Annotated in this window: 97 protein-coding genes and 3 pseudogenes (1 of these 100 running past the window's edge); 35 read left to right on the top strand and 65 right to left on the bottom strand. The window is 65.8% G+C overall.

The window, feature by feature from the left end:
• Positions 1–1184, bottom strand: partial view of an aldehyde dehydrogenase family protein gene (locus G6N60_RS27605; protein WP_163744804.1) — the 5' portion only. Its footprint begins 295 nt before the window's first position; the window shows 1184 of its 1479 coding nt (coding positions 1–1184); the start codon lies at positions 1182–1184; its stop codon lies off the left edge, out of view.
• A 2-nt stretch (positions 1185–1186) separates the two neighbouring features.
• Positions 1187–1759, bottom strand: a complete 573-nt coding sequence (locus tag G6N60_RS27600; protein ID WP_163744802.1) for a nuclear transport factor 2 family protein — start codon at positions 1757–1759, stop codon at positions 1187–1189.
• 119 nt (positions 1760–1878) lie between these two features.
• Here G6N60_RS27600 and G6N60_RS27595 point away from each other — a divergent pair, with 119 nt between their 5' ends.
• On the top strand, positions 1879–2526 hold the full coding sequence (locus tag G6N60_RS27595) for a TetR/AcrR family transcriptional regulator (protein ID WP_163744799.1): 648 nt from the start codon (positions 1879–1881) through the stop codon (positions 2524–2526).
• Positions 2527–2566: 40 nt separating this feature from the next.
• On the opposite strand, the gene G6N60_RS27590 is transcribed toward G6N60_RS27595, so the two are convergent.
• The gene (locus G6N60_RS27590; RefSeq protein WP_246241396.1) at positions 2567–4069 is read right to left on the bottom strand and encodes an NtaA/DmoA family FMN-dependent monooxygenase; all 1503 of its coding nucleotides are present in this window, start codon (positions 4067–4069) and stop codon (positions 2567–2569) included.
• A gap of 3 nt (positions 4070–4072) precedes the next feature.
• Positions 4073–6250, bottom strand: coding sequence for an Ig-like domain-containing protein (locus tag G6N60_RS27585; RefSeq protein WP_246241394.1), 2178 nt, complete (start codon positions 6248–6250; stop codon positions 4073–4075).
• Between the two features lie 412 nt (positions 6251–6662).
• Here G6N60_RS27585 and G6N60_RS27580 point away from each other — a divergent pair, with 412 nt between their 5' ends.
• Positions 6663–6878, top strand: coding sequence for a hypothetical protein (locus G6N60_RS27580; RefSeq protein ID WP_163744797.1), 216 nt, complete (start codon positions 6663–6665; stop codon positions 6876–6878).
• Between the two features lie 384 nt (positions 6879–7262).
• Here the strand turns inward: G6N60_RS27580 and G6N60_RS27575 are convergent, their stop codons facing one another.
• The 10 genes and pseudogenes from G6N60_RS27575 to G6N60_RS27530 all read right to left on the bottom strand — a co-directional run bounded on the left by G6N60_RS27575 (position 7263) and on the right by G6N60_RS27530 (position 16431).
• Positions 7263–8300: a DUF7064 domain-containing protein gene (locus G6N60_RS27575; protein WP_163744795.1), complete on the bottom strand. Its 1038-nt coding sequence runs from the start codon at positions 8298–8300 to the stop codon at positions 7263–7265.
• Positions 8297–9064 (bottom strand): SDR family NAD(P)-dependent oxidoreductase, encoded by a 768-nt coding sequence (locus G6N60_RS27570; RefSeq protein ID WP_163744793.1) that lies wholly within the window; start codon positions 9062–9064, stop codon positions 8297–8299. Before G6N60_RS27570 ends, G6N60_RS27575 begins: the two co-directional genes overlap by 4 nt.
• A 3-nt stretch (positions 9065–9067) precedes the next feature.
• Positions 9068–10255 carry a sulfotransferase family protein gene (locus tag G6N60_RS27565; protein WP_163744791.1) on the bottom strand — a complete coding sequence of 396 codons (1188 nt, stop codon included), beginning with the start codon at positions 10253–10255 and terminating at the stop codon, positions 9068–9070.
• 41 nt (positions 10256–10296) lie between these two features.
• A pseudogene (locus G6N60_RS27560) lies at positions 10297–11480 on the bottom strand (acyl-CoA dehydrogenase family protein).
• Positions 11481–11487: 7 nt separating this feature from the next.
• Complete coding sequence (locus G6N60_RS27555) at positions 11488–12351, bottom strand: SDR family NAD(P)-dependent oxidoreductase (RefSeq protein WP_163744788.1); 864 nt, start codon at positions 12349–12351, stop codon at positions 11488–11490.
• A gap of 30 nt (positions 12352–12381) precedes the next feature.
• Entirely contained in the window at positions 12382–13749 is a 1368-nt protein-coding gene (locus tag G6N60_RS27550; RefSeq protein ID WP_163744786.1) for a cytochrome P450, read from the bottom strand.
• Positions 13746–13991, bottom strand: coding sequence for a ferredoxin (locus tag G6N60_RS27545; protein WP_163744783.1), 246 nt, complete (start codon positions 13989–13991; stop codon positions 13746–13748). The genes G6N60_RS27550 and G6N60_RS27545 overlap by 4 nt, the downstream gene beginning before the upstream one ends.
• A gap of 46 nt (positions 13992–14037) precedes the next feature.
• On the bottom strand, positions 14038–14781 hold the full coding sequence (locus G6N60_RS27540) for an SDR family NAD(P)-dependent oxidoreductase (RefSeq protein WP_163744780.1): 744 nt from the start codon (positions 14779–14781) through the stop codon (positions 14038–14040).
• 134 nt (positions 14782–14915) lie between these two features.
• On the bottom strand, positions 14916–15452 hold the full coding sequence (locus tag G6N60_RS27535; protein ID WP_163744778.1) for a hypothetical protein: 537 nt from the start codon (positions 15450–15452) through the stop codon (positions 14916–14918).
• A 208-nt stretch (positions 15453–15660) separates the two neighbouring features.
• Positions 15661–16431, bottom strand: coding sequence for an SDR family NAD(P)-dependent oxidoreductase (locus tag G6N60_RS27530; protein ID WP_163744776.1), 771 nt, complete (start codon positions 16429–16431; stop codon positions 15661–15663).
• Between the two features lie 95 nt (positions 16432–16526).
• Here G6N60_RS27530 and G6N60_RS27525 point away from each other — a divergent pair, with 95 nt between their 5' ends.
• The 3 genes from G6N60_RS27525 to G6N60_RS27515 all read left to right on the top strand — a co-directional run bounded on the left by G6N60_RS27525 (position 16527) and on the right by G6N60_RS27515 (position 19286).
• A complete protein-coding gene (locus G6N60_RS27525; protein WP_163744774.1) occupies positions 16527–17165 on the top strand; it encodes a nitroreductase family protein in 639 nt (212 codons plus the stop codon).
• A gap of 110 nt (positions 17166–17275) precedes the next feature.
• Positions 17276–18463 carry a cytochrome P450 gene (locus tag G6N60_RS27520; RefSeq protein WP_163744772.1) on the top strand — a complete coding sequence of 396 codons (1188 nt, stop codon included), beginning with the start codon at positions 17276–17278 and terminating at the stop codon, positions 18461–18463.
• Between the two features lies 1 nt (position 18464).
• Entirely contained in the window at positions 18465–19286 is an 822-nt protein-coding gene (locus G6N60_RS27515; protein ID WP_163744770.1) for a mycofactocin-coupled SDR family oxidoreductase, read from the top strand.
• Between the two features lie 22 nt (positions 19287–19308).
• Here the strand turns inward: G6N60_RS27515 and G6N60_RS27510 are convergent, their stop codons facing one another.
• Both G6N60_RS27510 and G6N60_RS27505 read right to left on the bottom strand, forming a co-directional pair.
• Positions 19309–20910, bottom strand: a complete 1602-nt coding sequence (locus tag G6N60_RS27510; protein ID WP_163744768.1) for a GMC family oxidoreductase — start codon at positions 20908–20910, stop codon at positions 19309–19311.
• A 67-nt stretch (positions 20911–20977) separates the two neighbouring features.
• Positions 20978–21571, bottom strand: coding sequence for a carboxymuconolactone decarboxylase family protein (locus G6N60_RS27505; RefSeq protein ID WP_163744766.1), 594 nt, complete (start codon positions 21569–21571; stop codon positions 20978–20980).
• An 80-nt stretch (positions 21572–21651) separates the two neighbouring features.
• Between G6N60_RS27505 and G6N60_RS27500 the strand changes: the two genes are divergently transcribed.
• Positions 21652–22464, top strand: a complete 813-nt coding sequence (locus tag G6N60_RS27500; RefSeq protein ID WP_163744763.1) for an SDR family NAD(P)-dependent oxidoreductase — start codon at positions 21652–21654, stop codon at positions 22462–22464.
• Positions 22465–22483: 19 nt separating this feature from the next.
• On the opposite strand, the gene G6N60_RS27495 is transcribed toward G6N60_RS27500, so the two are convergent.
• The 22 genes and pseudogenes from G6N60_RS27495 to G6N60_RS28765 form a co-directional block, all read right to left on the bottom strand.
• Positions 22484–23266 carry a hypothetical protein gene (locus G6N60_RS27495; protein WP_163744761.1) on the bottom strand — a complete coding sequence of 261 codons (783 nt, stop codon included), beginning with the start codon at positions 23264–23266 and terminating at the stop codon, positions 22484–22486.
• Between the two features lie 883 nt (positions 23267–24149).
• Complete coding sequence (locus G6N60_RS27490; RefSeq protein WP_163744759.1) at positions 24150–24512, bottom strand: DUF732 domain-containing protein; 363 nt, start codon at positions 24510–24512, stop codon at positions 24150–24152.
• Entirely contained in the window at positions 24509–24949 is a 441-nt protein-coding gene (locus tag G6N60_RS27485) for a hypothetical protein (RefSeq protein ID WP_163744757.1), read from the bottom strand. The genes G6N60_RS27490 and G6N60_RS27485 overlap by 4 nt, the downstream gene beginning before the upstream one ends.
• Positions 24946–26031, bottom strand: coding sequence for an ABC transporter ATP-binding protein (locus G6N60_RS27480; protein WP_163744755.1), 1086 nt, complete (start codon positions 26029–26031; stop codon positions 24946–24948). Before G6N60_RS27480 ends, G6N60_RS27485 begins: the two co-directional genes overlap by 4 nt.
• Positions 26032–26171: 140 nt before the next feature.
• A pseudogene (locus G6N60_RS28985) lies at positions 26172–26279 on the bottom strand (hypothetical protein); the annotation flags it as partial.
• 63 nt (positions 26280–26342) lie between these two features.
• Positions 26343–27062, bottom strand: coding sequence for an Rv1363c family protein (locus G6N60_RS27475; RefSeq protein ID WP_246241393.1), 720 nt, complete (start codon positions 27060–27062; stop codon positions 26343–26345).
• 44 nt (positions 27063–27106) lie between these two features.
• Entirely contained in the window at positions 27107–27793 is a 687-nt protein-coding gene (locus G6N60_RS27470; RefSeq protein ID WP_246241391.1) for an Rv1363c family protein, read from the bottom strand.
• Positions 27763–29196, bottom strand: coding sequence for an MCE family protein (locus G6N60_RS27465; protein WP_163744752.1), 1434 nt, complete (start codon positions 29194–29196; stop codon positions 27763–27765). Before G6N60_RS27465 ends, G6N60_RS27470 begins: the two co-directional genes overlap by 31 nt.
• A 1-nt stretch (position 29197) precedes the next feature.
• Entirely contained in the window at positions 29198–30346 is a 1149-nt protein-coding gene (locus G6N60_RS27460; RefSeq protein ID WP_281355801.1) for an MCE family protein, read from the bottom strand.
• A complete protein-coding gene (locus G6N60_RS27455) occupies positions 30343–31653 on the bottom strand; it encodes an MCE family protein (RefSeq protein WP_163744750.1) in 1311 nt (436 codons plus the stop codon). Before G6N60_RS27455 ends, G6N60_RS27460 begins: the two co-directional genes overlap by 4 nt.
• Positions 31653–33014 (bottom strand): MCE family protein, encoded by a 1362-nt coding sequence (locus G6N60_RS27450; RefSeq protein WP_163744957.1) that lies wholly within the window; start codon positions 33012–33014, stop codon positions 31653–31655. The genes G6N60_RS27455 and G6N60_RS27450 overlap by 1 nt, the downstream gene beginning before the upstream one ends.
• Positions 33011–34039 carry an MCE family protein gene (locus G6N60_RS27445; protein ID WP_407665269.1) on the bottom strand — a complete coding sequence of 343 codons (1029 nt, stop codon included), beginning with the start codon at positions 34037–34039 and terminating at the stop codon, positions 33011–33013. The genes G6N60_RS27450 and G6N60_RS27445 overlap by 4 nt, the downstream gene beginning before the upstream one ends.
• 28 nt (positions 34040–34067) lie before the next feature.
• Entirely contained in the window at positions 34068–35546 is a 1479-nt protein-coding gene (locus G6N60_RS27440) for an MCE family protein (RefSeq protein WP_163744748.1), read from the bottom strand.
• Positions 35547–35550: 4 nt separating this feature from the next.
• Positions 35551–36405, bottom strand: a complete 855-nt coding sequence (locus tag G6N60_RS27435; protein WP_163744746.1) for an ABC transporter permease — start codon at positions 36403–36405, stop codon at positions 35551–35553.
• Positions 36402–37112 carry an MlaE family ABC transporter permease gene (locus G6N60_RS27430; RefSeq protein WP_163744954.1) on the bottom strand — a complete coding sequence of 237 codons (711 nt, stop codon included), beginning with the start codon at positions 37110–37112 and terminating at the stop codon, positions 36402–36404. Before G6N60_RS27430 ends, G6N60_RS27435 begins: the two co-directional genes overlap by 4 nt.
• A 772-nt stretch (positions 37113–37884) precedes the next feature.
• The gene (locus G6N60_RS27425) at positions 37885–38796 is read right to left on the bottom strand and encodes an alpha/beta hydrolase-fold protein (protein WP_170312606.1); all 912 of its coding nucleotides are present in this window, start codon (positions 38794–38796) and stop codon (positions 37885–37887) included.
• A gap of 66 nt (positions 38797–38862) precedes the next feature.
• Positions 38863–40266, bottom strand: coding sequence for an aldehyde dehydrogenase family protein (locus G6N60_RS27420; RefSeq protein WP_163744744.1), 1404 nt, complete (start codon positions 40264–40266; stop codon positions 38863–38865).
• Positions 40267–40348: 82 nt separating this feature from the next.
• Positions 40349–40561: a ferredoxin gene (locus G6N60_RS27415; protein ID WP_163744742.1), complete on the bottom strand. Its 213-nt coding sequence runs from the start codon at positions 40559–40561 to the stop codon at positions 40349–40351.
• Positions 40562–40592: 31 nt separating this feature from the next.
• A complete protein-coding gene (locus G6N60_RS27410; protein ID WP_163744740.1) occupies positions 40593–41819 on the bottom strand; it encodes a cytochrome P450 in 1227 nt (408 codons plus the stop codon).
• Between the two features lie 149 nt (positions 41820–41968).
• Entirely contained in the window at positions 41969–43579 is a 1611-nt protein-coding gene (locus G6N60_RS27405) for a GMC family oxidoreductase (RefSeq protein WP_163744738.1), read from the bottom strand.
• A gap of 95 nt (positions 43580–43674) precedes the next feature.
• Complete coding sequence (locus tag G6N60_RS28770) at positions 43675–43842, bottom strand: ferredoxin (protein ID WP_246241389.1); 168 nt, start codon at positions 43840–43842, stop codon at positions 43675–43677.
• A gap of 20 nt (positions 43843–43862) precedes the next feature.
• A complete protein-coding gene (locus G6N60_RS28765; RefSeq protein WP_163744734.1) occupies positions 43863–45068 on the bottom strand; it encodes a cytochrome P450 in 1206 nt (401 codons plus the stop codon).
• Positions 45069–45436: 368 nt separating this feature from the next.
• On the opposite strand from G6N60_RS28765, the gene G6N60_RS27390 reads away from it, so the two are divergent.
• Together G6N60_RS27390 and G6N60_RS27385 are read left to right on the top strand one after the other, a co-directional pair.
• Complete coding sequence (locus tag G6N60_RS27390; RefSeq protein WP_163744731.1) at positions 45437–47275, top strand: flavin-containing monooxygenase; 1839 nt, start codon at positions 45437–45439, stop codon at positions 47273–47275.
• A gap of 522 nt (positions 47276–47797) precedes the next feature.
• Positions 47798–48769, top strand: a complete 972-nt coding sequence (locus G6N60_RS27385; protein WP_163744729.1) for a PDR/VanB family oxidoreductase — start codon at positions 47798–47800, stop codon at positions 48767–48769.
• Between the two features lie 34 nt (positions 48770–48803).
• Here G6N60_RS27385 and G6N60_RS27380 read toward each other — a convergent pair whose 3' ends face one another.
• Positions 48804–50282: a carboxylesterase/lipase family protein gene (locus G6N60_RS27380; RefSeq protein WP_163744727.1), complete on the bottom strand. Its 1479-nt coding sequence runs from the start codon at positions 50280–50282 to the stop codon at positions 48804–48806.
• Complete coding sequence (locus tag G6N60_RS27375; RefSeq protein WP_163744725.1) at positions 50283–52010, bottom strand: N-acyl-D-amino-acid deacylase family protein; 1728 nt, start codon at positions 52008–52010, stop codon at positions 50283–50285.
• Positions 52011–52354: 344 nt separating this feature from the next.
• Here G6N60_RS27375 and G6N60_RS27370 point away from each other — a divergent pair, with 344 nt between their 5' ends.
• The 8 genes from G6N60_RS27370 (at position 52355) to G6N60_RS27335 (ending at position 63388) form a co-directional block, all read left to right on the top strand.
• Entirely contained in the window at positions 52355–53533 is a 1179-nt protein-coding gene (locus G6N60_RS27370; RefSeq protein WP_163744723.1) for a CaiB/BaiF CoA transferase family protein, read from the top strand.
• A gap of 1 nt (position 53534) precedes the next feature.
• Entirely contained in the window at positions 53535–54407 is an 873-nt protein-coding gene (locus G6N60_RS27365) for an HTD2 family dehydratase (protein WP_246241387.1), read from the top strand.
• Positions 54404–55222: an HpcH/HpaI aldolase/citrate lyase family protein gene (locus G6N60_RS27360; RefSeq protein WP_163744721.1), complete on the top strand. Its 819-nt coding sequence runs from the start codon at positions 54404–54406 to the stop codon at positions 55220–55222. Before G6N60_RS27365 ends, G6N60_RS27360 begins: the two co-directional genes overlap by 4 nt.
• A gap of 36 nt (positions 55223–55258) precedes the next feature.
• On the top strand, positions 55259–56413 hold the full coding sequence (locus tag G6N60_RS27355) for an acyl-CoA dehydrogenase family protein (protein WP_163744718.1): 1155 nt from the start codon (positions 55259–55261) through the stop codon (positions 56411–56413).
• 82 nt (positions 56414–56495) lie between these two features.
• Positions 56496–58205 (top strand): class I adenylate-forming enzyme family protein, encoded by a 1710-nt coding sequence (locus G6N60_RS27350; protein ID WP_163744716.1) that lies wholly within the window; start codon positions 56496–56498, stop codon positions 58203–58205.
• Between the two features lie 191 nt (positions 58206–58396).
• Complete coding sequence (locus G6N60_RS27345) at positions 58397–60064, top strand: flavin-containing monooxygenase (RefSeq protein WP_163744714.1); 1668 nt, start codon at positions 58397–58399, stop codon at positions 60062–60064.
• Between the two features lie 221 nt (positions 60065–60285).
• A complete protein-coding gene (locus G6N60_RS27340; RefSeq protein ID WP_163744711.1) occupies positions 60286–62739 on the top strand; it encodes a CaiB/BaiF CoA transferase family protein in 2454 nt (817 codons plus the stop codon).
• A 4-nt stretch (positions 62740–62743) separates the two neighbouring features.
• Positions 62744–63388, top strand: coding sequence for a nitroreductase family protein (locus tag G6N60_RS27335; RefSeq protein WP_163744709.1), 645 nt, complete (start codon positions 62744–62746; stop codon positions 63386–63388).
• 75 nt (positions 63389–63463) lie between these two features.
• On the opposite strand, the gene G6N60_RS27330 is transcribed toward G6N60_RS27335, so the two are convergent.
• The 3 genes from G6N60_RS27330 to G6N60_RS27320 are packed head-to-tail and all read right to left on the bottom strand — an operon-like array spanning position 63464 to position 66236.
• Positions 63464–64276 carry an SDR family NAD(P)-dependent oxidoreductase gene (locus G6N60_RS27330; RefSeq protein WP_163744707.1) on the bottom strand — a complete coding sequence of 271 codons (813 nt, stop codon included), beginning with the start codon at positions 64274–64276 and terminating at the stop codon, positions 63464–63466.
• Between the two features lie 52 nt (positions 64277–64328).
• On the bottom strand, positions 64329–65213 hold the full coding sequence (locus tag G6N60_RS27325) for an enoyl-CoA hydratase (RefSeq protein ID WP_163744705.1): 885 nt from the start codon (positions 65211–65213) through the stop codon (positions 64329–64331).
• Positions 65214–65249: 36 nt separating this feature from the next.
• On the bottom strand, positions 65250–66236 hold the full coding sequence (locus G6N60_RS27320) for a cyclase family protein (protein WP_163744703.1): 987 nt from the start codon (positions 66234–66236) through the stop codon (positions 65250–65252).
• 568 nt (positions 66237–66804) lie between these two features.
• On the opposite strand from G6N60_RS27320, the gene G6N60_RS27315 reads away from it, so the two are divergent.
• The 3 genes from G6N60_RS27315 (at position 66805) to G6N60_RS27305 (ending at position 69779) form a co-directional block, all read left to right on the top strand.
• Positions 66805–68010, top strand: coding sequence for an acyl-CoA dehydrogenase family protein (locus tag G6N60_RS27315; protein ID WP_163744701.1), 1206 nt, complete (start codon positions 66805–66807; stop codon positions 68008–68010).
• A 75-nt stretch (positions 68011–68085) separates the two neighbouring features.
• Complete coding sequence (locus tag G6N60_RS27310) at positions 68086–69255, top strand: acyl-CoA dehydrogenase family protein (RefSeq protein WP_163744699.1); 1170 nt, start codon at positions 68086–68088, stop codon at positions 69253–69255.
• A complete protein-coding gene (locus G6N60_RS27305) occupies positions 69252–69779 on the top strand; it encodes an HtaA domain-containing protein (RefSeq protein ID WP_163744697.1) in 528 nt (175 codons plus the stop codon). Before G6N60_RS27310 ends, G6N60_RS27305 begins: the two co-directional genes overlap by 4 nt.
• On the opposite strand, the gene G6N60_RS27300 is transcribed toward G6N60_RS27305, so the two are convergent.
• From G6N60_RS27300 to G6N60_RS27255, 10 genes are all read right to left on the bottom strand, one after another.
• The gene (locus tag G6N60_RS27300) at positions 69764–70291 is read right to left on the bottom strand and encodes a nuclear transport factor 2 family protein (RefSeq protein WP_163744695.1); all 528 of its coding nucleotides are present in this window, start codon (positions 70289–70291) and stop codon (positions 69764–69766) included. The genes G6N60_RS27305 and G6N60_RS27300 overlap by 16 nt on opposite strands.
• Positions 70281–70724, bottom strand: a complete 444-nt coding sequence (locus G6N60_RS27295; RefSeq protein ID WP_163744692.1) for a Zn-ribbon domain-containing OB-fold protein — start codon at positions 70722–70724, stop codon at positions 70281–70283. The genes G6N60_RS27300 and G6N60_RS27295 overlap by 11 nt, the downstream gene beginning before the upstream one ends.
• Positions 70721–71872, bottom strand: a complete 1152-nt coding sequence (locus tag G6N60_RS27290) for a thiolase family protein (protein ID WP_163744690.1) — start codon at positions 71870–71872, stop codon at positions 70721–70723. Before G6N60_RS27290 ends, G6N60_RS27295 begins: the two co-directional genes overlap by 4 nt.
• A 2-nt stretch (positions 71873–71874) precedes the next feature.
• The gene (locus G6N60_RS27285) at positions 71875–74466 is read right to left on the bottom strand and encodes a CaiB/BaiF CoA-transferase family protein (RefSeq protein ID WP_163744688.1); all 2592 of its coding nucleotides are present in this window, start codon (positions 74464–74466) and stop codon (positions 71875–71877) included.
• A 41-nt stretch (positions 74467–74507) separates the two neighbouring features.
• Positions 74508–75353, bottom strand: coding sequence for an amidohydrolase family protein (locus G6N60_RS27280; protein ID WP_281355800.1), 846 nt, complete (start codon positions 75351–75353; stop codon positions 74508–74510).
• 12 nt (positions 75354–75365) lie between these two features.
• Complete coding sequence (locus G6N60_RS27275) at positions 75366–76898, bottom strand: flavin-containing monooxygenase (protein WP_163744683.1); 1533 nt, start codon at positions 76896–76898, stop codon at positions 75366–75368.
• Between the two features lie 146 nt (positions 76899–77044).
• Positions 77045–77584 carry a VOC family protein gene (locus tag G6N60_RS27270; RefSeq protein ID WP_163744681.1) on the bottom strand — a complete coding sequence of 180 codons (540 nt, stop codon included), beginning with the start codon at positions 77582–77584 and terminating at the stop codon, positions 77045–77047.
• The gene (locus G6N60_RS27265; RefSeq protein WP_246241385.1) at positions 77581–78411 is read right to left on the bottom strand and encodes an enoyl-CoA hydratase-related protein; all 831 of its coding nucleotides are present in this window, start codon (positions 78409–78411) and stop codon (positions 77581–77583) included. Before G6N60_RS27265 ends, G6N60_RS27270 begins: the two co-directional genes overlap by 4 nt.
• Positions 78412–78453: 42 nt before the next feature.
• Complete coding sequence (locus G6N60_RS27260; RefSeq protein WP_163744948.1) at positions 78454–79743, bottom strand: CaiB/BaiF CoA transferase family protein; 1290 nt, start codon at positions 79741–79743, stop codon at positions 78454–78456.
• Between the two features lie 250 nt (positions 79744–79993).
• Positions 79994–82282 (bottom strand): CaiB/BaiF CoA-transferase family protein, encoded by a 2289-nt coding sequence (locus G6N60_RS27255; protein ID WP_163744678.1) that lies wholly within the window; start codon positions 82280–82282, stop codon positions 79994–79996.
• Between the two features lie 222 nt (positions 82283–82504).
• On the opposite strand from G6N60_RS27255, the gene G6N60_RS27250 reads away from it, so the two are divergent.
• Positions 82505–82804, top strand: coding sequence for a hypothetical protein (locus G6N60_RS27250; RefSeq protein ID WP_163744676.1), 300 nt, complete (start codon positions 82505–82507; stop codon positions 82802–82804).
• 166 nt (positions 82805–82970) lie between these two features.
• Here the strand turns inward: G6N60_RS27250 and G6N60_RS27245 are convergent, their stop codons facing one another.
• Entirely contained in the window at positions 82971–84386 is a 1416-nt protein-coding gene (locus G6N60_RS27245; protein WP_163744674.1) for an aldehyde dehydrogenase family protein, read from the bottom strand.
• A 253-nt stretch (positions 84387–84639) separates the two neighbouring features.
• Here G6N60_RS27245 and G6N60_RS27240 point away from each other — a divergent pair, with 253 nt between their 5' ends.
• Together G6N60_RS27240 and G6N60_RS27235 are read left to right on the top strand one after the other, a co-directional pair.
• On the top strand, positions 84640–85167 hold the full coding sequence (locus tag G6N60_RS27240) for a hypothetical protein (protein ID WP_163744671.1): 528 nt from the start codon (positions 84640–84642) through the stop codon (positions 85165–85167).
• A gap of 98 nt (positions 85168–85265) precedes the next feature.
• Positions 85266–86093, top strand: coding sequence for an alpha/beta fold hydrolase (locus G6N60_RS27235; protein WP_163744669.1), 828 nt, complete (start codon positions 85266–85268; stop codon positions 86091–86093).
• On the opposite strand, the gene G6N60_RS27230 is transcribed toward G6N60_RS27235, so the two are convergent.
• Positions 86090–87106, bottom strand: coding sequence for a zinc-binding dehydrogenase (locus G6N60_RS27230; RefSeq protein WP_322790887.1), 1017 nt, complete (start codon positions 87104–87106; stop codon positions 86090–86092). The two genes, G6N60_RS27235 and G6N60_RS27230, sit on opposite strands and share 4 nt — an antisense overlap.
• A gap of 250 nt (positions 87107–87356) precedes the next feature.
• Here G6N60_RS27230 and G6N60_RS27225 point away from each other — a divergent pair, with 250 nt between their 5' ends.
• The 4 genes from G6N60_RS27225 (at position 87357) to istB (ending at position 92519) form a co-directional block, all read left to right on the top strand.
• Positions 87357–89183 carry a hypothetical protein gene (locus G6N60_RS27225; RefSeq protein ID WP_163744665.1) on the top strand — a complete coding sequence of 609 codons (1827 nt, stop codon included), beginning with the start codon at positions 87357–87359 and terminating at the stop codon, positions 89181–89183.
• 129 nt (positions 89184–89312) lie between these two features.
• A complete protein-coding gene (locus G6N60_RS27220) occupies positions 89313–89822 on the top strand; it encodes a CAP domain-containing protein (RefSeq protein ID WP_179969826.1) in 510 nt (169 codons plus the stop codon).
• A gap of 646 nt (positions 89823–90468) precedes the next feature.
• A complete protein-coding gene (gene istA / locus G6N60_RS27215; protein WP_163744663.1) occupies positions 90469–91713 on the top strand; it encodes an IS21 family transposase in 1245 nt (414 codons plus the stop codon).
• Positions 91713–92519 (top strand): IS21-like element helper ATPase IstB, encoded by an 807-nt coding sequence (gene istB / locus G6N60_RS27210; RefSeq protein ID WP_163744661.1) that lies wholly within the window; start codon positions 91713–91715, stop codon positions 92517–92519. The genes istA and istB overlap by 1 nt, the downstream gene beginning before the upstream one ends.
• A 99-nt stretch (positions 92520–92618) precedes the next feature.
• On the opposite strand, the gene G6N60_RS27205 is transcribed toward istB, so the two are convergent.
• The gene (locus G6N60_RS27205) at positions 92619–92810 is read right to left on the bottom strand and encodes a hypothetical protein (protein ID WP_163744658.1); all 192 of its coding nucleotides are present in this window, start codon (positions 92808–92810) and stop codon (positions 92619–92621) included.
• 173 nt (positions 92811–92983) lie between these two features.
• Between G6N60_RS27205 and G6N60_RS27200 the strand changes: the two genes are divergently transcribed.
• The 3 genes and pseudogenes from G6N60_RS27200 to G6N60_RS27190 all read left to right on the top strand — a co-directional run bounded on the left by G6N60_RS27200 (position 92984) and on the right by G6N60_RS27190 (position 100513).
• Positions 92984–93991 (top strand): hypothetical protein, encoded by a 1008-nt coding sequence (locus G6N60_RS27200; protein WP_163744656.1) that lies wholly within the window; start codon positions 92984–92986, stop codon positions 93989–93991.
• Between the two features lie 101 nt (positions 93992–94092).
• Positions 94093–98890 (top strand): annotated as a pseudogene (locus G6N60_RS27195) (DEAD/DEAH box helicase).
• A gap of 597 nt (positions 98891–99487) precedes the next feature.
• Positions 99488–100513: a hypothetical protein gene (locus tag G6N60_RS27190; protein ID WP_163744636.1), complete on the top strand. Its 1026-nt coding sequence runs from the start codon at positions 99488–99490 to the stop codon at positions 100511–100513.
• Between the two features lie 230 nt (positions 100514–100743).
• Here the strand turns inward: G6N60_RS27190 and G6N60_RS27185 are convergent, their stop codons facing one another.
• Entirely contained in the window at positions 100744–101019 is a 276-nt protein-coding gene (locus tag G6N60_RS27185; protein WP_163744654.1) for a hypothetical protein, read from the bottom strand.
• Between the two features lie 126 nt (positions 101020–101145).
• Here G6N60_RS27185 and G6N60_RS27180 point away from each other — a divergent pair, with 126 nt between their 5' ends.
• The 5 genes from G6N60_RS27180 (at position 101146) to G6N60_RS27160 (ending at position 104679) form a co-directional block, all read left to right on the top strand.
• Positions 101146–101454, top strand: coding sequence for a hypothetical protein (locus tag G6N60_RS27180; RefSeq protein WP_163744652.1), 309 nt, complete (start codon positions 101146–101148; stop codon positions 101452–101454).
• The gene (locus tag G6N60_RS27175; protein ID WP_163744650.1) at positions 101451–101774 is read left to right on the top strand and encodes a type II toxin-antitoxin system PemK/MazF family toxin; all 324 of its coding nucleotides are present in this window, start codon (positions 101451–101453) and stop codon (positions 101772–101774) included. Before G6N60_RS27180 ends, G6N60_RS27175 begins: the two co-directional genes overlap by 4 nt.
• Before the next feature lie 355 nt (positions 101775–102129).
• Complete coding sequence (locus G6N60_RS27170) at positions 102130–102546, top strand: thermonuclease family protein (protein ID WP_170312610.1); 417 nt, start codon at positions 102130–102132, stop codon at positions 102544–102546.
• A gap of 60 nt (positions 102547–102606) precedes the next feature.
• Positions 102607–102909 (top strand): hypothetical protein, encoded by a 303-nt coding sequence (locus G6N60_RS27165; protein ID WP_163744648.1) that lies wholly within the window; start codon positions 102607–102609, stop codon positions 102907–102909.
• A gap of 6 nt (positions 102910–102915) precedes the next feature.
• Complete coding sequence (locus G6N60_RS27160) at positions 102916–104679, top strand: hypothetical protein (protein WP_163744646.1); 1764 nt, start codon at positions 102916–102918, stop codon at positions 104677–104679.
• A 21-nt stretch (positions 104680–104700) separates the two neighbouring features.
• Here the strand turns inward: G6N60_RS27160 and G6N60_RS27155 are convergent, their stop codons facing one another.
• A complete protein-coding gene (locus G6N60_RS27155; RefSeq protein ID WP_163744644.1) occupies positions 104701–105018 on the bottom strand; it encodes a hypothetical protein in 318 nt (105 codons plus the stop codon).
• Between the two features lie 82 nt (positions 105019–105100).
• Here G6N60_RS27155 and G6N60_RS27150 point away from each other — a divergent pair, with 82 nt between their 5' ends.
• Entirely contained in the window at positions 105101–105967 is an 867-nt protein-coding gene (locus G6N60_RS27150) for a DUF4226 domain-containing protein (RefSeq protein ID WP_246241379.1), read from the top strand.
• Positions 105968–105993: 26 nt separating this feature from the next.
• Here the strand turns inward: G6N60_RS27150 and G6N60_RS27145 are convergent, their stop codons facing one another.
• From G6N60_RS27145 to G6N60_RS27125, 7 genes are all read right to left on the bottom strand, one after another.
• On the bottom strand, positions 105994–106974 hold the full coding sequence (locus G6N60_RS27145) for a hypothetical protein (RefSeq protein ID WP_163744642.1): 981 nt from the start codon (positions 106972–106974) through the stop codon (positions 105994–105996).
• Between the two features lie 109 nt (positions 106975–107083).
• Positions 107084–108451 (bottom strand): helicase-related protein, encoded by a 1368-nt coding sequence (locus G6N60_RS29085; protein ID WP_407665270.1) that lies wholly within the window; start codon positions 108449–108451, stop codon positions 107084–107086.
• A 1697-nt stretch (positions 108452–110148) separates the two neighbouring features.
• Positions 110149–112068 carry a winged helix domain-containing protein gene (locus tag G6N60_RS29080; RefSeq protein WP_407665267.1) on the bottom strand — a complete coding sequence of 640 codons (1920 nt, stop codon included), beginning with the start codon at positions 112066–112068 and terminating at the stop codon, positions 110149–110151.
• The gene (locus tag G6N60_RS28755) at positions 112041–112313 is read right to left on the bottom strand and encodes a hypothetical protein (protein WP_246241376.1); all 273 of its coding nucleotides are present in this window, start codon (positions 112311–112313) and stop codon (positions 112041–112043) included. Before G6N60_RS28755 ends, G6N60_RS29080 begins: the two co-directional genes overlap by 28 nt.
• 261 nt (positions 112314–112574) lie before the next feature.
• Positions 112575–113183 (bottom strand): hypothetical protein, encoded by a 609-nt coding sequence (locus G6N60_RS27135; RefSeq protein ID WP_246241374.1) that lies wholly within the window; start codon positions 113181–113183, stop codon positions 112575–112577.
• A 166-nt stretch (positions 113184–113349) separates the two neighbouring features.
• On the bottom strand, positions 113350–113571 hold the full coding sequence (locus tag G6N60_RS27130; protein ID WP_220100384.1) for a hypothetical protein: 222 nt from the start codon (positions 113569–113571) through the stop codon (positions 113350–113352).
• A gap of 1141 nt (positions 113572–114712) precedes the next feature.
• On the bottom strand, positions 114713–115096 hold the full coding sequence (locus G6N60_RS27125; protein WP_163744638.1) for a WhiB family transcriptional regulator: 384 nt from the start codon (positions 115094–115096) through the stop codon (positions 114713–114715).
• Between the last annotated feature and the right edge of the window lie 247 nt (positions 115097–115343).

Here is a 115343-nt window from a genome sequence, read left to right as displayed (position 1 = left end):
TCCTGGGCGACCTGGCAGTCGGGGTCGACGTCGGCCAGCAGGGTGGGTTGGGTGTAGTAGCCGTTGGGCAGATTCTCGGGCACCCCACCGCCGGTCACCAGTCTGGCGCCGGATTCGATTCCACTGGCGATCAGCCCGAGTACCTTCTGCCTCTGCGCGGCGCTGATCTGCGGCCCCTGCATGATGCCGGGAGTCCACGGGTCCCCGACCGGGAAGTTCTCCATCGCGGCTTTGAGTACGGCCACTCCTTCGTCGTAGCGGCTGCGCGGCAGCAGTATTCGGCTGGGCAGGATGCAGGATTGACCCGACATCACGCACGCCATCATCGCCGCCAGCGGCAACGCCGACCCGAAGTGCGCGTCGTCGAGCACGATGTGGGCCGACTTGCCACCCAACTCCAACAAGGTCTTCTTGACGGTGGCGGCGCCGGCGGCCAGGATCGCCCGTCCGGTGGCCGTCGAGCCGGTGAAGGTGATCATGTCGACACGTGGGTCGGCCGACAGCGCAGCACCCACCTCATTAGCATTTGAGGACACCACGTTGAAGACCCCCGCGGGGATGTCGGTCTCCTCGGCGACGATACGACCCAGTTCGGTGCCCGACCACGGAGTGAGCTGGGCCGGTTTGAGGACCACGGTGTTGCCGGCCATGAGCGCCGGGACGGTCTCGGCGACGTTCAGGTAGAACGGCACGTTCCACGGAGTGATCGCACCCACCACCCCGACGGGCTCGTAGGACAGTTTGCGGCGGGCAGGTCCGAGATGGGTCTGGTGGATGCCGGTGTCGACCAAGTACTCGAAGTTGCGCCCATGCTCGGCCCAGTGCTTGACTTCGGCGATCGGCTCCTCGATCTGGGCGCCGGTGACGCTGATCGGGCACCCGACCTCGGTCACCAGCACGCGGCGCAGCCGTTCCTTGTTCCGGTCCAGCGCGTCGTGCAACTGCATCAGGCAGTGGAAGCGGAACTCGATGTCTCTGGCCCAGTTCGCGTTCTCGGACGCTCGCCACGCCGCGCCGACCGCACGCGCCATGTCGGCGACCGTTGCATCGGTGGCCTGGCCGACGACTTGGCCGCTGCCGGGATGCTCGACGTCGAACAGGGTGCCGCCGTCGGTGAGTTGTAGCTCGCCGTCGATGAGCATCCGCTGCTCGCCGGCCTGGATGCCCGTATCGGTGGTGGTCATCGCTACCACCGTGCGGGTGCTGGAGTGTCGATGCTGAGCGGGCGTTCGTAGGACAGGTCGTCGCGATTGCGCGTGCCGACGAGGTAGCCCTTCTCGGTGAAGAACGGTGACTGCAGTACCCGTGCGTCGCCGATGAACATTCCTTCGACCGTGGATCGTCGGACGACGATGCGCCACTGGTCGTCGCGACGCTCGAGTCGGTCGAGGTAGCGACCGGTGATGAACTGGGCACTCTTGGTGTCCGGTCCGATCAGCACCACGAGGACGTAGCTCTCGGCGTGTGCGGTGTCGCCGTCGATCTCGCAGCTGTGGGTGGTGATGTTGTGGGTGTGCACACGGGACGTCTCGGCGTGGGTGCGGTTGGCCCACTCTCCGTAATCCGGGCCCGAGTTGACGGCGTGGCCATGCTCATCGACACCGTCGCCGTGATAGGCCGAGGTGATGAGGTCGACGTCGTGACGGTCGCAGCCGCGGGCGTGGCGCGAGATGCTATCGAGGATCTCGGTGCGATCCATGAGATAGCGGACGTCCTTCTGGAGCGATTCCAGGGAGCTGGAAGTGAGGGAGCTGGTCATCGTCGTCCTGCCGGTCGAGTAGGTCGGTACCGACCCGTGTCGGCACACAAATGAGACTATACGACCGTACAGCAGTGGATTGGGTGTCAGAATACGTTCAGCGAACAGATCGGGAGACCATGGCGACATCGTCGCGGCGCATTGGCGCCGAAACGTCCAAAACTCGGGACATTCTTCTCGACTGCGTCGAGAAGACCATGCTCGACGAGGGCTACGCGAGCGTGACGTACCGGACGCTGGCGTCGAAGGCCGGCGTTACGCCCAGCCTGGTGCAGTACTACTTTCCCACCCTCGACGACATCTTCGTGGCCGCGATCAAGCGCTACTCCGAGCGCAGCCTGGCCTACCTGGCCGACGCGTTCGCACGCCGCACCGAGGATCCCCTGCGCGCGGTCTGGGAGTACTCCTGGCAGGAGGCGACCGGTGCGATGATGACCGAGTTCATGGCCCTGGGAAATCACCGCAAGTCAATCCGGGCAGAGATCGCGAATGCCACCGAGGGTGTCCGCAAGATCCAACTGGAGGCACTCGTCGCGAAGTTCGGCAAGAGCGCGCGGCCAATCGGCGATCTCTCCTTGCCTGCGTTGCAGTTGTTGATGTCGGGTCTGCCGAAGCTCCTCAATCTCGAAGAGGGAATTGGCGTGACGTCGGCACACGCGGAAGTGACCGAGGCCTTCGAGCAATACATCGACGCCGTGGAGCCTCGGCCCGAAGTGCCGAAGCGAAAGCCGAATTCGCGCCGACGTACCCCCGTGCGCAAGGCGTGAGCGACGGTGACCGTGCTCTGACGGTGCGTCGGTCGTTCGTTCACTCGCTGCAAAACATGCCGCGGTAGCCATACGCCGGGTGGCGCTCGCCGATGTCTGCTGTGGGCGTCTCGAAGAGTTTCTCCCGCAAGGTACCAGGGTGGTACTGGGTCTGCATCAGTCCCTTGTCCTGGAGCACGGGTACGACGTAGTCGAAGAAGTCGTGATAGCTCTCCGGCATCAGGGCATTCATGATCTGCACGCCGTCGACTCCCGCGGACTGATACTCGAAGAGGCGCGAGGCGATGGTCTCGGGTGATCCAACGACCATCTGCGGCAACGACAAGGAGGTCAGGAAGTCCTTGATCGTTGGCTTCGCTCCGGCCGGCCACGCATTGATCATCGAAAGGAACGCGCCGCGGATTCCCGGAATATCGTCGAGGATGTCTTCGAGGTGGGTAGCGGCATCGAACCGGCCGAGATCCATGCCGCTGAGGCTCGAGAAGTAGGCGGTCTGGGCTTCCTGACTGCGGTATTCCTCGAGTTCGCCCCACTTGCGATGGGCCTCTTCGTCGGTGGACCCGACGATGAACATCATGCCCTGCAGGAAGAGGATGTCCCCGTCGCGGCGACCCTGCTCCCGGGCCATGGTTCGGACGCCGGCGATCTGTTGGGTAATGGTCTCCAGTGACATCGCCGAGAGGAACATCAGCTCGGCGTGCCTGCTGGCGAAGTCCAGTCCTGCCGGGGAGCCGCCGGCTTGCGCGAGCACCGGTGTTCGCTGCGGCGAGGGTTCCATCAGGTTGAACCCGTCGACGCTGTACCGCTCGCCGTCGTGCTTGATGGGGTGCACCTTGGCCGGGTCGGCGTAGATGCCAGCCGCCGGGTCGTCGACGATGGCGTCGACATCCCAGGAGCCCTCCCACAGCTTGTAGGTCACGTCGACGTACTCCTTGGCCCACGCGTAGCGCTCGTCGTGCGACAGATTCCCCGGCAGGCCGAGATTTCGGAACGCTTGTTCGTTGGCGGAGGTGACGATGTTCCAACCGATGCGGCCGTTGCTCAAGTGATCCAGTGTGGAGGCGGCGCGGGCGAATACGAAGGGATGGTGCTGGATCACCGAGCTGGTGTAGAGGAAGCCAATGTCCTGGGTCTGGTGGGCCATCGCGGGTATCAGCATGGTGCAGTCGCCGATGGGCACGTTCATCGCCATCTCGAAGACGACGTCGCTGGACCCCTTGTACTGCCCCTGCACGCCAATGACATCGGTGAAGAAGAATGCGTCGACCTTGGCCTGCTCAGCCCGCTTGGCGAGGTCCACCCAGGGGTCGAATGCCTTGAACTCGCGGTTGCGTGCACGGGGATGTCGCCAGATGCCATGAAAGTTGTGACCGATGGAGTCCATCACCAGAAGGGTGAAGATCATGCGCTTGGGCATCGTGCCTCGTCTCGTGTTCCGTGGTGATGGCTGCCTGTCGGCAGAAGTAAGCGCGTAGGTGTCCGCGCGACGTCGAGGCGAGGTCGGCCGGCCGCCGCGCAGGTGGACAGCCGACCTCTCCCCCATCGACTAGGTGCCGGCTTGAGCCGACGCAATCCTCGCCGGGTCCAAGAAGGTCAGCGTCTCCCCATCGAGGGTCGTCGTGATTTGCGAACCGGGTGTCGTCGGAACGACCGTCCGCGTCAACTTGCCAATCGTCACGTCCCCGGTCAAGGACCCAGTGTGGGTCCCCGTCACGGTGATCGCGGCGACGTAGTGGATGGTGTTCTCCGCTGCGCTCTGGTTGGTCGTCTCCGTACCGTTGAGGATCATGCCCTGACCATTGACGTAGTCGATGTACTTTGCAGTGCGCACGACGTGGCCCGTTGTGGCGTCGACCGTCTCGCTGACCTCAGCGGTGCCGCCGCCCGGACCTTCGTAAACCTTTGGTGCCGCGACGGTTCCAGCATCCGGCAAGGTCACGTGCTGTGGGGTGTTGGAGGCCAGCGTCGGCAAGGTCGTAGACACCGCGGGCGTCGTGTCGTCGGTTACCGTCCCCACGCTGGTGGTGTACTTCAGGTTGGTCACGACCAGACGTGACTGGCCCGATGCGTTGGCCTCCCAGAACGCGACCTGGGTACCGTCGGCATTCCAGCTGGGCATGCTCCGGGCGGTCCATCCGTCGCCTTCGTCCTCGGGGGTGGAGGGGTCGTCGCTGACGAACAGGGGAATGCCGTTCTCCCCCTTCAAGTCGTCCTGTACTGCAACCAGCCATGGCTGGTTGGTGACGTTCGTATAGTTCGAGGTACCCGCGTAGGCGTAGTAGGCGTTCCCCTGGACCAATAGCGCTACGAAGGGCGGCCGCTCGATCTTGGTCACCGGCGTCAGTGCATCCAGGCCGCGAGCGCTGTCGATGACGAGCCACTGATTGTTGGGTGACAGGTCGGCGTCCTCGTCGTAATCGAGGTTGGCGGTCAATCGTGTCACCTGTCCGGTCGCAACGTCGACGACGACATCGTCGACGTTGCCGGCTTCGTAGAGGCCGCCCAGGACTATCACGCCCTTGCCGTCCTTCGTCCACTGTTTGCCTTCGCCGACCGGGTTGACGACCCGAGCGTCGGTGACGGTGTAGACCTCGCGGCCGTTGGCATCAACGCCAGGAGTCAGCGCGCCCACGATGGGTACCGCCGTGATGAAGCCAGGAGGGTCCAGTGGATTCGGCACCAGTTGGATTTGGCTGAACAGCACGTGGGTCCCGTCCGGCGAGATCCTCATCTCACGCTGCGGATCGGTGACGATGACTCCTGGCTTGCCCGCCGGCGTCAGAACTTGAACGAGTCGCGCTCCCTTGGTATCGCTTTCGTAGATGACGTGGGTGTAGGCCCCAGTGGTCGGGTCGACTGATTGGAACAGGATCCGCCCGGTGCCGTCGTCGAAGGGAACGGGCTTGAACAGGTCCCGTGGTGCAGTGGTGCCGGCACGAAGGGGGGTGGGGTCGGCAATGCCGCACGTGACGCAGTTCAATCCGGTTCCATCGACGTTGACGTGATAGATCTCCAGGCGTGCGTCTGCCGCCGCACCCGGGGGTGTGGCGCTGAACAGAAGGGATTGTCCGTCCGCCGCGAACCGCGGAATCTGGGCGTCGGTGAAGCCGGCGGGCAGATTGACGATCACTCGGTCGGCGTGCGGACTCAGTACGTTGACCTTGATCTCCGCGCCTGTGCTATGTGGCACGCCAACCAGGCTGAGCAGGTTGAACTTGCCGTCGGCGGCCGACACCGTGAACGAATCGGTCTGTGCTGCATCGTAATCGATGTCGTTGGGCGTGTAGGTGAAGTTACCGGTCGCTTGATCGATGGTCAGGGTGCCGTACTTCGGACCCTTCGTGACCGTGTAGGTCACGGCATCACCCTCGGGGTCGGTTGCTCCGATGGTGCCGGTGAGTGTCTGGCCGGTCTGCACCGTCGTAGTCGGGTCGTAGGTGATGGCCGGGGCTTCGTTGAAGAAGTTGCGGCGCACGTATGCCAGGACGGCCCAAACCACCGGTGTGAAGGGGTCACCCGTGGCGGGAGCCGGCGCGAGGAAGGGGTTGAGGAGGTTGGTGACGACGGCATTGAGGAGACCCACCAAGCCGGTTGCTGGAGCAGCGACCTGGGTGACGGGCGCGATGGGCGTGACGGCTGCAGTCACCGCGGCGGCAGGGAACGCATCGCCCGTAAACGTGGTCTTGAACGTTCTCGCCAGGGCTACTCCGGTCGAGGTGCTCACAGTGTCCGCCGATTCCGCGGCCGAGGAGGAATCCTCGGGGTCTACCGCGGCCGTGGGCGGAAGTGCCGTTGACGCCGTTGCTTTGACAGCGATTGGAAGAGTCGACTTCGAATCGTTGTCGACGGGCCCTGGTTTCGTCTGCTCGGATTCGAGCACGGGAAGCAGCGGTGGGCCGGTTTCCTGGATGGGCTCGGTCGTCGCGGCGGGGGTGCCCGGCTCGCTGGGCACTTCGGGGTCGGAAGCCTCCTCAGGTGACTGTGGGTCCTTCGCGGGCGGGTTCGCCGATTCTTTCGACGTTGTCGTACTGCTTCGCACTTCTCCACTGCTGCTAACGGTCACACCGGGTGCGACCTGCTTGCTCGGGGACTCACCGCCCGACTCCTTGGTGGTGTCGGTCGCCGATGCTCCCGTCGTGGTCGACGACGATCTGGTCGCCGGCGCCGACTCGCCGTCGGTCTTCTTCGGCGTCGAGGTGTTGGAGGCGCCGTTCGTGGAGTCCGGCCCGACCCCGGTGCCGGTGCCGGTCGATGTGCGATCTGACCCCTCGCTCGTCGACGATGAGGTTGATGAACTCGCCGACGAAGAGTCCGATGACGTGCCGGTGGTGTCGGCCGCGGATACTCCGTAGCCAGTGGCGACCGCGGTGACAAGCCATGCTGCTACGGCCATCCCGCCGAACCCACCGAACTTGACGGCACGTTGAGCTGCCTGCCGCGATCGGGCGGCGGTGGCCGACTGGATCGGCGAGGAAGACGAGAACAGTGGATTGACACGGGGTGGGTGCGCGGTCATGGGGTGGCTCCAATGTGAAGGGGTGTGGCAAGTCCAATGATGCTGAAGTGACGCAGGTCACCATACGGCCGTACAGCAAGGCACTGTACACCCGTACAGTGTCGTGTCAAAGTGACGCTGCGTTCGTCAGCCGCAACCGCGCCGGGCGAGCGACAACGGCCGCTGATGAGCTCGGAGCGGACAGTAGAGCCGTGCGCACCGCTGCAGGTGGAGTGCGCGATCACCCAGCTAGAGCGGCGATGTCCCGCGGCGGGGTGGAGCGTTCCAGAGCACCCGATGCGACTTCGTCGCCCCACCGGTACCGAACACCGGCCTGATGCAGAGCCGCGAGAGCGTTGTCCGACCGTGGATCTCCGAGATTGAACACCGATACCGTCGTGGTGCCTGCCACTTGTACTGTGCCCACATCGGATTGAAGCACCAGCGACACGTCCTCGCCGATGCGCGGAGGAGCCGAGAGCCACGGCGCGCGGATGACGCGGGCGGGAACGAGGCGCCCGTCTCCGGTGAAGACGTAGCCTTCGTTGTAGGAGCCCGTTCCGTCGGGGCGAGGGCGGTAGGCGATGTAGCCGAAGCCGCGGCCGCTGGGGAAGGTGGCTGACTGCTGACAGTGGCCCCAGAAGCCGGCCATGTCGCGTGGACCTTGCCGCCGCACTCGGGTGCCAGTTCCGTTGAAGGGGTGGTCTTCGCCATCCACGCGGACGTAGCCGGTCGCTCGGAACAGCTGCTCGAATCGGTCACCGCCCATGAATCCGCCTTCGATGGAGGACTTCATGCGGTTGGCCGCATCCTGCGACATCGAGCCGTTGACCCACGGCGGTGCCACCATGCTCACGTCGAGGTGGAACTCCAGGCGAGCGGACTGCCCATTGCGTTCTCCGCGCAGCAGCGCTTCGGTGGAGGTCCGCAGGGCAGTGCCGTCGAAGGAGACCGTCGACGCTTCGAAGGGTCGGATGCAGCGGATTTCCAGTGGGCCGGCGCCGAGCACGGTCGCGTTGCCGTCCGCCCCGATCGACGGGTGGCGGGCTCCGGACTCTCGGATGCGGAAGACTCGGCCATCGGCGAAGGCCACGTTCACCTGGTACTGATGCTCGGCCCACTTGGCGCCGACGGCCTCGATCCCGATCCGAGGCAAGCCGACGAATCCGGCGTCGTCGTAGGCCCAGAAGCTGGCCGAGTCGCGCATGTCGGGATGGGGTTGGTCGATGAGGAAGTATTCCCGCGCAGGGTCGAGTCCACCGCTGAGATCGACCGTCATGCGCGAGGTTTGGATGCCGGGGTTGGCCATGGAGCGCGGACGAAGAGGCCGCCGTCGAGGTGAATCAGTTGCCCGGTGATGACCGAGGCGCGGTCGGAGAGCAGGAACACCACCGCCTCGCCGATCTCCTCAGCGGTCGGTGAGCGTCCGAGACAGTTCAGCGAGGCGGCTGCGGCGCCGACCGGCCCCTCCAGAACGAACGGCAACACGGCGTTGGCGCGAATGCCCTGGCGGCCGTACTTTCCGGCGACGAAGCGGGTCACGGCGTTGAGCCCGGCCTTGGACACCTGGTATCCGAATCTCGTATCACCGGCCACGATGGACGCTGCGGACGACGTGAACACCAGGGACCCGCCTCCGCGTTCGATCATCTGCGGCACCGTGCGTCGGGCCACGCGAACTGCGGCGTTGAGGTTGACGTCCATGGACGTGTCCCAGGCGTCTTCGTCGACGTCGAGGGAGGCCTGGCGGTTGTCGTAGTAGGCGGCGTTAAAGAAGACCGTGTCGATGGCGCCGAACTCGCTCCTGGTGGCGTCGAGTGCGGCATCGACGTCTTCGTCGCGGGTGACGTCACACCGCAGGGCCACCGCATCACCGCCGCCCTTCCGGACTGCCGCCGCGATGTGTTCGGCAACCTCCACGCGCCGGGCCGCCAGGGCGACACGAGCCCCTTCTCGCGCGGCGATGTGAGCGGTGGCGGCGCCGATCTGCGGTCCGGCACCGGCGAGGAAGAGCACTCTGCCGCTGAGGATTCCATCGGTCACGGGTCAGTCCAGCCTCTCTGAGGGGACGTCGAAGAACTCCTGGTAGCGCTGGGCGCGCTCGCGCCACTCGTCGGCGTCCAAACCGGTGGCAGCGAACGTGTAGCGGTGTCCTCCGTGCTTGTCCCGGGGGTGATCGGCCAGAAAGTCGGTGACGCATCGGCGCACGTCGGTGGTGAAGGGTAGTCCGAGCTCGGCGTAGATCCGTTCGACGGTGGCCACTTGGTCGCGCATGAAGTCACCGAATCCGACGTCGACGACTTTGGCGGCATCCAGTGTGCCGTCCTGGCGGGCCGTCACCGACCTGTCGAGGCCGGTGATGATGTGTTCGGCCCATTCGGCGGCGATTTCCGTGGGGTCGACGTCGTCGCTCGTCGTGCCGCGCAACGTCGTATACATAGAGGTCACGGACGCGATGATGCGCAGTGGGTCACGATGGGTCTGCACCAGCATGGCCGCCGGGTAGGCGCTCATCAGGTCGCTCAGGGTCCAGATGTGTCCGGGTGACTTGAGTACCCACCTATCGGTTGGGTGACGAGATTGAAGGTGCTGCAGGAACGTTCGGTGCCAGTCGTAGGCTGGCTCGTGATCGGCTTCCTCGAAGAGCCACCGGGCGTAGGACGGGATCCGGTACTCGGTGGCGAACAGGATGCTGCGGAATGCCGACGTGGTGATGCACACGCATTCCTGGCCGAGTCGCGCACCCATCGGATGCATGCCGAACAGGTCGGGCATCGCCGCCCCCACGGCCGCGATCCGCGCGTCCACGGCCTCGATGCGCGGATCAACGGCGTAGGTCGAGGCTTTCGGTGGCGGACAGGGGCGTTGGACCTCCCAGGTGAGCGGGACCCGCGCCGCGAGGTCCTGTGCCAACAGGTCGTGCAGGATTGTCGTGCCGGTACGTGCCTGGCCGACGATCACGATCGGGGGGATGACGTCGGCGGTGGACACCTCCGGGTGTGCGGTGCGGTGGGCGACGATGCCCAGCCGCGCCATCAGCAGGTATTTGAGTTCCTTGTGCGCAGCGACCGTGCCTACGTCGGTCAGCGCGGCTTCCTCGACGAGCGCCTGCACCAGGCGTTCGAGTCCTTCTCGCCAATCGTCGTCGCCAAAGTCGTCGAGACCGGTTGCGGAGGAGGCTGCGTCGACGAGTCCCTCAGTGCTAAGCGTCTGCGCGCGTGTGTCCGAGCCCATGCACCGCACCATACACTCGTACAGCATCGCTCGGTGCGGGGTTAGTGCGTCCCGCGCGGCAGCCCGAGGACGCGTTGGGCGATCACGTTGCGCTGCATCGCCGAAGTGCCTCCGGCGATGGTGGCACCGAAGCTTCGCAGGTATCGCGTGACCCAACTACTCGTGTAGGCCTCGAGGTGGTACGGCGAGAACGGACCGGTCTGACCTCCGCCGACGAGGCCCTCGATTCCAGCGGAGCCCAGAGCCGCCTCGGCTGCAGCTTGAATTGCCTCGAAACCAAGCAGTTTGAGGACCGACATGGATGCCGGATCGCCGTCTCCGCGGGAGGCTCGTCCCATTTCTGCTGATCCCAGGAGGCGCAGCGCCCACGTGTCCATGATGAGGGTGGCGTGGGCGCACGGTCGATGGGAGCGGACGGGGTCCAGTCGTCGATGAACTCTTGGAGCCGGTCGGCGTAACTGAGCCACAGCAGCGTTCGTTCGTCACCAAGGGATGAGTTGGCGACTTGCCAGCCCGTGTTCAGTTCGCCGACGAAGTTTTCGACCGGGACGCGCACGTCGGAGAAGAACACTTCGTTGAAGTCGACGTCGTCCAGTCCGCACGCGGAGGCGAACGGCCGTACGTCACCCCCGGCAATTCCGGAGGGGATCAGTAGCACGCTGATCCCCTCGTGCTCGGGTGCAGTTGGGTCGGAACGCACCAAGATGAAGATGACGTCGGCGTCGTGGGCCCCCGAGGTCCACACCTTCTGTCCGTTGACGATGAAGCTGTCCCCCTCGCGGGTCGCTCTGGTGCGCAGCGACGCCAGATCGGAGCCCGCACCGGGTTCGCTCATGCCCAGTGCGGCCGTGATGTCTGCGCGCAGGATGGGCACGACCCACCGCCGCTGTTGCTCGGCGGTGCCGTGCTGGATCAGCGAGGCGGCGATGATCCCGACGCCCTGCGGGTTGAACGTCCTATAGATGCGCCGACGGGAAAGTTCCTCGAAGTACACGTACTGCTCGACCACGGTCGCGTTGCGCCCGCCGAATTCCGGCGGATAGCCCGGTTGCAGCCAGCCGTTATCGAAGAGCGCGCACTGCCACCGGCGCGCCCACTGCGGAACGTGGGCGCTGGAGCGACATCGCTGCGCCGACGCCTCGGCCGCGGTCGGCAGATCGGCGTTGAGGAAGTCGACGAACTCGGCCCGGAACGCTTCGACGTCGGCGTCGAAGTCCAGTCTCACGGGGCGCTCATCGCATGACGTGGGCGCACTGCTGCTGGGGGTGGACGTCGTAGAGGTCGCGGTAGGACGGTGGTTGCCGGCCGTCTTCGTCGGCGATTCCGTACTTCATCGCCAACTCGGCGCCGATCAGCGTCTTGCCGGTGACGTTCATCAGATCGGGGTCGTGGTAGAGCGCCCAAATGACGTGGCCGGTCAGCTCGGGGGTTTCGGCGGATTTCAGAATGTGCCCGAACTTCTCGGGGTTGCTGGCGATGATCTTGCGGACGCGCCCGGTGAGTAACGAACCCATCCAAATCGACACTGCCGCAACGCCGAACTCCTTGAAGTCGAACGCCATGTCGGCGGCCATCTTGTCGGTGGCCGCCTTCGGCACTCCGTAGGCGGGTCCAAACGCGTAGTGCACCGCACCCGACGACGAAGAAAAGGCCACCAATCCCTTGTGCTGCGGCAACATCAACGGCGCTGCGTACACCGTAGCGACATAGCTGCTGCGCAAGCCCACGTCGAGGGTGTCGATGACGTTGATGGGCTCCTCCCAGAACTTCGTCCGGCCCATCATCTCGTCGCGGATGATCGCAGCGTTGTTGACCAGGATGTCGACGCGCCCCGACTCTTCGCCGATGCGCGCGAAGAGTGCCTGCACCTGGTCGTCGTCACCGTGATCGACGGCGACGGCGATTCCCGTTCCACCCGCGGCGGTCACGCGCGCTGCGGTTTCGTCGATGGTGCCCGCCGAACCGGATGCGGTGGAATCCCTGGTGCGACCGGTGACGTAGACCGTGCAGCCGTGGCCTCCCAGTGCGTGGGCGATCCCCGCGCCGGCACCCCGGCTAGCGCCGGTGACTACTGCGACCGGTTTGTCCTTGGGCATGACTGCCCCTTCCTCTGGGGGTGGCGTGGCCTAGTCGGAGATCCGCGCTGACTCCTTCATTTCGGTGATGGGGCGCGCCAACCCTTGTTCGTCACAGATTCTCTGCAGATTCTCGACCGTTTCCGCGACACCTGGACCCAAGCGCTTGCGCGGGGTGAACGTGGCGGGCAGATGCCGCATGCCCTGGATGACGCCAATGCTGTCGTAGTGCACGGCCGCCTCGAGGTCACATGCGTAGTCGGGCATGCGGTCGAGGACCGCGGTCACCATGGACTTGAACACCGTGCGCGCCACGTTGGAGCCGATGCACCGATGCACACCCAGCCCGAAGCTGAAGTGGCGGTTGGCCTTCCGGTCGAGGACGACGGCGTCGGGTTCGGCGAACAGCGCAGGGTCGCGGTTGGCCATGGCCCAGGACAACCAGAGCCGTTGCCCCTCCCTGAGCTGTGCGTCGCCGACGGCGAGGTCCTCGGACACGGTGCGCCCGTCACCCGGGGCAGGCGTGAAGTACCTCAGGAACTCTTCGGTCGCCGGATTCAGGAGGGTGTCACGTTCGCGGCTCAACCGCGACCGCTGGTCGGGGTTGAACGACAACCACTCCAAGGCGTGCGCGGTCAGTGCCGTGGTGGTGTCGAAGCCACCACCGATCAACAGGTTCAACATCCCGATGTGTTCGATGTCCGGCGGTGCCTGCCCGTCGATCCGCATTCTGGCCAGCGCGTCGATGATCCCTGGGCGTGGGTTCTGGCGGATTTCCGCCAGGTTCGTGAACAGGTCGACGGCCATGGCCATGTAGAGCTCGCGGACCCGCTCGGAATCCGGTGAGTCCGGCGGGGTGTACACCGAGGCGTGGGCGGGCTCGTTGTACATCGACCACTTCTCCAGCGGCACACCGAGCATCGCGAGTGTCAGCACCGCGGGCACGACGTTGGCCAGGTCGTCGACGAAGTCGATGCGACCGGATTCGATGTGGTCGTCGATGCAGGCCCGCGCGATCTCGTCGACGAACGGTTCCCACCGCTTGACGGCCGCCGGGGACAAGTAGGGGTTCAGCGCACTGCGGTAGAACCGGTGCTCGGGATCGTCCATCTCCAGCATGCCGCCACGGAACCCCTCCGTTTCGATCATCACGGGGATGCCGATGCCCTTGTAACCCCGCCGCTCGTTGCGCACGTCGTGGTCATTGCTGACCTGCGGGCAGCGTGCCAACTCGAAGACCTGTTCGCCGCCGGCGGCCACCCAGTGGCCACCATAGGTGTCGGTCCACGCGACCGGGCATCGCTGATGCATTTCGTGGGTGACGTCGAGAAAGCTCTCGCGGTAGTCCGCGGTGTGTCGGTCGAAATGATAGCGCGGGTGCTCGTCGTCGGCCGTGGAATCGCTTGCAAGGGCGGTCATGTCGCGGTTCCTCGTTGGCCGTGGGCGGCGCGGGCCCGGGCAAGATGCTCGACCATCACCGCGATGGCCTGCTCCGGGCAGGACTGCACGGCTTCGAGCACCTGGGCGTGATGGTCGGCGGGTACGTCGCCAACGACGGGGTGCGCATGGCCGTCGACGTCGTCGAGTTCGAACGAATCGGGCGCGATCATCGCGCACAGTGTGTGCCCTTGACAGCGGGATGGATCTACTTCGACGCGCACGTCACCTCCTGGTGTGCAAGCCTTGACAATGGATTCCGAGCATGGGTCACACGACGGCGCCGCCGTTCACGCCGATCACCTGTCCGTTGACGTACCCCGCACCCTCCGAGCACAGAAACGAGCACACGGCGGCCACGTCGTCACCCGCGCCAAGGCGCCCGGCGGGGATGGCCCGGACGAGATGCACAGTTGCAGGGAGCTTTCCGTCGGATTGCTGTTGGCGAAGCATCGGTGAGTCGATGACGAATGGCGGCACGGTGTTGGCCGTGATGCCCTTGCGCGCGTAGTCCAGGGCGAGTGTCTTCGTCATCGCGATCACTCCACCCTTGGTGGCCGCGTAGTGCCCCTGCCGGGGCGCACCTTGTTGGCCGGCGGCTGAGGAGATGGTGACGATCCGGCCCCAGTTGGCTTCCACCATGTCCGAGAGCGCCTCGCGGACGGCGAGGAACGTGCCGGTCAGGTTCACCGCCAGGTAGCGATTCCATTCCTCGAGGGTGATCTTGTCGAACCGGGTGAACCCTGCAATCGCGGCGCTGGTGACGAGAATGCCGATGGGGCCCAGTGATTGGCGAACCGCGGAGAAAGCCGACCCTACCGCCGCTTCGTCCGACACGTCGACGCCGACCGCGAGTGCGCTGCCCCCCACCGCCTGAATCTCCGCGGCCACCTTCTCGGCATGTTCCACATTCACGTCCATCACTGCCACCCGATGGCCATCCGCGGCCAGCTTGGCGCTGATCGACTGACCCAACCCGGAACCCCCGCCGGTCACGACTGCTACTCGGCTCAACTCACATCACTCCTCTGACTGTGACCACGCGCACTGCTGTACGAATGTATAGCCATGGTGGGGTGGGGCACAAGGCGAGGGTGCTGCGGGGGGACTCTCGACCGGGCTGGGTCGGCCGCTGGACCGGATCGCGTTTAGGGCTCGTCGTTGAAGTCGTCGATGTCCGCATCCTTGGGCGTCTTGCCGATGACGAAGTAGGTGCCTGGCTTCAACAGGAAGTCGTTGGCGTTGGCACAGATCGTGGCAGTGACCGGGGAGCCCGCCCACTTCGTCCCGCCGATCACGCCGGAGACGTTGACCTCACCGGGATGGTCGGCGGGGCATGCGCCGCTCGGCGGGCTCACCGGGGAGTTGGTGATGTTGGTCAGCGGCATACTCTTGCCCTTGACGAACGGTGCGTCCCAGGTGATCGTCTCCGTGCCGGGAGCCGTACGGTTGGACTGCCCGGTCCCCGTGGTGCCGTTGCGACGGGTGCAGTCGGTGAGGAAGTGCGGGAAGGTCGCATTGGGGCCGGAGAACCCGCCGCATTGAATGCGCACACCCTTGGGGACCGGTTTGGGAGCTGCCATCGCCGGTGAACTTGCGAGCAGCGAGGTGCCGACGACGGCGGCGAGGCCGACGGCCAGGGCCCCACCCTTGGTCGTGGAACGAAGTGATGGCGTGCGATACATGTGAATGTCCCTTTCGGTGAATGCATTTCACCGCCCCAGGACACGCCGGACTCCCCGCGAGGCACGAAGGGGGCGGGCGACCGCCGATGATGGTCATCGACGGCGACCCCGGACCGGGACGCATCCCGTGTGTCGTGGCTCACACTAGCCGCCCGCTGTACGCACGTATGGCATTGCTCGTCAGCGTGTCGGGTTGGATCCTCGCGTGTCAGACGCCGGCGGGTCCGGGCGCGCCGTGCATGTACAGCGTCTGCCCCGAACAGAAGCTCGACGCGTCGGAGGCGAAGAACAGCACGCCATGACCGATCTCGTCGGGTTCGCCGAGGCGACCCACTCCGTTGGACATGGCGAGCGTGCTCTCGTCGAGGCCCAGCTTCTCGGCTTCGTCCATCAGGGTTGCCGCACGGACGGCCCCGCAGGCGATGGCGTTCACGCGAACTCCCTTGCGCGACCAGGCGGCCGCCATGGAGCCGGTCAGGTTGTTGACCGCCGCCTTCGCGGCCCCATAGGGCGCCGCCATGGGCATGGCCAGCAGGCTGGCACCCGACGAGATGTTGACGATCGCGCCCTTACCCTGGGCGAGCATCGGCACCGACGCAGCCCTCGACAGATGCCAGACGCTGCCCAAGTTGAGGGCGAGCACGTCGCCGAACTCGTCCTCGGACCACCGCTTGATCGGCTTGGTCTGCGCCCCGCCTGCGTTGTTCACCAGGATGTCCACCCGGCCGAACTCGTCGAGCGTGGTGTCGATCAATTGCTGACAGGCCTGCATGCTGGTGACGTCGGTGGGCGCAGCCAACGCGCGGCGTCCCAGGGCCAGGACCTCCTTGGCCGTCGACTCCAGAGGGTCCGGCCGGCGGCCCGCCAGCACGACGTCGGCGCCGTGTTCGGCGAGCACGAGGGCGGCGCCGCGACCGATGCCGGTCCCTCCACCGGTGATGACGGCGACACGGCCGTCGAGTGAGAACCGACTGCTCATTGCGCACTCCTCGGGTTTGTGGCGGGCCGCGCGCGCCGGACCGCTATGTTGTACGAGCGTATAGCACAGCACCCCGCCCGAGCGAAGGCCTCACGATGACCTTGGATCTGACCACCGACGAACTCCTGTCGACGACCCGATCGGTGCGCCTGCGGCTCGACTTCGAGACACCGGTGCCGCGCGACGTCTTGAGCGAATGCCTCACCCTGGCGTTACAGGCACCTAGCGCCTCGGGTGCCCAGGGCTGGCGATGGGTGTTCGTCGACGATCCCGAGAAGAAGCGCGCGCTCGCCGAGATATACCGGGCCAATCTCGCTGGGTCCAACCGGAACACTGCAGGTGAAGCATCGGACCAAACGCCGCAGCAGGGACGGATGGCCGCCTCCGGAGCGCATTTGGTCACGCATATGCAGGACGCGCCATTTCTTCTGATTCCCTGCCTGGAGGGGCGGGTCGACCGCAAGTCCTCGGCGATGAGCGCCACCTTCTGGGCGTCGATGATGCCTGCGGTGTGGAGCTTCTGTCTGGCCCTTCGCTCTCGCGGGCTGGGTACGTGTTGGACCACGTTGCACCTGTTCGGAAACGGGGAGCGCGCGGCGGCCGACGTGCTGAACATCCCGTACGACAACTACAGCCAGGTCGGGATGTTCCCCATCGCCTACACGTTGGGCGTGGACTTCAAGCCGGCGCGACGACTCGAACCCGAGCGCGTGACGCACTGGAACGGCTGGTAGTCCGGAGCGTATGGCTATGCGCGGTTGCCTCGCCGTCCCAGACTCCTATACAGTCGTACAGCGGCACGGGTGTCATGCGCGTGCGATGTGCAGCTGCCGAGGAGCCGACGTTGAGCGATCTGTATTACGACCCATGGGACTTCGACATCGACCTCGATCCCTATCCCACGTACCGACGTCTACGCGACGAGCGCCCGGTCTACTACAACGAACGCCACGACTTCTGGGGCGTGAGCCGATACGCCGATGTCGATGCAGCGCTGAAGGACACGACACGACTCAGTTCCGCCAAGGGCGACATCCTCGAAGTCGTCATGGCCGATCCGGTGATGCCGCCGGGGATCTTCATCAACGAGGATCCTCCGTTGCACACGATCCACCGGGCGATCGTCTCGCGAGCGTTCACGCCCAAGAAGATGAGGGCCATCGAGGACAAGATCCGCGCGTTCTGCGTCGCGTGCCTCGATCCACTCGTCGGTGGAGACCGTTTCGACTTCGTCGTGGACCTGGGCGCCGAACTTCCCATGCGCACCATCGGCATGCTCGCCGGAATCCCCGATGCCGAACAACCGGCCGTGCGGGAGCACGCGAACGAGGTGCTGCGCAATGAGGCGGGCAAGCCCATGAAGATCAAGAAGGATCAGTACTTTCGCGGCGACATGTTCGGCGAGTACGTCGACTGGCGCGAGAAGAACCCCTCCGACGACCTCATCACCGAATTGCTCGACGTGGAGTTCGAAGACGAGACCGGCACCACGCGGAAGTTGACCAAGCAGGAACTCGTGGTGTTCCTGGCCGTTGTCGCGGGCGCGGGTGTCGAGACGACGGGACGCCTCTTCGGCTGGATGGGCAAGGTGCTGGCCGAGCACCCCGACCAGCGCAAGGAATTGGCGCAGGACCATACGATGATCCCGATGGCGATCGAGGAGCTACTGCGATTCGAGCCACCGGGACCCCACGTTGCGCGCTACGTCGCCACCGACGACGTGACCTTCCAAGAGCAGGTCGTGCCAGCGGGCAGTGCCCTGCTGATGATGCTGGCCTCGGCCAACCGCGACGAACGGCACTTCGAGGATCCGGACAGGTTCGACATCCACCGCAAGCCCGGCGGACACCTGACCTTCGGCCGTGGAGCACACTTCTGCGTCGGTTCCCCGCTGGCACGCCTGGAGGGCCGAGTGGCTCTGGAGGAGGTGCTCAAGCGGTGGCCGGAGTGGGACATCGACATGGCGGGTGCGACGCGGTCGCGCACCTCGACGGTGCGCGGCTGGGACACCATGCCCGCCAACCTTTCCTAGGATGGACGCTTCGCCGAACCGCGTCGCCGTCATCACCGGCGCCGCGCGGGGGCAAGGACGGAGCCACGCGGTGGCCCTGGCACACCAGGGCATCGACGTCATCGCCATCGACCGGTGTGCCGACATCGCATCGATTCCGTATCCGTTGGCCACCGAGGCCGATCTCGCCGAGACCGCCGACCTGGTGCGCGACGCCGGTGGGCGCATTCGCACCGCGGTGGCCGACGTTCGCGACCTCGGCGAGCTGAGAGCTGCCGTCGACTCCGGCGTCGCGGAGTTCGGCGACGTCGACGTCGTGATCGCCAACGCCGGCGTCGTCGGCATGGGGCTGACCGACCCGCTCGACGAAGGGGTGTTCGACGACATCGTCGACACCAATCTGCGCGGAGTCTGGAACACGATCGCCGCCACCGCCCCCTTGATGATCCGCCGGGGCACGGGGGGTTCGATGGTGTTGATCAGTTCGATGCAGGGCCTGGTCGGTCGCGGCGGCGACGGAAGCGCGGCCACCTTCGCCTACGCCGCCTCCAAGCACGGCGTCGTCGGTCTGATGCGCTCCGCGGCCTATGCGTACGCGCAGTACGGTATTCGTGTCAACTCGGTGCACCCGACCGGCGTGGGCACGCCGATGATCTTCAACGAGCACATGGCCAATCTGTTCGCGGCCAATCCGGACGCCAGCGCCATGTCGGGCAACCTGTTGCCCGTTCCGTTCATCGAACCGGTCGACGTCACGAACGCGGTGCTGTTCCTCGTCAACGACTCCGCGCGTTACCTCACCGGCACGGCGCTGCCCGTTGACGCTGGCTTCGCCACGATGTGACCGCCACGTGGTCGAGTCACGGTCACCGACCGTCGAGGATCAAATCGGCTGCGCGCCAAGCCATCGCCATAATCGGGCCGTTCAGGTTGCCGGCCACCATGGTGGGCAGCACCGAACAGTCCACGACGCGCAGACCGTCGACACCGCGAACCCGGAGCTGATCGTCGACGACGTCGTCGTCACTGGGGCCCATCGCGCACGTCCCCGCCGCGTGATACCCGCAGTAGCCCCCATCGAGCACCGTGTCGACCAAGTCACCGTCGGAGAGAACGCCCGGGCCGGGATAGGTCTCGTGGCTGATGCGCTCGGCAATCGGTGACTGCTCGAAGATGCCGCGCATCGTGCGCAGCAAGTTCGCGCTCGTCGTGCGGTCGTAGTCGGTGTGAAGGTAGTTCGGGTCGATGCGCAGCGGCGCCGACGGGTCCGCGGACGTGATCTCTATCGTGCCCTCCGAGGTGGGACGCAGCACCATCCCCAGGCAGGAGACACCGGCCTGGCGCTCGATGGCCACGGGTTCGCCGAGGTTGTAGGGCGGAATCGTCCATGGACCCAGCATGATCTGGCCATCGGGACGCGCGACGTCGGGTTGGGACTTGACGAATCCGACGACGTCGAAGGACGGCGCGGCCAAGGGCCCCTTGCGTGTCGCCAGGTAGCGCGCGGCCGTCAAGGCCTGCGCCACGCTGCTCGACAACTGCCGGTTGTACCCCAGGTCTTCGTTCAATTGCAGGCGCAAGGTGGCGCAGCGGTGTTCGTGTAGCCCACGTCCCACGTTGTCGCGGTCGAGGCGGACGGCGACGCCCGCAGCCTCCAAGACGCCTCGAGGTCCGATCCCCGACAAATGCAACACCTTCGGGGTGTTGAGGCTCCCCAGGCTTAGGATGACGTCGCGTGCCGCGTGAACAGTCGTCGATCCGCCCTTCGCGGCGATCCGCAGCCCGACGGCTCTGCCGCTGCGGAAGACGATGTGCTCGACGTGTGTGCCAGTGCGCACTGTCAGGTTGGGGCGGTTCAGCACGGGCTTGAGGAACGCCGAGGACGCGCTGACCCTAATTCCGTCACGAATGGTGGAGGTCGCGTATCCGATGCGGGCTTCGTCGGCCTCGTTGATGTCCTCGACACGCTGCATGCCGAATGCTGCACCAGCAGAAATCATCTCCTCGCACAGCGGGTCCGGGTCTCGCGGGACGGAGACGCGAACCGGACCGCCGACGCCGCGGGTGGCGGATGCGCCCAGGACGTGATCTTCGAAGCCGGTGAAGATGGGCAGCATGTCGTTCCAGCCCCACCCCTTGTTGCCGAGCCGTTCCAGCCCGTCCCAATCGGCGCGGTGACCGCGGTTGTAGATCATCCCGTTGATGGAACTGGAACCACCGAGCACCTTCCCCCGCATCCACTGCTCGGAGTGCGGGTTTGGGCCGAACGGTGTGGTGGCGTAATGCCACATGTACTTGTCGCTGTCGAACAACTTGCCTGATCCCTTGGGGACGCGGAACAGCGGGCTGCGGTCGGGCCCACCGGCTTCCACCAGGAGAACGGTGATGGTCGGATCCTCGGACAGGCGGTTGGCCAGGACGCATCCGGCTGAACCTGCACCGGCGATCACGTAGTCATAGCTGCTCATCGGTGGCCCTTCGTCCAAGTTCAGCGCGACGACGTGCGCTGTACGGTCGTATGGTACTGGACGGACGTCACTCGCTTGCCGGGGCGGGCCGATCCGGAAGCGGCGGAACGCCACTCGTGTTAACCCCGACCTCGACTTGAAGCTCCCAGCTGTTGAACGCCATCGCCAGGCACGTATAGGCCCCGACGATGAAGGGCAGCTCGACGAGCTGCTCGTCGCTGAGCTGGCCGCGCAGCCGACCCCAGGTGTCGTCGTCGATGCGGTAGTCGTCGAGCAGTTGATCCGTTGCCGCGACGAGGTCGCGTTCCAGCGGTGACCACGATCCTGAGTCGCCCTTCGCTATCGCCGCGACGTCAAGGGCGTCGACTCCGTAAGTCCTCGCCAGCCGGACGTGGTGCACCCATTCGTAACGCGCTCGGGTGCGCCAGGCCACGCGCAGCAGCATCAATTCTCGTTCGCGATGACCGATCGCCGGCTCGGCCAGCAGCACGTTGCCGAATCGGTTGAACGATGCGGCCAGCGCCGGATGATGAAGCATCGTGGCCAGCACGTTCGGTGCGCGCCCCTTCGATCGAAAAGCCTCAACTGCGCTCGCGGGGAAGGCTTCACGGATCGCCGCAATGGCGACGTCATCCCACTGATCCGCGGGAATCGGCGCCAACCGCGGCGAAGTTCGCTGCTCCTTCTCTTCGGTCATGACTGGACTGTACATCCGTACAGCGTGGGTGTTACGTTCGGGCGATGACTCTCGCCCCCGAGTCGGCTGGCACCGCCGCTGGTCGAGGTCGGCTGACCGGCCGCAGGATCATCGTCGTCGGTGCCGGTTCACGCCCCTCACCAGATCCAGAGGTCACCCTCGGCAACGGCCGCGCGATCGCCGTGCTGTGTGCGCGCGAGGGAGCCAGGGTGGCGTGCGTCGACGTCAACGAAGTGGCCGCCAGATTCACCGCCGACCTCTGCACCCAGGAAGGCAACGCCGCGGTCGCCATTGTCGCCGACGTGCGCGACGACGCGGCGTGCGTACGACTCGTCGAGCAGGCTCACGAAGATCTTCGCGGTGTCGATGGCGTCGTGGCCAACGTGGGCTACGGGGAAGGCAGAGGTCTCGAAGGCACGACACCCGAGTTGTGGGACGACATCTTCGCGGTCAACGTGCGGTCGCACTTCCTCGTCGCGCGAGCCGCAATGCCCCTGCTCGACGAGGACGGCGCGTTCGTGTTCATCGGGTCGGCAGCCGGACTGAAGGCCGGCACCCGCTTCCCCGCCTACGACTCCTCGAAGGCCGCGTTGTTCGGACTCACCCGGCATGTCGCGCTCGAAGGTGCGACGAGACGTATCCGGGCCAACTACGTCATTCCTGGCCCCGTCGACACGCCGCTGGGCCGCGTCGGCGACGCGACCGTCACGGGCCGTACGAAGATCCGCTGGCCGCTGGGCCGCCAGGCCAGCGCGTGGGACGTCGCCTACGCAACCGTGTTCATGCTCAGCGCCGAATCCGCGTACATCACCGCGCAGTCGCTGGTCGTCGACGGCGGCATCACACAGTTCGGGTAGCGCTGAGTGCTCCCGCAGGTCAGGGGTGGACCACGATGCGCATCCGGCCCAGCGTCTCGATACGGGCGAATGGTGTCCGACGGTCTGCTTCACGCTGCACACTGACCCGGACGGCCGGATAGTAGGTGCCCGGCGCCGAGTAGGTGACGGTGTGCGACACGCGCGAAGAGTCGGTGAACTGAACCGGCTCGAACGGTCCCAGCCCGGTTGCGTTCCAGGCAATGTCTACGACCGACCCCGCGCCTGGGGGCACGGCGATCTCCGCATCGAGGCGAAGCGGTTGGCCGACGGTGGTGGTGAAGCTTTGGCGGTCATCCACCGTGACGTCGTCCTTGGGCTGCAGACCGCGGCGCTGTGCAGCTGCTGCGGCGACCTCGACTTGGCCGCCAGCCACGGTGTAGCGCGTGGACGGTGCAGGCGCTCGACCATGCTCCGCCCAAGCCGCGACGTCGCGGAGCGCCTGTTCGACAATGCCCGTGTAGTCGATCAAGCGCGGGGTACGACCGGGTGCGATGTGATCGGCGTGGTCGGTGAACCACAACCGGAAGGTGTCCTCGAACCCGGCGCCGAGTGCGGAACGCACCTGCCTGCCGTACCAGTCGGCGTGCCACGGGAACGCGTCGGCGTCCAGCAGGCTGCTGACCGCGATCACCTTGCCGGTGATCGCTCCGGAGTGAGTGCCGCCGCCACTGACCGCCTGCGAGATGGCGGCACCGGCCAGGACGGGCCGTTGCGGATACCGCGGCGTGCCGTTGGCCAGGCGGTACTGGTCGTAGGCATCGAATCCGCTGCGGGTGGGCACCTGGTAGCGCGCCCCTGCCAGAGTCCAAAAGTAGTGACGCGCACGGGCAGGGGTTCCGCAAGCACAAAGTCGTCAGCCGACGGGCGGCGCCGACGCTTCGACAATCAGCCCCAACGGGGCTGTCAAACCGGTGTGCTTGTAACCGGATCCGCGGTCCGCGACTGTTTTCGTCACGGTGACGTATCGATGACGACGTCAGCCGTCGAGCGACGTGCAGATTGCGACACCCTCGGTCTCGACGCTGGCGACCGAGCGCCGAGACCGGTCGACGGCGTGCGCATCGCCCAATGCCCGCCTGCAATACACCAGACGAACAATCCACCTGCTCACCTACGTCAACAATGCCCTGCACACCCGGACGGCGGCCAAAAGCCCTCCCCCGCAACCAGCATCGCGTTTGATGCATTCAAGGATAATTTTATTATCCATGAAGCCTGCGGGAAACGTGAAGTTGACACGTAACCGTCTTCATTATCGTCACGGTATTGAAAGATGGTGGTGCGGAGCCCAGTTCGTTCAAACACGTTCGTTGATACCTCGGCCGCTGGATGGTCACTTCAAGCTCCAGCCGCGCTGCTGCTGACCCCAGCCGAGCTGACACGAGAGCGGCCAATCCCCGGCACGCCTCGAAGGTCCGTCCATCGGGCGGTGCGACTGGTGCCACCGGAACTGAGTCAGAGTTTCGCCCCCGGAGCCGACGGGGTCCAAACCGCTGGTGGCTCCGTCCGGAACGCTTCTGGCGGCCGTCGCTGAAAGAATTGACGGTTATGAACCGGCAGCGACGTGTCCCCAGTGGCGGAGAGCAGGGCAGAACCGTAAAGAATGGTGCGGCAGGAGTTCGTCGGACTGCCGCAATACACGGACTGGCGCGCTCAACGTTGCGTCAGCCCGATGGGGGGACGTACCCTGCGGCGGAGTGGCGTAATTGCCAAATTTGTGCGGGGCATAGAATGCCCACCGCGTAGGAGACGAGGTAGTTGGCGGCGAACTCGTCGTTCGGCGTCACATCGGTCTTGACCTCGCCCATGATTTGGGGGTAGCTCTCGCCGCCGCGTACCTTGCCGCAAATTCCGAACCCGTAGCCGATGGCGTCGTTGTTGGGGAAGTCGTAGTGACGACGCACGACGACGTCGTAGGTGTACTCGACTTCGGGCGCGGGGGCGGCGCGAGCGACGGATTGTTGACCGAGCGTTGCGAAGATCGCGGCAACCGCGAGGACGGCGACGGATTCGGCGCGGCGCTTCATGACACCCTCTCGTTACGCATGTCGTCGTGGAACGATTTGACCTGCTTGGACCCAGAAAATGCTCTCTTCGACACCGGGTATTTGTCGTGTACCCGCTTTGGACGTCGGTCGTAAATCCCTGAAGGCGGGACCACCGACGGCGCAATTACTACCGGGCGACGCATCTCCGGTACGCCCAGGCGCGTCAGAAGCGCGGCAAGGGCGTCCTCGTCATCGCTGCCGAAGTATCCCCACACCCAGTCCCATACAAGGGCCCTGTGCTGCGTGGGCAATTCGACCCCGTGGTCGGCTAGGAGACGCAGGAGCCCGTGAATGGCGTCCACCTCGTCTCCGGCGCCGATCATCACGCAAACGGCCGCTCGCGCCGTGCGGGTGAGGAGATCTGTCGCCTCGTCCAGGAGTGACCAGGCCAGGACGTTCTCGTCGGCGCGGTTCACCGGACACCGCTGTCGTGGACGACGGAGATCGACGCCGTGGGGGCCTCTTCTTCGGTGCTGCGATTGCGCGCGGTGGCGTCGTCGCCGTTGTAGTTGTGGGCGTTGGTGCCGTCGAGGTCGGCGCGGATGGCTTCCTGCGCGGCCGGCGGCAGGGTGTGCATGATCTCGCGCACCCGCGCCTGACGACGACCGACGGCCTTGCGCTCCGGCATACCCGGGGTGGCGTTCACCTGCGGTGGCACGCCTTCGATCTCCTCGGTGCCACCGTCGTGGTGACCGGCGTCGATCATGGCCTGCTCCTCGGCCATCGTCGACTCGTCCTTCTCCTCGGACATACCGATCGGGCCGATGCGGCGGCCGTTGAGGAACTGCTTGACGACGGGCTCGTCGGAGGTCAGCAAGACTTCGCGCGGACCGAACATCACCAGGTGCTTGCGGAACAGCATGCCCATGTTGTCGGGCACCGTGCGGGCGATGTTGATGTTGTGGGTGACGATGAGGATGGTGCAGTCGATCTGGGCGTTGATGTCGATCAGCAGCTGCGACAGATACGCCGTACGCACCGGGTCCAGACCGGAGTCGGGCTCGTCGCAAAGGATGATCTGCGGGTCGAGCACCAGCGAGCGGGCCAGCCCGGCGCGCTTGCGCATACCGCCGGAGATCTCGCCGGGGAACTTCGTCTCGTCACCGGTCAGACCGACCAGGTCGAGCTTCTCCATCACGATCTGACGGATCTCGGATTCCTTCTTCTTCGTGTGCTCACGAAGCGGGAACGCGGTGTTGTCGTACAGCGACATGGACCCGAACAGCGCACCGTCCTGAAACATCACCCCAAACAGCGTGCGGATCTCGTAGAGCTCCTTGGCCGAGCACTCGAGGATGTTCGTGCCGTCGACGACGATCTTGCCGCGCTCGGGGCGCAGCAAACCGATGAGCGACTTCAAGAACACCGACTTGCCGGTACCGGACGGGCCCAGCAACACGCTGACCTCACCGGCCGGGAGATCGAAGGTGACGTCCTCCCAGATTCGCTGGGGCCCGAAGGACTTCGTCAGTCCCTCAACCTGAATACCAATGCCCACGCGCGACCTTTCCGCTTTCGTCTTGTGCACTGACCGGTGTGACCGACGAGGTCTTCCCCGTACTCACACACCAAGGTTTACTGTTGGCCGACTCGCCAGGGGTGGTAGCCATCCGGTGGCGCCGTCCGTGCAGGCTTTGCCTACACCGATGGGTATGCCGGCGGCGGATACACGCCGCGCAGCGCCCACGGTATGAAGTTGAACAGGTATTCGAGCTCATCGCTAACGTCGTAGTCGGGGTTGGGATCCATTGTCGCCGTCTCCTCTTCGATGATCTTCGTGCGGGCAAATGCTTAGACGATCAGCTTGGATTAGACGGGGTCGAACTTGGACACCAGCCAGTTGTCGCCGTCCTTATCCAAGGTGACGAGAACGGCGGACGCCGTGTCGCTGGGTGGGTCGTTTGCGACGTTCGTCGTCTGGTTGACGTACACCAGGACGACGGCGTGATTCGGGGTGGCCGAGACCGATGCGGCTTGGGGAACAGTCGCAGTGACCGAGATCTTCTTCTCCTTCGCCCCTGGGATGACGAGCTCGTTGATGAGCTTGGTGTAGTCGTCGCGGAAGCTGCCCGTCAGCCGGTCGCGCGCAGCGGTGAGCTCCTTGTCGGCAGTGTCTGCCTGGTAGGACAGGATGGCCACCGTGGTGTCGGTGGCCGCCGACACCGACTGTGCCGCGGCCACTTCCGATCCGCGATAGTTCGCCTCTTGCCATTTGAGGTAGCCGACACCGGCGGCGAGGAGCATCACTAGTGCGGGCAGGATGCCAAACGCCAGCACCCGACTCCATGGCACTGGTCGTCTAGTGGATTGCGTGCCGTCGTCGGAGGATCCCTGCGCCTGGGGCGTCTCGTCGGATTCTTCGCCGTCCCCTGAAGGTGCCGTCTCGTCATCGTCATCGCCGGCGTGACCGGCGGCGGTGGGTTCGCAGGTGTCGGAATCGGGGATGTCGGACGGTTCCTCTAGGCCGGGTATAACGCCGTCGGTGTGGGGCTTGTCGATCCGCTCGTCGGTCGGTGCGTGCGTGGACAACGCTGTCTCCGTTCGTCGGTGGGTGAGATCCGGTGTAGCTGTGGTCATGTCGCGAACTGCACGTCGGACACCTTGGCGGTGTCACCGGTCTTCTGGACGTTGATGAGCATTCGCCAGTTGCGCGAAGGTTGTTCCGGTGCACCAGCATTGGACATCTTCATCGAGACCGTGACCAAGACCTTGGCTGTGTCGCCGTCTTGGGACTGCATGGCGGCTGCGGTTACGGTGCCTTGAGACTTCGTCTTGGCCTGCTTGATCACTTCGGCGTACGGCTGGGACCGTGTCTGGAAGTCGTCGTGAAAAGCTCCGGTGGACGAGTCCAGGATGCGGGCGACGTCGGCCTCGACGCTGGTGTAGTCGATCGTGGTCAGGTCGATCACCCCTTGTCGGGCCGCTTGGACGAAGACCTCCCGCCGCAAGCTTTCCTGACGCTCGTTGAGGAGTTGGTGTCCGAGGATGCCGCCGAGGGCTCCCAGCGCGACAATGGCTGTCACGCAGACTGCGGCCGCGCCGGTCGGGCTGGCGAGCTTCTGTCGCCAGAACGGTGCTCGTGTGTCTTCGCCGGGTTCGACATCTGTTGCGGTGTCGTCGGGTGACGCGTCGTCCTTGGTCGTCGGACCGTCGTGGTCCCCCTCGGCGCCGTCATCCCCGTCGGCGTCGTCGGCGTCGAGCGCGGAGCCGTCGTCGATGGGCGGGCTGTCTACTTCGGCGGTGTCATCATGTTTTGCCATGTCTTGCCTTCCGTGCTTTGGGCGAGGTCGCCTTGGGTGTAGACGTTTCCGTCGGGCGCGGGGTAACTGCCCGTCGCCGGGTCGTACTGCACGACGGCAGCCGGAGGTGTCGGCCCCTGCCCCTGCTGAGGGGTCCCGGGGGGCAGCTGCGGAACTGCCTGGCCGGTGTCGGTGGCGTTGGGGTCGCCCTTCCAATAGTCGCCGTCGTTGAGCGGCACGTACTGCTCGTCGCTTTCGCACATCTTCACCGTCGGCGCGCGTTTGCCGGGCCGGGTGATGCAGGGCAGATTTCGGGTGCCGCGCACGACGTTTCGTGCGTCTTGCGGGATCCGGCAATACAAGTCGCCGGCGGGGCGGTCCGGGATGCTCGTCACCGCCGGGGGGCTCAACTGTTCCTTTGGCAGGAATCCAGTCGTGCATGGTGGCGGATCGTTGAGGTTGAGGTTGAAGTTGACGTAGATTCCGGGGAACGGTCGCGGGTTGTCTAGGTTGGGAACCTCTGCGCCCTGCATGCTGGCGACGATCTGAGGTTCGAGAACCAAAATCTGTTCGAGCGCAGGCTGATAGACGACGGCGACCTGACCGATGCTGACCAAGTTCGCCAACAGAATGGGTAGGGCTGGCTTGAGCCGGTCGACGAGTTGGCGACCCTCGTCGGCGGCGGCGGGGCCGTTCTGCAGCAGCCCGGTGACGGCCGCGTCTTGCGTCTTCACCTGACGCGACAGGTCCGCGAGGTGCGCGGCCCACGCGCGGATGGAGTCGGCTGAGTCAGTTTGCGAGTCGAGGACCGGCTGCGCTCGGTCGATGAGGGCAAGCAGCGGGTCGAGATTGGCGCGTGCGTCGGTGGCCAGCTGAGTGGACCCGTCCACGATGCGTGATATCTCGGGCCCCAGTCCTCCGACGGCGGTGTAGCTTTCGTCGATGACGGTCTTGACGTTGCCTTGAGGTATTGCCTTGACTCCCCGGTTGGCGGCGTCGAGCAGCTGGCCGATGGGCGGGGGGACCGACGTGCGGCTGATCGGAATGACGTCGCCGTTCTTGAGTGCGGGTCCGTCGTCGTTGCGCGGAAGCAGTGCCACGTACTGCTCGCCGATGGCAGAGGTGCTGTGCACCTGAGCGTCCAGATTCGACGGGATCTTGATGTCGGAGTTGAGGTCCAACACTGCCTCGACCCCCGAATCGGTCACGCGGACGTCGGTGACACGACCCACCTCGGTCCCACGGTAGGTCACGTTTCCGGAGGCATACAGCCCTCCTGCGTCGGGGAGTTGCACGGTGACGGTGTAGTGCCCCACCCCGAACATCGCCGGCACCCTGATGTACCCGAACGCCATGATGGCTCCGGCCACCACGGCTATCACCCCGAACAGGGCCAGCTGTATCTTGATTCGCTTCGTCAGCACGCTAAGGCCCCTGATCGAGGTGGTAGGGGGCGACCAGCGGGTTGCCCACGGTGTACGGACTTGGCGCTTGGCCGATGGTGCGTCCCCATTTCAACTCGCGTTTGGTGAGGACGCCTTCGTAGCGGGTGCCGGTGAGGAAGCTGGCGTCCAGCCGGCTCAGGGTGAGGTCGAACACCACGTCGGTGTTGATGTATTCGCCGCGGATCAGCTTGGGAATGTTTTCGATGGGGAAGGGCATGGTCGTCAGCATGCTCAGCGAACGTGTCAAGGCGGGGCCTGCGTTGGCCAGGGAATTGAGGACCGGCGCGGCGGCTTTGAGTTCGGAAACCAGATTCTGTTTGGTCTGGCTGACGGCGTCGGCGGTCACTGCACTGAACTTGCCAAATGAGTCCAGGGCGTCGCTCAGGTTGTTGCGTTGATCGGCGAGCACGGTGAGAGCGTCGGGAATGGTGTGCAACGCCTTGTCCAGCACGGGTTTCTGGGCGGCGAACTGGTCCACGAGTTTGTTGAAGCTGTCGGTGGCGGCGATGATGTCGTCGGTTTGGTCGTTGACGTGCCCGACGAACTCGTTGACCTGGTCGACGAGACTACGAAGGTCGCCTTCACGTCCGGAGAATGCCGTGGCGAACGCAGCGTTGATGTCTTGGAGCTGACCGATGCCGCCACCGTTGAGGAGCATCGACAGCGCCGCCAATGTCTGGTCGGTGTTGGGATAGGAGCCGCCGTTCGTCAGCGGGATCAGCGAACCTTCGTGGAGCTTGCCGGCAGCTGGGGCTTCGCTTGGCGGGTTCAGCTCCAGGTGCAAGGAACCCAGCAGGCTCGTTTGTCCAATCTTTGCGGTGGTGTTGGCGGGCAGGGACACGTCACCGTTGAGTCTCATGGTCACCAACGCGTGCCACCCTTGCCGCTCGATGTTGGTAATAGTGCCGACGTTCACGTCGCCGACGCGAACCCGCGAATTGCGTTCGATGACACCGACGTCGGGCAGCTGCGCCTGCACTGTGTAGGAACCGTCACCGCCCCCTTGGGTGCCGGGCATCGGCAGCGAGTTCAGGCCCTGCCATTGACATCCGGCGACGATGGTGGCGACGGCGGCGAGGAACGCCGTTCTGCCCCAGCGTCGGGTCAGCGGACGGTCGGCGGCGATCACGATCCACCTTGGGTGGGCACCATGAGTCCCGGCAAACCGGCGGCGGGATCTGTGGCAGTGGCGTCGGGGGGCGGGGTGTCCCCCACCGAGACCGCCAGGGCGGGGTCGGGCTCTGCTGGCGCCGCGGGCAGCGGGGGGACGAAGTCGGGCCGCAAGCGGTCTTCGCTGTAGGTGAGCTCGTTGGGCCGCGCCGATTCGCCGACGATGGGGTTTCCGCCAATTGGCAGGAAGTTGATCTGCCGGTTCTTGACGATGGGGGCGAGATATTGCATGCAGAGTTTGGAGGAGATCTCGCCGTTGAGTCTTGAGGCCGCCTCGATCGATCCGCAGATGAACCTCAGTGGGTCGGCGAAGTTGTTGAGGGCGATGGCGCCGGTGAGAGCTCCCTGCGAGGGTTGGTAGACGTTCGCGAAGTTGGCTGCGGCGTTGGGAAAGACGTGCAAGGCCTGTTTGATGTCGTCGAGGTTGGAGTTGACGGTGGTGGAGATCGACGCCAGCTTGTCGGTGGCGGTGCCGAGGGAGTCGCGGTTGTCCTTGATGAACTGGGTGGCGTCGGTGACCACCGAGTTGAGGTCGGAGAGCGCGTTGCCCACCGCGTTGGGGTCGCTGGTCAGCAGTCCGGTTACCGTCGCCAGGTTGCCGTTGAGCTGTGTGAGCAGGGACGCGCTGTCCTGCAGAGCAGAGACCACCACTGAAATGTTCTTGATGGTGGTGAAGGTGTCGCCGCTGTGATCACCAAGGGCGGAGAGTGCTTTGGACAGTTGGATGACCGTCGAGCGGATGTTGGCGCCTTGGCCGCGGAGGTTGTCCGCCGCGGTGTCGACGAATGCTCCCAAGGTGCTGACGCCCCCGGGCTGTGTCGGCTGCAGCGCGGTGGTCAGCTTCTCCAGTTGTGCTCGCAGATCGTCGTATTCGAGCGGAACCGCCGTACGGTCGAGGGGGATGGTGGCCCCGTCGCGCATCTGGGGACCCGTCGTGTACACCGGGGTCAGCTGAATTGCGCGGGCCGTCACCAGTTGCGGTGAGACGATCACGGCCTTGGCGTCTGCGGGCACTTTGTAGGAGTCGTCTACCCAGAATCCCACCTTGACCCGTTGCGCTTGCGGCTCGATGCTGTCGATGACGCCGACGGGTACGCCCAGGATGCGGACCTCGTCGCCGGTGAACAGACCGTTGGTGGTGTCGAAGTACGCCACGACGTGCGTTCGGTTCGCCTTGTCGAAGCCTTGGTAGGCGACGAAGGCGCCGGCGACGAGGGCGAGGACCAGTGCGACGGACAGTCCGATCCGCAGATGGCGCGTACGCATCATTGTCCTCCGGTGGGCTCGGAAGCCGTTGTCTGCGAACCCGGTTCACCGGGGGCGGGCACGAAGATCGGTGCCGGCGTGGGGTCGGTGGTCCGTTCCGAACCAGGTGGGACCAACGGGGGTCCCGGCGGCGGGCCGCCTGGTGCTGTGGGTGGCAGCTGTTCGCGCAGGGGGTAACACCCTGGCCCCGGCAACGGCAACCCGGGTGGGCCGCACTGTTCGTCGCCGGGGTTGCCGGTGATCGCGTCGGGCAAGTTGAGCCGCGGATCGCCGGCCTGGCCCGTGCGGGGGTAGGGAACCGGCAACGGCGGGGTGCCTGGCTGGCCGGTTTGGGGATCGGACGCTTGTGACGGTGCGAGCGTGGTGGGGTCCAGTCCCAAGTCACGGAACGCGGCGTCGATGAAGGGCTGGGACAATTGTCCCGGCAGCAGGTTGGGGATCATGGCCTTGAAGAAGGGGCCCGACCCCACCGCGTCACCGAGGGACATCGCGTACTGGTTGAGGTACTTGATGGCTTGGGTGAGGTCGTTCTTGCGGTTGTCGACGATGGTCAACACGCCGTTGAGCTTGTCCAAGGCCGGACGCAGTTGCGCACCGTTGTCGGCGATGAACCCCTTGAGCTGCTGGGCGAACGCCGACAGGTTGCCCGAGACCTGTTGCAACGCAGTGCTTTGCGTTCGTAGTGCAGCCAGCAGTGCGTTGCTGTTGGAGACGAGCTGCACGATCTCGTCGGCGCGCGCAGAAAGCACCGAGGTGGCCTTGCTGGCGTTGGCCAGCAAGGTACGGAGTTGAGCGTCGCGGTCTCCGAGTGACTGAGAGAAGCGGCCGACGCCTGCCACGGCGTCCCTCAGCGCGGGCGGGGTGTCCTTGAACGTGTCGGACAAGGTGGCCAGCGCGTTGGACACGGAATCGGTGTTGAGCCCGTTGATCGTCGACGACAGGTCCCCCAGCGCGTCGGGCAGCTGATACGGCGAGCGGGTACGTGCCAGTGGAATGGTTTCGGCGAGGCGCCCGTCGCCCCGGGGGGTGACTTCGAGCACCTTGGACCCGAGCAGGCTCTTGGTCCTGATGTTGGCTTCGGTGAGTTGGCCGAGGCGCACGTCGTCCTGGACGTCGAACTTGACCAGCACGTGGGTGCCGTCCAGGTCGACCGAGGAGACCTGCCCTACCCGATATCCGGCGACCTGCACGGGCGCGCCGGCACGCAAGCCTCCGGCCTCGGCGAAGGCCGCGGAGTAGTCGTCGTTGGAGTCGACGAAGGGCAGACTGTGGAAGTTCAAGGCCGCGATCGCGGTGCCGACGGTCAGGACCACGCCTACCACGCCTACGACGAAGAGGTTGCGTTCGGAGAAGGACTTCATTTCGGTGCGCACCGCCCTGAGGTTTGCGAGATCAGCTTCACGTACACCGGTTGGCCGCCCTTGCCGTTGAGTTTGATGCTGATTGAGCACAGATACTCGTTGAGGAAGTCGCCGCGCTTGCCGAGGTTGGCCAACGCCTTGTAGGCACTGGGCAGAGTCGCGAGAAGGTTGTCGAAGTAGTCATGGTCGGCGACGACGATGCCCGCGGTACGGTCGGTTTGCGCGACGGTGTCCTTGAAGGGTTGACGGGCCTGGGACAGCAGGTCGGCGATGGTTCCGGTGGCTGCGTTGGTGTAGGCGATGGCGTTGGTGATGTCGGTCTTGCGGTCGGCCAATCCCTTGATCAGCTTCGACAGCGAGTCGACGGTCTTGCCCAGCTGATCGGTCTGGTCTCCGAACGAGCCGAGGACGACGTTGAGGTTGGTGATGACCTGCCCGATCAGCTGATCGCGGTCGGCGAGCGTATTGGTCACGGTGGACGCCTGGGCCAGGAACGATCCGATCGTGTCGCCTTCGCCCTGGAAGGCTTGGATGAGTGCGCTAGAAAGGGTGTTGACGTCTTGCGGATTCAGGGCGCGGAACAGCGGCCGGAAACCTCCCAGCAACGTGTCCAGGTCCAGCGCAGGTTCGGTGCGGGAGATCGGGATGGTGTCTCCTGGGTTGATCCGATGGGGGTCGCCTGGGCCTTCGAGCAGGGAGACGTAGCGGTCGCCGATGGGGTTGGCCCACCGTATGGCGACCTTGGTGCCTTGGGTGAGAGTTACCGAGGGGTCAGCGGTGAACTCCACGACCGCGACGGACTGGTCGTTGATCGAAATCTTCTTGACTTGGCCGACTTCCACGCCGGCGATGCGGACGAAGTCGTCGACCTTCAGACCGCTGACGTCGGTGAAGTCGGCGAGATAGTTCCGCTCGTCGGAGAACCGCAGGTTGGCGAAGATCGCCAAGAGGCCGAACGAGGCGACCACGCACACCAGGACGAAGGCGGTCAGGTTGACGACCACACGCGACATCTTCGTGTTCACGGTTGCACCTCCTTCGGTTCGTCGACGGTCATGATGCTGGCGGCGTTTCCGCAGCGGGCGCTGCGACGGGGGCGTTGTCCGGCGGCGGTGGTTGGGCCGCGGGGTTCGCCTCGGCGGGGAACATGGGCCCTCCGGGGCCGGGGGCTGCAGGTGCGGGCGCGGGCGCGGCGTCTGCTTGCGGCGGTGCTGGAGGCACGCCGGGCCACAGCGGTACCCCACCCGGTCCGTAGAGCGGCGCACCGTAGGGCGGGCCGCCGGGGTAGGCCGGTGGCGGCCCGGGCGCCGGGCCACCCTCGTAACGGACCTTGGGCGGCTCTGGGGTGCCCTTGGTGACCGGGAAGTAGTTGATCAGCCCGGGGAAACCGATGCCGGGATTGGGTCGCATGTCCAGGCCGGTGCCAAACCCGGTGTCGGTCACCAGATATCGAACGGGCATGTTCTTGCTGACGTCGGGAAGGGAGCCGCAGCCCGGTCTGCCGCCCGGCCCGCCCTTGGCGTTGACGATCGGCAGGTTGTCCGGGTACCGGTAGGCGTCGTCACCGAAACCGATGCTGCCGTCCTGCACGATAGAGCTGCCGTTGCCGCCGATGTCACGGTATGCGCCGTGGTCGTAGAGGAACTTCGCGCCCACCAGCAGACAGGTGTATTCCGGTTGATACTTCAGGAGCAGGCTCGTCGTGGGTTCCAGGACGTTGATCCCGTTGATGAGGTTGTCCCTGTTGGGGGCGACCAGTTGGGTGCCGTCGTTGGCGAAACCGATCACGTTGAGCAACAACGCATCTAGGTCTTTGGCGTGGTTGGTGACCGTGGTGGCCGTGGTGCTGCCGTCGTCCAAGACGGTCAAGATTTCCTGGGCGGCGGCGCTGTAGGCGTCGCTGAACCCCTTGAATGAGCGGAGGTCGGCGTCGACGGTGTCCATCTTGGGGTTGACCGCCTGGAGCACCTCATTGGCGGCGGTGGTGGCTTCCCCAATTCGTTGGCCCTTGCCGCGGACACCGTCGGACAGTGCGGTCAGCACCGAATTCAGCTTGGTCACGTCGATCTGGTCGAGGAGCCCGACCAGATTGCCGAAGACGGTGTTCACTTCGGTGGTCACGTTGCGCGACTGCAGGACTGCACCCGCGGCGATCTTCTTGACGCTGGGGTCGGCCGGGTAGATGAGGTCGACGTACTTGGCGCCGAAGGCCGTGGTGGACGCGATCTCGGCGCCGACATTGGCCGGGATGCGGTCGGCTTGGTCGGGGTCGATCTCGAGTTGAAGACTCGCCGTGCCGTGGCCGCCGGTGATGCCTGCGACCCGCCCGACTTGCACCCCACGCAGCTTCACCTTGGCGCCGGGTTCCATCACCAGGCCCGCTCGGTCGGAGCTCAGTGTGACCGGTACGTAGGAACGGAACGTGCCGGCGAAGATCGACACGCACAACAGGACGAGCGCGGTGATGCTGACGAAGAGCGCGGCGGTCCACCACAGTGGGTGTACGCGGTGGGTGCCGTGTGGTCGATTCATCCCGTCACCCGGCGAGGTTGAAGTGGCCGGACTGGCCGTAGATGGCCAGCGAGAGGAACACCACCACGAACACGGCCGCGATCAAGGACGTGCGTACCGCGCGTCCCACGGCCTCGCCGACACCGGCCGGGCCACCCGTCGCGGTGAATCCGTAGTAGGTGTGGACAAGCATGATCACGATTGCCATCACGACGGCCTGGAAGAACGACCACAGGATGTCGGTGGGGTTGAGGAAGGTGTTGAAGTAGTGGTCGTAGACCCCGGATGACTGCCCGTAGATGAAGATCGTGCCAAACCTGGCGGCCCAGAAGGCCGAGAGCACGGCCACGCAGTACAAGGGGATGACCACGACGACGCCGGCCACGACACGGGTGGACGCAAGGTAGGCGATGGAACGGACGCCCATTACTTCCAAAGCGTCGATTTCCTCGTTGATGCGCATCGCGCCCAGTTGCGCGGTGGCCCCCGCGCCGATGGTGGCCGCCAGCGCGATTCCGGCGATGACCGGTGCGATGAGTCGAACGTTGAAGTATGCCGAGGCGAACCCGGTGAGTGCCTCGACGCCGACGTCGGCGAACTGGTTGTAACCCTGCACCGCGACCAGAGCTCCGGTCGACAAGGTGAGGAAGCCAACGATCACCACGGTGCCGCCGATGACGGCCAACGCTCCGACGCCCAAACTCATTTGGGCAATCAACCGAATCATCTCGATGCGGTAGTGGACGAACACGTCCTTGATGGCGCCGACGGTCTGAAAGTAGAACTGCGCCTGGGTGCCGATGCGCGTCAGGCCGTTCACCCAGCCCTTGGCTTGTCGGGTCAGCGGCGCGCGGCGCTTGCTGGGTGCTGCGGCGGTCACAGCGTGGCCTGGATGCCGACGGCGGAGGCGATGATGTTGATGGCGAACAGCGCCACGAAGGTGTACACGACGGTCTCGTTGACCGCGTTGCCGACACCGGCCGGGCCGCCGCCGACCGATATCCCCTTGAAGCAGGCGATCAGTCCCGCGGCCAATCCGAACAAGGCGGCCTTGATCATGGAGATGACCACGTCGGCGGCGTGGGTGATGACGGTCAGACCGCTGATGTAGGAGCCAGGTGTCACGTGCTGGACGAACACCGAGAACACGAAGCCACCCACCAACCCGACGACGATGACCACCGAGGACAGGAGGGTCGCGACCAGGGTCGCGGCCAGTACCCGCGGAACGACCAGGGACTGAATGGGGTTGACCCCCATCACGCGCAGGGCGTCGAGCTCCTCGCGGATGGTGCGGGCTCCGAGGTCGGCGCACATGGCGGTGGCACCGGCACCGGCGACCACCAGCACGGTCACGACGGGACCGATCTGGGTGACCGTGCCGTAGGCGGCACCGGTGCCGGAGAAGTCGGCCGCGCCGAACTCGAGCAACAGGATGTTGAAGGTGAAGACCAGGAGCACGGTGAACGGGATGGCGAGTAACAGCGTGGGCACGAGCGACACCCTTGCCACGAACCACGACTGCTGGAGAAACTCCCGCCAGGCGAATGGCCGACGCGGGATGAGTATCAGGGTGTCCAGCGCCATGGCGAAGAATCCGCCTACGGCCCGGAACGGCTTGGCGCCGCGGGTCGCCGTGGCGGACCACAGCGTGCCGCCCTTGACTCGGTCGAAGGTCGACGGTTCGGCGACGTAGTCGACTTCGCTCATGTGGCGCTCACCGTGGAGGGGCCGCCGGTTCGACAACCATGCTGCGGGTTGGGCAATTTCTAGACTTCCCTCTCATGGCCTGCTGCAGCTAAGGACCCGGGGTTTGCCGCGGCGTCTGGCTGTGGTAGCTGCGCAGGTCGGCCTGTGATGTTCAACCAAGCTGCAATGTTGAAGTTAGATTAGAGGCGCAGATCACTAATTGTCAATGAATGGTGTCTTCTCACAGTTGGCCGACAGGACCTAACCGCGCCCAGAAAAGCCCGACCAGCTTCTTCGTGTGTCCCCGCGGACTGCTTCGGCCCGTGCCGTGCGTGGTCTCGTCTTCCCCCGTCGCAGCGCGACGCGATTGCTGACTGCGCGGCGCTCCGGGACGGCGGCGGGCACCGACGGTATCCGTGTCGGCCGGCCAAGGTGAATTACCGGCGGGCCGAGAATGCCAGCCGCCTCCGCTCGAAGGTCATCGCATGTGAGAGAAGCGGTTCGCTCCTGCCGTCGGTGCACCGATGCTGAGTCTGCGCCGCCGACGTGTGGTGGTGTGGGGCGTCGATGTCAGAAGTTGGCTCCGCCGCTCCGCCGCACCACCAACGTCCGGGCGGCAGGGTGTCGACGAACGGAGGTATCTGGCTGCCCACAGCTCCCGGCCGACCGCCTATCTGATGGTTGCGGTGAGGTCGGCGGACATCGCCGCCAATTGTGGACCCCAACTTCCCCAATCGTGCTGCCCTCCGACCGGCAGGTCGAAGTGGGCATTGTTACCGCCCATGTCGTTGCGGTAGCGATGATAGAAGTCGCGGTTGCTCCCTTGTGCCTGGTCGCAGTACCCGATCATGGCCGCCGGATCGCTGCACGTCAGGGTCGAGGGGCTGTAGATCCACAACCGAGTGTCGTTGGCGACCAACAGTTGCACGTGCACCGCCGGGTCGTGTCGGTTCCATCGGCCGAGCTGCACCGGTCCCCACATGGTTTGGGTGTCGACGCCGCCGTACTGCGCCATTCCCGCGGCGATGGCCCCGTTCATCGTGGTCGCCGCAGGCGTGAGGAAGCCTGACAGCGAGCCGGCGTAGCGAAAACGGTCGGGGTGAAAGGCTGCCAACGTCAGCGCCGCGGTACCACCCTGCGAGGCCCCGACCACGGCGTTGCCGTGCGGTGCCAGACCCTTGTTGGCGGTGAGCCAATCTGGCAGCTCGCTGGTGAGGAAGGTTTCCCACTGCTTGCCGCCGTCGCCCTCCCAGTCGGTGTACAGACTGTAAGCTCCGCCGGCTGGCGCCACGATCGAAACACCCTTGCCAGCAAGGGAACTCAAGGCGTGGCCGGCGGTGACCCAGTTGCTTACGTCCGGGGCCGCATTGAAGGCGTCGAGCAGTAGGACCGAGTGGGGCCCGCCCGCCTGGAATGCGACCGGTATGTCGCGGCCCATCGCCGCCGACGGGACCATGAGTGTTTCCATGCCGTCGGCCCTCGCCTGCGTCGCGGTCCAAATGGACAGCCCGCAGATGAGCGCCAGCGTCACCCGCAACCATCCCCGCACAGACGTGCCGTTGCGCACCAAGGGTTCGTGCATGACCGGTCTCCAATCTCCGTAGATCGAACGGCCACGCCGTTGCGGGTCGTCGGCATGCGCCGTCGATCAAGCCGTTGCGTAGGTCTTGATGTTGGCGAAGTAGTCCATGCCCGTCTTGCCCAGTTCGCGACCCACCCCTGAGGCCTTGGTGCCCCCGAATGGGATGTCGATCGGTGCACCCAACCAGGCGTTGATTCCCACGCCGCCGGTGTCCAGACGCGCGGCGACATACGCCGCCTGGTCGAGGTCTTCGGAGAACACCGTCCCACCGAGTCCGTACTTGGTGTCGTTGGCGAGCTCGATGGCCGCTTCGGCGTCGGGCACGCGGTAGATCAAACCCAGCGGCCCGAAGGCCTCTTCGTGATAGAGCCGCATCTCGGGTGTCACGTCGGTGAGAACGGCGGGCTTGAAGTAATTGCCCGGCCGGTCCAGCGGTCCCCCGCTTTCCAAGACCGTCGCCCCGAGGTCGACGGCATCCTGGTACTGGGCTTGTAGTTCGGCGACGGCCGACGGGCTCGACAGTGGGCCCATGGTGGTGGTCGGGTCGAGCGGATCCCCGATGACCTGACTGCGGAACGCCTCCAGGTACAACGAAGTGAATTCATCGGCCACCTTGTCGGTGACGATCACGCGCTTGGGCAAGGCGCACGCCTGACCCCCGATGAACAGTCGACAGGTAGAGGCGGTGGCCGCCGCCTTGGCGACGTCGGCACCGTCGAGTACGACGAACGCGTCCGAGCCGCCCAGCTCCAACACGACGGGTTTGATGTGTTTGCCGGCCAATTCGCCGACGACGGAACCTGCGTCGTCGGAACCGGTCAGGGTGACGGCCCGCACCTTCGGGTGGGCGATGTAGCCCAGGACCTGTTGACGAGTAGTCAACACCGTCTGATACACCCCGGCCGGGAATCCAGCCTCGACGAACAGGTCGTCGAACATCAGCGTCGACCCGGCGCAGATGTTGGCGGGTTTGAGGAGCACGGTGTTGCCCACCATGAGGTTTGGTGCGGTGGCGCGCATCGCCTGGAAGAGTGGGGCGTTCCACGGCTCGATGCCGAGGATGACGCCAAGGGGTTCGCGTCGGATGACGGTTCTACTCATACCAGGGAGCTCGACGGCTTCGTCGGCGAGGAGGTCGTGAGCCCGGTCGGCGTAGTAACGGAACATCGCCGAGCAGATCCCGGCTTCGGCGGTGGCCTGGGCGACCGGCTTGCCCATCTCCAGGGCGGTCTGTCGTGCCAGATCTGGCGCTGCGCGGTCGATGAGGTCGGCCACCCTGGTGAACAGTCGGATCTTCTCGTCGACCGGCACCCATCGCCACACCTGAAACGCCTCGTGGGCGCGGGTCAGCGCGGAATCGGCCTGGTCGTCCTCGAGTAGGCCCCAGTCGTTGAGTTGCTCACCGGTCGCAGGGTTAACCGTCTTGTAGGTGGCGCTGGTCCGCACCGAAGCGCTCGTCGTGGTCGTCATCAAGTTCCCTCGTTGAAAGTAGTGAAGGCGGCCAGCCAGCCGGCCATTTGGTGGGCGGGGTCGGTGCGCCACCCCGGATCGGTCAATGCATGCTGATGGCACGCATCGGGCACAGGAACGACGCCTCCTCGGCCAGCTCCCCGTCGTCTGCGGTCAATTCCTCCGAGACGTACTCCTGCGCACCTGGCTCGGCGAACTCCAACACTCCGTCGTCGTCAAGGGGAAACAGGTCCGGCGCAGTGAAACTGCACTGGCCCATGCTTTGGCAGGCGTTGAGGTCGACGCGAAATTTCATAAGTGCTGCTCCTGGGCCGACGTCGGCGTCGTCATGCGAAGATTGGTGCGACGGAGTCTTCGACGATGCGGGTCCCGGGGGTGAAGCCGACCCGCAAACCGGCCGGGCCGCCCACCATGGGTGGTGTCCCCAGCTCGGGCCAGTCCACCGGACCGATGGGCGCCATGTCCGGCATGCGACGCAGCATCGCCGAGAACATCGTGGTCAGCTCGAGCCTCGCGAGGTGCGCGCCCAGGCAGTGATGACGTCCCCCGCCGAAGGTCATGTGCGGGTTGACCTTTCGGCGAATTTCGAAGGTGTCGGGGTCGTCGAACACCTCGGGGTCGCGGTTGGCGGCACCGTAGTACATCACCACCTTCTGACCCTTGCCGATCTTGGTCCCTCCAATTTCGGTGTCAGCCGTCGTCGTTCGGCGCATCGCCATGATCGGCGGGGTATACCGCAAGATCTCTTCGAGCGCCTTGGGTAGCAGGGTGGGGTCGTCCAGCAGAGCTTGTCTGGCCTCGGGGTGCTCGAAGAGGGTGATCATGCCGGTGGAGAGCACGTTGCGCGAAGTGTCACTGCCCGCGCTCACCAACAGTTGGTAGTCGAGCTGGAACTGGAACTCGTCGACGGGATTGCCCATGATCTCGGCGTGCGCAATGCGGCTTAGCGTGTCATCACGGGGATCGGCGGACCGTTGAGCCCAAGCTTGCGACGCATGGGTGAACATCGTGGTTATTGCCTCAAGCCCGATCCCCTCGGTGACCGGAACGTTGCGCGTGAGGATCTCTGCGGCGTGGAACATCTCTAACGACTCCGCGCGGTCGAGGCCCATCAGGTCCGCAATTGCAAAACTGGCCATCTTGCTCGACAAGTCGACCACCAAATCGGCCTCGCCCTTCTCGATGACGACGTCGATGATCGAGTCGACCAACGTCTCCATGCCCTCTCGAGCCTTGCGGATTCGGCTCAGGCCAATCTCCTTGCTGAGGAGTTGACGGTGCTCGGTGTGGTGCGGCGCGTCCGAGAAGATGAGGTGCTTATGCGTCTCGTCTCCGGCGATGCCCACGTCGGAGATCAGCACGGTGGGTTCATTGGAGAAGGTCTCGGAGTCGAGTTCGACGCGCTTGATGTCCTCGTAACGCGTCAATGCCCAGTAGCCCGGCCCGTCGGCTTCGTCTTGCCAGTGCACGGGATCGGTTTCCCGGAGATGCTTGTAGACATCGTAGGGCGCGCCTTCGCGGAAGAGTTCCGGGTCCTGCAAGTCGATGTTCACAGCGGTCCTGTTCTCATGAGTGCGGTTTGCGTTGGCGGCTGACTACCCCGGCTCTAGTGTTGCAAGCCATGAACCAATTGTGTTCGAATTATTGCCGAGTTATGTAGGTCACGTCAACCGGGGCACGGTCACCCGCTTCACAACCGCGGCTAGGCATCGGCCAAGATGAGTCGAGCGGCGTGCCACGCCAGCGCCTGGGTCGGCGCCGAGGTGTTCCCGCTGGGCTGGTGGGGAAAGACCGAGGCGTCGACGACCCGAAGTCCTTCCACGCCACGTACTTTGAGTTCGCTGTCCACCACATCGGCGTCATTTGGTCCCATCGCGCAGGTACCCAAGGTGTGATAGCCGCTCGCCCCAGCGGTCAAGGCGTGCTGGACCAGTTCGTCGTCGTCCTGCATCTCACACGCCGGTGACAGCGGCGCGTCGACCAACCGCGCGACCGGTCCACTGGCGAACAGTTCACGCATGCGCCGAGCCATCGCCACAATCAGTGCACGGTCGTAGTCGGTAGACAAGAAGTTGGCGGTGACTACCGGTGTCGGGCCGGCGCCGGCGGAGGGAAGGTGGATGGAGCCCTGACTGGTCGGGCGCAGCGGATAGACCGCCACCATCATTCCCGGTTCGTCGGCGGTGGCGAGCTTCTTGTCGTGCAAGGTCGCCGTCTTCGTCGACATGGGGCTGAAGAAGCCGATGGCGTCGGGCCGGGTGGCGTCGTGGTGAGCCGAGAAGTATGTCAGCACGCTCGCTGAACCCTGGGCGATGATGCCGCGTCGAGTCAGCAGAAACTTCGCCCCGGTCAGCAGCTGATCACGCTGTGAGTTGACTTGGTGATTGAATCCTTTGGCGCCCTTGACCTGGTACATGAATCGCAGCCCGCGATGTTCGGACATGCGCTCACCCACGTTGGGGCTCTCCACGCGTTGCTCGATGCCTGCAGCCTGGAGGACGTCGCCGCGCCCGATCCCACTGCGCTCAAGCAATAAGGGCGACTCCAACGCCCCGGCGGATACCAGCACTTCCCTGGCGGCACGGTATTCGCGGCGGCGTCCACCCTGGTCAACGAGTACTCCGACGGCGCGCTTGCCCTCGAACAGGATGCGTTGAACCGTCGCGCCGGTGACCAGGGTTAGGTTGTCCCGTCGCAGGGATGGACGCAGGTGTGCACTGGAGGCGCTCACACGCAGACCCCGACGCGTCGAGAATTGCGCGTAGCCCGCCCGGTCGTCGTCGGATCCGTTGACGTCGGCGGTCCGTGGCATACCCACCGCGGCTGCCGAGCCGAGGAACGCCTCGCACACTTCCTCGGCGGGCAGGGCCATCTCGACGTCGACGGGTCCGCCGCGGCCGTGCAGGCCGGGTTGGGTCGGCACGCCGGCGCGGAAGTTCTCCAGGTCGCGATAGGCACCCAGGAACGTCTGCCATCCCCAGCCAGAGTTTCCCTCGGCCTCGAGGCGGTCGAAGTCTGGCCGCCAGCCGCGGTTCCACACCAAACCGTTGATCGTGGTCGAACCCCCTACCACGCGGCCCCGAAACCAGGTGTCACCAGGGCTGCCCGGCTGCGACGGTTCGGTGACATAGCTGGTTGTGAACTTCGGGTCGGTCATGGTGAACGCAAAGCCCTTGGGAACCCGGTGAACGGGGCCGCGGTCGGAGGCACCGGCCTCCAAAATCAGGACTCGGCTCCCCCGGTCGGCGCTGAGTCGGCTCGCCAGGACTGATCCGCCAGCCCCGCTGCCGACGATGATGTAGTCGAATTCCATGTACCAATCTCAATCTCGCGGCTACCGCGTTGGTCGTAAGCATCCCGGTGGCCCGGTCTGGCCGTGCCGCCGACGGCGCGTCCACACCCGATCACTCATCGGCGGACGAAGACGGCGGCCCGCGGGCAACCGTCGACCGCCATCCGGGTCGGGTCCTCCTGAGATTCGTCCAGTTCGGCGACCAACGGCACCGCGATGCCGTCCTCGTCGAGATCGAAGACGTCGGGCGCAAGGGCTACGCAGACGGCGTTGCTTTCACACAACCTGCGGTGAATGCCCGGCCTCACGGGCGGACCAGTCGCGCAGGTACGGCGTCGTGAACGAATCCGATGCCCATGGCGTCGGAGACCACGGTCTTCTCCAAGTCGACGACGTACCCCGGCATCGATTCCAGCACCGTCTCGATCTCGATCCGCAGGATCGCCTTTGCGAGATGCTGTCCGAGGCATCGGTGCACGCCCCAGCCAAAGGAGATGGCCCGACGATTGTCGCGCTGGAAGTCGACGTGGAACGGGTCCTCGAATTTGCTGGGATCCTTGTTGGCGGCGGCGATGTTGAGCAGCACCATGTCACCCGCGTTGAGCGTTTCGCCGCCGAGTTCGACGTCCTGGGTGACGTATCGGCCCTCCGCCGTGGCGGGCGAGTAGACCCGGATGATCTCTTCGATCGCCGCCGGGATTCGGCCGAAGTCTTCGATGAGCCACTGGCGCTGATCGGGGTGTTTGGACAGGTGGACCATCATCGCCGCGAACGCCGCGCTGGTGGTGTGAAAACCCGCCAGCACCAACAGCATGCCCACGCCGAGCATCTGCTCGTCGGTGAGCTCGTTCCCGTCGCCGAGGGGGTCGTTGGCGAGGACCGACATCAGGTCGCCCTCGGGCTTGGCGCGGCGGGCCCGCATGAGTTCGAGGATCTCGTTGTCGATCCATTCCTTGTCGCGCTTGATCTGCTCGACGGTGTCTGGATCGGTCGACGCCTGATGAGACATGGCCAGTTCCATCCGGCTCAAGAATTCGGCGCGGCGCTGGGCGCCGAAACCGATGATGCCCAGGATGACCGATCCAGGCACGACGTTGGCGACGTCGGGAACGAAGTCCCACTCGCCCACCTTCGCCAGCGGCTCGATCACCTCGCGCACGAAGGCGCGGATGCCGTCCTCGCGCGCCGCGATTGCCTCGGCGGTGAACCAGGGGTTGAGGACCTTCCGGTACTGGGCATGCTGGGGTGGATCCATGGAGACCGGAATGTGGTCACCGCCGAGGTTCAGCACCGGAATCGCCGCGCCGCGCTGCGAGCTGAACGTCCGGTAGTCGCGGAAGGCGGAGGTCACGTCGTCGAAGCGGTTGACCACCCAGAACCCGTCGTGCTTGGTAGACCACGCCACTGGCTCGTCTGTCAGCAGGCGGGTGATCGTGTTGAACGGGTCGCGCGCGAACGCGCTGTCGTGATGGCTGAAGTCGGTGATGCGCGTCTGTTGACCGGGAGGCATCCGAACCCCTCTCCTTCGCTATGCATCATGTCTGGGGTGGCGAGATGGCCGGTACGCGGGTTGATCAGGTCGCCAACCTCGCTGAATTGGGACTGAACCGGCTGCAATGATCGTACAACTATGTTCGACTGTAGAGACCTACAGCCCACAACGTCAACTAGCAGCGAGTCCGTCCGACGTCCGCCGCCGCTGCTACCATGCTGTAACATCATTGCGATGAGGGGCGGCCGTTTTGGGATCGCCCAACGACACAACGTGCGGGCCGCTCGCGGGCACCGCGTCGTGCGGCAGCGTGACGATGTGCTCGCCACAGTGCTCACCAATGTCGATCCGCCGTTCATCCCGCTCACCAGGAGGTCCAGCCCAGCATGACGCAACTCCTACCGGACACCTCGCCCCCGGCCGTGGACACCGACTACCGCGCGGTGGCCTTGGCGTGGCTCGGCGACTTCAACGACGCCGTCTCCGCAGGCAACGTCGCCGGCGTGGTCGACCTCTTGGCCGAGGACCCGTGGTGGCGGGATCTCTATGCCCTGACGTGGGATCTGACCGGCATGCACGGCCACGACGACATCGGCGAGGTCCTCGCCGCCGCACTGCCCGACGTCGGCATGGGCAGCGTCGAACTCGACGAGCACTATCCGGTACGGCTGCACAACGACACCTACATCGAAGCGATGTACACCTTCACCACTAACGTGGCCACGGGTCGCGGAGTCATCCGACTGGCCAACGAGGCCGGGCAATGGGTGGCGATCCAACTCTCGACCCTGCTGACTGGGCTGAAGGAGTTCCCGTTCCGATTTGCCACGATGGCCGACGTCGACCTCCCTGAGTTCAACTACGCCGTACCGGCCGGTCAGCGCAAGAGCACCACCGAGCTGGCCGAGGAACGCCGCGCCTTCACCCAGTCCGAGCCCAGCGTGCTGGTCATCGGCGCCGGTCACTCCGGAATGTTTCTCGCGGCGCATCTGGAACGGCTGGGAGTGCCGACGCTACTCGTCGACCGCTACGCCAACGCCGGGGACAACTGGCGGTTGCGATACAGCGGACTGGCGTTGCACGACCTGAAGTGGGCCGTCCAATTCCCCTACATGCCGTTCCCGCCCAGCTGGCCGGTGTTCCTCTCGAAGGACTTCCTCGCCGATTGGCTCGAGCAGTACGTCACCAACATGGAACTCAACTTGTGGACGAGCACCACGGTGCACAGTGCCGTCTACGACCAAGAGTCCGGCCGGTGGACGGTGCAGCTCGACCGCGACGGCGAAGCGCGGACGTTGCACCCCAACCACCTCGTCATTGCCACCGGCCTCAACGGTCTGCCCAAGATGCCCGACATCGAGGGAATGGCCGAGTTCGCCGGTCAGATCGTGCACTCCAGTGGCTATCAAGGCGGGCGCACCGCGACGGGAAAGCGCGTCGTGGTGGTCGGCAGCGGCTCCAGCGGTCACGACGTGGCGCAAGACGCCTACGAGAACGGCGCGACCACCGTCACCATGGTGCAGCGCAGCCCGACCTACGTCTACTCCCAGAACCGCGGGGTGCCGATTCAATTCGGCAGCTTCTACGGCCACGACCACATGCTCATCGACGACGCCGACCTGCTCGCCAGCATCAGCCCCACGGCACTGGCCCGCAAGCTGGGGCCGATCGTCACGCGCAAGATGGCCGACGTCGACGCCGAGTTGTTGCAAGGTCTGGAAGCCGCCGGATTCCGCACCACGCTGGGCCCCGACGACGCCGGGTTGACACCGATCGCCACCACCGGTGGCGCCTACTACATCGACAAGGGCGCGTCGAAGCTCATCATCGAAGGCAAGATACGCATCCAGCAGGGCGACATCGCCAGATTCACCGCCACCGGTGTGCAGTATGCCGACGGCACCGAGGAACAGGCCGACATCGTCGTCTTGTGTACCGGGTACACCAACGTTCGTGAATCCGTCCGCCCCATCCTGGGCGACGAGGTCACCGACGGCCTCGCCACGGTTTGGAACATCGACTCCCGCGGGGAAGTCCGCACCTCGATGCGACATTCTGGCCATGAGAAGCTGTGGTTCGTCGCCAACGGGCTGCGCATCGGCCGCATGCAGTCCAAGCCGGTCGCCGTCATGATCAAGGCCATCGACGAGGGGCTGCTCGATCCTCACATCAGCGTGGTGAAGAAGTCCCCCGAGCCGCAACCGGTGGTCGACGCCCCCGCATGACCCAGCCCACGGGGCAATCTGGCGACCGCGTCGTGCAGGGTCATGCCGGGGCGATCAGCGTCATCGCGAACCGGTGCTCGGTCGCGACGTCGCCGAGGAGGCCGTCGCACGTGGGGGTCAGGATTCGCACTTGACGGCGATCTGCGTGTCCCCGGGGAGATTCACCGCGTCGTCGCCAGCCGGTTGGACCGCTGTCACCCGCTCGACGGCGCCGTCCAGGACACGCCCGCACACCCATCATCGACGGGGCTCCGACCAACCCAGGGACGCACGACTGGCGGACCGCATCCCCTTGGCCCGAGTCGCCGTGCCGGCGAAGGCGGAGATTCCCGCGTCATCGCCACCATGCTGGTCCGACGACGCATTCTTCATCACTGGACAAACATTGGCCGCCGCCGGTCGATCACCCATCTGACCTGGGCAGCGCGATCCGATCGCGTCCGCTGGCGCCCGGCTGGTCTTTGCGCCGCCGACCGCTATAATCTAGTAACACAATAGAGACGACAGAAAACGAGCTAACTCATGAGTGGACTACGTGGTGAGACCGCCGAAGTCGAGATGACCCTGGACGTCACTCGACGTGAGGTGCTGACCCCGGAGGTCGTCCTGCTCGAGCTGTCCCACCCCATGGGTGAGGCACTTCCCGAGTGGGCGCCGGGAGCTCATGTCGACCTGGTACTACCCGACGCCGTGACCCGCCAATACTCGCTGTGCGGCGACCCCGCCAACCGCTCGACTTACCGCGTGGCGGTTTTCCTAGAACCGCAAAGCCGTGGCGGCTCGTCCTACATCCACCACTCGTTGCGCACCGGCGACCAGTTGGGGATTCGAGGACCCCGCAACCACTTCAAATTCGTCCCTGGCAAGAAGGTGTTGTTCATCGCCGGAGGCATCGGCATCACACCGCTGATTCCCATGATGGCCGCCGCCACCGACGCCGGCATCGAGTGGGAGTTGCATTACGGCGGACGGTCTCGCAACACCATGGCGTTCCGCGACGAACTCGCTGCCCGGTTCGGCGACCACCGCACCACGTTCATCCCGCAGGACGAGGCCGGCCTCATCGACCTAGCCGCGCTGCTGGGCTCACCGGACCCCGACACCGTGGTCTACTGCTGCGGGCCCGAACCTCTGCTGGACGCAGTGGAGGCCAAGTGCGCAACATGGCCCAAGGGCGCGTTGCACATCGAGCGTTTCACGGCCAAGGCCGTCGTCGGCGCTCAGAACGAGGCGTTCGAAGTCGAACTCGCCGTCACCGGTGACGTCCTATCCATCCCCGCAGACCGGTCCATCCTCGACGTGCTCGACGACCACGACGTTCCGGTGGCCAGTTCGTGCCGCGACGGTACGTGCGGCTCGTGTGAAACCGTGGTCTTGAACGGTCAACCCGACCACCGCGACTCCGTCCTCAGCGAAGAGGAGCAGGCGAGCAACGAGACCATGCTGGTGTGCGTGTCCCGTTCCCGCTCGGCGCGGCTGGTCTTGGAACTCTGACCGTAGGACGACCCATGCTGCGCGACACCGCGTGTCAGATGCGGCCCTCCCAGGCCGCGCGTCGCCACGGGTGCGGGTCGGTGACGACGGCGCCAGGCAGGTCGAACTGCCGTACCCGTCGTGCCGCGCCGTAGGGTTCCCACCCGGGGTGCCCGCGCGTCACGAAGCTCGTCCAGGCAGTGTGCATCTGGTCGGCCAATTCTTGGGGTGCGTCTCGCCCGCGGAGCGCACCGCCCCACGGATCCTTCAAGGTGTCGAACACGAAGGGGATTTCAAGGGTGTGGCAAGCACCCAGGTGACCTCCGAAAGTGGTTGGCCGCCAAGTGAATTCGTACATGAAGCAGTCCGCACCGGCGTCTCGTCTCGCGTCTGCGTACAGCACTGTGGGTACCCTGCAGAACCAGTCCGACTGGATGGCCACGAACAGCTGCGCTGCGCTTGCGGTGGGCATCTCCGCGCGGTACCGCGCGATCAGACCGAGCGGGTCGTCGTCGACCAGTCTGTCCACACTGCTGCGCAGCATGTCAGCAGTCATCCGGTCGCCCAGCCCGGTGGGTGCGGTGAACAAGCCGTATTCGTCGGCGTTGGTCCCGATGAGCAGCTCCATGCCGTTGGTGGCGCCCGCTCGCGCCGCGGTGACCGGGTGCGCGGTGAGGATCTCCCCGTCGACGACGGGTTGGAAAGCGAGGCGACGAAATGCGCGGAAGCGCGGCTCGGTGCCGCTGGTCACCCGGGTGACCACGTCGTTGGTCACCCGATGCAGGTCGGCCAGGTTGACTCCCTCGATGCCCCGCGGGGTCGGAGGCACCCCCAGCCGTGCGCTCAGCTCGAGCGTCATGAGCTGCGCATCGCCCACCGAGTGCACGTGGTGGCCGTCGCCGCTTTGCGCAATGGCCCGCCTGAACAGCCCCTTCGCCGCCGGCATCGTCGCCAGGGTCAGCACGCTCATCGCACCTGCGGACTCTCCGGCCACGGTGATCGACTCGGGGTCGCCACCAAAGGCGGCGATGTTCTCCTTCACCCAGGTCAACGCCGCGACTTGATCGAGCAGACCGCGGTTGGGCACCGCGCCGTCGAGCCACAGGAACCCCTCGACTCCGAGTCGGTAATTGATCGTCACCACGATTACGCCGTTTCGCGCGAACCCGCTGCCGTCGAAGGCGGTGGTCGACCCGCTTCCGGTGAGGAAGCCGCCGCCGTGTATCCACACCAGCACCGGTAGCTGAGACCCGCCGGGAGCGGAGGTCCACACGTTCAAGTTGAGCGCGTCCCCGCCGGGGCGGGACGAATCGGCGATGAGACCGGCCAGTGCGGGTGAGCGTTGCGGCGGCGCCGCGACGGTGGGCCCGTAGGTCGTCGCCTCGAGGACCCCGACGTGGGTCGGGGCCGGATGCGGCCGGGCGAACCTCAACGGGCCCACCGGGGGTGCGGCGTAGGGGATGCCCTTGAACGACCACACCCCGTCGACGCACGCCCCACGAATGCGGCCCTGCGCGACCTCGACGACGTCCATTCAGCCCACCTCGCCAGATCGCACCAGCCGGCCGGGCCGGGCCCCGGTGGCGACCCCGTCGCGATAAGTGATCTCGCCGGCCACGATCGTCGCCACGTACCCGGTCGCCGTCTGCAGCAGACGTTTCCCCCCTGCCGGCAGGTCGTACCCCACGAACGGACCACTGAAGGTCAAGGCGTCGAGGTCGATCACGTTGAGGTCGGCGCGCAGGCCCACCGCGATCCGCCCCCGATCGGTCAGCCCGACGCTGTCGGCGGTGTCGGATGTGAGGCGGCGAACCCCCTCGGCCACGGAGAACCGGCGTTGGTCGCGGACCCAGTAGGTCAGCAACCACGTCGGAAAGCCGGCGTCGAGGATGAACCCCACGTGAGCCCCTCCGTCACCGAGCCCCATGATGGCGTTGGGGTTGGACAGCATCTCCTCGCAGACCGACAGGTCACCCGAGGCGAAGTTGGCGAACGGTACGTAGATGAAGCCCATCCCGTCGCGTTCGAGCAAGACGTCGTAGGCCACCTCCGCCGGTGTTCGTCCTTGCCTGCCGGCGATGGCCGCCAATGATTCCGACTGTGCAGGAACGTAATTGGGCGGATCACCGAATCTGAACATGTTCGAATACGAGATGCGACTCATCAACGGGAACGTGCTGTATTCGGTAGGGTCCTCCTGCAGGATCCTCGCCCGGACGTCGGGATCGCGCAAGGCCGTTAGCCGGTCGGGCAGGCCGAGATGCGCCATGTCGGCGTAGGTCTCCGTGCCCGAGAACGGGTGCTGGCTTCCTTCCAGTCCCAGGAGCAGGCTGATCGACCGTGGGGCCACCACGGGCCGTAGCGAGACACCCTCGGCGATGGCGTCGTCGGCGAACGCCATCAGCTCGCGCCACTTGTCCTTGTCGGGCTGTGAACCACTCTGCAGCAAGCTGAACAGCCCTGGCCGGCCCGATCGTCGAAGCGCCCGACGAATCATCTCGAACTCGCCGACGACTTCGGCGTCGCTCAACTCCCCCACCACTTCGAACACCCCGCGGCCGGCGTCGGCCAATCCCTGAGTCAGTCCGACGATCTCCGACTCCCGGGCCAGCAGGGTGGGCGTCAGATCACCGGCGCGATTCCTGTGCGCGACCGTCCGCGACGTCGACACACCGAACGCGCCCGCCCGGACCGCCTCGGCGACGATCGACCGCATCTGCTCGACGTCGGCGGCGGTGGCGGGCTCCAGGCGTAATGCGCGCTCCCCCATGACGAACACCCGGATCGGGGCGTGCGGCACCAAGGCACACACGTCGATGTCCCGTGGAGTGCCGGCGACCACGTCCAGATATTCCTCGAAGGTCTCCCACTGCCAGGGCAGCCCTTCGTGCATCACGGCCGCCGGAATGTCCTCGACGCCCTCCATCAGGGCCACCAGGGCATCTCTGTCCTCCGGGCGGCACGGAGCAAAACCGACACCGCAGTTTCCCATCACCGCCGTCGTCACGCCGTGCCACGACGACGGTGTCAAACGGTCCGACCACACGACCTGGCCGTCGTAGTGGGTGTGGACGTCCACGAACCCGGGCGTCACCAGACGCCCGCGCGCGTCGATCTCCTCCGTGCCCCGCCCCGGGACCCGTCCGACTGCGACGATGACGCCGTCACGCACGGCGACGTCGCCGGTTACGCCCGTGGCGCCGGTGCCGTCGTAGACGGTGCCCCCGCGTACGACGAGGTCGAAGTCTGCCGATGCCGCCACGTTGAACCTCCGATGCGCTGCCGCGCCCGCCGCTGTCACGGGGGACGCTACTCACTGGTGTTGAAAGTCACTCGAAGACCACTATGCACCTACTATGGAGGACGGCCGCATAGTGCACGATCCCGAGCCGTCGAGGTCGCACATCCTGTCGTAGATTGTCTACCCCAATCACATTCCCGCGATGGGTATTTCGGCTCTCAATGACGACCAAAACCCCTGACCGTTGGCGGCCAGGGGGCTGCGTGGCGGTAGGCTGCGCCTGCCGCGCATGGCTGCATCCGTGGTAACGGTAAGTTGTGATGGAACATGATTGGCGCGTAGTCTTGGCAGGTCGCTGACCTGACATGGAGGACCACTTGCACCCACTAACCGGTGTCTCGGTGTTGTCGTTGGAGCATGCCGTGGCTGCTCCGTTCGCCACCCGCCAGTTGGCTGATCTCGGGGCCCGGGTGATCAAGGTGGAACGGCCCGGAACCGGAGACTTCGCCCGCCAGTACGACGAGTCAGTCGCAGGATTGTCGAGCTACTTCGTCTGGCTCAACCGCTCGAAGGAGTCGGTGGCCGTGGACCTGAAGTCAGACCTCGGTCGCGCGATGCTCCCACGTCTCGTCGAGCACGCGGACGTCGTGGTGCAGAACCTCGGGCCGGGCGCAGCCGACCGGCTAGGTCTATCGGCGGCGGCCATCCGCGGACGAGACCCCCGCAAGATCGTCGTGAGCATCACCGGATGGGGCAGCGACGGACCGTGGGCCGACCGCAAGGCCTATGACCTACTAGTGCAATGCGAGACCGGGCTCGTCTCATTGACCGGCACCGGGGACGACGTCGCCAAGGTGGGAGTGTCCGTTGCCGACATCGCCGCGGGCATGTACGCCTTTAGCGCCACACTGGCGGCGTTGTACCGGCGTGAGGTGACCGGTGAGGGCGCCTCCATCGAGGTGTCCTTGTTCGAGGCCCTCGCAGAATGGGTGGGCCAGCCCGCGCACTACACCGCAGGCGCCGGTCGGCAGCCGGGGCGGTTCGGAGCGCAGCACGCCACGATCGCCCCGTACGGCCCCTACCAGGCATCCGACGGTCACACCATTTTGTTCGCGATCCAGAACGAGCCCGAATGGGCGAGGTTCTGCGATCACGTGTTGGCGTGGCCCGCGCTCGCCACCGATCCGCGGTTCGTCTCCAACTCTCAGCGCGTCGCGCACCGAGACGAGCTCAACGCAATCGTCTCGGCAGCCCTCGCCGAACACGACAGTGGTCACCTCGAGTCCTTGCTCACCGCGGCGCGAGTGGCCTACGCAGGGGTCAACACCGTCGCGGAGTTCCTTGACCATCCGGTGCTCTCGGGCCGTGACCGCTGGCGTGAGGTGGACACCGAGAACGGGCCGATCCGAGCGTTGCTGCCCCCGATCGACCTGGGAGTCGAGCCGGTCATGGGCGCAGTTCCCGCCGTCGGAGACCACACTGCCGCGGTGCTGGCCGAGCTCGGGCTCGATCCTGCCGACTTACCCGCCAACTTAGGGAGCTGACGTGAGCGTCGCAAACGATGACACCTACGAGCTGTCCGACCTCGTCGAAACGTGGCGGCCTGGGCCCGTCGCGGTCGAGGATTCGATCATCGCGGAACCGGCTCGGCGACTGGGCGCTACGCTCGACCTCGACGACGCATTCGTCGACGGCGCCGCCCTGCCGCTGTTGTGGCACTGGCTGTACTTCCCGAGTTGGCCCGCCACCTCTCAGCTCGGCCCGGACGGCCACCCCACCGACGGACACTTCATGCCACCGATGCCGCAGCGGCGGCGGATGTTCGCCGGCGGACGGTTGGAGATCAAGGCTCCGATGGTCATCGGCGAACGCACACAACGGCTTTCCGAACTGGCCTCGGCGGTCGTCAAGCACGGTCGCTCGGGCGAGATGCTCTTCGTCACCATCCGCCAAACGTTCCGCCAAGGCGGCACGGTCGTGCTGGAGGAAGAGCGAGACTTGGTGTACCGCAGCGAGTCCGAGCGATCCTCGGCGTTCGCACGGGCGTCGGCGGGCGCGACCGCACCCCCGGCGGCGTGGCATCACACACCGCACATCGACGCCACGGTGCTGTTCCGCTTCAGCGCGTTGACCTCCAATGCGCACCGCATCCATTACGACCAACGCTATGCCGGCGCCGAGGAAGGCTTCCCCGATCTCGTCGTACACGGCCCCTTGCTGGCCATCTACATGGCCAACCTCGTCCACGCATCCGAGCACGAACGCATTCCGGCGTCATTCGACTTCCGCTTGCGGCGACCGGTGTTCCTCGGCGATCGGGTCACCGTCCAAGGAACGCCTGTCGCAGGCGGCGCCGAACTCGCCGTGGTGTCCGGCCAGGACACGATCCACGCGTCGGCCACGGTCACCTATCGATGACGGCACACCCCAGCGACGCGATTCGTGCCGCGCGCTCGCTGCTGTTCGTCCCCGGCGATCGGCCAGACCGTTTCGCCAAGGCGGTGGCCGCCGGCCCCGACTTGGTGGTCATCGATCTGGAGGACGCGGTCGGTGCCGCGGACAAGGACGCGGCTCGCGAGAACGCGCGGGCTTGGCTGGCGGCCGGTGAGACCGCGGTCGTAAGGATCAACGGATCGCGAACATCTTGGTACGAAGCGGATCTCGACATGATGTGCGAACACGGAACGGCTGCGATGGTGCCCAAGGCGGAGGATCCGGCACTCCTGGAGCGCCTCGCGCGCAGCGGCATCAGCGTGGTGCCGCTGGTGGAGACCGCCTGCGGCGTGTCGAACGCGCGTGAGCTGGCAATGGCCGACGGTGTCCAACGGCTGGCCTTCGGCAGCATCGACCTCGCCGCCGAACTGGGCGTTGACCCTACCGATCGGCAGGCCCTGCTGGTCGCAAGGAGCGCACTGGTACTCGCGTCGGCGGCGGCGCGGCTACCCGGACCCGTCGACGGAGTCACCACGGCGCTGACCGACCGCCGGCAACTGGTCGACGACGTGACCCACGCGCGGACGCTCGGATTCACCGCGAAGCTTTGCGTCCACCCCTCCCAAGTCGCGGCCGTCCACGACGCCACCGCCCCCTCGGCGGACGAAGTCGCCTGGGCACAGACGATTCTCACCGCCGCAGACCCCGCGGGCTCGGCGACGACCGTGGACGGCGAGATGGTCGACGCGCCAGTACTCTCCCGGGCCCAGCGAATCATCGACCAGACTGCCCGCGCATGACGCCGGGTGGACGCACAACGGACCGAGGAGCACGACATGACACTCACCTCTGAAGAACAAGCGATCGTCAAGACCGTCCGCGACTTCGTGGACAAACAAGTCAAACCGGTCGTCCGCGAGCTCGAACATGCCAACACCTATCCCGAAGAGCTCATCGAGACCATGAAGGAGATGGGCGTCTTCGGGCTGTCCATCCCAGAACCGTACGGTTTCGGAGCGGTGTCGATGCCGTGCTACGTCCAGGTGGCCGAGGAGTTGGCGCGCGGATGGATGAGCCTGGCCGGCGCCATGGGTGGACACACCGTGGTATCCAAACTCCTGCTCCTCTTCGGCACCGAAGAACAAAAGGACACCTACCTTCCACGGATGGCCTCCGGTGAGTTGCGAGCCACGATGGCGTTGACCGAACCCGGCGGGGGGTCCGACCTCCAGGCGATGCGTACCACCGCCCGCCCAGTCGACGGCGGCTACCTCATCAATGGAAGCAAGACCTGGATCTCCAACGCGCGCCGCTCGGATCTGATTGCGCTGCTCTGCAAGACCGACCCCGCCGCCCAACCGTCGCACACGGGCGTGTCCATCTTGCTCGTGGAGAAGGTGCCGGGATACACGATCTCCAAGGACCTGCCCAAACTTGGTTACAAGGGCGTGGAGAGCTGCGAACTGAACTTCACCGACTGCCTCGTCCCGTCGAGTGCGTTGCTCGGCACCAAGGAAGGCGTCGGCTTCGCCCAGATGATGAAGGGCCTGGAGGTCGGCCGACTGCAGGTGGCCGCCCGGGCCACCGGTGTGGCGCGCGCCGCCTTCGACGACGCCCTGCAGTATGCGCAGGACCGCGAGAGCTTCGGCAAGCCCATTTGGCAACATCAGGCGGTCGGCAACATGCTGGCCGACATGGCCACCAAGCTGTCGGCCGCGCGTGCGCTGCTGCTCACCGCGGCGGAGAAATTCGACGCAGGCGAACGCTGCGACATGGAGGCAGGCATGGCGAAGCTGTTCGCCTCGGAGGCGGCGATGGAAGTCGCACTCGACGCGGTGCGTGTACACGGCGGTTACGGCTACTCGACCGAATACGACGTGGAACGCTACTTCCGGGACGCTCCGCTGATGATCGTCGGCGAGGGCACCAACGAGATCCTCAAGGGCGTCATCGCCAAACAACTCGTCAAGCGCGGCGGCATCGACCTCTAGGCGTCCGCGCACTCGCACCGCGCCGGCGCGCTCGAATCACGTGCGCCATAGCTGCACGTACCTCATCGACAAGGATCGCATCATGGCTCTTAGCGACGCAGACCGCTTGGCTCTGCTGACCGGCCCACAGGGAACGTTCCCGCTGCGTCAACGCCACCGCGCCGGTCACACGGTGGAGGTCTTCGATCGCGAACCCCGGACGTTGCGCGACGCCTTCCTGGCGCTGTCCGGGTTCGGTGACCGCGTGGCCATCGTGTACGAGCAGCAGCGCTGGAGTTTCGCCGAACTGGCCTCCGAGACGGCGCGGGTCGCCCAGCTGCTCACCGGGCACTACGGCATCCGCAAGGGCGACCGTGTCGGGATAGCGATGCGGAACTACCCGGAGTTCGTGTTCGTCTTCGCTGCGACCCAGATCATCGGTGCGGTGGCGGTGCCGCTCAACGCGTGGTTACGCCAGGACGAGCTTGTCGACCTACTCAACGACGCGACCCCGGACGTCCTGATCGCCGACCAGGCACGGGTCGACTTCGTCCATGGCCAGGTGTCCATCCCCGTGGTCGGGGTCCGCGCCACGCAGCTCCCCGACGGTGTCGGCGACTACGACGCTCTGGTCAACGCCGACCGCTCGTCGACGCCCACCGTTCCCGAGGTGAGTGTCGAACCGGATGACCCGGCGACGATCCTGTTCACCTCGGGCACTACCGCCAAACCCAAGGCTGTCGTGCACACGCACCAAAACCATTCGGCGTCGTTGTTGAACAAGCTCATCCGAGCCGTCCAAATCGCCGCAGCCGAGCCCGGTGCGGCGCCGGTGGTGTCTCCACCCGCTGCGGCGTGCAAGCTAGTCACCTTCCCCTTCTTCCACATCGCCGGCATCAACACCATGTACAACACGCTCTACTCCGGACAATCCTTGGTATTGATGTACAAGTGGGACGCCCACGAGGCGGTGCGGCTGGTCGACCACGAGGGGGTCACCGAGATCTCCGGAGCTCCGTTCGTCGTGCAAACCTTCCTCGCCGCGGCCAGGGACACCGACCACGACCTCGGCAGCCTGCGTTCGCTGGGCATGGGCGGAGGCGCCGCACCGCAACAGCTCATCTCTGCCATCGACGACGTCTTCGGCGGATCGGTCACGCCGCGGACCGGTTACGGCATGACCGAGACCACCTCGGGGATCGTGGCCATCTCGGGTGAGGATCTGCGCGCGCGCCCCACCAGCGTCGGTCGGTCGCTGCCGACGGTGGAGGTGGCCATCGTCGACGGCGATCACCAATCAGTGAGCCCCGGCGACGAAGGCCAGGTCGCCGTGCGCGGCCCCCAGGTCATCGACGGGTACCAGGGCGGCGTGTCCGCAGAGAGCTTCGTCGACGGCTGGTTCCTCACCGGCGACCTCGGCCGACGAGACGAGGACGGGTTCATCTACCTGGTCGGCCGGCTCAAGGACGTCGTGATCCGTGGCGGCGAGAACGTGTCGTGCCTGGAGGTGGAGCAGGTGCTCGAACGGCATCCCGCGGTCGTGGAGGCCGCAGTACTCGGTGCGCCTCACGACACCCTCGGGGAGGAAGTGGTGGCCGTGGTGTCGCTCGCCGCGGACGCACCCGTCGAGGTCTCCCCAGCCGAGCTGACGTCCTTCGCCGGCGAGCGGCTCGCCGCCTTCAAGGTGCCCGCCCGCGTCGCGGTCGTGCGGCAGCCCCTTCCGCGTACCGCCAGCGGCAAGGTGATCAAGCGGGACCTGGTCCGCGAATTGGATCTCCAGTGGCTGCTCGCTGCTGGCACCGTCTCGATGTAAGCACGCGACGTTTCGCGACCGCCGGCCGAAACATCGCCGTCCGGTCTAGTTGTGTTCGGCGACTCCCGTAATGGTGTTACTGTATGAAAAGGGGCGTACACTCGGTGGTGCCGCCGGTACGCGCACCCTCAGCAGCGTCGCCCTCCGCGGTGCAGGAGTGGCTCCCGTTCAGACCGAAGGATGAACTCAACATGACTCAGGCAGAACTCGACGTCACCGCCGAACCCTCTACCGCCGTCGACCATTTCGACGTCATCGTCATCGGTGCGGGTATCTCGGGGATGTACCAACTCCACCTGCTGCGGCAGGCGGGCCGGTCCGTGCGCGTGCTGGAGGCCGGCAGCGACATCGGCGGAACGTGGTTCTGGAACCGTTACCCGGGTGCCCGCCTGGACTCGGAGACCTACAGCTACCAGTACGCCTTCACCAAGGACCTTCTCGAGGAATGGGACTGGAGCGAATACTTCGCCGGCCAGCCCGAACTCGAACAATATCTACACGAGGTGGCCCGCCGTTACGATCTCCGCAAGGACATCGAACTCAACGCGAGGGTGGCGTCGATGGACTTCGATCCCGACACCAACGACTGGACGGTGCTGACCGAGGACGGCAAGCGCCGGACCGCGCACGTCGTCATCACCGCGACCGGCGTGCTCTCCGCGCCGATCTACCCCCGCATTCCGGGCATCGACCGGTTCAAGGGCGAGACGTACCACACCGGCCTGTGGCCCCGCGACCGGCAGGTGAGCTTCGAAGGCAAGCGCGTCGCGGTCATCGGCACCGGGTCTACCGGAGTGCAGGCGATCACCGAGATCGGCAAGACAGCAGGACATCTCACCGTCTTTCAACGCACCGCGAACTGGGCGGTTCCCTTGAACAACGGTCCCATCAGCACCGACGAGATGAGTGCCATCAGGGCGCGCTATCCAGACATGTTCGACGAGCTGCAGAACACCTTCAGCGGCTTCTTGCACGATTGGGATCCCACCCCCACCACCGCCTACGACGACGACGCGCTGCTGGAACGGTTCGAGGCCGCTTACAGCGGACACGGGTTCAGCAAGTGGATCGGCCTGCCCAAGGACATCGGCACCGACGTGGATGCCAACAAGAAGTGGTCGGATTTCCTGAGCGCCAAACTGCGCCAACGCATCGACGATCCCGCCACCGCCGAGAAACTGATTCCCACCGACCACTACTACGGCTCCAAGCGGGTGCCGTGCGAAACCGGGTATTACGAGACCTACAACCGCGACAACGTCGACCTCGTGTCGATTCGGGACAACCCGATCGAGGAAATCACCGAAACCGCGATCCGCACGGCCGAGGGAGACGTCGAGGTCGACATGATCGTCTACGCCACCGGTTTCGAGGCGTTCACCGGAGCGCTCAAGCGCATCGACATCACCGGTCTGGGGGGAAAGAAGCTCGCACAGACCTGGGCCGAAGGCCCCGTCACCTACCTCGGGGTCCAGGTCTCGGGGTTCCCGAACCTGTTCATCATGGGTGGACCGCACGGCAAGGGCGGCCACGGGAACGGTCCTCGGTGCGCCGAGAAGGTACAAGAGTGGATGACCGCGTTCGTCGACTACATCTTCGACGAGCAGATCGCCCGGGTCGAGGCCGATCCCGCAGCCGAGGCCGCGTGGAGCGAAGAGGTCCAGGAACGTGCCCTGGTGGGCCTCATGTCCACGGCGAAGTCGATCTTCTTCGGCGACAACCTCGTCGACGAGAACGACCCCAGCACCAAGCCGCGCAAGCGGGTGTACGTGGCCTACGTCGGGGCGCTGTCGGAGTACGTCAATCGACTGCAGGACCTCGCCAAGAACGGTTATCCGGGCTTCGTCATCACCAAGTAGGAGATCGGCCACTGGCATTGGTGCTCGGTCGAGCTAAGACCATTGCAACCTAAATGGCCACATGAGACGTCGACGAGCCGCGTGTCGCCGAATCGTCATGTGTAACGCTCGTTTTGGTGAATCCCCATGTCCGCGATCTTGTCCGCGCCGCGTCTACGACAGTGAGCTCACACCAGTCGTTTAGTTGTGTAACTACACCACTTGCCACTAAGGTTGACACCATGGGCGAACTCACCCCCGCGCGCGGCGAAACTGCTCCCTTGCAGGGCGTGCGGATCTTGGACCTGTGCCGCGTCGTCTCCGGACCGTTCGGCTCGTTGTTGATGGCCGACCTCGGTGCCGAGGTGATTCGCGTGGAGCCGGTCCCGCATCACGACGCCCACCAGGTGCGGCCGGCCCGTCAGCTTGCGGTGGACGAGGCCTTCAGCTGGGGGCTCAACCGCAACAAGCGCTCGGTGAGCATCGACCTCAAGAGTCCGGCGGGGCGCGAGCTGTTCCACCGCCTGGTCGCCGACGCCGACGTGGTGTGCGACAACTTCCGACCTGGAGTCACCAAGCGCCTCGGCATCGACCGCGCGTCGCTGCTCGCCCACAATCCCTCGGTCATCACCTGCTCGCTGACCGGGTTCGGCGCCAACGGACCGTGGGCGGACATGCCAGCCTACGACCCCATCGTGCAGGCGATGTGCGGGACGATGAACTACACCCGGTTGTCGCCGGAAGGATCGCCCGTGCGGTGGGGCATCCCCATCGGCGACCTGTTCGCCGGCATCTACACCGCCATCGGAGTCGTCGCCGCGACAATCCATCGCGACCGCACCGGGGCGGGTCAGCACGTCGACGTCTCCATGCTCGACGTCATGCTGGCTCTGAACACCTACCGTGTGCCGCAGGCGCTCACCTTCGGCCAAGAGCCGCTGCCCGCGCCATTCGAGGGCGGGCAGGGGACCGTGCCGTTTGGCAACTTCCAGTGCCGCGAGGGGTGGATCGCGACCTGCATAAGTCAGCGTATGTGGAAGTCGGCTTGTGAGGTGTTCCGGCGACCCGACATGGCCGACGACGAACGGTTCCGCACGGGCGCAGCGCGTTACGCCCATCGCGACGAGTTGATTGCGTTGCTGCAGCAGATCTTCCTGACCAGGACTGCCGACGATTGGCAACACGACCTGATGAACGCCGGGGTCGTGTGCGGCAAGGTCACCGACGTCGCCGACGTCTTCCGTCACCCCCAGGTGCTCGCCCGCGGGATGGCCGTCGCCATCGAGGACGCCGACGGGCGCCGGGCGACCGTTGCCGGTGACCCCTTGAGCTTTGCGCGATCCGACATGTGGCGCGCTCCCAGCCCGTGCGGCGCCGACACCGCGATGGTGCTGCGCGACGTGCTGGGGATGACACACGACGACATCGCGCGCCTGCACGATGACGGCGTCGTCTTCGCGCCCAGCGGCATCAACGCCGCCCCGCTGCAACCCCATGCACGGGCCACGGAGGTGCGGCCGGCGGAGGTCGAGGCCGCGCTGCCGCCGCTGGCTGGCTTGTCGGTACTCGAACTCAACGGCGACGAGCCGAGCAAGTGCTTCGCCGCCCAGCTGCTCGCCGACCTGGGCGCCGACGTCATACGAGTCGACCGTCCCGTCGGGCAGATCATCGAACCGTATCCCGATCTCACCAGGGAAGCGTCCTTTCGAGCCGGCCTCAATCGCGGCAAGAAAAGCGTCGTCGCCGATCTCAAGACCACTGAGGGCAAGTCGCTGTTCTCGGAATTGGTCCGCAGGGCCGACGTCGTGCTGGACAACTACCGTCCCGGAGTCCTCAGCAAACTGGGAATCGACAACGCCAGCCTTAGCGAGGTGAACGCGGGCATCATCTCGACCTCCATCACCGGCTTCGGCCACACCGGCCCGTGGAGCTCGTTTCCCGCTTTCGACAATGCCATCCAAGCCCTCGGCGGCGGCATGAGCATCACCGTGGATCCGCAGACCCCCGATACGCCCGTGCGATGGGGCAATCCCATCGGCGGACTCACCGGCGCCATGTTCGCCGCGTTGGGAACATTGGCCGCGGTGCGCCTGCAGCGACGCACCGGCATGGGTCGCGTCGTCGACGTCGGACTGCTCGACGCACAGGTTGCCTTGCTCTCCTACCGCGTCCCTCAGGCGGTGACCGTCGGGCGTCGCTTCCTGCCCGAGCCCTACCGCGGCGGGAGCGGTTCACTTCCCTTCGGCGCCTTCCCCACGGCAGCAGACGGCTGGTTCGTCATCTGCATCACGCCGCAGTTCTGGCACGACTTTTGCCTCGCCCTGGGCCATCCCGAATGGGAGGACGACCCCCGGTTCGCCACCGAGCCGTTGCGCCGGGACCACGAGGCCGCACTCTACGAGAACGTGCGTCCGGCGTTCCTCGAACGGACCGCCGAGCAATGGCAGCAAGTGTTCTTCGACATGAAGCTGCCAGGAGCCAGCGTGCTCACCATCGGGGAGGCATTCCACCATCCGCAGGCGACCGCACGGGACATGTGCGTCACCCTGTCCGACGTCGGGGTGCCCGCCGGTGTCCAGGTGGCCAACACGGCGCTGAAGTTCTCGTCATCGCAGATGACATCGGCTCTCAGGGCGCCGGCTCCTGGGCAGGACACCGACGAGGTTCTGCGTTCCATAGCGGGTCAAACGGCGTAGCGCGATGGAGGTCGACGAGCTGCTGACCACCACCAGGTCGGCTCGCAAGACGCTCGATCTCGACGCGGCCGTCGACGTCGACGACATCCGAACTTGCTTGCGTATCGGCATGCAAGCGCCCAGCGGGTCCAACCATCAGGCATGGCGGTGGGTCGTCGTCTCCGACGTGGAGATCCGCCGCGAACCGGCGGAGTTGTACCGCCGCCACCATGATCGCCTGCAGGGTCGACGACTTGCTGGGCATGACGCGGCCAGCTCACCCGATGACCGCGTTGGTTCCTCGGCGGGCTGGTTGGCCAGACACCTCGCCCGCGTGCCGTTGCTCGTGATCCCCTGCTACGAGACCGTGCCGCTCGTCGCGGAGGGTCACGACGCGTTCACTCAGGCGACGTTGTATGGGTCGATCTTCCCGGCGGTGTGGAACTTTCAGCTTGCACTGCGCAGCCGCGGCTACGGAAGTTGCATCACCACGATCCACCTGCTCGACGAGCCAGCCGTACGGTCGCTGCTCGACATCCCGGACACCGTCACCCAGGGATGTCTGCTCCCGGTGGCGCGACTGCGGTCACGACGACCAGCACGACCTGGTCCGCGCCGGCCTCTGTCGGAGGTCGTGTCCGTCGATTCCTGGCGCGGACCGCCGCTGTAGTCAGCCCGAGCCCAACGCGCGAAAGCCGTCGGGTCGCTCACGCATCACAGGCGCCGAGCGCTCGGCGCCTCCCGCCTAGGGGGTCGGCGTGTCCACGTTGAAGAGGACCATGTTGCCGCCGTCGACCACCAGCGAGGTTCCGGTGATCTGCGCCGACAGCGGCGACAGCAGGAACAATAGCGCCGAGGCCACGTCGGCCGGGTAGGACAGCCGTCCGGTGGGGGTCTTCTTGACGTTCGCGTCCAGCAGCTCCTGGGTCCACTTCGGATTAGCCTGAGCCCGTGGTGTGCGCACGGTGCCGGGGGCCACCGCGTTGACCCGCACACCCAGGGGGCCCAGTTCGACGGCCGAGGTGCGCACCAGCGACATGAGGGCCGCCTTCATGGCCCCGTAGGCGGCGAGGTTCGGCGAACTCTGCAGGCCCGCAACCGATGCCACGAAGGCGATCGCGCCGCCGGTCTTGGTCCTCTCCCACACCCGTGCCGCCGCCTCCAGCGCCAAGTACGCGTGTTTGAGCACGATGTCGAAGTGAAAGGTCCAGTCATCGTCGGTGAGGTCCACCAACGGCTTGTAGCGGGCCAACCCGACGATGTCGGCGACGCCGTCGAGGCGGCCGAAGTCTTGTTCGACGTGGGCGAACATCTGCGCCGTCGACTCGCGGTCAGTGATCTCACCGACCAACGCCCGGCCGCCGACCTCGGCGGCGACTTGCTCGGCGCGGTCGCCGTCGCGGTCGACGCATACGACGGTGGCGCCAAACGCCGACAGTGCATGGGCGCTTTGGTATCCGATGCCCTGGCCGGCACCGAGTACCACGTGCACCTGCCCGTCGAGGCGCATCAGCGCTGCGTAGTCGGGAACGACGTTGGCGTCGGGTTCAGTTGGCATGTTCGGCTTTCTGGCTGGAAGTGGTTGACACGGGGGGACTGCGTGGCGCGTACTAGGACCCCGTGTGCGGCGACGCGTCCCTGCGCCATGGAACGGCGCCGTCGTCGGGCAGCGCGTGGGCGACGTCGTCGCCGTGCAACTCCGCCCAGTGCGCATGGTTGACCTGGTGAATCGAGAAGGCGGCCTGCAGTGCGTTGCGGAAGCCCTGGACGTCTTGGGTCTGGTTGACCGATTCCTTGATCAGCAGCGCCGTCATCGTCGGTCGCTTCGCAATCTCAACGGCATACTCCTCGGTGCGTTGGGCGAGCTGGTCTGACTGATAGACCTGCGAGACCATGCCCAGGCGGTGAGCTTCGTCGACACCCACCGATCCGCCGGTCAGCATGAGTTCCTTGGTTCTGCGGGCTCCGAATTCCCAAGGGTGTGCGAAGTATTCGACACCACACATGCCCAACCGGGTGCCGACCGGATCGGCGAAGGTGGTGCCCTGCGCGCCGACGATCAGGTCGCACGCCCATGCCAGGGTCAACCCCGCCGCGAGGACGTCGCCGTGGACTTGGGCGATGGTGATCTTGCGGAGATCACGCCAGCGCAGGGAGTTCTGGTAGTAGTGGTGCCATTCCTGGATCATCCGTTTCTCGGTTGCCGAACGCGTGGCGCCGTTGATGCCGAAAGTGGCGTGTTGGTCCGGGCCGGGTTCGCGCTCGACCGCCCGTTGTGGAGTCCCCATGTCGTGGCCGGCCGAGAACGACTTGCCCGCTCCGGCCAGGATGACGACGCGAACCTCGTCGTCGGCCTCCGCCCGCAAGAATGCCGCGTCCAATTCGACCAGTAGGCTTCGAGATTGAGCGTTGCGGTAGCGCGGCCTGTTCAGGGTGATCCGTACGACACGTCCCGCGTCGAGCTCCTCGTAGGTGAGGAAGTCGTATTCAGCCACGGGGGCGCCCTTTCCGAGTTGTGCGCGTCGTCGTGGTCATCGCACCGCGATCGGGTTCAGCGGCGATCCCACCGCTCCGGTCACCTTGAGCGGGGCAGCGGACAAGAAGAAGTCGTAGCGGCCGTCGCCCGCACACGCCTCGGCCAGGTCGTCGAGGTCCCATATCTCACCGATCAGGACGCCGGCGTTGACCAGCAGCACGACGTGCATGCCGAATTTCACCTCGGGCAGCGACTCGCAGGGCACGACCTCCAAACCCCATGTGTCCGAGGCGATGCCCGCGACGTGTCGCGGGAGGAGGTAGTCGCAGGCGCTCAGCCCCAGCCCCGGCGCCGGGCCCGCGGCGTAGTCCCCCCAGAACTCCTCGAAGCGTCGGTGTCTCATGTGGCCGGTACGGACCAGGACGAAATCGCCCTCCCCGATCTCGACGCCTTGGTGATCGGCGCACGCCGCGACGTCGTCGTCCTGAATGGCGTGTTCGGGTTCGAGCCAGTCGACGCCGTAGAACCGCGGGAAGTCCAGCAGCACTCCACGGCCCGTGGTGGTTTGGGAGACCTCGGTGATGCTGTTGCGGGTGGCGCCGCTACTCGTGACCGAGCGCGGGCCGTGCCCGTTGTAGGTCTCGCCGTCGAAGAAGACGTGACAGAACGCGTCCCACTGGGTGCCGGCCTGCAACGGCATGTAGACACCGTCGTCGGTGGACTGCATGCCGTGGCGGGCGTTGTCCCAATCGGCGAGCATGTCACCGCCGTGCTTGTACATGACGTGTTGCGGGTTCACCCGCGCACTGCCACTGCGACCGCGGTTGGGGCCGGACCGGTCCAGGGGCGCGCCCAAGGCGAAGACGTCCCCGGTGCGGATCAGCTCTGCGGCGGCGCGGACTCGGTCGGCGGTGACGTAGTTCGTCGACCCGCGGTCGTCGTCGGGTCCCCATGCGCCCCACGTGCGGTACTTCTCGGCCATGGCCAGAACGTCCGAGCGGGCGTATTGACGCCGCGGCGAGACTCCCGTGGGCAGGTCCATGAGATCCCTCCATACTTCGCTTCATGTGCGCGGTGGGCCTGCGCACACGGGGGATTCGACCAGGCGACGGTGTGATCACCCAGGTGGCGTGGCGACCCGCGCCCGACACGCCAAATTATGTTACATCACCATAGAACGGCGGTGTCCGCGTTACCGTCGTCCCGCCGTGCGAAGGTCGAGGGGTCGTACGGGCGGCCGGCGTCGGCGCCGTCGGGTCAGACGCTCGAACCGCGGATCGACGCCAGGTCGTCGACCAGCGTTTCGATCCTGTGCCACTTCAGGGACACCACGCGTTCGCGGATGCGCCAGCCGTCGCCGCGGGAGCGTCTCCGTGACGGCCTTCTCGTCTTCCAACGCGGCCACGCGGGCGTGCAGCTCGGCCAGTTGGCGGGTCACTGCCGATTCCTCGCCGTCTGCTGTCGTCACCGGCGATGCCGCACGAGATGTCCGTGAATTCGGGGGTATCGGCTGCGAGCGGCTAGGACGCCGAGGCGACCGGCGGCCTTAATTATGCTATACCATGCTAAGTGTCTCCACTAACCTCCTCCGAACCTCTTGGATGGTCCTCATGACGAGCTCAGCTCCCACGACCGAGGTCGACTCCACGTCGATCGCGGATCGCGCCCGCGCGGTGGTCACGGCACATCCCCCCGAGTCGAGCCCGGTCGCAGAATTGATGGGCGCGTGGTACGACGCCGGGCTGAGCTGGGTGCACTTCCCGGTGGGTCTGGGCGGTTTGGACGCCCCGCGGAGTTTGCAACCGGTCGCGACCCGGGTGCTGCGCGAGGCGGGCGGGCCCGAACCTCGCACGGTCAACACCATCGGCTACGGAATCGTGGCGGGAACCATACGGCGTTACGCATCCCCCGAATTCGCCGCGCGGCTGTTGCGTCCCCTGGCCACCGGCGAGGAAAAGTGGTGCCAGCTGTTCAGCGAGCCCGGAGCTGGTTCGGACTTGGCGGGCCTGTCGACGCGTGCCGTCCGCGACGGCGACGGGTGGCGGGTCACCGGACAAAAGGTCTGGAACAGCCTGGCTCACAGCTCGCGATGGGGCGTGCTCTTGGCGCGCACGGATCCCGACGTCCCCAAGCACAAGGGGATCACCTATTTCATCGTCGACATGACCACACCCGGAGTCGACGTACGCCCGCTGCGGCAGATCACCGGACGCTCCCACTTCAACGAGGTGTTCCTCGAAGACGTCTACGTCCCCGACACGCAGCGATTCGGCGAGGTCGGCGCTGGATGGATCGTGGCCAACAGCACCTTGGGCGACGAACGCACGTCCCTGGGGGATCGGGTGCCGGCGCGCGATGGCGGTGCAATCGGTGATGCGCTTGCATTGTGGCGCTCCCGACCGGAACGCCAAACCCCGGCTCTGCGGGACAAGTTGACGCGGCTCTGGATCAGGGCCGAGACGCACCGCCTCACCACCGATCGGGTACGCGTGGCAGCGGCCACCCGCGAAACGGCGGGTCCGGAAAGTGCCATCACCAAGCTCGTCGGTTCGGAATTGACCCAGAACGTCTATGAGTTTTGCGTCGATTTCATGGGCTTGGAGGCCACCCTCATCGACACCTACTCCCCCGACGCACCCGACGACGAGAGTGGTCCCACTGCCATCCAGCGCAAGTATCTGCGTTCACGCGCCACAACCATCGAAGGCGGCACGTCGGAGATTCAACGCAACGTCATCGGAGAGCGCGTCTTGAAGCTGCCGCAGGAGTTCCGCCGCGACAAGAGCGTGCCCTGGCGCGACGTGCCGCGGTCGTGACGCCCGACAGCACAGCTGCGACGCAGACAGAACTCCCCATCGATTCGACACTACCCCAGGAGCAGGTGGAACCCCGTGACACGTGAATTCGCCTTCAGCGAGGACTTTTTCGAGCTGAAGGCCATGCTCCGGCAGTTCTGCGACGAGGTGTCCCCCGAGACTGCCGTCAGGAACACCATGGAGTCTGCCGACGGGGTGGACCGTGCGACGTGGCGACGGTTGGGCACCGAGCTGGGTGTCCTCGGTCTGGCCGTGCCCACGGAGTTCGGTGGTGACGGCGCGGGGCTGGTGATGGCTGCCGGTGTGGTCGAGGAGCTCGGTGCCGCGCTGCTGTGCGGTCCGGTGGTGGGGACGTTGTGCCTGGCGATACCGACGCTGTGCGCAGTGTCCGACGCCGCGGTCCGCGATCTGCACTTGCCCGGGCTTATGAGCGGCGCCCGCATCGCGACGCTCGCGTTGCCCAGTCCCCGTGGCGTTTTCGACGCCGAGTTGGTCGAGGTGAGCGCCACCGGCGACGACGGTGGTTGGACGCTCAGCGGCATCGTCGACCACGTCGTGGACGGGTCCGTTGCAGACACGCTCTTCGTCGCGGCCCGCACCGCCGACGGCGTCGCGTTGTTTGCCGTCGACGCCACCTCCGACGGGGTCACCCGCCAACCGTTGTCGACGATGGATCTCACGAGACGCCAGGCCCGCGTCGTGTTCGACCAGTGTGCCGGCGCGCTGGTGGCCGCCGAGGCCGAGACTCCCGAGGTGTGCACCCGCGCGTTGCTGCACGCGGCGGTCCTGCTGGCGGCCGAGCAGGTCGGCGGAGCCCAGAGGATGCTGGACGCCACGGTCGCGCACGTAAGTTCTCGCCTGCAATTCGGACAACCCATCGGCGCGTTTCAAGCCGTGAAGCACCGCTGCGCAAACATGCTGGTGGCGTTGGAGCAGGCGCGGACGGCGACCTATCACGCCGCGTGGGCTCTCGACGACGACAGCGACGACCCCCGTCTGGCCGCGAGCCTCGCGCGCGTCGTGGCCTCGGAGGCCTACACCTGGATCAGTACCAGCGCGATTCAACTCCACGGTGGGTTGGGGTTCACCTGGGAGGGTCTTCCGCACCTGTACTTCAAACGGGCGACGACCGACGCCTTGATTCTGGGGTCGGTGGAGGATCACGTGGCGCTGGTGGGGAATGCAGCCATCGACGCTCAGATCGCGTTCGAAGACGGTTGGGCGCTGGCCGGGTCGACACGGTGAGCCCCGCGGCGCCCGCCGCCCCCGACGCATCGCTGGTCGGCTTGAGGTGGGCGATCAAGCACAGTTTCCTCGACTACGTCGCCAAGACCCCCGACGGCCGAGCCTACGTCGACCAGGGGGCGTCTGTCACCGCGTCCAACGACCTCGTGTTTCCTCCTCGCCAGGCACGGCTGAAGGGCGCGGCCGGCGGCGTCGACACCTACGAGTTCGGCGGAGAGGTGCACTTCGTCGCCTACGGAGGGATGCTGTACGTGCGGATCGGGGACCCGGTTATTCACGTGTGCGGAGGTGCGGGCCGGCTCACGGTGCGCAGCGTGGACGACGCGGATCGCTCGATCCGTGTCGAACTGGCGACGTTCACCGTGGGTGACACGGGGTCCGGCGTAGCAGGCCCGACGCAGTGGCACGCCACCGACGTCCGGTTGGCCGCCGAAGGGGTGCCGGTCTTCGCCGACGTGTATTCCACCGGTGAGCCGTTGGCACCGTTGCAGGTGCGTCTACCCGATGCTCAGGCCTGCGGCTGATCGGTGGGCCACCTCAGCCGCTGGTACAGCGGATCGGATGCGTCTCGGGTGCCCCGTAGGTGTCCGCCGGGGACGGCGTTGGTCGCCGGCAGCGTACCGTCCCATTCCATGACGACCCTGCGGTACACCAGCAGCCAGGTCCCGTCGACGCGTTCGAAGTAGTCCAGGTATCGGCCGAGGGACTGGTAGAGCGAGTCGGAGCCGGTTTGCATCCAGTAGCCGAAGTAGGTCTCCCCGAACGCTTCGTCGCCGGCGACGTCGAACACCGACTGACCCATGAGGTGATAGACGAAGGGGGACGCAGTGGTGAAACCGGGGTTGTTGCAAATGAACTCGGCGAACTCCTCGCCGCTACCTCGGAATCGGCCGTGGTCGTCGAAGGACCTCCTCGCGTAGCACGCCACGATTCCCGCGCGGTCCTTGCGGTCGACGGCCCGCGCGAGTCGGGCAACCAATTCGGTCAACTCCAGCTTGTCGGCCAGGATGTCGAGCCGACCGGGGTCAGTGGTCACGTGCGGATCCCTTCTCGTCGACAGTCGCAGGGTCGACGACGGCGAAGGTCGGAACCGTGCCGTGCTCACCAACGGTGGTGTACTGCACGGCCACTGGAGCCCCGACGACCGCGGCCCCCGGCGGCACACCGGTCAGGCGGGTGACGAGACGCGCGCCGCATTCAAGCTCCACCAGACCCACGGCATAGGGCACGTCGTCCTTGAAGGCCGGCGCATAGGCGCGGTGGTACACCACGAAGCTCCACAATGTGCCCCGGCCCTCCACAGACACCCAGGACGAGGCGCGGGACAGGCATTCAGGACACACTCCCGCCGCCGGCCACCGTACGTATGCGCAGTCCGTGCATTGCTGCAGCGTCAACGCCCCGGCCCGCGCCGCCCGCCAGAACGGCTCATCGTCCTCGGTCGGGCCATAGGGGTATTCGGTGCTCATGCAGCCTCCGCGGTGAAAATCGTGCTCGCGGCCTTCATCATCCCGAACGTCGAGCAATACTGCGCCGTGCGGATGTCGGGTGTCTGCCGCGCACCGGCGTCGCCTCTCATCTGACGGACCAGCTCGCAGAGATGCAGGAAGCCCCACATGTACGCCTCGGACAGTTGACCACCGTTGGTGTTGAGGGGCAACGCGCCGCCAAAGCCGATGTCTCCGTTGCGGAACGCCTCGCCGACGCCGCCGGGTTCGACGAACCCATACCATTCCAGCATCTGCATCACCCACACGCTGGTCGGGTCTTGGATGTACAAGGCGTCGACGGCGTCGCGGTCGATCCCCGCCGCCGGGTAGATGCGTTCGGCCACCTGACCGATCCACGGACGCAACCACTGATCGGCGTTCTGCTTGTCCCGCAGGCCCGTCTGCTGCGCGATCCCCTGAACGTAAACCGGGCGGTCGCTGAGCTCCCGGGCCTTCTGTGCGTCGGCCACGATCAGGCACGCCCCACCGTCGGAGATCATGCACAGGTCGGCCCGCCGGAGGGGCTCGACGAGATACGGTGCGTCCAGGTACTCCTGCACGCTAAGCGGTGTCTGAAAGATCGCCAGCGGATTGCGCTGGGCGTACCTGCGCTGCGAGACGGCGATCTCCGCGAGGTCGGCTTCGGTGGTTCCGTACAACTTCTGATGTCGCCGAAACGCCATCCCGGCGGGGCCGGCCACGTTGAGGAACCCGTAGACGGAGGCTTCGTCGGGTCGGCCGAGTGGCGCGGTGAACCGGTTGCCGGCGCTGCGTTGGATCGTTCCGTAGGTGATGGCCACGACGCTGGCGAGCCCGGCTTGGATGGCTGCGCACGCGAGGTGCAGGGAGAAGTTGCACGTTCCGTAGTCCAGGGTGGCGCTGTAGGCCGGGTTCAGGCCGGCGAGCCGTCCGATGTCGGTGTCGATTCCGTATCCACCAAACGACTTGCAGGTGATCAGGCCGTCGATTTCCGATTTGTCGATGCGGTTGTCGCGCAGCGTGATTCGCAGGGCCTCCACCGCGAGTTCGTCGGCGGAGATGCCGGGGATCTCGCCCTGAATGGTGTTGCCCACCGCCGCGATGGCCACACGACCGCCGACCGCCCCCGGCGTGGCGCGAACGCTCACGGTCAGATCACTCCCTCGTCGGCCAGGGCGTCGACTTCGTCGGCGCTGAGGCCGAGGACCTCGTGGTACACCTCGTGGTTGTGCTCGCCGTAGGCGGCGGCGGCCCGGCCGACGGGTCCACCGGCGTATTGCGGTGTGTCGCTGAGTTTCACCGATGGTGCGGCAACCGGCCAGCGCCCAAAGTTGGTGGCGTCGAGCTCGGTCAACCAGTCCAGTTGCCGCAACTGGGGATCGTATTCGACACGATCCTGCGCAGTTTGGGCTACACCCGCGGCGATGCCGGCTTCTTGCAACCGGTGCATGAGAGTAAACGGCTCACACCGCTGGGTCCACGACTGCACCAGCGCGTCGAGCTCCACACGGTGTGCACCGCGAGCCTCCTGGGTGCTGAACTCAGTGCGCTCAAGCCACTCTGGATGGCCGGCGACCTTCGCGAGCAGTGCCCATTCATGGTCGTTGCGACAGGTGATGGCGATCCAGCGGTCCTCGCCCAAGCATCGGTAGATACCTTCGGGGGCAGCCTGGGAGTACGGCGACCGGTTACCAGCTCGCTGGTACACGCGACCGTTGACCTGGTAGTCAAGAAGGGGAACCGCGGTCAGATACAGGCCGACTTCGCTTTGCGAGGCGTCGATCCATTGTCCCTCCCCGGTCGTCTCGCGATGGTAGATCGCCGCCAGCAGCGCCAGCGCGAAACTGTAGGCGCCGTACCAGTCCAGATAGGAATACCCCCATCCCGCAGGCGGAAAGGGCTCAGCCAGACCGCTCATCTCCGAGAGACCGCTGAAGGCCTGCGCCACGGGGCCCACCGTACGGAATCGTCCGTAGATGCCCTTGCTGCCCATCCCGGACTGCTTGGCGTAGATGATCGTGGGGTTGATGTCGCGCAGAACGTCATAACCCAACCCCCACGCCTCCATCACTCCGGGCGAGAACCCCTCGGTGACGAGACTGGACTCAGCCACCATCCGCCGCGCCAGTTCCAACCCCTTGGGATGTTTGACGTTCAGCGAGATCCCACGCTTCCCCGGGTTCTTGTTGTTGTACTGCGCACCCACGGGGCCGCCTTGATCTGCGGGCCACCGCGAGGGGACCGGCCCCGTCGCAGCCTCGCGGGCCTCCCGGCCGCCGACGGGGGCACCACCACGACGTGGATCGAGGTTCTTGTGCCACTCGACCTTGATCACGTCGGCTCCTAGCGCGGCGAGGAATCTCGTCGCGCCCGCCGATGCCAACATCCAGGTGAAGTCGAGGATCCTGACCCCCTGCAGCGGGAAGGGGGAGCCGAACGGTGTGAGCTTCTCGGCGCCCACTGCGGGGAGATGAAGCGGGTGAACGGGCGCTGACCGAGTCGTGGTGGCGAGCACGGTGGCGCGGTCCTCGTCCAGCAGCGGCGCCCGCCTGCCCTTGAGCCACCGGGTCCCCCCGGTGGTGTCAGCACCGTTGGTAATCCATTTGCTCGTCGGGTAGCGGAGAGTCTGGCCGATTTCGGGGTGTTCGACGTCCGTGTAGGACCCGCGACGCAGCCAATGCTCGTCGTGGGCGTTCTCGTGGGGTTTGCGTACCGGAACCCACATGAGGCCGGCTTCCTGAGCCTCCCGCCACGGCACGTCCTCGTAGAGGTAACGTCGCATGGTCTGTTCGACGACGTCCATGTTGCTGGCGGCGCCGCCCTCCATTCCGGGTAGGACCCGCGAATCCTTCTCGACTTCGTCGCTGCCGTCGCTGATGCGGCCGCCGATTCCCCACTCGCCGAGGAAGGGACCCAGCAAAGCTGCATTTCGTGTCATCGCGAGGTACCACCGGCCATCCTTGGAATTGAAGATGGACCGATGTCGGGACACCGTGGGCGCGGAGTGGCGGCAGGTTTGCCGGTTGAACGGTGTGCGGAGCGCGACCCACGACATCAGGTCGCCCTCGGTGTTCTTGGCCACCGCCTCGTGAATGGCGCACGACAGTCGTTGTCCTCGCCCGGTGCGGTTGCGGGTGCTCAGCGCAGCGATCACGGTGAACGCCATCTGCTCACCGGCAATGGCGAAGGAGTGTCCCAGTTGCGGTGCGATCGGGGGGGTGTCGTAACGCAACTTCGGGTCGGGGTCGTAGCCGTTGTTCATGACGATGCCGCCCAGCGCCAAGTGCACGAGGTCCGACGCTGCGAAGTCGCGGTAGGGTCCCGTCTCGCCGAATGGCGTGATCCGGGCGACGATCAATCGGGGGTCGGCGGCTCGCAGGTCGTCGTCGACGAAGCCGTGACCGGCCAGGAACTCCACCGGCGTCGAGTCGAGGAGGACGTCGGCGGTTTGCAGAATGGACGCGAACTCGCTCTTGCCCGCGTCGGTCTCCAGGTCGACGACGATCGACCGCTTGCCTCGGTTGTAGGCCCAGAAGTGCAGTGACTGGTCGGGATCGGGTATGTCGTCGACGAACGGGGCCGTCATGCGGGTGGCGCTGCCCCCAGGTGGTTCGATCTTGACGACCTCGGCGCCGAGGCCCGCCAGGACCAGGCCGCAGTACTCGCCCTGGTGGTCGCCGATCTCGACGACGCGCACCCCGGCCAGTGATCCGCTACCGGGGTTGGTGGCTTCAGATGTCATGTCGCTCCTTGTTCGTGCCGAAATGCTGAGTTGTGTCGACCTCACTCGGCGCTGGTGACGCCACGCCAGTCAAGCCATTCGAGGAGGGCGCCGCCGAGCACCAGTCGGCGTTCGGCCTGGCTGAGTTCGTCTGTGTGGTAGAGGAATACGTCGACCAGCTGTGAATACGGTATGGGTAGTCGGGACAAGTCCGACCCCCAAAAGACTCGTTCGGCACCAAATGCCGCCACCAGCCAGTAGACGGCGTCCACGATCGACGGGAAGGGGTAGCCCTCGCTGACGAAGCATGGCAGTGCCGACGCCTTTACGGCGATGCCCGGGTACTTCGCCAGTGCGAGAAGAGGTTCGATGGCAGTGAGCAACGACTCGGTCCGGGTCTCGACCCCGGCATGGTCGACTGTGATCTTCAGGTCCGGGTAGTGCTGCACGAGGTGCTCGTACAACCAGTACCGACCCGGAGCGTAGATGCTCAGGGGGATGTGATGCGCGGCGGCGGCGGCGAAGAACCCACTGGAGATCGCCGCGGCGAGCGTGCCGCGCACGTCGCCGCGGTTCAGCGACATCCGGATGCCCAGTGCGCCGGTGCGGCTTCGCCAGCCCGCAAGCTGCTCCACCGCAGCCGGGTCGCCGGTCGGAAAGCGACATAGGGCGCCGTATCTGCCGGGTTCGGATGCCGCCGCCGCCAAGACGTAGTCGTTGCGTGCGCCCTCCCAGGTGGGGCCGAGCAACAAAGCTGCCGTGACGCCCGCCTTCTGCATGTGCTGGGAGAGTTCCGGGATTTCCAAAGGGATCTCACGTTGTGGTGCGATCGCATCGTCGGGCCATGGACGGTCGGGGGACGACGCCTTCCACACGTGAACTTGGGCATCCACGATTGGAGTGTTCATCGTGGTCGCGGCCTATCCGCTGCGCCCAGGCCGACGAGCCGGGATGACTGCGTCCTGGGGTTGCGTCTCGCCGTCACCGGCGGAGGCGGCCGGCGGGTAGGCCTCGAAGTCCGACATCGACAGCACTTCGTATTGTTGTTCGTGTTTGGCACGCGTGAACGGCCAGATGATGGGAACTCCGACGCGCTGGCTGTACCAGTTGTCTCCCAGGGCGAACGTCGTCCCGGGCAGCGCTGCTGCCACGTCGTCGAGGAAGGCTTGCGTGGCTTCTTCGGTGGGGGCGTACGCCACTCCCGTGTCGGCGATGACGTCGAACAGTCGCATGAGGTACCCGACTTCGTGTGCCAAGGTCGTGGGGATGGTCAACGAGTTGATTGGCGCGAACGGCCCGCAGAGCAGGAAGAAGTTGGGGAACCGGGGGACGCCGATGGCGCGGAAGGCCTTGACGCCGTCGCGCCACGCGTCGTCGAGGGTCACGCCGTCGGGCCCGGTCACCGACATGGGTCGCATGTAGGCGTGGGCGTCGAAACCGGTGGCCCAGACGACGACGTCGACTTCGTGCAATGACCCCTCGTCGTCGACCAGTCCCGTCGGCTCCACTCGGCGGACACCGCTGAAGACCGGGTGGACGTTGGGCTGCTGCACCACGCGGTAGTAATCGGGGGTTTTGGCGATGCGCTTGACCCCGGGGGGTTCGGTGGGCGTGAACTTCGCCCGTAGCTGGGGATCTGGGATGGCGTCCTCCAGCATCTTGGCGAAGCGGCGGTTCATCTCCTCGCGGTCGGGTCCGTCGACGAGCTTCCAGGTCTCGGTGCCGTCGGTCTTGACGCGCTTCTCGGCCATCCTCTGGTCGTATCGCTTGGCCAGTGGGGGAATCCGCAAGACGGCCTTTTCCCACCACGTGTAGTTCGGGTTGGGCTTGACCTGCATCCACTGGGGCGATCGGATGAAGTGGGTGACGTCGTGACCCATCCGGCCCAGCGCGGTGACGATCTGCACGCCGCTGGATCCGGTTCCGACGACCCCGTAGCGAATACCCTTGTCTCTCAAGTCGATGGAGTGGTCCCACGCCGAGGAGTGAAACTGGCGCCCCGCGAAGCTGTCGCGTCCCGGGGTGTTCGGAATCCGCGGCATTCTCAAGAAACCAGTGGCCGACACCACGATGTCGAAGACGCCGGTCGTGCCGTCGTCGAGGGTGAGGACCCAACAGCCCTCGTCCCGCCAGACGGCGGCGGTCACTTCGGTGTTGAAGCGCACGTGCGGCAGGAGACCGGCGCTGCGGGCGAAGTCTTGCAGGTACGACCGGACTTCCGAGCCGGGTGCATAGTGCTTGGACCAATGGTGCCGTCGGGCGAAAGGGAACTCGTAGTTACGTGTCAGGACGTCGACGTGCAGGCCTGGGTAGGTGTTGGCGTCCCAGGTGCCTCCGACGGCCGACCGCTTCTCGTAGATGGTCACTTCGTGGCCGGCGCTCTTGAGGTGGTGGCCGATGAAGACCCCGGACATTCCGGCGCCGATCACGGCCACGCTCAACGGACGCGTCATCCATTTCCTCCGAACCATCGCACCGCGGTGCCGGCGCTAATCATGTCCCCGAACAAGCTGAACAAGATAATAACACGATTAGCGTCGTCCGCTTCGGGTGGCGGACGGGGTCCCGTCGCTGGGGCCGACCGTTGCCCTGGGCTCGGTCAGGACTGCTTGTCCTTCAAGGCCGCGCGATACTCCCGCACCACCTCCCGTGAGGGCAGCGCGATCAACTCGACCTGGACACCGTCGGGATCCTCGCAGAGGAACAGCGTGACGGGGCCGTAGTTCTTCACGATCGTGGTCGTGGGCTCGGAGTAGACGACCGCACCAAGGTCGACCAGGCGGCGATGGATGGTGTGGATGTGTTCGGCGTCCACCGGGAAGGACAACTGTCCGACGCCCATCCCGCCCGGGCGCTTGGGCTGATCACCGTCGGGCAAGGGCAGATCCCACTTCACCAATTCCAGTTGGCCGACCTTGGATGGGCCCTGCACGAACACCGAGGTGCCGCTGGTGTTCTCGGGTAGTCGCATCAACAGCCACGTCAGGTCGCTGACTGGCTTCTCGAGGGTCTTCCGCAGCCCCAACCCCTCGGTGTAGAACCGCAGTGACTTCTCCAGGTCCGACACCCCGATGGCGACGTGGTTGAGCTCCTTGACCGCCGCGACGGTTGCGGGACCTTCCAGCGACGGGTCGGTCACAGCGGAAAGCCCTCGGCCTTGAAGGCGCCGTCACGCCACGCGAGCGCGGCCTTGAGGCCCTCGTCGGCCGCCAACCGCTGGAACTCGCCGCCTCCCGGTCGGAAGCTCCGGGCGATCACGTACCAGGGCACGCATGCCTGCATGGCGGCGCGCATACCCATCGTCTCGTAGCTTTGGTTGAGCGTGAATTTGTTGGCCGCCAGCATCGCCGGGTGCAGTTTCGTCATGGGTCTGAGCTCCCGCATCACCTGGTCGTCGAGTTCGGCGGCGGGGAAGCTCTTGGCGATCCAGCCGATCTGCTCGGCGCGCGCACCCGTAACCGAATTGCCGGTCAACTGAAGATATTTGGCCTGGGCCATGGACATCTTCCACGGGAAGTAGTCGATGTCGGGTGTGGACTGCGCACGCGTCGGCGGATATCCGATGATGGTGTCGTCGGCGGCGAACACGATGTCGCACATCGACATCAGCTCCGACCCGCCAGCTAGGCAGTAGCCATGGATCTTGGCCACGACCGGCTTCATCAAGTCCCAAATGGTGAACCAGTCGCGCAGTGCGCTGCGGGGGAATTGGCCGGTCCAGGATTCGAACAGTTCGCTGTGATTCCACCCCGCGGGACGCTCGGGATTGGCGTCGCCGCCGGCGTAGCTGTTCATGTCGTAGCCGGCGCAGAACGCGTCGCCGGCCCCCTGGATCAGGATGACGGTGACCTCGTCGTCGTGCTCCGCGGTTCGAAGGGCGTCGACGAGTTCGCGACGCAACGCCGGGCTCAAGGCGTTGCGTTTCTCCGGACGGTTCAGCGTGATCGTCGCAATCTTGTCCGTCACGCCGTACAAGATGTTTTCGTAGCTCATTGCGGGTGTTCCTCTCTAATGGTGCTTCTGCGGGAGGGCATGCGCCTCGCCGGGAAGGTGACAGTCCGTCGAGTCCGACGGTGCAGTTGTGGAGCCTCGACCCACGGGGGCACGCACGGTCCCCGAGTGCTCCAGCGAAGTGATCACGTCGTCGCTGAGTCCGAGGTCGCGCAGAATCGCACCGTTGTCCGCCCCCTGCGAGCGCGGCGGTGTTCGCACGCTGCCTGGCGTCCGGCTCAGCCGTACCGGGATGCCCAGGACGGTGACGTCACCCACCGTCGGCGCCATGTCACGTTCGGCCACTTGCGGGTCGGTCAACACGTTCTCCAGGGGCCGAACCAGACTCGCCGGAATGCCCAGCGAAATCATCTCTCGGGCCGTATCGGCGGTGATGGTGAGGGCCTCGAGTCGAGCGCTGAGGAGAGCACGAAGTTCCGCATCGTTGACCAGACGTGCCTGATTGGTGGCAAATCGCGTGTCCTGAGTCAGGTTGGCAATCCCGAGATAACTGCACAACTGCGCGAATTGCCTGTCGGTACCGGCCGATACGTAGAGGTAGTCCCCGCCGCCGTCGAGCACGGTGCACGGTGAGATGTTCGGATGGCCGCTGCCCAAGCGTTTCGGCGGAACGCCCGTGGCGAAGTAGTTCGCAGCAGCGGGGTGCTGCAGGCTCAGCGCAGCGTCGAGCAAGCTGACGTCGACGAGTTGGCCGCATCCGGAGACGTGGCGTTCGTTCAGGGCCAACAAGACTCCCGAGAAGGCGAGCATCGCGGTCGTGAGGTCGACCACGGGCATCGGGATGCGCACCGGCGGTCCTCCGGGTTCCCCATTCAGATGCATCAGACCCGAATACGCTTGCAGTACCGCGTCATACCCAGGGAGCCCCGCCATGGGCCCGGTGACCCCGAACGCCGATATGCGGCAGTACACCAGCCGCGGAAACTGCTCCAGCAACCACTCCGGCGCGAGATCCCACCGCTCCATCGTTCCCGCCAAGAAGTTCTCGATCAGCACGTCGGCGCCGTCGAGAAGGGTCAGGACCACGGCCCGTCCCGCCGCGGTCGACAGATCCACACTGACGTGTTGCTTGTTGCGGTTCAGGCCGGCGTAGTACGGGGTGACACCGTCCTGCGAGGCCTCACCCCACTGGCGCGTGGCATCCCCTGCCGGCGGTTCGACCTTGATGACGTGGGCACCGTGGTCTCCGAGCATTTGCGCGGCATAGGGGCCAGCCAGCACGCGGGAGAGGTCGACCACTCGCAGGCCGGCGAGCGCTCCCCCGTTGCCGTGTGCCGGGTCCGACACGTCGTTCAACACTTCCGATCCGCGGCGGCGGTCACCGACCGTGTGGGGCGGCCGGGTCGTCGGCCGCGCCGTGGGCCATGGTGCGTGCCTTCGGCGACGTCATCTCGAATCGTCGTCACTCGTCCCCGATTCGCCGTGCTGCTCTCTGGTCTTATTGTGTTCGCATTGAGTATAAACACGATTTGGCCGGACTTTGACCGCCATGACCTTGCCCGGCTCGCCGCGTCGGCGAGCCCCGAGGGGCGCCGGCTCACCGATAGCCCGTGCCCGCCACGGTATGCATGGGCTCGCCCTGGGTGACGATCCCGCGGCGCGCCAACTCCTCGACCGCAGCCTCGTCGAGCCCCGCCTCGAGGAGTACCTCCCGGGTGTGCTCGCCCATTCCCGGAGTGGTCATCATCGGTGGCACACCACGGCGACCGAACGTGGCGTAGGCACGCGGTAGGTGGGTCTGGTTGCCGTCGGGCCATCTCACGACCCCCAGGTGACCGTCCTCGACACCGTTGGGGTCGACGAGAACTTCCTTGTTGTCGCGAGCCCTTTCCACCACGCCGCCGTAGGGCGTTACCGCGTCCGCGAGCTCAGCCACCGACATCCCGGCCACGGAGAAGGCGATCGCGTAGGCCAAGGCGCGGGTGTCCAGGCCCGGATGCGCCACGAGTCCGGCCCGTGCGGCCGCGTCGGCCGAGGGAAGATGCAAACGTGCCCATCCGTCGGCACAGCGGTAATACCGCGACGTCGGTTGCGGCCCCGGATAGTCACGACCACCGGTTTCCGCCGGCCGTCGTCCGTCGTAACGGACCAACTCGTTGCCTTGCATGAACACTGCCGCCGCCGCCAGCGAGGTCCCCACGGCTTGGCCACCCCGACCGACCGCATGGTGATACAAAGCAGCGCACGTGCCCAGCGCGGCCAGGCAGGCGCTCGTGACGTCGTTGACCGACACCGTGCAGAACACCGGTTCGGCGTCGCCGCCCTGGGCCTGCATGATCCCCGACAGGGCTTGGACGACCGGGTCATATCCGGGATGGTCGCCCATGGGCCCGATACCGCCGAACCCGGTGATCGACGTTGCGATCACCCCTGGGTTCACCGTACGCAGGGAGTCCAGGTCGACCTTCAAGCGAGTGGAGACACCCGGCCGGAAGTTGTCCAAGACAACGTGACTGGACGCGGCCAGCCACATGAACGCGTCGTGACCGCGCTCATCGCGCAAGTCGACGGAGACGCTTCTCTGCCCCCGGTTGACCATGTGACCGCGGGTGCGAAACTCGTCTCCCTTGGTGGTCTCCACCTTGATCACGTCGGCTCCTAATGATGCCAGGAGCTGACCGGCGTAGGGACCGGCGAGCACAGTTCCCAGGTCGAGGACTCGGACACCGTCCAGCGGGCCGCGCCCAGGTAGCGCCTCGCCCACGTCGCCGCTCGCCGACACCACGGGTCGCGGACGGTCTGGCCACGTGACGTGATCGGCGTATCGGCGCGCCAGGACGTCCGGGCAGGGACTCTCGGAGAAATCCACGGGAATGCCCCCCATGACCACGCGGCCAACCTGCGGGTCGTCGATGGTCACGCGTTGTCCCATGGCGACGACCTGGGGATGGTCGAGCCACTCGTCGCGACGTCCTACCGGGCTCACCGGGCACCCGGCCCGTCCGAGCCCGTCCAGCCAGTGCGCTCGTGACTGGGCACGGAAACCTTCCGCGATGCGAGCCCGTACCTGGTTGCGAAGGTCGACTGCATAGATCTCTTCCCGATTGGCGGCAATCCGTGGATGAGCCGTCACATCGGTGGTGCCGAGAACCTCGAAGGCGATGTCCTGAAACTTCACCCCGAGGGCGCCGAGGAAGATCCACTCGCCGTCTGCGCATTCGTAGGTACCGAATGCCGGATTTGGACCGCCCGGGCCCACGGCCGTGTTGGGTAGGGGAGTCTTCGGGTCGGCGAACATCGTGGTGGTCGCGGCGACGATCGCCCCGTGCAACGCGTCGACCACCACCCGCTGCCCGATGCCGCGTTGAACTCGTTCGACTAGTGCCGCAATGGAAACCGTTGCACCCCAAGCTCCCTGGAGGTAGCTCACGAACGGGTAGACGCATTCGACCGGGCCGCCACCGAACGACGTCTGACGACGAGCGACCCCGTACCGGGCCTGCACCATCCGGTCGGCGAGCATCGGGTCCACCACTTCGCCCGCGGGGGGGCGCCACGCTGGCAGATGCAAGTGAACCAGGGCGCCGGGCTGAGGGCCGTCCACCGCGACGCCCAAGCGTCGCGCCTCGGCGTCGTCGCTGGTGACGACCAGATCCACGTCGTCGAGCAGCCCTGCCGGGTCGTCTCCGACGACGACCACGGTCTTGTTGCGGTGCCACATGACTTCCCCTGGCAGCGGCGACGCGACCTCCCCGCCCACACCGACCTCGACGCGCAGCACGTCGGCACCGAAGTCCGCGAGGATCATCGTTGCCAACGGGCCCGCGATGCCCGTGGTGGCGTCGACGACCCGCACGCCCTCCAGTGGCCCACTCTTCGAAGACATCTGGCTCCCGTCGTGTGCTGGTGGCCGCAGCCGCAACCACCGTAATGGTGTTCGATCCTATTTATAGCAACACTCGGAAATCCGTCGTCCGCCGCACGTAGCTCCCCGGTCCGCGGGTGCGGGCGCATCGCAGAGTGCTTGTGTCAATGGCGTCGCTTGACGTGAGTAGGACACATCTCTACAGTCGTTGTGACGCGCACTACAAAGTCGAAGGAGCCTGTCGTGGACATCGAATCCTTCTGGGATCTGGCAAACTGTGCGGCAGACCTGTTGCCCGACGCGCCCGACACCGACGACACCCTGGGATGGATGAGCTGGCGGGAGCTGGTGTGGGAGACCGCCCGACGACTCGGAGCACTCGGGCAACACCTGGGAGTCGACCTCCGCATGCTCGGCGTCGACGACGGGGTCGACTCGAGTGCCGCGTCGGTCTCCGCCGACCAACTCGTGGCAATGGGCATGATGCTGCACCGGGACTCGCTGGACCACGCCGACGCGTCGTCGGCGCCTCCGCGCGGCTAGGAGCGATGAGAGGGGTGCCCTTGCGATGACCTTCTCGGACAGGCTATTGGGTCACTGACCGACCCGCCATCGCAAGCCTCACCGTGAGTCTGAGCGTCGACTTGGCGCCCGGAGAATTGCCTCGCTTCGCGGTCGCCGCCGAGAGCTTGGCGTTTGCCTGGGGCGGTCAGCGCGTCGAGACGATCGTCGTCTTCACCTGTGTGTAGTGCTTCAGAGATTCAAAGCCCTTCTCCCGGCCGATTCCGCTGGCCTTGTATCCCCCGAAGGGCGTCTCGATTCCGGAACGGCCTCCGTTGATCATGACCTGTCCGGACTCCAGCGATGATGCGACGCGCAAACCCCGCGCCGAATCCGTGGTCCACACACTGGCCGCGAGGCCGAACTCCGAGTCGTTGGCCAACGCAATTGCCTCGTCCTCAGTGGTGAAAGGGGTCGCCGCGAGTACCGGACCGAACACTTCTTCGCGAAACAGCCGCATGTCGGGGGTGACGTCGGCGTACACGGTGGCCTCGACATAGCGTCCGCGCGCCAGTTCCCCGGTCACCGCGCGTCCGCCCGTGACGAGCCGCGCACCCTCGGCCCGCGCCACCTCGAAGTACTCGACCACCTTGTCGTATTGCGCTTCGGTGGTCATCGGCGCCAGCGTTGGCCCGGGAACGCGCGACGTCATCGCAGCGCCCACCCGTGCCAGGAAATCCTCGTAAATGGTGTCCTGCAACAGTAGTCGGCTCAACGCCGAACACTGCTGGCCGGCTCCTACGCAGATTGTCAGAGCACTCTGCGTTGCCCGCTCCAGGTCGGCGTCGTCGAACACGATGTTCGCGGACTTGCCGCCAAGTTCGAGGATCGCTGGCACCAAACGGTCCGCGGCAGCCCGGGCTACCATCTTGCCGACGCCAACCGACCCGGTGAACGCCAACAAGCGCACATCCGGATGTGCACAGATCGACGAGCCCACCTCGGTGCCCGTTCCGAGCACCACGTTGAGGACGCCTGGCGGCAGACCGACGTCGCTAGCCAATTCGGCGAGCATGACCGACGTGCTGGAAGTGAACTCCGAGGGCTTGAGCACTACGGTGTTCCCCGCCGCCAACGCGGCCGAGACCCCCCGCGACGCCTGCGTCAGCGGCCCGTTCCATGGCGTGATCATTCCCACCACGCCAAAGGGTTCGCGACTGGTGAATGCGTGGTCGCCCGCGCCGAGATTGATGGTCTCGCCAAAGAGGGCGCGGACCACGCCGGCGTAGAACTCGAAGTAGTCGGCAGAGACATGCAAACCGCTAACCATCTCGCTGGTCAGCTTGCCCGTCTCGGACACTTCGACGTCGACGAAATCTCGCTCGCGTTCCCGGAGCCTCGCCGCAACCTTGGCTAGGAGCCGGCCGCGCTCCACCGGTGCCAGGTTGCGCCACGCCGGGAAGGCCTGACGTGCCGCGGCGACCGCGTCGTCGACGTCCTTGGCCGATCCAAGGGGCACTGTCGCCACCGGCAGGCGATCCAGCGGACCCGACACCACCACCGTCGCCGCGGCTCCGTTCGCCCGCGCTCGTCCGTCGATCCAGTGATGTAGGTCCCGTGTCACGAAGTGGCGCTCCTTTGCATCCGCCCGCCTACGTCGCGGGCGCCTCTATGATAGTAGTTCACCATAGGGACGGATAACTGCACGCAACGACGTCCAGCAGGGCGCACCGCAGTGGTGTTACACTCGTTCGCAAGCACGTCTAGGTCGACAGACTCAGCCGTGCTCGTCCTCGGTGGGTTACCGGTGCAACGGAGCGTCGGGTGCCTGCCGGGGGAGTCCGTCGTAGGTGATCGCAACATTGGAGCTGAGACCGATGGCACGAGACCGCACCGCGAGAGCACGCGTCCGGCAACTACTCGCCACTGCAGGCCCGATCGCGGACACCTCCGGCTTCGCCACGGGCGTGTTGAAGGACCGCATCGACTACCGAGGCTCGTCGGTGGCCTTCATCCAACTGATCGCGGCAATGGAGCAGGAGGGCGAGATCTCCCGCGAGATCCGCGGAAAGCGGACCTACAAGATCAGCGCCACACCCGACACCGTGCAGGCCTTCCGCCCGGTGATGTCCCCGCCCGACGGGTCTGCCACCGACACCGTTGACGACGTGTCGAGCAAGATCGACATCGACTACGACCGTCTTGCCAAGGCGCTCGTCCGCGAGGTCTGGTCGGTGCTCACGGCGGTGGCCTCGGCCGCTCCAGAGCGCACTGCACTCGCACCGGTCGACGCAACGTCCAGTGCGGACGACGACTACGCCGTGCGCATTCACGCCGCGCGCAAAGCTCTCGACGATCTGTTCGACGACGTAGAGGCAAAAGCCCAAGCCGGCACGAAGGTATAACCGTCGCGGCTCACCCTCGGCGGCTCTCACCTGGTGCCCAGCCGACCTGGCAGGGTCCCGGCCACGGGGCCGCCTGGCAGGGGTCCGACGCCCTCGTCGTGGTCCAGGACTGCGAGATCCGCTACCAACGGACCGGTGTCGTCGGCGCACCTCCTCTCATACTCATCCACGGTGCGAGCGGACATTCCGCGTGGTGGACGGCGGTGGTTCCCTTGCTCCGCGGAACGCACGACGTCGTCACGATGGACCTTTCCGGCCACGGTGACAGCGGGCATCGTCGGCGCTACGACGCCGACATCTGGGCCGACGACGTTAGCGCCGTCGTCAACGACCTCGACGCCGGTCCTGCGGTGCTCATCGGCCACAGCATGGGAGGCCTGGTCGCGCTGCACACCGCGGGACGCCATCGCCACCAAGTCGCCGCCGTCGTCGCCGTCGACAGCGCGGTGATCCCCCACCGACCCCTCGGCACCGGCACCCGAGGAGTCAAGTTCTACGCCAACCAGGACGAGGCGCTGGCAAATTTTCGTCTGCGACCCCGCACCTCGACTGCCGACCCCGCCCTTCTCGCGTCCGTCGCTCGTGCCGGCTTACGGCGCGACGAGTTCGGCTGGCGGTGGAAATTCGATCCAAATGCGTTGCAACGCCTCTCACGTGAGGAACTCTACGAATCGATTCGCCGCATAACGTGCCCGACGGGATTCATCTACGGATCTCGGAGTGAATTGGCCACGGCGGGGACGGTGCAATTCCTCGGGTCGCTGATGGGCACCACGGTGCCACACGTCGTCGTCAACGGAGCCTTCCACCACGTACCGCTCGACGCCCCGGTGAACACTGCGGCCGCCATCGAGACCCTGCTGTCCACGCTTTTGCCGGCTCATGCGCGTTCAACATCAGATCCCCCGGTCGACCGTCGGGATTAGAACGACGTGATCATCGAGCGCGCCACATTCCCGCCGGCGAGATCGGCGTAGGCCTCGTTGATCTCGTCGAGCCGAATTGTTCGTGAGATCAAATCGTCGAGGTTGAAGCGCCCTTGCAGGTACAACTCGGCATACAACGGTATGTCGACCTTGAAATTCGTCGAACCCATGAACACGCCTCGAAGACCGGTCTTCTGGAAGAGGAAGTTCGCCGCCGGCATCGCCAAGGCCGAGGTGGGCGGTTGTGCTCCGACGATGTACGCCGTGCCCCCCGGGGCGAGCATCTCCACGGCTTGCTCCAAGGTCCGTGGAATGCCGCCGATCACTTCGAAGGCATGGTCGACTCCCCCGGCGGTGAGCTCACGCACCGCCTCCACCGCATCCTGGTCGGCGGCGTTCACGGTGTGGGTGGCCCCAAACTTCGTCGATGCCAGCTCGAGTTTTGTCGGCTGGATGTCGACGGCGATCACCTTGCGGGCGCCCGCGAGCGCGGCACCCTGGATGGTGTTGAGGCCCACTCCCCCGCACCCGATGACGGCGACGTCCTCACCCACGCGCACGCCGGCCGACCGGATTGCCGACCCTGCGCCCGTCGTCACGCCGCACCCCAGAATTGCCGCCTGAGGGAACGGCACGTCATGGGGAATCACTACGGCGTTGTTTTGGTGCAGCAGCACGCGTTCGGCGAAGCCCGACACTTCGGAGAACTGAGCAATCGCCTCGCCCCCCAACGTCAGGCGCGAACGGTCACCGGGGCTGCGTTGGGTTCCGGCGGGGTAATTGCGGCACAGGTTGGACCTCCCGCTGAGGCAGCGGTCACACCGCCCGCAAAACCCGGCGAGGCATGCCACGACGTGGTCGCCGGCAGCGAAACCCACGACGTTGGCACCCACCTCGATCACCACTCCGGACACCTCGTGACCCAGGACCGCGGGCAACGACTGTCCGATCTCCGTGGTCGCGACGTAATAGTCGCTGTGGCACAAACCGCTGGCCTTCACGTCGACCAGCACCTCGTCGGCACCGGGGCGGTCCAACTCGAGGTCGTCCCGAATGGCGAACGCGTCGCCGACCGTCGTGATCACCGCGGCTTTCATATGGCTCCCTGGATGGTGGTGGGCGGGTCGCGCGGCCACCACAGGAGACCTACTGCAGTCGGTACCGCATCGCCAGCGCGTTCGTACCGTAACACGACATGAACATCAATAGACGACGGGTTCTGGTTGTCCGACAGAGCGCACTTTCCTGGTCCTGGGATCGGTTGTGGACATCGAACCCGGACCCTGCGTACATCAGCCGTTCGGCGAGCTTGTGCAATCGAACCAGCTCTCGGGGAGAGCTGCGTTCGGGCCGGCGCTGCACGTCGATTCCGCCGTCCATGTGGCCTCTTATGCGGTTACACTACTTCTCACACGCGCGTTAATTATGAGTAAGGACGACATGCACAGCCAGGGGGAAGAGTCGGTCACCGTGGCCCTCGAACGGTTGGCGCTCACCCTTGGCGAATCGGGTGCCGTCCCCTTGCCAGAGCTGGTGCGAGCTCTCGAGCGGGCGGCCGAACGGCTCCGCACCACGGCGATACCCGACGAGGTCCCGTCCGACCTGGTCAGCCAAGCCGAGGCGTCGCGCGCGGTGGGGGTCAGCCGCCAGGCCGTCAATCAATGGGTACGCAACAACGTAGTCAGGTCTTACGCGGGCAACGGCAGCAACAGGCACGGACCGCAGGTCTCACTCGCAGAGGTGGCGATTGCCGCGAACCGACGCTCGCGCGAGGTGCCCTTCTCGTCCGGGCGGCGCAGAGAACTGCTGGACTTCCTCGGCGTCGTCGAAACCTTCACCGAGACAACGGCCATCGCCGCCAACATCCGAGACGCCCTGGCCGAGAACGGGGACGAGGAGCGGTCCCCAGAGCACATTCGTGTCTTGGGCGAGTTCGTCCGCGCTTCCATGGGGGTCGGCGATCAACAACGCGAATTTACCGCCGACGGGCTCCAACTGCTGTCCGATCTACGACCGTCCATCGTCGTTGACGACGACACCGTCTTCGGAAGCCTCGCCCAGTCGCTGCGGCTGCTCATTAGATCGGGCAACGGGATTGCCGGATTCGACTCCCCTTGCACGGCACTGCTGGGGCTACTCGGTGCCGCGACCGTCGGCGCCCAGTACGACGGCGCAGAAGCTGAGGTGGCGACCAACATAGCCGTCGCAGCAGAGGACGTGTGGGGCGATGACTGGGTCGCGCGACTCTACGATGCAGTCTTTCACGTCGCCGAGTCACGCCCGTTGCCGCTGGTGCGGTACACCGCGTCGTTGACCTACCTCGACTACAACCGATTCTTGCGCAAAGCACAGGCATCCGGCGTCAGCATCAACTATTCGCGAAACCCAGGACTCATCGTGCCCGAACGGTTGCACGGCGCGCCGGTGTTCGACGACATCTTCAATCGAACCCGGATCGGCCCGCATCCCTGGAACTTCTCGTCCACGGCGGCGAAGGTGGGATGGCCCTCCACCCTTGACAGCGGTGTGAACCCCTTCCGTGTCTTCAACTATGAGTACGGCTTCTTCGATCCGTCGATTCATGGCATCCGCCGATACTGCTATTCGACTGAAGACGTGCGCGCAGAATTGCTCAAGAACGCCGACGCGCTGCCACCGGAGCGACGCCAGGCCTATTTCGACGTGGCAGGCGACCATCTGGTCAGGACGCTGCTGCAGCCCAGCACCGAGCTCACCGTCGTCGACGTCCTCGAGGACTTCGACTGGTGGAAGGACCACCTCATCCGCTCGTCGCCGCGCGAAGTGCTCCTGGGCCTGCGCGACGAACGAGCTCGGTCTGTCGCTCACGCCCTCCTGGTCTCTACCGACTTCCTCCCCCAAGTGGTGGAAGAATGGCGAACCGACGACCTGCTCAGCGACCGCATGCGCATCTATGTGAAAAACCTTGAGTTCGATGTCATAGACGCGCGATACCGTGACGACCTCAAACGCGGGCGCGTACGCCTGATCAAGGCCGGCGGACAGCAGATCGACGAGGCTGAAGCTCACGACCTGGCTAACCAGGAAATTCAGTTCCTGCGCGCCGAATGAGACCCATCCCTTGCGACTGCGGGGGCTTTAACGAACCCACGCCTGTTGGGGTGCGGCTCGGACCAATCTCTCCAACCTTGATCAAACAAAACTGCACCGTTGGCGCGTGGTCTCTGTAGTGTATCGAACATGATTGCGGGAAAGAGCGTTGCCCGGCTCGCCGCCAGCGTTGCCCTCGGGGTCGCGGCCCTTACCACCTTGATGCTCGACGTGCCGCAGGCCCACGCGGACAACCGCCGACTCAACGACAGCGTGGCGATCAACGTGTATACGATCCAACACCAGGCCGGTTGCACTACACGCATCCGTCCAAACGCGAAGCTGCGGCTGGCTGCTCAGTGGCAAACCGAAGACGTGCTCAACAATCGCAACCTCGACGGCGACATCGGCTCCGACGGCACGACCGTGTCCGACCGAGCACGCAACGCCGGCTACGACGGCGTCGTAGCCGAAACAGTTGCAATCAACCCAGCGCTCGCCATCAGCGGGATCGAAATCCTCAACCAGTGGTACTACCGTCCGGACTACTTCGCGATCATGAGCGACTGCGGAAACATTGAGATCGGGGTCTGGTCAGAGAATTCCCTGGATCGCACCGTCGTCGTCGCGGTATACGGAAAGGGCGACAGCTCAGCTTGAAGCTCATGAACCCCAACTTGCTGCGGGCGACAGGCAGAGGACTCTAAGTCTCTAAGCAGTTGACGTGGGCACGCATGGATATCGACTGTTATCCATCGCTGCAGAAGCGTTGGCGGATATCCATCGCTGCAGAAGCGTTGGCGGAGCATCTCCCGCCGCGCACAGACGCGGATAGCGAAGGCGCTGACCCTGCATGTTCGTGACACCCGCGACGATGTGAGCTCTTCGCTCGGTAGCTACGGCACGAACCGTTTAGTGCCGCGAAGGCGATCGTTCGGCCTCCACTACGGAGATGACAACATCGGTAAGACGGTCTGCTCGACCCCCTTCTCATTGGAGTTGGCATCTTCGCAAGTGCCGACTGACAACTTCACTGAGACCGGACAGTCGGTTCTCTTCTTGTCCGGTCTCAATGCATCTGGCGGTTCTCTCAATCAACCTGGCGGTCGGCGATCTGCAGTTACTTTCTCACTCGACCTGGCGGCCACTACCGCCTTCCGCAGCCCGTCAGTACCCTGGCGCGACCTCGTCGAGTAGCTGACCCCGCCTCTTGTCGGCGACGCCTGAAAGATAACCCCGTGTCGACGCCTGAACTTTGACCCCCTTCGATTGATCCTCGGCTTACCGAGCCGAGGGAGATGAAGGGGTGTTATCCGTGGAGGACTGGGCTGAGATCCGCAGGCTGTATCGAGCGGAGGGGCTACCGATCAAGGCAATCGTGCGGGTGCTGGGTGTTTCGAGGAACACGGTGCGCTCTGCCATCGCCTCGGACGCGCCGCCAAAGTATCAACGCACGCCGGCGGGCTCGATCGTGGACGAGGTCGAGCCGCGCATTCGCGAACTGCTGCAGAGCTATCCGAGGATGCCAGCGACGGTGATCGCCGAACGAGTGGGCTGGGACCGTGGGTTGACGGTGTTCAAGAAACGGGTCGCCGAGCTGCGCCCGGTTTATCTGCCACCGGATCCGGCGAGCCGGACGAGCTACGTGGCCGGCGAGATCGCCCAATGCGATCTATGGTTTCCGCCGATCGATCTGCCGGTGGGATTTGGACAGGTGCGCCGACCGGCGTTGCTGCCGGTGTTGACGATGATCACCGGCTATTCGCGGTGGTTGTCGGCGCTGCTGCTGCCGACGCGTTCGGCAGCCGATCTTTTCGCCGGGTGGTGGCAGCTGATCGAAAAGCTGGGCGCGGTGCCGCGGGTGCTGGTCTGGGATGGCGAGAGTGCGATCGGCCGGTGGCGGGCCGGGCGGGTGGAGCTCACCGGGGAGTGCCAAGCCTTCCGCGGGTCACTGGGTACCAAGGTGTTGGTGTGCAAACCCGCCGACCCCGAAGCCAAGGGACTCGTCGAACGCTGTCACGATCACTTGGAGCGCTCTTTCTTGCCGGGTCGCTCTTTCGGGTCGCCATCGGACTTCAATACTCAACTGCAGCAGTGGATCTCGGTAGTGAACACCCGACATCGCCGCGCGTTGGGATGTACCCCGGCCGATCGGATGGTCGCTGACCGGCAAGCGATGCTGGCGCTGCCGCCAGTCGCGCCGGCGACGGGGTGGCGATCGTCGACGCGATTGGCTCGCGATCACTACGTGCGCCTCGATGGCAACGACTACTCGGTACATCCCTCCGTCATCGGACGCCGCATCGAGGTGATCGCCGACCTGAACGTGGTGCGGGCCCTCTGCGAGGGCCGCGTCGTCGCCGACCACGAACGTATCTGGGCGCGGCATCAGACGATCTCCGATCCCGAACACGTCGCGGCCGCGCGGTCGCTGCGCCGCGAACGGGTCGCGGTGCTGCACTCAGTCGCCGAACTCGACGTCGAACAGCGGGCCTTGAGTGACTACGACACCGCCCTGGGCGTGGGCGATCTCGACGGCGGGGTGGCGTGATGGCCACCCGCACCACTGCAGACAAGCCTGCCCGAGATCTCGCCGCCGAGGTGGCCTACCTGACCCGGGCACTGAAGGCGCCGACGCTGAGAGAGTCGGTGGATCGCCTCGCCGAACGGGCCCGCACCGAATCCTGGAGCCATGAGGAGTTCCTGGTGGCGTGCCTGCAACGCGAAGTCTCCGCACGCGAATCACACGGCGGCGAAGGCCGCATCCGGGCGGCGCGCTTCCCAGCCCGAAAGTCGTTGGAGGAGTTTGACTTCGATCATGCACGCGGGCTCAAACGTGACCTGATAGCGCACTTGGGCACGCTGGACTTCGTCGTCGCCAAGGACAACGTGGTGTTCCTGGGCCCACCCGGCACCGGCAAGACCCACCTCGCGATCGGCTTGGCGATCCGGGCCTGCCAAGCCGGGCATCGCGTCCTGTTCGCCACCGCCGCGGACTGGGTCAACATGCTGGCCCAGGCCCATCACGCCGGCAAGCTACAAGCCGAACTGGTTCGCCTCGGCCGCTACCCACTGCTGGTCATCGACGAGGTCGGCTACATCCCGTTCGAACCCGAAGCCGCCAATCTCTTCTTCCAGCTGGTGTCCTCACGCTATGAGCGGGCCAGCCTGATTGTCACGTCCAACAAGCAGTTCGGCCGGTGGGGCGAAGTGTTCGGCGATGACGTCGTCGCCGCAGCGATGATCGACCGCCTCGTCCACCACGCCGAAGTCATCGGACTGAAAGGAGATAGCTACCGACTCAAGAACCGAGACCTTGGCCGCGTTCCCACAGCGGCTACGACCACCGAAGACTGACCTACAAACCAACCAAGCAGGGGGTCAACTTTCCAGCGTCGAAAAGGGGTGAGAATTCAGCCGTCGTTGACACCTCTGGGTCGAGGAAGGGCAGATTGGTCACCGCGGCGGTGAACCCGTGTCGTCGTCGGACCGGCCGAGCAGGGCGCGCAGCGCGCGCAGCGCGGCGTTTCGCCGGCGCCGGCTGGGCGCGAAGGCGGCGGTGAAGGCCAGAGCGGAGACAGCAGAGCAGTAGACCAGCATGGGAAGCGTTGCGCCGTCCGCCCGGTCGGTGAGTGTCTCGATGAGCATCGACATGATGGTGTGCCTTTCGTCGGGTGCGCGTTCGATGCGAGTTCATTCGCGACGCCCCGGTCCGGCGAGCATCTGCGCGACTATCGTGAGCGAATGACCAGTTCAGACGGCGCGCGCCGGAATTCCGGTGACCGGAACTCCGGAGCGGACTGCTGGCAGGGGTTCAGCCGGTGAGCGAGCCCCTCACCGCGCGAATGCGTCTGGCCGCTGAGCTACGGCATCTACACATCAGCGGTGGAAAAAGGCCCTATAAAGACATCGTCAGCCGGGCCAGCGCGCAGTCGAGAAGCTTTTCCTTTAGCACTTCTAGCGTCGGTGAATGGCTCAACGGCACCTCGGTCCCCAATCCGGTGGGAAAGTTGGCTGTCTTCGTCAGAGCGATGACCGGTAGTGACCAGCTTGACGATTCGCTGCGGCGTCTGCATCACGACGCTGAGCGGGAGAGCCGGCAGCCGCCCGGCCGCCGACCGGGCGGCACCGCCACGGCGGTCGCGGTAACTCCCAGTCACATACCCCGCCTGGACGCGGTGCACTACGTGGACATTGATCGGCTCTATGACCTCGTGCTGTCACACGGAACTCGAATCGAGGTGCCCGACCTGGACTGGACCGTGCGCCGTGGACCCGGCCACGTCCGATTTCGACGCACGCTGGTCGAGGAGCTCGACACCGTCGCCCTGCGCGCCAAGCGCTTCGTACAAACTCTCGATCTGCGCCAGTTGCACCAGGGGGATCTGCTGATCTTCGACACCCAAGTACGCACCCGCAACGGGGCCGCACCCAACCAACATGTGCGTCTCACGGGGGACCTGAATCGTGACCCGCACATCTACATCCAGCGGCGAGGAGTGCGAATCCTGTTGCCGCTCAAACCTGAAATGATCACGACGGACACCGCCTACGGATGCCTAAGTGAGGGCACGACCCGCCTCGCAGGCGTCTGCCGGATCAAGCACCGGGTCACCGACGAGGGCGAACGTCGCCGAATGCCGGCGACCGACAAGGTGCAATATCTGGGCACACCTCTCGTCCTGGGGAGCACTGACATCTTCAGCGAGCACGCCGACCTCCGCGCGAGCCCCGTATTCGACGCCATCGACGTGGAAAACGAGGCGTCGCTCACTATCGGGCCGTGGCTGGGACCGTTCACAGTCGCCCCGCGCGACCCGAGCGAGTGATTCCGATGTGCGGCGCGTCAAGAGTTTCGTCGTCTGTGACCTCGTCGGGTAGTTCCGCCGTTTAGGGTTGACTCCCAGCGCCAGGGAGAGGGGACGCGGCGATGACGACGTCGGTGCATGAAGTGTTCGAGGCCTTCCGGCGTGCCCCAATAACTACGAACGCGGCGCGAAGTTCGAGCAGCTTATGGCTCAGTACCTACCGCTGGACTCGGTTTACGGCAGACTGTTCAAACAGGTCTGGTTGTGGAAAGACTGGCCTGGGCGCGCCGGCAAGATCGACACTGGCATCGACCTGGTCGCCGAAGAAGTCGACACCGGCGACTTATGGGCCATCAATGCAAGTTCTACGAACCCGATCACGTACTGGGCAAGCCAGACGTCGACTCGTTCCTGTCCGCATCGGGTAAACATCCCTTCGCGCACCGGCTAATCATCTCCACGACCGACAAATGGGGCAAGAACGCCGAGGACGCCGTCGATGGACAGCAGATCCCGGTGCAACGCATCGGCCTGGCCGACATCGCAGAGGCTCCCATCGACTGGGCCTTCGCTGGTCCTGTTGACAGTCTCGAACTCGAGTTGGCGCCTGCCCCCAAACGTGACCCGTGGCCACACCAACGCGAGGCCATCGACAAGGTCATCGCCGGCTTCACCGAACACGACCGCGGCAAGCTGATCATGGCGTGCGGCACGGGCAAGACCTTCACCGCACTGAAGATTTGCGAACAGACCGTCGAGGATCTCGGCGGAACCGCCAAAGTTCTGTTCCTGGTGCCTTCGATCTCCCTGCTGTCGCAGACGTTGCGCGAATGGACCGCCCAGTGCCAGACCGATCTTCGATCCTTCGCCGTCTGCTCCGACACCAGGTCTCGCGCGCCGCCGAAGACATCAACCCCTACGACGTACCACTACCGGCCACCACCGATCCCGTGAAGCTCGTCGCGCAGATGGAGCACCGCAAGCGCGCCAAGGGCCTCACGGTGGTGTTCAGCACCTATCAGTCCATCAACGTGATTAATGCCGCGCAGTCCGCCGGCCTCGAAGATTTTGACCTGGTCATCTGCGACGAAGCACACCGCACCACCGGCGTCACACTCGTCGACAGCGACGAATCCAACTTCGTCAAAGTGCACGACGCCGGCTTCCTGGCGGCCAGCAAGCGGCTCTACATGACAGCCACACCGCGGCTGTTCGCCGAAGAGACCAAGACCAAGGCTGCCGAGCACTCGGCAGTTCTCGCCTCCATGGACGACGACTCGCTCTACGGCCCCACCTTTCACCGCCTGGGCTTCGGCGAAGCCGTTGAACGGGGCCTGCTCACCGACTACAAGGTGCTGGTGCTCACCGTTGACGAGAAGTACATCGCCGGGCCGTTGCAGCAGCAGCTCGCGGACGTCAACAGCGAACTTAACCTGGATGACGCCACCAAGATCGTCGGCTGTTGGAACGGGCTCGCCAAGCGCACCGGCAAGGCGGCCGGAGGCGCCGACTTCGGCGCCGACGTTCGCCCCATGCAGCGCGCGGTGGCCTTCTTGCGCGACATCAAGTCCTCCAAGAAGCTGGCCGGCAAGTTCGCCACCGTCATCGACGCCTACGACCAGTCCGACGACCAGCTTCTGCGGTGCGATGTCGAGCATGTAGACGGCACCTATAACGCCCTGGAACGCAACCACCGGCTCCAGTGGCTCAAGGCACCGCTACCTGAGAATCAGTGTCGCATCCTGGCGAACGCCCGCTGCCTCTCCGAAGGGGTCGACGTCCCCAGCCTCGACGCGGTGCTCTTCCTCAACCCGCGCAGCTCCGTGGTCGACGTCGTGCAATCCGTCGGCCGCGTCATGCGCCGGGCGGAGGGCAAGCAGTACGGGTACATCATCCTGCCTGTGGGGGTACCCGCCGGCGTTGCACCGAGTCAAGCTCTCGCCGACAACCGCCGATTCAAGGTGGTCTGGCAGGTACTGCAGGCGCTTCGAGCCCACGACGACCGTTTTAACGCCACGGTCAACAAGCTGGAACTCAACAGGAAGGCTGCTGACTCCATCCTGGTTGGCCACGTCCCTAACGCCGCCGAGGACCTCACGGCCACAACCAACGATGAAGGTACGACCAGCCCTAGCCCCTCCCGCGAATCCGCGCAGGTCGCTCAACAGCTCACGATGTTCACCCCCGACCAATGGCGCGACGCGGTCTACGCCAAGATCGTCGACAAGGTCGGCACCCGCACATACTGGGAAGATTGGGCCAAGGATGTCGCGGCCATCGCCATCGCCCAGCAGACCCGTATCAAGGCGCTGCTCGGCGACGCCACCCCCGATGTCGCCGCCGCGTTCGACAAGTTCGTCGAGGCGCTGCGCGCCAACCTCAACGGCTCGATCAACCGCGACCAGGCCGTCGAAATGCTCTCCCAACACCTGATTACTAAGCCGGTTTTCGACGCCCTGTTCGAGGGCTACGACTTCGCCGGGCACAATCCTGTCTCCCGAGTGATGCAGACCATGGTGGCGACCCTGCACGATCAGGCCCTAGACACCGAAACCCAACGCCTGGAGGGCTTCTACGAATCCGTACGAATGCGCGCCGCCGGCATCGACAACGCCGAAGGCAAGCAGCGCATCATCGTCGAACTCTACGAGAAGTTCTTCCGAGTTGGGTTCCCGCGGACGGCCTCTGCCCTCGGAATCGTCTACACCCCACCCAAATCGTGGACTTCATCCTGCGCGCCGCCAACGAAGCGCTGCACGCGGAATTCGGACTGACCCTCACCGAGCCCGATGTCCACATCCTCGACCCGTTCACCGGCACCGGCACCTTCATCGTGCGCCTCATCCAAAGCGGACTGATCCGGCCCGAAGACCTTGCCCGCAAGTACGCCAAGGAGCTGCACGCCAACGAGATCGTGCTACTGGCCTATTACATCGCCGCGATCAACATTGAAGCCGCCTACCACGGTGCCGGCGGCGGCGAGTACCAGCCGTTCAACGGCATAGTGCTCACCGACACCTTCCAGATCACCGAAGCCGGCGACACCATGGACGCCGAGCTCTTTCCCCAGAACAACGACCGCATCATCGCCCAGCAGGCCTCGCCCATCCGCGTCATCGTCGGCAACCCGCCCTACAAGTCGGGGCAAGGCAGTGCCAACGACAACAACGCCAAGCAGCCCTACCCCACCCTCGATGCCGCCATTTCCACCACCTACGCCGCCCGGTCCACCGCCAAACTCAAGAGCAAGCTCTACGACTCGTACGTGCGCGCCATCCGATGGGCGACTGACCGCATCGGAGACACCGGAATCGTCGCCTACGTCACCAACTCCGGCTGGCTCACCGGCAACACCACTGACGGACTCCGCATTGCGATGCCCGAGGAATTCTCCGCCCTCTACATCTACGATCTCCGCGGAAACCAACGCCAAACCGACTGGCGCACAGAAGGTGGCAAGATCTTCGACGACGGATCGCAAACCGGCGCGGCCATCCTCATCGCCGTGAAGAATCCCGCGGCCACGGGCCCGTGCCGCATCCATTACCGCGACATCGGAGACGGCCTCTCTCGCGAAGATAAGCTCGCGATCGTCGCCACCAGCCAATTCACGACGATGGCGTGGGAGTTGGTAACCCCCAACGCCGAAGGCGACTGGATCGACCACCGAAACAGCGCCTACGCCGCCTACACACCCATCGCCGTCAGGCGCGGATCCGACGAGACCGCCATCTTCACCGACTACTCCGGCGGACTGAAGACCAACCGCGACGCCTGGGTGTACAACTTCTCCACCGCTCAGCTCGCCGACGACATCGCCACCACGATCGACTTCTACAACGACCAAGTCGACGCCTACCAGAACGCCGTCGCCACCAAGCCCGAACTGGCCGTCAAGGACGCCGTTACGTACGACGACGCTAAGATCAGCTGGTCCGACGGCCTGCTCCCGAGGGTGCAACGCGGACAACGACTCACCTATCAACCCACACATCAACGCACCGTGATGTACCGGCCGTTCTGCAAGATGCACGTCTACTTCGACGACCATCTCAACGACCGCCGCGGTCGACTCCACCACCTGTTCCCCACCGCAGACCTGCCCAACTACGGCTTCTTCGCCCCCAACCCCGGCAACCTAGCGCCACCGTTCCTAAGCTTGATGACCGACGTCATGCCCGACCTTGGCGCCGCCGGCATCAGCGCCGTCAACTTCTACCCACGCTGGACCTACCAACCCCGCATCGCCGGCGACGGCCAACTCTCACTCGACTACGCATCGAGGACCGGCACCGGATACCGACGGGTCGACACCATCAACCCACACGTGCTGGCCACCTACCGCGCGGCCCTTGGCGACGACATCACCACCGACGACGTCTTCTATTACGTCTACGGGCTGCTGCACTCCCCCGGCTACCGCACCCGGTTCGCCGCCGACCTCAGAAAGATGCTCCCCAGAATCCCCACTGCCGCCACCCGTGACGACTTTGACGCATTCACCCACGCCGGCCGCACCCTCAGCGACCTGCACCGCGGCTACGAAACCGCCACACCCTATCCACTGGAAGAAAGCTGGACTGGCACACTTGACGGCAACGACCGAGAAGCGCTGCGCGTCAACAAGATGCGCTTCAAGTCCAAGACCGACCACAGCGCCCTGATCTACAACACCCACCTCAGCCTCACGGGCATCCCCGACGCTGCACACCGCTATCGACTCGGGCGCGCTCAGCGCTCGAATGGATCATTGATCGCTACCAAGTCAAAACCGACAGCCGCGGCTCCGGAATCATCAACGACCCCAACACTTGGTGCGACGAACAACTTAACGCGCGGTACATCGTCGACCTGATAAAACGTGTCGTCACTGTCAGCGTCACCACGATGGAGATCGTTGACGGCCTTCCGTCGAACTGACCCTGCGCCGCGGCACGTCAGAGCCGCTCAGCGCGATGAAAACCCGCCTCCGACGACGGCCCGTCGACCGAACGGCACAAGCGCTCCCACACCGCAATCACCAGAAGTTCGGGTCCGTCACCTTCGGCGATACGGTCACGCGCATTCGTGTCTCATTCGAACTGGCGGTTTCCCGCGTCAGGCCGCCAGGTGGTCTGCGAAAGGACACTTCTTTTTTCTGAGGCCGGCGGGTCCCTATTCATCATGCGGTTGTCTCGATCATGCCGGCGTCCGAGTTCAATAACGTTGTTAGATTCCCCGGTGAGGTTGTCCTCTTACGGCCGGGCGCAAGTTGAACGGAAGACTGCCGCCGCGAAAGCAGCCGATGACCGGTTTAGCGTCGATTCGCTTTGGAAGGATGGCTGATCGCCGCAGCTTGTCAGAGCACGGTCCTATCTTCGGTGTTGTCCGTCCAAGGACGAACACGGAGGGAAACTGATGTCGAGCCGTGCAGGTAGGAACCAACGCCGAGACCGGGAGCGAAAGCGTCGTCAGGCGAGCGAGAGTGACAGGGCCGCGCGCGATGCGGCAGAAGCGGCCAGGTACGGCGTCAAGCCGGTGCCCAAGGTGCCGCCCGGTGCGCGCCCTCCGAGGCCGGATTTCTCGGAGATTGATTGGGACGCCTTGAGAGCCGACTACCCCGAGGGTGCGCGCGGCCTGTTACGCGCGATGTGCATGGCGCTTATCGGCGATCGCGCTGCAAACGCAAAAAGGTTCTTGCCGTGGGGGTTACAGCCGAATCCGGTTCATCCCAAGAGCCGACTAGCGCAGGACAACTCAGCGGTCACGCTTGACGACGCGCCTGCTTTGGTAAGTCAAACGGCCCTTTATCCGACGATGAACGCGAGCGAGCACCTGACGGCGGCGGCCGAGGTGATCTCCTTTGCCCTCTTGCAGGGACAGATACGCACCTCCGCGACGGCGGCGCTGTGCCGGATCGCAATGGAGTCCTCGGCGAAGACGATTTGGCTTATCAGCGAGACAGACACCGAGGAACGTATTCGTAGTTGCTACGGGTTTCTCAAGGCCGAGCGCGGTCGTCAAGAGGAGTTTGAGCGCCTGGAGGCCGAGGCGCTGGATGCGCGTACGGATGAGCTATTCGAGGCCGACCGAGCCAAGTTCGAGGAACGCCGCGTACGCGTGGCCACGCGGCAGGCTCAGATCGATGCACTGCCCCCCGAATCGATCACCGGGCCGACCGGCGGGCCGCTGAAACTTGTCGCCAACGCGGAAAAGTGGATGGATGAACGCCTGCCTCGCCCGCCGGACCCTGACCTCGATAAGGTGCTTTATCCCCGCAGCGCTAGGAGTTTTTACTCGCTCGGCTCGGGATTTGTGCACGGCTTCAAGTGGCTGATGCCGTACGTGCTGGACGAAGGCGAGCTGGACGATACTCCGCTGTTGACAATAACCCTGGACGCGTTCAACAACGCGATCCGAATGACCGCGAGCGCGGTCGCTCTGTTCGAGGCGCAATCCATCGGGCCGCAGCGTGACCCGAGGCGATTTCGCAACTATCCCGATGGCCTAGAGGACATGGTGACCGATTTGGCCGCTGATTACCGTCTGCCTGCGGACGGCTAGACCTGCTCAACAGCACAACGACAGCCGCCTGTCTGCCCATTGGCGGTCACGAATTTGCTGGTCACAGCACCGAGAAAGGTAGCTGATCGGTCGACCGTCCTAGGGTGCGGCGTCCTGGAACAGTTCACCACTGATCGCATGGCCATCGCTCGCTTTCACGACGCGTACCTCGACGCCTTGACCTCCGAGGGCCGCCCACCGCGCGACGACTCGCTCTGAGGCCCCGGCGGTCATTCCGAATCGGGCTCAGGCGGTTCTGCCGCGGGGACCAACGTCCCGTCAGGACCGACTACGTAGCCGTCCGGTGGTGGCAGCGGAAGCGGCACAACCACTCCCCCGCGGTCGGCCGCGTACTTGGCTGCTTCTTCGGCCTCGTCGTCGGTGAAGACCCGGATCGCGGCGGGCTGGCCGGGGACCCGCACCAAGAGGGTGAAGTCGGAGACCCGTACGTCGGCCCGCTTGCGCGGGCTTTGCCGGGCTGGCAAGCCACCACCGTCGTCACTCATCGGTTCATTGTCGCGGCGGTGGCCGACAACCGGTCTCTAGCACTGGGCTCGGCGATGAGCCGACATCGCCACAAACGCACGAAATGCGCTCATTTATACGCCGAATTATGGTGTAAAATCGACGGCATGAGTAAGCGTGTGAGCTTGATCCTGGGCCCTTCGGACGAGGCCACGATCGGTCCTTACCTCGATCAACAGTCGCCGGCCTTCGAGGTGCTGCGCCATTGGGCCAACGAGCACGACGTTGCCGACGACATCAAGTCCGAAGCGGCCGCGCTGCGCGCACTGCTGCAGGCGGGGGCCGAAGCCCTCAAGGAGCACGTTCTGGACGTCGGCTACGCGCAGCTGGCGACGGAGTTCAACACCGAACCCTCCAACGCCGAACGGCGTTCGGCGCGTGACCGGTACGCGCGCCGGACCGAGGGCCGTGGATGAGCCGTGCGCTGCGCAGTCAGGTGTACCGAGTGGATCTCGGTCACGGCGGCAAACCGTGGGTGATCATCAGCAACAACTCACGGAATAGGAACCTGGATACCGTTCTGGCGGCACGTATTACGACTACTAGCAAGCATGCTCACGTGCCCACGGTCATACCGTTGACCGCCGCGGACCCCTTGGTGGGGTTCGTCTTGGTCGACGACATCGTGCAGCTGTACCACGACGAGCTGACCGAATCTCTGGGCACCTTATCGCCGCCGACCATGGCTGAGATCAGCCGGGCGCTTCGGATCGCCCTTCCTGAGGACGGTGATTGACGTGTTGAGAGGCAACAACTACAGCGGAGCGCGGTGGGCATTTCGCCCCCCGGCGTCGGGGACCGAGCCGCGCCCGGCATCGCCGGAAGACCCCCGCCCGCTGTGCTCGTCCTGCGGATGCGGGTACGTCGTTCGTCGTGGCTTGCGGAGATGCTTCACATTGCCCGGTGAGCCTCGTTGCAACCACGCAACGGCCGCGAGGTCGGAAGCGAAAACGTCGGCGTCGCAACTCGGTCGGGCGGTCACGCGACTCGGCGTCGCGTGTCTGGTGATCGGTGCGCTGACGTCCTGTTCGCCTTTGTCGCCGCCGGCCGGGGCGGCGCCCGCTTCGGCCACCGCTACCGTGCTTCGCGCCGTGGACGGGGACACCATCGATGTCCGGGACGACACCCGCGGCCGCCTTCGGGTGCGGGTGCTGGGGATCGACTCGCCGGAAGTGCACCAGCCGGGCTGGTCAGTGGGATGTTGGGGCCCGGAGGCGGCGAAGTTCGCGGCGGACACGCTGACTGGCCAGCGGGTGGCGCTGGCCGCTGATCCTTCGCAGGACTCCCGCGACCGCTACGGAAGAACCTTGGCCTACGTCGAGATGGCGGACGGGCGCGACTTCTCCGTCACCGCGGCTGCAGCCGGGATGGCTCACTCCTACGTCTACGACGACAAGCCGGTGAGCCGCTATCCCGACATCGCGGCCGCTGAGGCGCAGGCGCGCAACGCACGCCGAGGACTGTGGGGTCCGCCCTGCGAGGGCAACACTGAATCGGCTCCGCTGTGAGCCGAATACTCCGGCACGACAACGGGATAGAAACAGCGACGAGAATGCGAGGTGGCCTCGATGGCCCTTAACCGCCCCTACACGTTCGAACTGGCCGCGATAGCCCTCAACGAGCCGGGCCAACACGATGAGATCAAAGCCCTGTCCGAGCGCAACGGCGTGGACGGTGAGCACTTGGAGCGAGCCATCGCGATACTCAGGAACACCAGCGCCGCAGGGGAATCGGTGCCCGACTTCGTGCGGCGCGAGCACTTTCTGGACGGCTGGCTGCACGGGTATCTGTCCGTGGACGACTCCCCCACTGATTCCTCGTTGACCGTCTGGAAGCTGGGGCAGCTCGCCGAAGCCTTCTACCGGTCCTAGCCGGCCGTGGACCTGATCGACGATCTGCACAATCCGGAATGGTGGCGTGATCCGGCGCTGCTGAGCACGCGCCTGGGCGATCTCGTTCCCAACTTCGACACCATCGGCTCATTCACCATTCCGTACACGCGGTTGCCTCGGCGGCTGGGGAGCTATGCCGAGGAGTTTCCGCGCTGGGCTGACGTTGCCGACCAAACCCCCGAGTCGTTGATGCTGCGACCCAAGTTGGGAGAGGCGGCCGTCCGGGCGCTCATCGAGGCAGCAGAGCACGCCGTCCGGGTACGCCGTGACACGATCGCCGCCGGCCGGGTCGGCGCCGACGCCGCGGTGGCCCGCCTCGTCGGGGAACTCGACGACTCCGACCGGAAAATTCTCGCTGGCCAGGTGTGGGCGGCAGATCCGGTCCCTCAGCGCGTCCTGGCCGAGCGCCTCGGCGTGAACCCGGTCTCGGTCAGCCGCAACCTGCCACGGGCCCGAGCACGGTTCGCCGAACTGCTCAGCGACCCGGCCCACCACGAGGTCGGCGAGCACGCCGAACGCATTCGACAGCGCCTGGGCCCGTACGTCCCCGTGGACGTCGCCGAATTGGAACTGCTCCGTCTGAACGTAGATCCCACCAGCCAGACCGCCGCGGTGCTGCTAGACATCGCCGGCCCTTACGTCAGCCGCGGCGGGTGGATGGACGCTGGTGGGTCTCACGCACAAGTGCTGGCCGCGGTGGAGGCGGTGTTCGACGGCCAGGGCGCACCCACCACCGACGCCTTGCTCGACGCGCTGACGAGCCGGGGGCTGTCGACCGGAGTGGCGTTGACTTTCTTGGAAACCAAGCTGACGCTTCGCCGGTTCGGCGACGCGTGGGTGCGGTGGGCGGGTGATACCACCCTCCATATGGTCGAAGCCGCGCTTCATCTGCTGGGCGCCCCGGCCACCGCCGAGGCCCTTCACGCCGTGATCGAACGGTGCGATTCCAGCGGCGTCAGCGTGGATCGGATCAAGGCCGTCCTCTCACAGAAGGAGCGGTTCATACGCACCAGCCGAACCACGTGGGGACTACGACGGTGGGGCGTCGTTGAGTACGTCAACATCGCCCATGCGATCGGCGAATGCATCGACGCGTCCGGCGGAAAAGCCGCCGTGGCAACAGTGTTCAATGACCTCCGGGCGCGGTATCCCGATATCAGCGAGTCCTCGATCCGCACCTACCTCGGCACTCTGGCGTTCGTCCAGGGGAAGGGTGTGGTTCGGCGGCGCACCAAGGCCGACGCGTGGCCGGCATTGCCGCCGCTCAACACCATCCGCGGCGTCTTCCGCAACGGGCCCGACGAGATTCGCGTCGCGCACCTGGTCACCGCGGAGGTCCTGCGCGGATCGGGCCAGGTTCTCCACAGTGCGGTCGCCGATGCGGTCGGCGTCCGCCCCGGCGAACAACGGACGTTCACCAGTTCGCAGGGCCCGGTCACGGTGTACTGGAAGCTGGCGTCGACCGGCGGTGCCGCCATCGGCTCCCTACGCGCTCACGCTCAGGCCACCGGGGCCACGGCGGGTGACACGCTGGTTCTGGTGTTCAAGCTCGACGACTCGAAGCTAGAGGCCGCCCGGATAGGCGCCGACGAGTCCGCCGCAGTCCAGTTACCCAAGCTGGTCGGACATCCGGTGCGCGCGCCGTCAGCAGCCCTTACGACGGCGTTGTCGTGTCCACCCCAGGACGTCGGGGCGGTATTGCGCGCCCGCGGCGACAATGCGCTGGCAGACCTTCTCGACGCGCCGTGAGCCGACGCCGAGGACGGCTGGCTACGCGGACTGCTCATCGTCAGGGCTGACGTCGCCGGCGGGAAGCCACAACGTGGCGGTGGTGCGTGAGCGCCGGTTCGCGCTGAACAGCTCCACCTCGACGACGGCGATCCAGCTCCCGTCACTGCGTCTCAGCCAGGCGATGAGGTGACCGGGCATGCGCGGCTCGACCAGTAGGCCCTCACTACGGACGAACAGCGGTACCTCGTCCATCCGTGCACCGCTCGGCGGCAGGGGGCGGGCCGTGTTCACCCAGACTGGCCGCGACACCGCGAACAGCGTCGGATACTGCGAGGAGAGCTGCCAGTTATCGAACACATGTGCGATTATGCGCTTTCTTGGCGCGATAGTGGGCGCACCTGGTGGCGAGGGTGCGAGCTGTGCCTTTATCGTCGTTGTCGTGGGGTTCTGGCAACAGCAGGTCAACGACTTGATGACGGGCATCGGCGGGTTGGGCGGTTTCAACCCGCCGTTGGACTCGCCGACGCCGGACCCCACATTGCCGCCATATCCGGCCCCGACGTACCAGCCTCAGATCCCCGGCCCTGATGGTGTTGCTCCGCAGGTGCCGCAGTACCCGCCTTACATCCCCGAGCAGCAGATGCCCACGTCGTCGGGAATGCCGCGCTCCACTCTCGACGGTATTCACGACGACGGCGGCGTAATCCTCAAGAAGCCGGGTGAACTCGGACCGCCGCAGTACCCGATGGGCCCGCGCTACACCGAGTCCCCGGATGGGTCCGGGGTGTGGGTGCCTGATCACCGCCCGTTGCCGCCAGGATCGGTCCGGCCGGCAGGCTGGGACGGCAAGGGCGCCGATCAGGCCGAGGCCGCTGATGCCAAGCTGCGCAAGACCCACGACGCGCTCAACGAAGCCGACCAGGGGTTGGCGCAGCACATCATCGACGCGCACACCGCCGATGCGCAGACCAAGACGCAGCTGCAGCGCATCCAACAGGAGATTCAGCAGGGCGTCGCCGCCATGCAACCGTCCCTGGGCACCGCCGCCGGTCGCGAGCAGCTCGCGGAGTTCCTAGACCGCAAGGCATCTGAGGCCAAGCAGGTCGCGAGCAACGCGCAGGAGAAATCGGCACGACTTGTGTCGGGCTTTCAGACCGTCGGTCAGCAGTTCGAGGCCTCGTCTGATCCGTACTGGGACTGGCTGCATGACTTCCGCGACGGCAGTGAGGCCATCGAGCCGATCGATCCCGGCGGCGCCGCGGCGGGTCCGGGCGCGGGGCCCGCGATCCCGCCGAGCATCCTCTAGGCGCTTTGGCGGCTCGCCCTCGCCCGTTAGCCGGCGGCCCACGCGTCGTATCCGGTCCGCAGCCGTGCTGGGTCGCGGCGTTTGAGTGCCAGCTTCAACCGGATCAAGGGTCCGGTGACGTCGCGGTCGTCGGCGGTTTGAACGGTGAAGCACACAGCCAGCGGGTCACCCGGCTCGCGGAGGTATGCCCGAAATGCCCACCGCGACGGATAGGCCCGGCGCAGCGCCTCCCCCAGATACCAGCCGGCGCCTTCGGCGAAATCGGCGTTGGCCGGGTCCAGTAGGGCCTCGACGGTCGGTGTCACGCGGAACACCAGATCGGCAAGGGCATCGATGGTGTCGGCCGTGAAATCCCAACCGTCGCCGTAGGTCTGGGCCCATCGGGGGAAGGCGTGGCGGCGCTGTTCGAGCCATGCGTCGAGTTCGGGTGAGCGGGGAAGCCGGGGGAACCCCGCGGTCAGGACCGGTGCGGACGGCTCGGTCCATGCCGGGTGGCCGGCGGCGTGCGTGCTGGCCGCGCGTTGCCACCGTTCGTATTCCGCGGCAATGGTTTCCGGCCGCCCATTACCTAGTTCGGCCAGGAGCAGGTGCAGCGGTGAGGCGGGCGCGACGTCGAGCGCCGGGTCGGCGTCGACCACCGGCACTCCGGCCACGTCAACGTCGTCGAACACCCACCGGTGACTCGACAGGCGCCCGAGCAGCCCGGCGTCGGTGAGCGGCGGATGGCCGCGCGTGGCGAATCCGGGGGCGTCGTCCCAGCCCCATTGGCCACGACCGACCCGCAGGAGGCACTCCCCCACGTACGCGACCAGTCCCTCGACGAAGGGCTGCTCGTCGGTGTCGAGCGCTTCGGCGGGATCGGCGAAGCGCTCGCGGGCGGCGGCCACCACTGCGCGTAGGGAGGGCAGCGAGTAGTCCAGGTCGAGGCGGGCGGGCAGATCGAAGTGAGCCATGGCATCGATGACCATCCCCGACCGGTTCACCCATTCGTCGAGGGGTGCGGTCACGCGGAACTCCTCTCCGTCAGTGCCTTTCAGCCTGGGACGCTAGACCAGACGTGGCGGCCGAGTTTCCGCCCCATAGTGCCCATATGGGCAATTAGTGCCGATATGTCCGCTAGTGGCCAAGTCCGCGGTCGTCCTCGTCGCGGCTGCGATCCTGGTTGCGGGGCGTGATCTCGCGCTGGTGGTGTTCGAGCGCCATGCGTTCGCGGATGCGCACGGCGCGGCGCACCGCGTCGGCGTTGGGATAGCCGAGTTCTTCGACCAGCGCCGGGGTGGGGTTCAGGGTGAGACTCCAGCCGGGTTCGCGTCCGCGCATCTTCATCCGCTGGTTGGCGGCTTCGGCGCGGGCCTTCGCCTCGGGGGTCTCGGCGGCCATCCGCAGCTCCAACGTGAGCGCGGACAACTCCGCTTGCTTGGCCTCCAGCTCGCTACGCTGCTCGAAAGGCGCTGGCGGATGAGCCAGCAGGTCATCGAGTTCGGCACGCTGGCGTTCTTGTTCGCGCTGCAGGCGCACGTGGTGCTCAGGCAGTCCGGTGTAGAGATTCTCCACGCGGCGCAACAGACCGAGCTGTTTTGGTCCGGAGACGTCGAGCCCGAGCGATGACCCGGCGGCCAACAGCTCGGCACCGTCTATTTCGGCGCTGCGCGAGGGGACGTTCAGCCGCAGCAGCAACATGTCGTGGGTGAGGTCACGGGCGCCCAGGACCTCGACCCCGTTGATGGCGGCGCCGATTGGTTCAAAGCGCGAGGCGCCGCGGTCCTTGCCGGCCAAGTAGGCGCGACGGCACGCCGTCGTGAGGGCGGCCGCGGCATCGGTGCGCTCGGCGAAGGTGCTGCCGCCGACGACGACGCGGTGCGGTGCGTCCCCGCGCTCGGCGGCGGCCTGCGCTACGGGGGCGAGGGCGTCGATGTCGGTCTGCTTGTTCGGAATGGCGCGTTCGAGAACGGTGACCTGCCAGTCGCGGCTGCGTACGGACTGCTGGTGCGCCCGGTCCAGCGCGGTGAGGCGGCGTACGGTGTCGTCGAGTTCGACCTGGCGCAGGTAGCGGGGGTCACCGGTGGCGATGGCCTTCGCTTCGGCCGCGGCCGCGCCGATGTCTCCCCCACCGAGATCCTCGATCTCGGAGTCGAGCACTTCCTTTCGCCGCATCTGTTGGATGAACAGGTCTTTCGCCTGCACTTTCTGCCACATCACGGTGTCGTAGCTGGACTCGGTGACGTACAGGAACATGTCGATCTCGTCGTTCTGGTTGCCCTGGCGCACGATGCGCCCTTCGCGCTGCTCCAGGTCAGCGGGACGCCACGGAACGTCGACGTGGTGCAGGGCGGCCAGGCGGGACTGCACGTTGGTGCCGGTGCCCATCTTCTCGGTACTGCCGATAAGCACCGACACCTCGCCGCGATTGCATTGCGCGAAGAGGGCTTTGAGCTGTGCGGGATTGCGCGCCTCGTGAACGAATCGGATGGCCTCTGGCGGCATACCTCGAGCGACGAGTTCGTCCTTGATGGCTTGGTAGACGGTGAACTGGCGCGGATCTTTCGACGGGGTGCCCCGGTCGCAGAACATCAGCTGCAGCGGACCGCGTGCGGGAAGGAGTTCGCCGGTGTCGCGGTCACGGTACTGACGATCGCCCAGCCGCCGCTGCACCTCCGTGGCGCGTTCGGCTACTTCGGCGGCCCTGCTGTGCTCGGGGGCACCGAGGTGGGCCATTCTTGGGTCCAGGGAGGCGTTACGGCCGTCATTGCTGATCTTGAGGATGTTGTCGCGCTGTGGTTTTCGGGCGTCGAGATGCTCTGCGCGCCAGCCCAGATCGCCAATGAAGTCGACGACCTCGACATCGGGTTTGAGGCTGACGATCTGACGCGCCCCAGTGCGCAGTTCGGGCAGTTTGACCGGTACTTGGTCGCGGGTGACGACATCGGTGTAGGCGTTCGTCAACGCCAGCAGCTCAGGCAGGTTGGTGAACTTGGCGACGCGTGTCACCGGGCGCAGTTTGGTGCCGGTCGCGTTGACCTCGACGCTGGTGTGCGTGGCGGTGAACGCCGCCCCCAGTCCCCTAGATCGGCCACACCGGCCTCGCAGCAGGTCGGGCCGGAGGTAGGCCTGCATGACGAAAAGCTCGCCGAGGGAGTTGGCGATCGGGGTTCCGGTCGCGAAGGTGGCCACCCGCTCGACGACGGCGTGCTCGGGGACACCGCGGGCCCGCGCCTCGTCGCGGCGCCGCTCACGCAGTACGTCGAGTTTGAGACTGAGGTCCTCGGCGCGCTGCGCGGCGGTCGCGCATGACAGCTCCTCGATGTTGCACACGCGCTGCTTGTTCTTGTACATGTGCGCTTCGTCGATCATCAGGTAATCGCACCCCGATTCCTCGAAACGCAGTCCGATGTCCTTGGTTTCGGCGGCCATCAGCTTTTCCAGGCGCGCCTGGGCTGCCTTGATGGCCCGCATGATGGCCTTTTGGCTGCGTTCGACTGTGGAGTCCTGCAGCTGTGCGCGCAGCTCGTCGAGCTGCTTCTCGGCGTAGGCGGTGCGCACGTCGTTGGAGACGTTGATCGCGGTGAACGCCGACTGCGGCACGATCACCATGTCCCACTCGCTGGCCGCGCTCTGGGCGATGAACCGCCGCCGGCCTTCGGCGGTGGTGGCGGAGGACCCCAGCAGGACGTTGGCGGCGGGGTACCACTGCTTGGCCTCACGCCCGACCTGTTCGATGATGTGGTTGGGCACCACGATCCAGGGCTGGCGGACCAGGCCGAGGCGGCGAAGCTCCATCGCCGAAATCAAAAGTGTGCCAGTCTTGCCCGCGCCAACTACGTGGTCAAGGAGGGTGGAGGGCTCGTTGATGATGCGGGCGACGGCGTTGCGCTGGTAAAAGTGCGGCGTGAAGTGATCGGAGAGCCCCGGTAGCCGCAGATGGCTCCCGTCGTACACGGGGGCGCGCAGGGAGTTGAACCGGCGGTTGTACTCGGTGACGAGGGTGTCGCGGCGCTCGTCGTCAGACCACAGCCAGCGGCTGAATTCCTCGGTGATTTTGGCGCACTTGGCCTGTGCGGCGAACGTCGCTTGTGCGTCGACCTCGCCCTCTTCGGTGGTGATGACGACGGCCTTGGAGTTGCAGACCGCTTCGAGCAGGCTTATCGCGTCGAAGTTGCGCTTGTCCAACCCCCATTCGTCGGTCATGAGGCGGCCGTGGCGTCTGTAGCCGGGGACGTCGACCGTCCAGCGGCCGCCGATGTGCTCGGCGGTGACACCGGTGACCCCGAAGGTCTTCTCGGCGAAGGAGGCGATGACGGGCGCCGGAATCCAGGGTGCGCCGGGGCGCACTTTGATGTCCTCGGCTTCGCGTCGCTCGGGCTGCACCTCGCGCAACGCGGCGACGTAGGGCTCGTAGACCGGGTTGGTGTCAGCGGCTTCGATCGCGGCGGCGAGCTTGAGCGCACGTTGCCCGAGAGCGCGGTGGTGGCCGGGACCAGCTCGTCGGGATCGTCGAGGCTGGGGTAGACCAGTCCGTCGATCAGAGCGCGGGTGTCCTCTTCGCCCACGCCGAGTAGCTCGCCGATCAAGTCGACGTCGACGCGCCGGGTCCGGTCCAGGCTCATCGCGAGCGCTTCTTCGGGAGTGTCGGCGGTGGTGCGCTCGACGTCTGCGGTGAGCACGTCGCGGGTGAAGATCGGTGCCTTGGTGGCGGTTCCGGTCTCCTCGTCGAAGTCCTCCAGTGAGGACACGACCGCCCAGCCAGGGTCGTAGCGCATGCCGCCTTCGAGGTGACGGAACTTCTTGAACGGCTCCGGGGGCTCCCAGGCTTCGGCCTCCCACTGGTCGACGAGTTCGGTGGGCACGGGACCGTCGTAGGGTCGGCCAGTGGTTCCCTCCTGCTCGCGCCAGGTCGTTTCGAGCTTGGCGATGCGCTTGTCGTGCAGGGTTTGGGTGGCGTTGCGCTGCACCCACTCGAAGCGGTTGACCGGTCCGCGCTTGCGGACGTAGTTGTCGTAGAGGGTGTTCAGGTGCGCGCGCAGTTGGTCGCGGTCGTGCTCGGGCTCACCGTCGCGTTGGGCGGCGATGAGGGCGGTGGCGACGTCGCGCAGCGCGATGAGTTCCTTTGTCTCCTCGACCAGCGTCCTGGGTGTCTTGTTGGGCTCCCACCCGTGGCCGGCCCAGACGTCGATGCTGCGGGTGGCCGCGTTGTAGCGCAGCGTGTAGAGCGGGGGGTCGTCGACCTGGGTGTCCTGGGTGCGCAGGCCGGGCGTGAAGTTCTCGGTGATGCGCTCTGACAGGTCGGTGCTGCGGGCGGTGAGGCCCATGCCGCGCGCGACCGCCGCGGTCATCATCGGCTGGAGGTGATCGCGGATCTGGTCGGCCAGGGCGTGGCCGGTGGCGCCGGCGACGACGAGCTGTGCTGAGCCGTGCACACCGTGGCCCAGCTCGGTGTCCCCCAGGACGCGATGCGGGTTGTTGAGGAAGTAGGCGTTGACGGGGAGTTGTTCCTCGTCGCCGGTGCGCGGGTCGACCAGCTCGGCGTCCTCGGTGTCGATCCAGTCCAGGGTGTCGAGATCGACATGGGCGCCGTCCTCTCGACGACGGAAGATCAGCAGGTCGGTGACGACGTCCGTGCCGGCGACCCGGCTGAACGCCTGCGACGGAAGCCGCAGTGCACCGATGAGGTCGGCGCGTTGTGCGATGTTCTGGCGTGCAGTGCTCTTTACCGAGTCCATGGTGTAGCGGCTGGTGAGCACGGCGACGTAGCCGCCGGGGGCGACCAGGGACAGTGACTTGACGATGAAGTGGTTGTGGATGCTGTGGCGGCGCGGATTGTGCACCGGGTCGGTGAGGGCGTACTTGCCGAACGGAACGTTGCCGACCGCCGCGGTAAAGCTGCCCTCCGGGATGCGGGTGGTCTCGAATCCTTCGTGCCGGATCTGCGCTGAGGGGTAGAGCAGCGCGGCGATGGCCGCGGTGATGTCGTCGGCTTCGACGCCGACGACGGTGGCGCCCTCGGGTGCGTGGCCGATGAATGTGCCGCTGCCGCAGCCGGGTTCGAGCACCGGGCCACCGGAGAAACCCGCCGCGCCTAGTGCATCCCAGACCGCCGACACCACGGCGGGTCGGTGTAGTGCGCATTGAGGATCGACGCCTGGGCGCGACGGTACTGCTCGGGGGTGAGCAGGCCGGCCAACTGAGCGCGTTCGGCGGCGAAGTCGTCCGCGCGCGGATCGAACATCTGGGGGATGGCCCCCCATCCCGACCAGGCGGCCAGGGTGCGCTGCTCGGGCAGGGTCGCAGGGCGGCCGGCGTCGCGCAGGGCGTGCACGAAGTTCGATGGCGGCGATGTTCGCGCGGGCACGCGCCTTGGCCCCGGAAGGCACCAAAACGTCGGTGCTGGCGGGAAAGTCGGCGGCGCTGCGGAACTCATCGGGTGCCGGCTCCGGTTCCGGTGGCGGGGTCGGCGCGGCGACGGCCGCGGGCACCGCGAGTGCGGGCGTGGCCTCGCTGCGGTCGTCTGCGAGGTCCTCGATCGTCAGTTCGGAAGGTGCCGCGGCGGCCGCGTCGTCAACGAAATCGTCAACCACGTCGGTGAGGTTGTCGAAGAGTGAGACCTGGGGGCCTACCGCTCGGGTAGGCCGTCCGCGTGCAGGTCGCGCAAGATCATCTGCGCCAGTTCGGCGGTCAAGGGGTCCTCGGGGTGGCCGGGTAGTTCCAGAGCGTCCTCGGCCCGCGCCGCCATCAGGTATCCCGCCTTGATCCGAAATGGACCCGAATAGTCCGGGGCCGGCCACAGGTGGTCGATCAGTGCTTCGAGGTCCTCGTTGGGCTCGCTCTGCAGGGCCGGAATCGTCCAGCGCTGCTCCCAGCTGAGGTCCGCTGGGTTCGGCGCCTGGTCCGCGGTCTCCAACTCCGAGCTGGTCTCGTCGGTCTCGATCAGTTCGTAGAGTTCGTTGTTCAGCACTGTTCGCGCTGCCTGCTCCCGCGCCGCCTGCAGCAACGCCACTTTGGTCGCGTGATTGGGCGTCTGGCCGTTGCGCTGGCGGCTCCACGCCACGAGGGCTTTCTCCCACAGTTCCTCGGCCATGCTGGCCGCCATCGAACTGATCTTGTCCGCCTCGGCCGTCAGGAACTCGTTGCGACGTTCCGGGGTCCATTCCTCGGGCAGGCTCAGATCGGTCGAGTAGACCGTCGTCACCGCCTTGAGGATCTCCGGGTCGATCACCGTCACCGCCTGCGTCGTCGAGGATGCTGAACAGATCCGGCTGGTTCGGGTCCGGCTTGCTGTTGCGGGCCATATTGTCCTCTCCTGACTGACAGTGGCGGGGTCTGGGTAGCCCCGGACGGCGAAGAACGCCCGTAGCCGCCGGTCGTTGATGCCCATCGGCGCCCCGGCGTCATGGCCGTTCGCCCACGCCGATGTCGACGTCGATCAGCGGAACGCCGGGCCGGCATCCCTGCCGTGCTGCGTGGGTGAGCGCGTCGAGGACGCTGAGCGAACGCAGCAGCCGGCCTCGCCCCGCCCAGCCGCAGCTGCACCGCGCGTACCGGCTGAAATATCCGGTGACGAGCACCCGCACCACGGCGGGAGGTTGCTGCGCGGCGACGGCGGCGCGCACAACGGGTGCGGCGCTCGGTGCTGATATTGGTGGTCATGCGGTCGTACTCCTGGTTTTCGGGCGGGGCCGGTGAGGTATTCGCCGCATCCGCCGGAGCCGAACTGCGTCCACGGCACGAACGCAGGCGGCCCGGCCGGGCGTGGACACCAAAAGCCCCAGGATCGGCACCGCGGGCCGGTGAGGATCACCGTCGTGACCGGGTACCCGAGCAGCTCCACGCGGTGCCGGGAGCTGGCGCGGCGCAGCGCCACCGATCTGGGCCCACGCACCACGGTGCGGTGTTGGCCGACCTCCGGTAGCGCCCGTGAATCACGATGGACACGAAATGCCACGGATGGTCGCGGGACACTGGGATCGGATTGGCAGAAGCGGTGCCGGTAGATGTTGAGGATCGGGTGTGTGGGATGAGGAACCACCGCAGCAGGTAGGGATCGGCGGGGTCGTCTCCGATGACCTGGTGTGGGCGGCCCGACAGCAGAATCCGCAGCCACTGCCCGATCGACAGGGCTGCTCGTCGCCAGCCCTGCCGGTGCCGGTCATGACGCGCCTCGTTGAGCTGCGCCGCACGTGCATCCGCCCCCGGCGAGCGTCCAGTAGCGGACCCGCTTGTTTCCCGCCGATTTCAGGCGCTGCACCGTCCCTCGGGATCGCAGCGCATCCAGGGCGCGGTATACCTGGTCGACGACCAGTGGTGTTGTGCGGTCGCGGTTGAGCCATCGCATGACATCGGTTGTGCTGACCGGACTTCCGATGCGCTCCAGTGCGGCAAGCACGTCTGCGGTCAGCGGCGTCGCCGGCATGGGTCGAGCTTCTGAGGCCGGTGAGCGGCGGAGGCGCTGGGAGCGATGAACAGCGCATCAAGGTGGCGATTTCACGGTCGGCGGCGGGGTCGGCCGTGGCAACCCAGGCCCGGCGGCATGTGGCGGTGTCGGCCGCGGCGACGGCGCCTTCGTTTTGCAGGCAGCGCAGTAGCCGGTAGATGGTCTCCTGGGTCGGCGGCAGTGGGTGCGCGCTTCCCGGCACGGCCACCGGCGGTGCGCCCTGGCGCAGCTGCGTTGTGGTCAGCGGGTGCACCGAGCAGCGCAGCGCCGCGACGAGGTAGTCCCGAAGGAGTCGGTTGGTGCAGGTCCGCGGACTTGAACTAGGCACTGGCCGACTCCGCAACGTACGCCCCGGCCCCTGGGAACGCGGCGTGGTGCATGGCTTCCCTGATCGCCAGGCAGCGGCGACGGTGCGGTTCGGGCTGGTGGTCCATGGCCGCGACCACCATGGCCAGCTGCCGCCGCGCGACCGCGTGTTCCTCGACGGTGGCGTGCTCGCCGGGCAGATCGACACCGGCCCAGACGCCATCGGTGGCCTCCAGCGCCAGCGCGGTGCGGGCGCAGGCCTGCCGCAGGGGGCAGTTGCCGCAGATCCGTTTGCACTGCTGGGCCTTGCGGTAGTCGAACCAGTCCTCCGGGTCGGCCGAGTAGTTGCACAGCCCGTTCACCTCTACCTTGACCGGATTGGCCACTAGATGCGCCATGACGCCACCTTTCGAGTTGGGCTCTAATTGGTCTTTAGTTGTGCCCTTCTTGGGCATGCGGTGATCATAACCCCATCGATAGGCATCTGTGCAGGCCAAATCGTCAGCTGTCCACAGCTGGTGCCGACAGCGGGAGGATTTCGCGAACGCGGCCAGCCAGCTATGGCACGTTCTTTTATGCTTTGAACTGCGGCTACAGCGCGTCCACGTCATCGCGTCATCAGCGTGGTTACGTCCGGTGACCGCA

The sequence above is a fragment of the Mycolicibacterium madagascariense genome (assembly GCF_010729665.1).
Taxonomy (GTDB): Bacteria; Actinomycetota; Actinomycetes; order Mycobacteriales; family Mycobacteriaceae; genus Mycobacterium; species Mycobacterium madagascariense.
The sequence above is the reverse complement of the archived record's forward strand: the minus strand, read 5'-3'. Positions and strand labels throughout refer to the sequence as shown.

What these genes read in the sequence shown, in the direction of transcription:
- G6N60_RS27320 (WP_163744703.1), bottom strand. Translation starts at nt 66,236, where the DNA reads ATGGACCTGCCCACGGGAGTCTCGCCGCGGCGTCAATACGCCCGCTCG.
- G6N60_RS27535 (WP_163744778.1), bottom strand. Translation starts at nt 15,452, where the DNA reads ATGTATCGCACGCCATCACTTCGTTCCACGACCAAGGGTGGGGCCCTG.
- G6N60_RS27575 (WP_163744795.1), bottom strand. Translation starts at nt 8,300, where the DNA reads ATGACGGTCGATCTCAGCGGTGGACTCGACCCTGCGCGGGAATACTTC.
- G6N60_RS27415 (WP_163744742.1), bottom strand. Translation starts at nt 40,561, where the DNA reads ATGAAATTTCGCGTCGACCTCAACGCCTGCCAAAGCATGGGCCAGTGC.
- G6N60_RS27550 (WP_163744786.1), bottom strand. Translation starts at nt 13,749, where the DNA reads ATGACCGCCCTTGCAAGCGATTCCACGGCCGACGACGAGCACCCGCGC.
- G6N60_RS27350 (WP_163744716.1), top strand. Translation starts at nt 56,496, where the DNA reads ATGGCTCTTAGCGACGCAGACCGCTTGGCTCTGCTGACCGGCCCACAG.
- G6N60_RS27510 (WP_163744768.1), bottom strand. Translation starts at nt 20,910, where the DNA reads ATGAGCAGCTATGACTACGTGATCGCCGGTGCAGGTTCAGCCGGATGC.
- G6N60_RS27565 (WP_163744791.1), bottom strand. Translation starts at nt 10,255, where the DNA reads ATGGGCTCGGACACACGCGCGCAGACGCTTAGCACTGAGGGACTCGTC.
- G6N60_RS27280 (WP_281355800.1), bottom strand. Translation starts at nt 75,353, where the DNA reads ATGAACACTCCAATCGTGGATGCCCAAGTTCACGTGTGGAAGGCGTCG.
- G6N60_RS27385 (WP_163744729.1), top strand. Translation starts at nt 47,798, where the DNA reads ATGAGTGGACTACGTGGTGAGACCGCCGAAGTCGAGATGACCCTGGAC.
- G6N60_RS27275 (WP_163744683.1), bottom strand. Translation starts at nt 76,898, where the DNA reads ATGACGCGTCCGTTGAGCGTGGCCGTGATCGGCGCCGGAATGTCCGGG.
- G6N60_RS27600 (WP_163744802.1), bottom strand. Translation starts at nt 1,759, where the DNA reads ATGACCAGCTCCCTCACTTCCAGCTCCCTGGAATCGCTCCAGAAGGAC.
- G6N60_RS27125 (WP_163744638.1), bottom strand. Translation starts at nt 115,096, where the DNA reads ATGGCGCATCTAGTGGCCAATCCGGTCAAGGTAGAGGTGAACGGGCTG.
- G6N60_RS27340 (WP_163744711.1), top strand. Translation starts at nt 60,286, where the DNA reads ATGGGCGAACTCACCCCCGCGCGCGGCGAAACTGCTCCCTTGCAGGGC.
- G6N60_RS27500 (WP_163744763.1), top strand. Translation starts at nt 21,652, where the DNA reads ATGACTCTCGCCCCCGAGTCGGCTGGCACCGCCGCTGGTCGAGGTCGG.
- G6N60_RS27220 (WP_179969826.1), top strand. Translation starts at nt 89,313, where the DNA reads ATGATTGCGGGAAAGAGCGTTGCCCGGCTCGCCGCCAGCGTTGCCCTC.
- G6N60_RS27330 (WP_163744707.1), bottom strand. Translation starts at nt 64,276, where the DNA reads ATGCCAACTGAACCCGACGCCAACGTCGTTCCCGACTACGCAGCGCTG.
- G6N60_RS27285 (WP_163744688.1), bottom strand. Translation starts at nt 74,466, where the DNA reads ATGACATCTGAAGCCACCAACCCCGGTAGCGGATCACTGGCCGGGGTG.
- G6N60_RS27595 (WP_163744799.1), top strand. Translation starts at nt 1,879, where the DNA reads ATGGCGACATCGTCGCGGCGCATTGGCGCCGAAACGTCCAAAACTCGG.
- G6N60_RS27315 (WP_163744701.1), top strand. Translation starts at nt 66,805, where the DNA reads ATGACGAGCTCAGCTCCCACGACCGAGGTCGACTCCACGTCGATCGCG.
- G6N60_RS27205 (WP_163744658.1), bottom strand. Translation starts at nt 92,810, where the DNA reads ATGCTCATCGAGACACTCACCGACCGGGCGGACGGCGCAACGCTTCCC.
- G6N60_RS27335 (WP_163744709.1), top strand. Translation starts at nt 62,744, where the DNA reads ATGGAGGTCGACGAGCTGCTGACCACCACCAGGTCGGCTCGCAAGACG.
- G6N60_RS27405 (WP_163744738.1), bottom strand. Translation starts at nt 43,579, where the DNA reads ATGGAATTCGACTACATCATCGTCGGCAGCGGGGCTGGCGGATCAGTC.
- G6N60_RS27530 (WP_163744776.1), bottom strand. Translation starts at nt 16,431, where the DNA reads ATGAGCAGTCGGTTCTCACTCGACGGCCGTGTCGCCGTCATCACCGGT.
- G6N60_RS27185 (WP_163744654.1), bottom strand. Translation starts at nt 101,019, where the DNA reads ATGAGTGACGACGGTGGTGGCTTGCCAGCCCGGCAAAGCCCGCGCAAG.
- G6N60_RS27490 (WP_163744759.1), bottom strand. Translation starts at nt 24,512, where the DNA reads ATGAAGCGCCGCGCCGAATCCGTCGCCGTCCTCGCGGTTGCCGCGATC.
- G6N60_RS27440 (WP_163744748.1), bottom strand. Translation starts at nt 35,546, where the DNA reads ATGAATCGACCACACGGCACCCACCGCGTACACCCACTGTGGTGGACC.
- G6N60_RS27515 (WP_163744770.1), top strand. Translation starts at nt 18,465, where the DNA reads ATGGACGCTTCGCCGAACCGCGTCGCCGTCATCACCGGCGCCGCGCGG.
- G6N60_RS27255 (WP_163744678.1), bottom strand. Translation starts at nt 82,282, where the DNA reads ATGTCTTCGAAGAGTGGGCCACTGGAGGGCGTGCGGGTCGTCGACGCC.
- G6N60_RS27240 (WP_163744671.1), top strand. Translation starts at nt 84,640, where the DNA reads ATGGCACGAGACCGCACCGCGAGAGCACGCGTCCGGCAACTACTCGCC.
- G6N60_RS27450 (WP_163744957.1), bottom strand. Translation starts at nt 33,014, where the DNA reads ATGAAGTCCTTCTCCGAACGCAACCTCTTCGTCGTAGGCGTGGTAGGC.
- G6N60_RS27165 (WP_163744648.1), top strand. Translation starts at nt 102,607, where the DNA reads ATGGCCCTTAACCGCCCCTACACGTTCGAACTGGCCGCGATAGCCCTC.
- G6N60_RS27345 (WP_163744714.1), top strand. Translation starts at nt 58,397, where the DNA reads ATGACTCAGGCAGAACTCGACGTCACCGCCGAACCCTCTACCGCCGTC.
- G6N60_RS27295 (WP_163744692.1), bottom strand. Translation starts at nt 70,724, where the DNA reads ATGAGCACCGAATACCCCTATGGCCCGACCGAGGACGATGAGCCGTTC.
- G6N60_RS27555 (WP_163744788.1), bottom strand. Translation starts at nt 12,351, where the DNA reads ATGCCCAAGGACAAACCGGTCGCAGTAGTCACCGGCGCTAGCCGGGGT.
- G6N60_RS27525 (WP_163744774.1), top strand. Translation starts at nt 16,527, where the DNA reads ATGACCTTGGATCTGACCACCGACGAACTCCTGTCGACGACCCGATCG.
- G6N60_RS29085 (WP_407665270.1), bottom strand. Translation starts at nt 108,451, where the DNA reads ATGCCGCCAGAGGCCATCCGATTCGTTCACGAGGCGCGCAATCCCGCA.
- G6N60_RS27455 (WP_163744750.1), bottom strand. Translation starts at nt 31,653, where the DNA reads ATGCGTACGCGCCATCTGCGGATCGGACTGTCCGTCGCACTGGTCCTC.
- G6N60_RS28765 (WP_163744734.1), bottom strand. Translation starts at nt 45,068, where the DNA reads ATGCCTCCCGGTCAACAGACGCGCATCACCGACTTCAGCCATCACGAC.
- G6N60_RS27370 (WP_163744723.1), top strand. Translation starts at nt 52,355, where the DNA reads ATGGAGGACCACTTGCACCCACTAACCGGTGTCTCGGTGTTGTCGTTG.
- G6N60_RS27590 (WP_246241396.1), bottom strand. Translation starts at nt 4,069, where the DNA reads ATGGGGGAGAGGTCGGCTGTCCACCTGCGCGGCGGCCGGCCGACCTCG.
- G6N60_RS27175 (WP_163744650.1), top strand. Translation starts at nt 101,451, where the DNA reads ATGAGCCGTGCGCTGCGCAGTCAGGTGTACCGAGTGGATCTCGGTCAC.
- istB (WP_163744661.1), top strand. Translation starts at nt 91,713, where the DNA reads ATGGCCACCCGCACCACTGCAGACAAGCCTGCCCGAGATCTCGCCGCC.
- G6N60_RS27360 (WP_163744721.1), top strand. Translation starts at nt 54,404, where the DNA reads ATGACGGCACACCCCAGCGACGCGATTCGTGCCGCGCGCTCGCTGCTG.
- G6N60_RS27180 (WP_163744652.1), top strand. Translation starts at nt 101,146, where the DNA reads ATGAGTAAGCGTGTGAGCTTGATCCTGGGCCCTTCGGACGAGGCCACG.
- G6N60_RS27420 (WP_163744744.1), bottom strand. Translation starts at nt 40,266, where the DNA reads ATGACGACCACGACGAGCGCTTCGGTGCGGACCAGCGCCACCTACAAG.
- G6N60_RS27355 (WP_163744718.1), top strand. Translation starts at nt 55,259, where the DNA reads ATGACACTCACCTCTGAAGAACAAGCGATCGTCAAGACCGTCCGCGAC.
- G6N60_RS27425 (WP_170312606.1), bottom strand. Translation starts at nt 38,796, where the DNA reads ATGCACGAACCCTTGGTGCGCAACGGCACGTCTGTGCGGGGATGGTTG.
- G6N60_RS27430 (WP_163744954.1), bottom strand. Translation starts at nt 37,112, where the DNA reads ATGGCGCTGGACACCCTGATACTCATCCCGCGTCGGCCATTCGCCTGG.
- G6N60_RS27470 (WP_246241391.1), bottom strand. Translation starts at nt 27,793, where the DNA reads ATGGCAAAACATGATGACACCGCCGAAGTAGACAGCCCGCCCATCGAC.
- G6N60_RS27380 (WP_163744727.1), bottom strand. Translation starts at nt 50,282, where the DNA reads ATGGACGTCGTCGAGGTCGCGCAGGGCCGCATTCGTGGGGCGTGCGTC.
- G6N60_RS27390 (WP_163744731.1), top strand. Translation starts at nt 45,437, where the DNA reads ATGACGCAACTCCTACCGGACACCTCGCCCCCGGCCGTGGACACCGAC.